Annotated in this window: 96 protein-coding genes and 1 pseudogene (2 of these 97 only partly in view); 63 read left to right on the top strand and 34 right to left on the bottom strand. The window is 71.5% G+C overall.

Annotation, left to right across the window (positions count from 1 at the left end; all coding sequences use genetic code 11):
- The 4 genes from LUU90_RS03620 to LUU90_RS03605 form a co-directional block, all read left to right on the top strand.
- On the top strand, positions 1 to 1658 hold the 3' portion of the coding sequence (locus LUU90_RS03620) for a metallophosphoesterase family protein (RefSeq protein WP_275001917.1). It extends 37 nt beyond the left edge of the window; 1658 of the gene's 1695 nt are visible here — the last part of the coding sequence; its start codon lies off the left edge, out of view; the stop codon is at positions 1656 to 1658.
- Between the two features lie 70 nt (positions 1659 to 1728).
- Entirely contained in the window at positions 1729 to 2649 is a 921-nt protein-coding gene (locus tag LUU90_RS03615; RefSeq protein WP_275001916.1) for a hypothetical protein, read from the top strand.
- Positions 2650 to 2804: 155 nt separating this feature from the next.
- Positions 2805 to 3065: a hypothetical protein gene (locus LUU90_RS03610; RefSeq protein ID WP_275001915.1), complete on the top strand. Its 261-nt coding sequence runs from the start codon at positions 2805 to 2807 to the stop codon at positions 3063 to 3065.
- An 89-nt stretch (positions 3066 to 3154) separates the two neighbouring features.
- Positions 3155 to 3493 (top strand): YnfA family protein, encoded by a 339-nt coding sequence (locus LUU90_RS03605; RefSeq protein WP_275001914.1) that lies wholly within the window; start codon positions 3155 to 3157, stop codon positions 3491 to 3493.
- Here LUU90_RS03605 and LUU90_RS03600 read toward each other — a convergent pair.
- Both LUU90_RS03600 and LUU90_RS03595 read right to left on the bottom strand, forming a co-directional pair.
- Positions 3490 to 3882 carry a type II toxin-antitoxin system death-on-curing family toxin gene (locus tag LUU90_RS03600; RefSeq protein WP_275001913.1) on the bottom strand — a complete coding sequence of 131 codons (393 nt, stop codon included), beginning with the start codon at positions 3880 to 3882 and terminating at the stop codon, positions 3490 to 3492. The genes LUU90_RS03605 and LUU90_RS03600 overlap by 4 nt on opposite strands.
- Positions 3879 to 4121, bottom strand: coding sequence for an AbrB/MazE/SpoVT family DNA-binding domain-containing protein (locus LUU90_RS03595; protein ID WP_275001912.1), 243 nt, complete (start codon positions 4119 to 4121; stop codon positions 3879 to 3881). The genes LUU90_RS03600 and LUU90_RS03595 overlap by 4 nt, the downstream gene beginning before the upstream one ends.
- Before the next feature lie 116 nt (positions 4122 to 4237).
- Between LUU90_RS03595 and LUU90_RS03590 the strand changes: the two genes are divergently transcribed.
- Positions 4238 to 5377 (top strand): serine hydrolase domain-containing protein, encoded by a 1140-nt coding sequence (locus LUU90_RS03590; RefSeq protein ID WP_275001911.1) that lies wholly within the window; start codon positions 4238 to 4240, stop codon positions 5375 to 5377.
- Positions 5374 to 5883 (top strand): pyridoxamine 5'-phosphate oxidase family protein, encoded by a 510-nt coding sequence (locus tag LUU90_RS03585; protein ID WP_275001910.1) that lies wholly within the window; start codon positions 5374 to 5376, stop codon positions 5881 to 5883. Before LUU90_RS03590 ends, LUU90_RS03585 begins: the two co-directional genes overlap by 4 nt.
- An 86-nt stretch (positions 5884 to 5969) precedes the next feature.
- Here LUU90_RS03585 and LUU90_RS03580 read toward each other — a convergent pair whose 3' ends face one another.
- Positions 5970 to 8072 carry an alpha-glucuronidase gene (locus tag LUU90_RS03580; RefSeq protein ID WP_275001909.1) on the bottom strand — a complete coding sequence of 701 codons (2103 nt, stop codon included), beginning with the start codon at positions 8070 to 8072 and terminating at the stop codon, positions 5970 to 5972.
- A gap of 164 nt (positions 8073 to 8236) precedes the next feature.
- On the opposite strand from LUU90_RS03580, the gene LUU90_RS03575 reads away from it, so the two are divergent.
- The gene (locus tag LUU90_RS03575) at positions 8237 to 9418 is read left to right on the top strand and encodes an SGNH/GDSL hydrolase family protein (protein ID WP_275001908.1); all 1182 of its coding nucleotides are present in this window, start codon (positions 8237 to 8239) and stop codon (positions 9416 to 9418) included.
- A 166-nt stretch (positions 9419 to 9584) separates the two neighbouring features.
- Here LUU90_RS03575 and uxaC read toward each other — a convergent pair whose 3' ends face one another.
- Positions 9585 to 11012 (bottom strand): glucuronate isomerase, encoded by a 1428-nt coding sequence (gene uxaC, locus LUU90_RS03570; protein ID WP_275001907.1) that lies wholly within the window; start codon positions 11010 to 11012, stop codon positions 9585 to 9587.
- A gap of 132 nt (positions 11013 to 11144) precedes the next feature.
- On the opposite strand from uxaC, the gene LUU90_RS03565 reads away from it, so the two are divergent.
- The 10 genes from LUU90_RS03565 to LUU90_RS03520 all read left to right on the top strand — a co-directional run bounded on the left by LUU90_RS03565 (position 11145) and on the right by LUU90_RS03520 (position 22559).
- On the top strand, positions 11145 to 12158 hold the full coding sequence (locus LUU90_RS03565) for a LacI family DNA-binding transcriptional regulator (protein ID WP_275001906.1): 1014 nt from the start codon (positions 11145 to 11147) through the stop codon (positions 12156 to 12158).
- Between the two features lie 55 nt (positions 12159 to 12213).
- Positions 12214 to 13443 (top strand): extracellular solute-binding protein, encoded by a 1230-nt coding sequence (locus LUU90_RS03560; RefSeq protein ID WP_275001905.1) that lies wholly within the window; start codon positions 12214 to 12216, stop codon positions 13441 to 13443.
- Positions 13444 to 14562: an ABC transporter ATP-binding protein gene (locus LUU90_RS03555; RefSeq protein WP_275001904.1), complete on the top strand. Its 1119-nt coding sequence runs from the start codon at positions 13444 to 13446 to the stop codon at positions 14560 to 14562.
- An 82-nt stretch (positions 14563 to 14644) separates the two neighbouring features.
- On the top strand, positions 14645 to 15571 hold the full coding sequence (locus LUU90_RS03550) for an ABC transporter permease (RefSeq protein WP_275001903.1): 927 nt from the start codon (positions 14645 to 14647) through the stop codon (positions 15569 to 15571).
- A complete protein-coding gene (locus LUU90_RS03545; RefSeq protein WP_275001902.1) occupies positions 15571 to 16425 on the top strand; it encodes an ABC transporter permease in 855 nt (284 codons plus the stop codon). Before LUU90_RS03550 ends, LUU90_RS03545 begins: the two co-directional genes overlap by 1 nt.
- On the top strand, positions 16418 to 17911 hold the full coding sequence (locus tag LUU90_RS03540; RefSeq protein WP_275001901.1) for a mannitol dehydrogenase family protein: 1494 nt from the start codon (positions 16418 to 16420) through the stop codon (positions 17909 to 17911). Before LUU90_RS03545 ends, LUU90_RS03540 begins: the two co-directional genes overlap by 8 nt.
- A gap of 134 nt (positions 17912 to 18045) precedes the next feature.
- Complete coding sequence (locus tag LUU90_RS03535) at positions 18046 to 19146, top strand: Gfo/Idh/MocA family protein (RefSeq protein WP_275001899.1); 1101 nt, start codon at positions 18046 to 18048, stop codon at positions 19144 to 19146.
- 205 nt (positions 19147 to 19351) lie between these two features.
- Entirely contained in the window at positions 19352 to 20683 is a 1332-nt protein-coding gene (locus LUU90_RS03530) for an ABC transporter substrate-binding protein (protein ID WP_275001898.1), read from the top strand.
- A 2-nt stretch (positions 20684 to 20685) separates the two neighbouring features.
- Positions 20686 to 21675, top strand: a complete 990-nt coding sequence (locus LUU90_RS03525) for a carbohydrate ABC transporter permease (protein ID WP_275001897.1) — start codon at positions 20686 to 20688, stop codon at positions 21673 to 21675.
- Positions 21672 to 22559, top strand: coding sequence for a carbohydrate ABC transporter permease (locus LUU90_RS03520; RefSeq protein WP_275001895.1), 888 nt, complete (start codon positions 21672 to 21674; stop codon positions 22557 to 22559). Before LUU90_RS03525 ends, LUU90_RS03520 begins: the two co-directional genes overlap by 4 nt.
- Before the next feature lie 10 nt (positions 22560 to 22569).
- Here the strand turns inward: LUU90_RS03520 and LUU90_RS03515 are convergent, their stop codons facing one another.
- On the bottom strand, positions 22570 to 24660 hold the full coding sequence (locus LUU90_RS03515; protein ID WP_275001894.1) for a DUF2264 domain-containing protein: 2091 nt from the start codon (positions 24658 to 24660) through the stop codon (positions 22570 to 22572).
- 113 nt (positions 24661 to 24773) lie between these two features.
- On the opposite strand from LUU90_RS03515, the gene LUU90_RS03510 reads away from it, so the two are divergent.
- From LUU90_RS03510 to LUU90_RS03500, 3 genes are all read left to right on the top strand, one after another.
- Entirely contained in the window at positions 24774 to 25844 is a 1071-nt protein-coding gene (locus LUU90_RS03510) for a substrate-binding domain-containing protein (protein WP_275001893.1), read from the top strand.
- Positions 25845 to 25936: 92 nt separating this feature from the next.
- Positions 25937 to 27235, top strand: coding sequence for an ABC transporter substrate-binding protein (locus LUU90_RS03505; protein ID WP_275001892.1), 1299 nt, complete (start codon positions 25937 to 25939; stop codon positions 27233 to 27235).
- Positions 27236 to 27513: 278 nt separating this feature from the next.
- A complete protein-coding gene (locus LUU90_RS03500; protein ID WP_275001891.1) occupies positions 27514 to 28170 on the top strand; it encodes a Poxvirus protein I5 in 657 nt (218 codons plus the stop codon).
- Between the two features lie 119 nt (positions 28171 to 28289).
- Here the strand turns inward: LUU90_RS03500 and LUU90_RS03495 are convergent, their stop codons facing one another.
- Positions 28290 to 31016, bottom strand: a complete 2727-nt coding sequence (locus LUU90_RS03495; RefSeq protein ID WP_275001890.1) for a Tat pathway signal sequence domain protein — start codon at positions 31014 to 31016, stop codon at positions 28290 to 28292.
- Positions 31017 to 31305: 289 nt separating this feature from the next.
- Here LUU90_RS03495 and LUU90_RS03490 point away from each other — a divergent pair, with 289 nt between their 5' ends.
- Positions 31306 to 33651, top strand: a complete 2346-nt coding sequence (locus tag LUU90_RS03490) for a rhamnogalacturonan lyase (RefSeq protein WP_275001889.1) — start codon at positions 31306 to 31308, stop codon at positions 33649 to 33651.
- Positions 33652 to 33721: 70 nt separating this feature from the next.
- On the opposite strand, the gene LUU90_RS03485 is transcribed toward LUU90_RS03490, so the two are convergent.
- Positions 33722 to 34750, bottom strand: coding sequence for a LacI family DNA-binding transcriptional regulator (locus tag LUU90_RS03485; RefSeq protein WP_275001888.1), 1029 nt, complete (start codon positions 34748 to 34750; stop codon positions 33722 to 33724).
- A complete protein-coding gene (locus tag LUU90_RS03480; protein WP_275001887.1) occupies positions 34710 to 35330 on the bottom strand; it encodes an NAD(P)-dependent oxidoreductase in 621 nt (206 codons plus the stop codon). The genes LUU90_RS03485 and LUU90_RS03480 overlap by 41 nt, the downstream gene beginning before the upstream one ends.
- Between LUU90_RS03480 and LUU90_RS03475 the strand changes: the two genes are divergently transcribed.
- Positions 35320 to 35718 (top strand): alpha/beta fold hydrolase, encoded by a 399-nt coding sequence (locus tag LUU90_RS03475; protein ID WP_275001885.1) that lies wholly within the window; start codon positions 35320 to 35322, stop codon positions 35716 to 35718. The genes LUU90_RS03480 and LUU90_RS03475 overlap by 11 nt on opposite strands.
- Positions 35719 to 35904: 186 nt before the next feature.
- A complete protein-coding gene (locus tag LUU90_RS03470) occupies positions 35905 to 37173 on the top strand; it encodes a serine hydrolase domain-containing protein (RefSeq protein WP_275001884.1) in 1269 nt (422 codons plus the stop codon).
- A 3-nt stretch (positions 37174 to 37176) separates the two neighbouring features.
- Here LUU90_RS03470 and LUU90_RS03465 read toward each other — a convergent pair whose 3' ends face one another.
- Positions 37177 to 38202 (bottom strand): LacI family DNA-binding transcriptional regulator, encoded by a 1026-nt coding sequence (locus LUU90_RS03465; RefSeq protein ID WP_275001883.1) that lies wholly within the window; start codon positions 38200 to 38202, stop codon positions 37177 to 37179.
- A gap of 61 nt (positions 38203 to 38263) precedes the next feature.
- Here LUU90_RS03465 and LUU90_RS03460 point away from each other — a divergent pair, with 61 nt between their 5' ends.
- Positions 38264 to 38644 carry an L-rhamnose mutarotase gene (locus tag LUU90_RS03460; protein WP_275001882.1) on the top strand — a complete coding sequence of 127 codons (381 nt, stop codon included), beginning with the start codon at positions 38264 to 38266 and terminating at the stop codon, positions 38642 to 38644.
- A 193-nt stretch (positions 38645 to 38837) separates the two neighbouring features.
- Here the strand turns inward: LUU90_RS03460 and LUU90_RS03455 are convergent, their stop codons facing one another.
- Positions 38838 to 40277: an APC family permease gene (locus tag LUU90_RS03455; RefSeq protein WP_275001881.1), complete on the bottom strand. Its 1440-nt coding sequence runs from the start codon at positions 40275 to 40277 to the stop codon at positions 38838 to 38840.
- Positions 40278 to 40492: 215 nt separating this feature from the next.
- Between LUU90_RS03455 and LUU90_RS03450 the strand changes: the two genes are divergently transcribed.
- From LUU90_RS03450 to LUU90_RS03410, 9 genes are all read left to right on the top strand, one after another.
- Positions 40493 to 42022, top strand: a complete 1530-nt coding sequence (locus LUU90_RS03450) for a sugar ABC transporter ATP-binding protein (protein WP_275001880.1) — start codon at positions 40493 to 40495, stop codon at positions 42020 to 42022.
- Positions 42019 to 43080: an ABC transporter permease gene (locus tag LUU90_RS03445; protein WP_275001879.1), complete on the top strand. Its 1062-nt coding sequence runs from the start codon at positions 42019 to 42021 to the stop codon at positions 43078 to 43080. Before LUU90_RS03450 ends, LUU90_RS03445 begins: the two co-directional genes overlap by 4 nt.
- On the top strand, positions 43077 to 44072 hold the full coding sequence (locus LUU90_RS03440) for an ABC transporter permease (protein ID WP_275001878.1): 996 nt from the start codon (positions 43077 to 43079) through the stop codon (positions 44070 to 44072). Before LUU90_RS03445 ends, LUU90_RS03440 begins: the two co-directional genes overlap by 4 nt.
- Before the next feature lie 11 nt (positions 44073 to 44083).
- The gene (gene rhaS, locus LUU90_RS03435; protein ID WP_275001877.1) at positions 44084 to 45094 is read left to right on the top strand and encodes a rhamnose ABC transporter substrate-binding protein; all 1011 of its coding nucleotides are present in this window, start codon (positions 44084 to 44086) and stop codon (positions 45092 to 45094) included.
- Between the two features lie 387 nt (positions 45095 to 45481).
- Positions 45482 to 47407, top strand: a complete 1926-nt coding sequence (locus tag LUU90_RS03430; RefSeq protein WP_275001876.1) for a peptidoglycan recognition protein family protein — start codon at positions 45482 to 45484, stop codon at positions 47405 to 47407.
- Between the two features lie 187 nt (positions 47408 to 47594).
- On the top strand, positions 47595 to 48770 hold the full coding sequence (rhaI, locus tag LUU90_RS03425) for an L-rhamnose isomerase (protein WP_275001875.1): 1176 nt from the start codon (positions 47595 to 47597) through the stop codon (positions 48768 to 48770).
- The gene (locus tag LUU90_RS03420) at positions 48758 to 49744 is read left to right on the top strand and encodes an alpha/beta hydrolase fold domain-containing protein (protein ID WP_425596173.1); all 987 of its coding nucleotides are present in this window, start codon (positions 48758 to 48760) and stop codon (positions 49742 to 49744) included. The genes rhaI and LUU90_RS03420 overlap by 13 nt, the downstream gene beginning before the upstream one ends.
- Positions 49741 to 51837 carry a bifunctional aldolase/short-chain dehydrogenase gene (locus LUU90_RS03415; RefSeq protein WP_275001873.1) on the top strand — a complete coding sequence of 699 codons (2097 nt, stop codon included), beginning with the start codon at positions 49741 to 49743 and terminating at the stop codon, positions 51835 to 51837. Before LUU90_RS03420 ends, LUU90_RS03415 begins: the two co-directional genes overlap by 4 nt.
- A gap of 44 nt (positions 51838 to 51881) precedes the next feature.
- Positions 51882 to 53354 carry a rhamnulokinase gene (locus LUU90_RS03410; protein ID WP_275001872.1) on the top strand — a complete coding sequence of 491 codons (1473 nt, stop codon included), beginning with the start codon at positions 51882 to 51884 and terminating at the stop codon, positions 53352 to 53354.
- Positions 53355 to 53510: 156 nt separating this feature from the next.
- On the opposite strand, the gene LUU90_RS03405 is transcribed toward LUU90_RS03410, so the two are convergent.
- The gene (locus LUU90_RS03405) at positions 53511 to 54725 is read right to left on the bottom strand and encodes a substrate-binding domain-containing protein (RefSeq protein WP_275001871.1); all 1215 of its coding nucleotides are present in this window, start codon (positions 54723 to 54725) and stop codon (positions 53511 to 53513) included.
- Positions 54722 to 56605 (bottom strand): heparinase II/III domain-containing protein, encoded by a 1884-nt coding sequence (locus tag LUU90_RS03400; RefSeq protein ID WP_275001870.1) that lies wholly within the window; start codon positions 56603 to 56605, stop codon positions 54722 to 54724. The genes LUU90_RS03405 and LUU90_RS03400 overlap by 4 nt, the downstream gene beginning before the upstream one ends.
- A gap of 174 nt (positions 56606 to 56779) precedes the next feature.
- Between LUU90_RS03400 and LUU90_RS03395 the strand changes: the two genes are divergently transcribed.
- The 6 genes from LUU90_RS03395 to LUU90_RS03370 all read left to right on the top strand — a co-directional run bounded on the left by LUU90_RS03395 (position 56780) and on the right by LUU90_RS03370 (position 63684).
- Positions 56780 to 57802: a hydroxyacid dehydrogenase gene (locus LUU90_RS03395; RefSeq protein ID WP_275001869.1), complete on the top strand. Its 1023-nt coding sequence runs from the start codon at positions 56780 to 56782 to the stop codon at positions 57800 to 57802.
- Positions 57799 to 59745, top strand: a complete 1947-nt coding sequence (locus LUU90_RS03390) for a DUF2264 domain-containing protein (protein WP_275001868.1) — start codon at positions 57799 to 57801, stop codon at positions 59743 to 59745. Before LUU90_RS03395 ends, LUU90_RS03390 begins: the two co-directional genes overlap by 4 nt.
- Positions 59746 to 59815: 70 nt before the next feature.
- A complete protein-coding gene (locus LUU90_RS03385) occupies positions 59816 to 61111 on the top strand; it encodes an ABC transporter substrate-binding protein (protein ID WP_275001867.1) in 1296 nt (431 codons plus the stop codon).
- 94 nt (positions 61112 to 61205) lie between these two features.
- Positions 61206 to 62159: a carbohydrate ABC transporter permease gene (locus tag LUU90_RS03380; RefSeq protein ID WP_275001866.1), complete on the top strand. Its 954-nt coding sequence runs from the start codon at positions 61206 to 61208 to the stop codon at positions 62157 to 62159.
- The gene (locus LUU90_RS03375; RefSeq protein ID WP_275001865.1) at positions 62159 to 62998 is read left to right on the top strand and encodes a carbohydrate ABC transporter permease; all 840 of its coding nucleotides are present in this window, start codon (positions 62159 to 62161) and stop codon (positions 62996 to 62998) included. Before LUU90_RS03380 ends, LUU90_RS03375 begins: the two co-directional genes overlap by 1 nt.
- Positions 62995 to 63684, top strand: coding sequence for a DUF624 domain-containing protein (locus tag LUU90_RS03370; protein ID WP_275001864.1), 690 nt, complete (start codon positions 62995 to 62997; stop codon positions 63682 to 63684). Before LUU90_RS03375 ends, LUU90_RS03370 begins: the two co-directional genes overlap by 4 nt.
- A gap of 154 nt (positions 63685 to 63838) precedes the next feature.
- Here LUU90_RS03370 and LUU90_RS03365 read toward each other — a convergent pair whose 3' ends face one another.
- The 7 genes from LUU90_RS03365 to LUU90_RS03335 all read right to left on the bottom strand — a co-directional run bounded on the left by LUU90_RS03365 (position 63839) and on the right by LUU90_RS03335 (position 71426).
- Positions 63839 to 64699: a sugar phosphate isomerase/epimerase family protein gene (locus LUU90_RS03365; RefSeq protein WP_275001863.1), complete on the bottom strand. Its 861-nt coding sequence runs from the start codon at positions 64697 to 64699 to the stop codon at positions 63839 to 63841.
- Entirely contained in the window at positions 64696 to 65922 is a 1227-nt protein-coding gene (locus LUU90_RS03360; protein WP_425596171.1) for a dihydrodipicolinate synthase family protein, read from the bottom strand. The genes LUU90_RS03365 and LUU90_RS03360 overlap by 4 nt, the downstream gene beginning before the upstream one ends.
- Positions 65919 to 67049 carry a Gfo/Idh/MocA family protein gene (locus tag LUU90_RS03355; protein WP_275002284.1) on the bottom strand — a complete coding sequence of 377 codons (1131 nt, stop codon included), beginning with the start codon at positions 67047 to 67049 and terminating at the stop codon, positions 65919 to 65921. The genes LUU90_RS03360 and LUU90_RS03355 overlap by 4 nt, the downstream gene beginning before the upstream one ends.
- Positions 67050 to 67163: 114 nt before the next feature.
- Positions 67164 to 68315, bottom strand: coding sequence for a LacI family DNA-binding transcriptional regulator (locus tag LUU90_RS03350; RefSeq protein ID WP_275001862.1), 1152 nt, complete (start codon positions 68313 to 68315; stop codon positions 67164 to 67166).
- Positions 68316 to 68460: 145 nt separating this feature from the next.
- Positions 68461 to 69666 (bottom strand): glycosyltransferase, encoded by a 1206-nt coding sequence (locus tag LUU90_RS03345; RefSeq protein ID WP_275001861.1) that lies wholly within the window; start codon positions 69664 to 69666, stop codon positions 68461 to 68463.
- Positions 69667 to 69736: 70 nt separating this feature from the next.
- Entirely contained in the window at positions 69737 to 70393 is a 657-nt protein-coding gene (locus LUU90_RS03340; RefSeq protein ID WP_275001860.1) for a uridine kinase family protein, read from the bottom strand.
- Positions 70394 to 70613: 220 nt separating this feature from the next.
- Complete coding sequence (locus tag LUU90_RS03335) at positions 70614 to 71426, bottom strand: AraC family transcriptional regulator (RefSeq protein WP_275001859.1); 813 nt, start codon at positions 71424 to 71426, stop codon at positions 70614 to 70616.
- A gap of 50 nt (positions 71427 to 71476) precedes the next feature.
- Here LUU90_RS03335 and LUU90_RS03330 point away from each other — a divergent pair, with 50 nt between their 5' ends.
- Entirely contained in the window at positions 71477 to 71890 is a 414-nt protein-coding gene (locus LUU90_RS03330; RefSeq protein WP_275001858.1) for a DUF2000 domain-containing protein, read from the top strand.
- 18 nt (positions 71891 to 71908) lie between these two features.
- Here the strand turns inward: LUU90_RS03330 and LUU90_RS03325 are convergent, their stop codons facing one another.
- Genes LUU90_RS03325 through LUU90_RS03315 form a run of 3 tightly spaced genes read right to left on the bottom strand, consistent with a single transcriptional unit; the run spans position 71909 to position 75014 of the window.
- Entirely contained in the window at positions 71909 to 72691 is a 783-nt protein-coding gene (locus LUU90_RS03325; RefSeq protein WP_275001857.1) for a LutC/YkgG family protein, read from the bottom strand.
- Entirely contained in the window at positions 72688 to 74208 is a 1521-nt protein-coding gene (locus LUU90_RS03320; protein ID WP_275001856.1) for a LutB/LldF family L-lactate oxidation iron-sulfur protein, read from the bottom strand. Before LUU90_RS03320 ends, LUU90_RS03325 begins: the two co-directional genes overlap by 4 nt.
- Positions 74205 to 75014, bottom strand: a complete 810-nt coding sequence (locus LUU90_RS03315; RefSeq protein WP_275001855.1) for a (Fe-S)-binding protein — start codon at positions 75012 to 75014, stop codon at positions 74205 to 74207. The genes LUU90_RS03320 and LUU90_RS03315 overlap by 4 nt, the downstream gene beginning before the upstream one ends.
- A 70-nt stretch (positions 75015 to 75084) precedes the next feature.
- Between LUU90_RS03315 and LUU90_RS03310 the strand changes: the two genes are divergently transcribed.
- Positions 75085 to 75783 carry a FadR/GntR family transcriptional regulator gene (locus tag LUU90_RS03310; protein WP_275001854.1) on the top strand — a complete coding sequence of 233 codons (699 nt, stop codon included), beginning with the start codon at positions 75085 to 75087 and terminating at the stop codon, positions 75781 to 75783.
- Positions 75784 to 75964: 181 nt separating this feature from the next.
- On the opposite strand, the gene LUU90_RS03305 is transcribed toward LUU90_RS03310, so the two are convergent.
- Positions 75965 to 76474 (bottom strand): MarR family winged helix-turn-helix transcriptional regulator, encoded by a 510-nt coding sequence (locus LUU90_RS03305; RefSeq protein ID WP_275001853.1) that lies wholly within the window; start codon positions 76472 to 76474, stop codon positions 75965 to 75967.
- A 117-nt stretch (positions 76475 to 76591) separates the two neighbouring features.
- Between LUU90_RS03305 and LUU90_RS03300 the strand changes: the two genes are divergently transcribed.
- Positions 76592 to 78877, top strand: coding sequence for an LLM class flavin-dependent oxidoreductase (locus LUU90_RS03300; RefSeq protein ID WP_275001851.1), 2286 nt, complete (start codon positions 76592 to 76594; stop codon positions 78875 to 78877).
- Here the strand turns inward: LUU90_RS03300 and LUU90_RS03295 are convergent.
- Positions 78867 to 79745, bottom strand: a complete 879-nt coding sequence (locus LUU90_RS03295; protein ID WP_275001850.1) for a DUF1963 domain-containing protein — start codon at positions 79743 to 79745, stop codon at positions 78867 to 78869. The genes LUU90_RS03300 and LUU90_RS03295 overlap by 11 nt on opposite strands.
- Before the next feature lie 221 nt (positions 79746 to 79966).
- On the opposite strand from LUU90_RS03295, the gene LUU90_RS03290 reads away from it, so the two are divergent.
- From LUU90_RS03290 to LUU90_RS03280, 3 genes are all read left to right on the top strand, one after another.
- Complete coding sequence (locus LUU90_RS03290) at positions 79967 to 80581, top strand: SprT-like domain-containing protein (protein WP_275001849.1); 615 nt, start codon at positions 79967 to 79969, stop codon at positions 80579 to 80581.
- Between the two features lie 4 nt (positions 80582 to 80585).
- A complete protein-coding gene (locus LUU90_RS03285; RefSeq protein WP_275001848.1) occupies positions 80586 to 81626 on the top strand; it encodes a 3-oxoacyl-[acyl-carrier-protein] synthase III C-terminal domain-containing protein in 1041 nt (346 codons plus the stop codon).
- Positions 81627 to 81731: 105 nt separating this feature from the next.
- Positions 81732 to 83156, top strand: coding sequence for a Gfo/Idh/MocA family protein (locus LUU90_RS03280; protein WP_275001847.1), 1425 nt, complete (start codon positions 81732 to 81734; stop codon positions 83154 to 83156).
- A gap of 74 nt (positions 83157 to 83230) precedes the next feature.
- Here the strand turns inward: LUU90_RS03280 and LUU90_RS03275 are convergent, their stop codons facing one another.
- The 4 genes from LUU90_RS03275 to LUU90_RS03260 form a co-directional block, all read right to left on the bottom strand.
- On the bottom strand, positions 83231 to 84805 hold the full coding sequence (locus LUU90_RS03275; RefSeq protein WP_275001846.1) for a pectate lyase family protein: 1575 nt from the start codon (positions 84803 to 84805) through the stop codon (positions 83231 to 83233).
- A gap of 142 nt (positions 84806 to 84947) precedes the next feature.
- Entirely contained in the window at positions 84948 to 86111 is a 1164-nt protein-coding gene (locus LUU90_RS03270; protein ID WP_275001845.1) for an AEC family transporter, read from the bottom strand.
- Between the two features lie 27 nt (positions 86112 to 86138).
- Positions 86139 to 87299, bottom strand: coding sequence for a Gfo/Idh/MocA family protein (locus tag LUU90_RS03265; RefSeq protein WP_275001844.1), 1161 nt, complete (start codon positions 87297 to 87299; stop codon positions 86139 to 86141).
- The gene (locus LUU90_RS03260; RefSeq protein ID WP_275001843.1) at positions 87296 to 89356 is read right to left on the bottom strand and encodes a DUF6807 family protein; all 2061 of its coding nucleotides are present in this window, start codon (positions 89354 to 89356) and stop codon (positions 87296 to 87298) included. The genes LUU90_RS03265 and LUU90_RS03260 overlap by 4 nt, the downstream gene beginning before the upstream one ends.
- A 271-nt stretch (positions 89357 to 89627) precedes the next feature.
- On the opposite strand from LUU90_RS03260, the gene LUU90_RS03255 reads away from it, so the two are divergent.
- From LUU90_RS03255 to LUU90_RS03235, 5 genes are all read left to right on the top strand, one after another.
- The gene (locus LUU90_RS03255; RefSeq protein ID WP_275001842.1) at positions 89628 to 90551 is read left to right on the top strand and encodes a carbohydrate ABC transporter permease; all 924 of its coding nucleotides are present in this window, start codon (positions 89628 to 89630) and stop codon (positions 90549 to 90551) included.
- Entirely contained in the window at positions 90544 to 91497 is a 954-nt protein-coding gene (locus LUU90_RS03250) for a carbohydrate ABC transporter permease (protein WP_275001840.1), read from the top strand. Before LUU90_RS03255 ends, LUU90_RS03250 begins: the two co-directional genes overlap by 8 nt.
- A 49-nt stretch (positions 91498 to 91546) precedes the next feature.
- A complete protein-coding gene (locus tag LUU90_RS03245; RefSeq protein ID WP_275001839.1) occupies positions 91547 to 92902 on the top strand; it encodes an ABC transporter substrate-binding protein in 1356 nt (451 codons plus the stop codon).
- A 122-nt stretch (positions 92903 to 93024) separates the two neighbouring features.
- Entirely contained in the window at positions 93025 to 94623 is a 1599-nt protein-coding gene (locus LUU90_RS03240) for a UxaA family hydrolase (protein WP_275001838.1), read from the top strand.
- Between the two features lie 59 nt (positions 94624 to 94682).
- Positions 94683 to 94976, top strand: coding sequence for a ribosomal protein L7/L12 (locus LUU90_RS03235; protein ID WP_275001837.1), 294 nt, complete (start codon positions 94683 to 94685; stop codon positions 94974 to 94976).
- A gap of 82 nt (positions 94977 to 95058) precedes the next feature.
- On the opposite strand, the gene LUU90_RS03230 is transcribed toward LUU90_RS03235, so the two are convergent.
- The 3 genes from LUU90_RS03230 to LUU90_RS03220 are packed head-to-tail and all read right to left on the bottom strand — an operon-like array spanning position 95059 to position 101030.
- Positions 95059 to 97326 (bottom strand): discoidin domain-containing protein, encoded by a 2268-nt coding sequence (locus LUU90_RS03230; protein WP_275001836.1) that lies wholly within the window; start codon positions 97324 to 97326, stop codon positions 95059 to 95061.
- Positions 97323 to 98744, bottom strand: a complete 1422-nt coding sequence (locus tag LUU90_RS03225) for a DUF1996 domain-containing protein (protein ID WP_275001835.1) — start codon at positions 98742 to 98744, stop codon at positions 97323 to 97325. Before LUU90_RS03225 ends, LUU90_RS03230 begins: the two co-directional genes overlap by 4 nt.
- A gap of 42 nt (positions 98745 to 98786) precedes the next feature.
- Positions 98787 to 101030: a discoidin domain-containing protein gene (locus tag LUU90_RS03220; protein ID WP_275001834.1), complete on the bottom strand. Its 2244-nt coding sequence runs from the start codon at positions 101028 to 101030 to the stop codon at positions 98787 to 98789.
- Between the two features lie 307 nt (positions 101031 to 101337).
- On the opposite strand from LUU90_RS03220, the gene LUU90_RS03215 reads away from it, so the two are divergent.
- From LUU90_RS03215 to LUU90_RS03195, 6 genes and pseudogenes are all read left to right on the top strand, one after another.
- Complete coding sequence (locus tag LUU90_RS03215) at positions 101338 to 102384, top strand: LacI family DNA-binding transcriptional regulator (protein ID WP_275001833.1); 1047 nt, start codon at positions 101338 to 101340, stop codon at positions 102382 to 102384.
- 146 nt (positions 102385 to 102530) lie between these two features.
- A pseudogene (locus tag LUU90_RS26445) lies at positions 102531 to 102638 on the top strand (Fic/DOC family N-terminal domain-containing protein); the annotation flags it as partial.
- Entirely contained in the window at positions 102639 to 103400 is a 762-nt protein-coding gene (locus tag LUU90_RS03210; protein WP_275001832.1) for a Fic family protein, read from the top strand.
- Positions 103401 to 103561: 161 nt separating this feature from the next.
- Entirely contained in the window at positions 103562 to 104482 is a 921-nt protein-coding gene (locus LUU90_RS03205) for a glycoside hydrolase family 19 protein (RefSeq protein WP_275001831.1), read from the top strand.
- A gap of 161 nt (positions 104483 to 104643) precedes the next feature.
- The gene (locus LUU90_RS03200; RefSeq protein WP_275001830.1) at positions 104644 to 105699 is read left to right on the top strand and encodes an aldo/keto reductase; all 1056 of its coding nucleotides are present in this window, start codon (positions 104644 to 104646) and stop codon (positions 105697 to 105699) included.
- Positions 105700 to 105954: 255 nt separating this feature from the next.
- A complete protein-coding gene (locus LUU90_RS03195) occupies positions 105955 to 107190 on the top strand; it encodes an NAD(P)/FAD-dependent oxidoreductase (protein WP_275001829.1) in 1236 nt (411 codons plus the stop codon).
- A gap of 6 nt (positions 107191 to 107196) precedes the next feature.
- Here LUU90_RS03195 and LUU90_RS03190 read toward each other — a convergent pair whose 3' ends face one another.
- Positions 107197 to 107952 carry a TetR/AcrR family transcriptional regulator gene (locus LUU90_RS03190; protein WP_275001828.1) on the bottom strand — a complete coding sequence of 252 codons (756 nt, stop codon included), beginning with the start codon at positions 107950 to 107952 and terminating at the stop codon, positions 107197 to 107199.
- 105 nt (positions 107953 to 108057) lie between these two features.
- Here LUU90_RS03190 and LUU90_RS03185 point away from each other — a divergent pair, with 105 nt between their 5' ends.
- From LUU90_RS03185 to LUU90_RS03160, 6 genes are all read left to right on the top strand, one after another.
- Positions 108058 to 108645 (top strand): nitroreductase family deazaflavin-dependent oxidoreductase, encoded by a 588-nt coding sequence (locus LUU90_RS03185; RefSeq protein WP_275001826.1) that lies wholly within the window; start codon positions 108058 to 108060, stop codon positions 108643 to 108645.
- Positions 108642 to 109613 (top strand): NAD(P)-dependent alcohol dehydrogenase, encoded by a 972-nt coding sequence (locus LUU90_RS03180; RefSeq protein WP_275001825.1) that lies wholly within the window; start codon positions 108642 to 108644, stop codon positions 109611 to 109613. Before LUU90_RS03185 ends, LUU90_RS03180 begins: the two co-directional genes overlap by 4 nt.
- Positions 109614 to 109641: 28 nt before the next feature.
- Positions 109642 to 110310 carry a ThuA domain-containing protein gene (locus tag LUU90_RS03175; protein WP_275001824.1) on the top strand — a complete coding sequence of 223 codons (669 nt, stop codon included), beginning with the start codon at positions 109642 to 109644 and terminating at the stop codon, positions 110308 to 110310.
- 43 nt (positions 110311 to 110353) lie between these two features.
- Positions 110354 to 111097, top strand: a complete 744-nt coding sequence (locus LUU90_RS03170) for a VOC family protein (RefSeq protein ID WP_275001823.1) — start codon at positions 110354 to 110356, stop codon at positions 111095 to 111097.
- 69 nt (positions 111098 to 111166) lie between these two features.
- Entirely contained in the window at positions 111167 to 111400 is a 234-nt protein-coding gene (locus LUU90_RS03165) for a ribbon-helix-helix domain-containing protein (RefSeq protein ID WP_274991547.1), read from the top strand.
- On the top strand, positions 111387 to 111737 hold the full coding sequence (locus LUU90_RS03160; protein WP_274991546.1) for a type II toxin-antitoxin system PemK/MazF family toxin: 351 nt from the start codon (positions 111387 to 111389) through the stop codon (positions 111735 to 111737). Before LUU90_RS03165 ends, LUU90_RS03160 begins: the two co-directional genes overlap by 14 nt.
- Positions 111738 to 111769: 32 nt before the next feature.
- Here the strand turns inward: LUU90_RS03160 and LUU90_RS03155 are convergent, their stop codons facing one another.
- Positions 111770 to 112249, bottom strand: a complete 480-nt coding sequence (locus LUU90_RS03155) for a tRNA (cytidine(34)-2'-O)-methyltransferase (protein ID WP_275002283.1) — start codon at positions 112247 to 112249, stop codon at positions 111770 to 111772.
- 260 nt (positions 112250 to 112509) lie between these two features.
- Between LUU90_RS03155 and trpS the strand changes: the two genes are divergently transcribed.
- Entirely contained in the window at positions 112510 to 113661 is a 1152-nt protein-coding gene (trpS, locus tag LUU90_RS03150; RefSeq protein WP_275001822.1) for a tryptophan--tRNA ligase, read from the top strand.
- 235 nt (positions 113662 to 113896) lie between these two features.
- On the opposite strand, the gene LUU90_RS03145 is transcribed toward trpS, so the two are convergent.
- A protein-coding gene (locus LUU90_RS03145) for a phosphoenolpyruvate carboxykinase (GTP) (RefSeq protein WP_275001821.1) crosses the window boundary here: on the bottom strand, positions 113897 to 114439 show its 3' end. 1377 nt of this gene lie beyond the right edge of the window; the window shows 543 of its 1920 coding nt (coding positions 1378–1920); the start codon falls outside the window, past its right edge; it ends in the stop codon at positions 113897 to 113899.

Below are 114439 nucleotides of genomic sequence, written 5' to 3'. Positions count from 1 at the left end.
CAGCCGTGCTGGTGGGGGCGAGCCTGCTCGCCGCCGGCACCGTGGGCACGGCTCTGGCCGGTCCCGCCGAGCCGGGCCCCGCCCAGCCCGGCGGTCAGGCCAACACCCGGGCCACCGACGGTGTGCTGTACCGGGAGAGCTTCGACTCCCTCGCGGACGACCTGCTGCCGCGTGCGGAGGACCCGGGCATCGAGGACGGCGTCGTGGGCTTCACGCACACCGCCCCCCGGGGCTGGTCCGTCGAGAACGGCCCGGACATGGCGGACGGCGGCGTCGAGGAGTGGCGCGGCTGGTCGTTCACCACCCGCGACTTCTGGACCGACGCCGAGGACCAGATGCGCTACCGGTTCGCCCGGGCGCAGGACGTGATCGCCGTGGCCGACTCGGACGAGTTCGCCGACGGCGCCGGCACGCCGGGCGGCTACGCGACGACGCTCGCCTCCGCGCCGGTCAAGGTCAAGGGCCGCGACCGCGTCGAGCTCACCTTCGACTCGCACTACCGGGGCTGGGCCGGGCAGACCGGCCGGGTCACCGTCGCGTTCGACGGCGGCGCGGAGACCGAGCTGGTCCGCTACGACAGCTCCACGGTCACCGACAACTACGACGGCGCGCTGATGAACGCCACCGAGACCGTGCCGGTCGACGTGCCCCGTGGCGCGAAGCGCGCCGTCTTCCGCTGGCACTTCACGGCCGGCGCGAACTCCTGGTACTGGGCGATCGACTCCGTGGCGGTCCGCGCGCCCCTGCCCTCGGCGAGCGGCGACCCGACGACGGCGTGGGTGCTCAGCGACATCCAGGGTGACCCGGACGACCTCGGTCACGCTCTGCGCGACCTCGACGCCGTCCGCCCGGACGCGGACGGGCTGCTCATGGTGGGCGACATCGTCGACTCGGGCTCGGCAGCACAGTGGCGGGAGGTCGACGACGTCATGACCGGCGCGGCCGGCGTCCTGCCGGAGCAGGTGGTGGCCGCGATCGGCAACCACGAGAGCTACACGGGCGAGTCGTGGGAGACCCTGCGCGACCGGTTCCTCGACTTCGCGGAGCGGGACCGGGTGTGGGACGAGTACCTTCTCGAGGGTTCGGGCGGCGACGTGCCGGTGCTGGTCCTCGGCCAGGAGGCGGCGCGTCCGCCGGAGGTGCCGATGTCCCGCGAGCAGGTCGAGTGGCTGCGCGAGCGGCTCGCGTACTGGTCGGAGCGCGACAAGCAGGTGCTGGTCATCTCGCACTTCCCGCTCGGCGACACGGTCTCGGCGTCGTGGATCCCCTGGTACAGCGACAGCTACCAGTACAACGACGAGCTGACCGAGCTGCTCGGCGCCCACCCCAACGCGATCCTGTTCAGCGGGCACACGCACTATCCGTTCGAGCTCGGCGACTGGGCGGTGCAGCGCCGCACGGCGGGCGGCCACCCGGACGGCTTCTGGACGGTGAACACCGGCGCGGTCCAGGTGGAGTGGGACGCGCGCGGGGAGGCCACGTCCGGCATCAAGGAGATCGTGACGCGCGACGTCAACCGCGGGCTCACCGTCGACGTCTTCGACGACCGGGTGGTGGTCGAGGCGCGCGACTTCGGCACCGTCGACGCCAGGACGCCGGACAACGAGGTCAACGACGTGGTCCGCTCGGTGACCATCCCCAACCCGCTGACCCGATAGCGGGTTCGGCGGTGCAACATTGTTCGGTGCAACATTGTCCGGTCTGTGGCACTTAGGCCACAGTAAGCGCATGGGGATCAAGCAGGGGGACCCGGTACGGCTGACCTATCGCTATCTGCGGGTGGCGATCGTGGCGGTGGTGCTGGTGCTGTTCGTGTCGTTGACGATGCAGATCGTCGCCGACCACGGGAGGCTCGGCTCGGGCGAGGAGTGGTGGCACGCGTCGATCAGCGCGTACTTCTACTCGCCGGTGCAGAGCATCTTCGTGGGCACGCTGGTGGCGATCGGCACGTGTCTCATCGCGATCAAGGGCCGGCGCGGGGCCGAGGAGGTGCTGCTCAACTTCGCGGGCATGTCCGCGGTGGCCGTGGCGCTGATCCCGACGCCGCTCGACGCCGCGATGTGCACCGCCGAGCCGTACTGCCTGGACGTGCCGGAACGGGTGGGCAACAACGTGGGCACGCTGCTCGTCGTGGGCGGCGTGGTGCTGCTGCTGTCGACCTGGCCCCGGCGGCGCGACCTGGGCCGCCGCGCGGGCTGGGACCTGTGGCTCACCTGGGTGGCGTGGGCCGGGACCGGCATCTGGCTGCTGGCCTGGCCCGCGAGCTTCCTGACCTCGGCGCACTACTCGGCGGCGGTCCTGCTGTTCGCCTGCCTCGTGGCCGTCGCGTGGATCAACGGCTCGGACCATGCGGTCACCGCCCAGGCGCTCGAACGGCTGCGCGGTATGTCCGCCCGGGCGTACCGGGTCTGGTACCGGTGGATCGCGGTGGTCATGGCCGCCGTGCTCGTGGTGGGCCTGGCCACCATGGTGATCCTGGACCGGTATCTGCCGGACCTGTTCCCGCAGACGCTGTTCGTGGTCGAGGCCGTGATGATGCTGATCTTCGCGCTGTTCTGGGTGCTGCAGACCATCGAGTTCTGGGACATCGGCCTGCCGGCCCGCGCCCGGGTGCAGGACCGGAAGATCCCGGGGGACACGCCGCTGTAGCGCTCGCGGCGCGGACTCCCGCGGAGGCCCACGTGCCCGGACGGTCTCGACCGATCTGGATGCGAGCGGGACGTCACAGCCGTACGGTCGAGGGGCGGCGGCGCGGTCGTCCCCACGCTCGCGCCGCCGCACCACCCAGCCGGAGGGAGCGCAGCATGAGCGAGAACGAGGACTACCGGACGGACGACGCACAGGCCCCGCAGGCCAACCCCGGACCGCGTGTCGATCCCGTCTCCGCCGACGACGACGTGCAGGGCCGCACCAATCCCGGACCGCGCGACGTGCCGGGCCAGGACGACGGCGCGGACGACGGCCTCGACCGTACCGAGGACCCGGCAGGCGAGAAGGCGATCCCGGGCGAGCACCCCAAGGACGACCCCGACCTGGAGGGCGAGGAACGGTTCGACGCGGGCTGAGGTCCGGCGTCCGGCCTCCTGTCGCTCGACTCCTGGGCAGGCTGTCGGGGGTGGGCTCCTGAGCGGGCGCAACGGTCTACCGTCGTGACATGGTCACACGCTCGATCATCCTGTTCATCGCCGCCGCCCTGTTCGAGATCGGCGGCGCCTGGCTCGTCTGGCAGGGCGTTCGCGAGCACCGGGGCTGGCTGTGGATCGGCGCCGGGGTGATCGCGCTGGGCCTGTACGGTTTCTTCGCGACCCTGCAGCCCGACGCGAACTTCGGCCGCATCCTGGCGGCCTACGGCGGCGTCTTCGTGGCCGGCTCGCTGGTCTGGGGCATGGTCGTCGACGGCTTTCGCCCGGACCGCTGGGATGTCGCCGGGGCGCTGATCTGCCTGGTCGGCGTCGCGATCATCATGTACGCGCCGCGTGCCGTGCCGAACTAGTCGGTCTCGGACACGGGGTCGAACATCGCCTGCAACTGGTCGGCGATCCGGTCCAGCTCAGGGTGATCGGACGCGACCTTCAGCACCAGCGCCTCGTGCTCCTCCACCGTGCCGACCAGGTGGGGGTAGCCGTTCACTCGATACGTCGCAGCGACCACGATCCACGCAAGTCGCTTGTTGCCGTCGACGAGCGGGTGGTTCCGGTTCACGGAGTCGAGCGTGGCCGCCATCTTGAGGTGGATGCCGGGATAGAGCTCGTGGCCGTACGAACTCATGCTCGCGCGCGTCAGCGAAGACTCCAGGAGCCCGAGGTCGCGGACCACGGGCTTGATCCCCTCAGCGATCTCGAACATCCGCAGCGCGATGTGCGCCGGGACGAGGTGCGTCACTGTGCGAGCCGGTTCAGGAGTTCTCGGTCACGCTTGCCGACGTAATCGGCCGCGGCGAGCCAGTCCTCGGCAGTGGGGCGGGTGTCCTTCGCTGGCCGTCCGAGCTCGACCTTGGTGATCACCACCGCACCGTCGACGACGGTGAAGTCGAGAGCGTCGCCGACATGCAGGTCAGCGGCCTCGGCGACGTCCTTGGGTACCGTCACCTGGTTCTTGGGTCGAAGAGTCGGGATGGTCATCGCAGCCTCCGGTAAGAGATTCCTACTGTCCAACTATCGCACCTCCGTAGACGGGTGACGATGGCTGCGTCGGTTTGCGCCGATGAGTTTTCTGTCCGACGCCGGTCGGACCGTGCATGGCGAACAACACCGCGGGCATCCCGCAGGTACGTGTCCAGGAGGCCGTCGACCGCCTCGTGGCCGACGGCGGCGAGGTCGGCCTCCAGGTGGCGGTCATCCACAGGGGCGACCTGGTCGTGGACGCGGTGGCGGGCTCGGCCGACGCCAGACGCGGGCTGCCCGTCACCTCGGACACCCTGTTCTTCGCCACGTCGACGGCCAAGGGGGTCGCCTCCGCCGTCGCGCACGTACTCGTGGAGCGCGGCGAGCTGACCTACGACCTGCGGGTCGCTGACGTGTGGCCTGAGTTCTCCGCGCACGGCAAGGGCGATGTGACGCTGCGGCACGTGCTGATGCACACGGCCGGTGTACCGGGCCTGCCGCACGCCACGACCGTCGAGGAGCTGTGCGACTGGGACCTGATGTGCCGCACGGTCGCGGACGCCGAGCCCTGGTGGGAGCCGGGCACCCGTTTCGGATACCACGTCCATACCTTCGGGTTCCTGCTCGGCGAGACGGTACGCCGGGCGACCGGACGAACGCTGACCTGGTGGCTGCACGAGGCGGTGACCGGCCCGCTCGGTGTCGAGGACGACGTGCACTTCGGCGTCCCGCCGGTGCTCCTGGACCGCGTCGCGCGCCAGGAGGCGGTGCCTGGAGCGCGCCCGCACCACCTGGATCCAGGGACACCGGCCGGCCGGGCAGTCCCGCCCGCGACCCGGCCGACCGCCGACCTCGCCAACCGGCGCGACGTGCTCACCAGTGACCTCGTCGCACAGGGCACCATGACGGCGCGCGGGATCGCCCGGGTCTACACGGGCCTGCTGGGCTACGCCGACGTCTCCCTCGTCTCACCGGACCGGCTGACGGATCTCGCGCTCCCGGCCTATGCGGGGCCGGACGAGGTGATGGGCATACCGGCCACCACCTGGGCCTTCGGGTTCAGCGACTACCGGCCGGGGGACGTGACGGCCCGTCCCGGTTCGACGTTCGGCATGGCCGGCGGCAACGGGTGCGCCGCCTGGGCCGACATCGACTCCGGCCTTGCGGTAGCGGTGATGCGGAACCGCTTCAGCCCGGACTGGTCGGCCGCCGGTGAGATAGACCGCATTGTTACGGACCAATTTTCTACGAGACAACTAGGAGCAGGATCATGAACGACCCCGTGACCACTCTCGACACCCGCTTCAGCGCCCCCGACGCCGAGCCGACCAGCTGGCAGGCGACGCAGGAGGTGCTCGAGAACGCCCAGATCAGCTGGCTGACCACCGTGCGCGCCGACGGACGCCCGCACGTCACGCCGCTGGTCGCCGTCTGGCTCGACGGCGCGCTGCACTTCACGACGGGCCCGGAGGAGCAGAAGGCGGTCAACCTCACCGCCAACCCGAACGTCGTGCTCACCACCGGCCGGGACACTTGGGACGAGGGCGTCGACGTCGTGGTCGAGGGTCCGGCCTACCGGGTCACCGACTCCGCGGCCCTGGAGCGGCTCGCGGCAGCCTGGCGCACCAAGTGGGACGGGCAGTGGGTGTACGAGGTGGGTGACGGCGTCTTCCGCAACGACGACGCCGGCCCCGCCCTGGTCTTCGCGGTGGAACCGACGAAGGTCCTGGCCTTCACCAAGGGCACCTACGCCCAGACCCGCCACACCCCGCGAGCCTGAGGTGGTCGGTAGGACGTCAGGTGGTCGGCAGCTCGGACTGCCGACCACCTGACGTCCTGCCGACCACTCGGGGTCCCGGCTTGTGGTCAGTAGATGCGGCGGGACTGGGTGTCTGGGATGCCCGACTTCCGCAGGAAGTAGGTGTTCACCTGGTCGCGCCACTCGGTGGCGCTGCGGAGCTGCTCCGCGAACCGGTCCGCCACCCGCTCGGCCAGGTGCGGGTCCACGAGCTCCGCGACGACCGACCACGCGGCGATCATCGCCTCGACCCGTTCAACGCCCTCGAAGTGGGTGTCGTAGATGTGCTGGACCACGGTCTTCCCGCTGTGCAGCACGTGCGTGTACGGCACGTGGTGGAAGAACAGCAGCAGCTCGTCGGGGCAGGTCGACAGCGACTCGTAGGTCTCGCGCCACGGTGAGGGGTACTGCCCCGCGTACCCGGTCCCCGTGCGCACCGTGCGGTCCACGCCGATCCCGTCCCGGTCCGCGAAGTGGTACGTGCCCCACGGGGTGTACTCGTAGCCGTCGACGTCGGGGCCGTAGTGGTGGCCGGGGCGCACCATGAAGCCCACGCCGAGCGGCGCGGTGTACTGCTCGTACGTCTCCCAGGACCGGTCCAGCACGGCGTGCACGGCCTGCCGGACGGCGTCCGGTGCGCCCGGGAACGTGAGGCCCACCCACTCGTCGAGCAGGGCAGCCGGGTCCAGGGTCGGGTCCCAGCACAGCCGCCCGTACGCGTAGAGGTTCGCCTGGGCGAACGGGTGCCCGGTCCAGAACTCGTCGTCGCCCACGTTGGAGACGGCGGCGAAGCCGCCCGCCGGCTTGCGCCACGTGCCGGTACCAGGGTCCTCGGCGGCCTTGCCGCGGCCGGTCGCGAGGTCCGCGACAGTGGGCGACCCGCCGTCCCGGCCCGTGGGCTCCCAGAACCGGAACCCGAGGATCTGGCTCCACTGCGGTCCGAGGTACACGGCGTGCTTCTGCTGGCCCGTGTACTCCTGGGTGATCTGCAGCTCCAGGGCGATCCGGGTGTGCGGCATCGCGGCCAGGACGGGCGAGACGGGCTCCCGGACCTGGAAGTCGAGCGGACCGTACTTGACCTGCACGATCACGTTGGCCGAGAACGTGCCGTCCAGCGGGTGGAAGTGGTCGAAGGCGGCGCGGGCGCGGTCGGTGGACCGGTCGCGCCAGTCCTGCCGGTGGTTGTAGACGAAGGCCCGCCAGTGGATCAGGCCGTCGTAGGGCTCGACTGCCGCCGCGAGCATGTTCGCGCCGTCGGCGTGGGTGCGGCCGTAGGCGAACGGGCCCGGCTGGCCCTCGGAGTCGGCCTTGACGACGAACCCGCCGAAGTCCGGGATCGCAGTCCACACCCGTGCCGCCGCACGCACCCACCAGTGCGCGACGTCCTGGTCGAGCGGGTCCGACGTGCCGAGGCCGCCGAGCAGCATCGGCGAGGCGAACGACACCGACAGGTGCACCCGGATGCCCCACCGCCGGAAGACGGCGGCGATCCGGACGACGTCGCCCAGGTCGTCGGTCAGCAGACGGGCCTCGTGCTCGTGCACGTTGACGTTGTTGATCGCCACCCGGTTGATCCCGACAGCGGCCAGCAGCCGCGCGTACCGCTCCACCCGGGACAGGTCCGCCCGGACGAAACCGTTGTCGTAGAAGATGGAGCCACCGGCGTACCCACGTTCCACCTGGCCCATCGTGGGGTGCAGGTCCACGTTGTCCCAGTGGTCGAGCATTCGCAGGTCGGTGGCGGGGGCGTGCGTCTCGTCGGCGTCCGGCCCGTCGAACGCGGCCTCGCCCAGGCGCACGACGTGGAACAGGCCGCGCAGCAGCCCGGCATCGGTCGGCGCCTGCACGACGACGGAGCCCGCCTCCCGCGTGAACCGGAAGCTCTCGTCGGTGTCGTCGCCGTGGTCGGCCGGTGACGTCCCGGCGGGCGTGGTCTCGGTCGGCGAGAGCGTCAGCACCAGTTCGGCGTCGGCCACGCCGTCGCCCACCTCGAGGCGGGAGAACGCGCCTCCGAACCGTGCTGTCGCCGCCGCCACCTCTTCCGCGACCGTTCCCGTGAGTGCGCCGTCTCCGGCCACCACCACGCGGCGGCTGCCGAGCGCCGCGAACGCGCCGTCCGGCAACCACGCCGGATGGGGGAAGGAGGTCGAGCGCTGAGTGTCACCGGTCATGGGTCGTCCCGTCCGTCTTGCGGTTGATGTGCATATATGTGGGGTTCTGCTTGAACTGTGCCTCAGCGAGCTGGCTCAGGTCTACTCCCGGTCCGGGTTCCTCATCAGGATGCAACAGGCCCGTCGATCGGCGTCCGGCGGTCGGCCGCCCATACGCTGTGGACATGACCGACCGGCCGCTCCAGCACACCACCCCCGTGACCGCCGACCTGCTGCGCGGGGCCCCCGAGCTCGAGCAGACGCCGACCGGCGTCCGGGTGCACCGGCTGCCGGCCTGGGCGCGGGCACAGGCCGCCGACCCCCAGCTCGCCATGGTCGAGGCGCAGCCGTCCGGGGTGCGCCTGGCCTTCACGACCGACGCCACGAGCATCGAGCTGCGCGCGCTTGCGACCCGGTTCGGGTTCCGCGGGGCTCCGGCCAGGCCGCTCGGCGTCTTCGACCTGGTGGTCGACGGCCGTAGGGCCGGGCACGCCAGCCTCGCGGCGGCCACGGTCGTGACCATCGACATGGCCACGGGCGCCCGTGAGGTCGAGCAGGGCGGCGTCGACGGCGTCCGGTTCGACGGGCTGCCGGACGGCGAGAAGACTGTCGAGCTCTGGCTGCCCCACAACGAGACCGTCGAGCTCGTCGAGCTGCGCACGGATGCGCCGGTACGGCCCTCGCCGGAACGGCGGCCCGTCTGGCTGCACCACGGCAGCTCGATCAGCCAGGGCTCCAACGCGGTGCGGCCCACGGACATCTGGCCGGCGGTGGCCGCGTCCCTCGGCGGGGTCGACCTCGTCAACCTCGGGTTCGGCGGCAGCGCCCTGCTCGACCCGTTCACCGCACGTGCCATGCGTGACACCTCCGCCGACCTGATCAGCCTGAAGATCGGCATCAACCTCGTGAACGCCGACCTCATGCGCCTGCGCGCCTTCGGGCCCGCCGTCCACGGGTTCCTCGACACCGTCCGCGACGGCCACCCGGACACGCCGCTGCTGCTGGTCTCACCCATCCTGTGCCCGATCCACGAGGACACGCCAGGCCCCGGCGCCTTCGACGCCGACGCCCTCGCCGAGGGGCAGCTGCGGTTCCGCGCGACGGGCGACCCGGCCGAAAGGGCGGCGGGCAAGCTCACCCTCACCGTGATCCGTGAGCACCTCGCCCGCATCGTGGCGGAGCGCGCCGCCGACGACCCGAACCTGCACCACCTCGACGGCCTCGAGCTGTACGGCCCCGCGGACGCCGACGAGCTGCCCCTGCCCGACCGGCTCCACCCGGACGCTGCCACCCACCGCCGCATCGGCGAACGCTTCGCGGCGCTGGTCTTCGCCGAGGGCGCCCCGCTGGCCCTGCCCCGCGACTGACCCGGGCCCCTGGCCGCCCCGGACCCGGGCCGACCTCGGCCGAGGCCAACCACTTTGAGGTCTAAGTTTCTCCGCTCTGAAACGCTTCAGAGCGGAGAAACTTAGACCTCGAAGTGGTTGGGGCGCACGGGTCAGCACCAGTCAGCGCAGGGCGGCACGGGCCCGCTCAGCGGGCCGCGTAGGCCAGCTTCGGCAGGTGATAGGTCAGGTCAGCGGCGGTGTCCAGCGCCTCGTCCAGGTCGAGCCGGTGCTCGGCGACCAAGCGCGCGAGGTAGCCGGCGTCGACGCGGCGGGCCAGGTCGTGGCGCGCGGGGATCGAGCAGAACGCGCGGGTGTCGTCGACGAAGCCCGACATGTTCGAGAAGCCGGCGGTCTCCGTGGCCGCCTCCCGGAACCGGCGCATCGCGTCCGGCGCGTCCAGGAACCACCAGGGCGCCCCGAGCCGGAGTGCCGGGTACACGCCGGCCAGCGGCGCCAGCTCCCGCGAGTACACGTCCTCGTCCACGGTGAACGCGATCATCCGGAAGCTCTCCGAGTTGCCGAACGCCTCCAGCACCGGCCGCAGGCCCTGCGCGAACTCGGTCACGACGGGGATGTCGTACCCCTTGTCGGGTCCGAACGTGGCGGCGACCGCCGTGTCGTGGTCCCGCAGCACACCCGGGTGGAGCTGCATGACGAGGCCGTCCTCCGCGGACATCGCCGCCATCTGGAACAGCATGTGCGCCGAGAACGCCGCCTCCTCCGCCGCGCTGATCCCCGAGCCGTCCGAGCCGCCCTTCAGCGCCTTCTCGAACAGCTCGCGGGCGGCGTCGTCGGGCAGCGGGGTGGTGTCCGCGCTGAGGTGGCCGTGGTCGGTGGCCAGACCGCCGGCCGCGACGAAGGCGGCGCGGCGCTCGCGGAGCGCCGCCAGGTAGCCGGCGTACGTGTCGGTGGCGATGCCCGACGCCGTGGCGAGCCGCTCCAGGTCACCCTGCCAGGTCCCGCGCGCGGGGTGCAGCAGCGGGTCCGGGCGGAAGGTCGGCAGCACGCGGCCCGGCAGCTCGGCGGCCAGGCGGGCGTGGTCCTCGAGGCTGCTCCAGGCCGGGTCGGTGGTGCCGATGGTCTCGATGCCGAACCGGTCGAGGAGGGCGCGCGGCCGGAAGGACGGGTCGGCGAGGCACTCCGCGATCTGGTCGTAGACCTGGTCGGCGGTCTCGGCGGAGGGCCGCACGGTCACGCCGAAGATCTCGACGAGCTCGTGCTCCAGCCAGTACCGCGTGGGCGTGCCGCGGAAGTGCTTCCAGCCCGCGCAGAAACGCCGGAAGATCTCGCGGGGGTCCGACTCGAAGCCGGGCGCGTCCGCCGGGCCCACCCCGAGCTCGGGCAGCTTCGCGCCCTGCGACACGAGCATCCGCGTCAGGTAGTGGTCGGGCACCACGAGGAGCTGGGCGGGGTCGGGGAACGGCTCGTCGTCCGCGAAGGCGGCGACGTCGACGTGGCCGTGCATCGACACGATCGGGAGTTCCCGCACCGCCTGGTAGATCTCGCGGGCGATCGGCCGCGTCACGGGGTCGGCGGGCAGCGCTCGGTCGGGGTGCAGGGTCCATGGGGTCATTCGTGTGCTCCTGGCGTCATTGCCTGGCCGGTGCGGTGCGCGGCCGGACGGAGGATGGGTGCGAACGTTTGCACTCTAACCTAGGGTAGGGTGCAAACGTTTGCAGCGTCGCAACGGTCACGAGGAGGTGCCATGGTCACGGTGCACGACGTCGCCCGCGCCGCCGGAGTCTCGATCTCCACCGTGTCGCGCGCCCTCGCATCCCCTGAACGGGTGGCCGCCGAGACCCGCGACCGCGTGACACGCGTGGCGGCGGAGCTGGGCTACCGGCCGAACCAGGCGGCGAGCGGCCTGCGGATGGGGCGTACGCACGCCGTCGGCCTGCTGGTGCCCGACCTGGAGAACCCGTACTTCGCGACGGTGACCAAGGCAGTCCAGGCGCATGCCCGCGCGGAGGGGTACGAGGTCTTCGTCGCCGACTCCGACGAGGACCCCGACGTCGAGGCGGAGCTGATCGGCGCCCTCTCCGCCCGGACGGACGGCCTGCTCCTGGCCTCACCGCGGTCGGGCGACGCGGAGCTGCGCACGGCGCTCGTGGGTGTGACCGCGGTCCTGGTGAGCCGGGAGCTGGTCGACGGTACGGTCGACACCACGGCGCCGGAGATCCCGTCCGTCTCGGTGGACGACGCCGACGGGGTCGCCCAGGCGCTCGGTCATCTGTCCGCGCTCGGGCACCGGAAGGTGGGTGTGGCCGCCGGTCCGGCGTCGTCGTGGTCGGGCGGACGTCGTGTCGCCGGGCTGGTCGCCGCCGCCGAGCACCGAGAGGTCGAGCTGGTGGAGCTCGGTACCTTCCAGCCCTACTTCGCCGGTGGCACCCAGGCCGCCGACTACGCCCTGGCGAGCGGCGTCACCGCCGTCGTCGCGTTCAACGACCTCATGGCGCTCGGCATCCTGGACCGGCTGCGGCACCGCGGCGTCGACGTGCCGGACGAGATGTCGGTGGTCGGGTTCGACGACGTCCAGCTCGCCACGCTCGTCTCGCCGGCCCTCACGACGGTGCACGCGCCGCTCGCCCGCCTGGGCCGGCGCGCCGTCGACCTGCTGCTCGCCCGTCTGCGTGGCGGGACTCCTACCAGCTCACAGCTCCCCGTGGAGCTCACGATTCGCGGGTCCTCAGGACCCGTCCCTGCCGGGCCGGTCGGCTGACGCCCGACCCGGCGACACACCCTGGGCGATGGAGCCCGAGAGAGAGGAAGGCACTATGCGAACCTCGAAGAAGGCCATGGCGCTCGTCGGCGTCGCGGCGCTGACCCTGCTGACCGCGTGCGCACCGCCGGCACCCCAGGGGGGCGAGGGCGGCGGCGCCGCCAGCGACCCCGCCGAGGTGCCGGACACGCCCTCCGAGCCCGTCACCCTGAACATCCTCGACGTCGCGGGCAACCAGCGGCTCACCGAGGGCATGGTCGACGAGTTCGTCGAGAACAACCCGGACGTCATCGAGTCCGTCACCTGGGAGACGGGCGGCGCGCCCGACGTCACCGGCCTCGTCAAGCCGCAGGTCGACAGCGGCAACCTGTCGATCGACGTCGTGTTCACCGGTAACGACGGCCTGGCCGCCGGCATCAGCCAGGACCTGTGGCTGCCGATCGTGGACGACTACGGCGACCGCGTGTCGAACCAGGAGAACTACCTGGAGCCGGCCGCCAAGATGCAGGAGCTCGCCCAGGGCTACGGCGTGGTGACGACGTACTACCCGTCAGGGCCGCTGCTGCAGTACAACCCCGACGTCGTCGACACGCCGCCGGCGACCCCGGAGGAGCTGCTGGAGTGGGCGGAGGCCAACCCCGGCAAGTTCGGGTACGCCCGCCCCGCGAACTCCGGTCCCGGCCGCACGTTCCTCATGGGCCTGCCCTACATCCTGGGGGACGAGGACCCGACCGACCCCGAGAACGGCTGGGACAAGACCTGGGCCTACCTCAAGGAGCTCGGCCAGCACGTCGACACCTACCCCACGGGTACGGGCCAGGTGGTGACGAACATGGCCGACGGCACCTGGGCCATGGTCCCCACGACCACCGGCTGGGAGATCGCCCCGCGCGCCGAGGGGCAGCTCCCGAACACCCTGGAGGCCGCCGCGTTCGACGACTTCACCTGGGTGACCGACGCGCACTACGCGGCGATCCCGAAGGGGCAGAGCGCGGACAAGATCAGCGCGATCATGCTCCTGCTGCAGGACATGCTCACCCCCGAGCAGAACGCCAAGGCCTACGACGCCGGCTACTTCTACCCCGGCCCGGCCGTCGAGGGCGCCACGCTCGACCTCGCGCCCCAGGCGTCGCAGGACGTGATCGAGGAGTTCGGCCGTCCCGAGTTCGACGAGCTCATCGAGTCGCAGGACGCCGTCGTGCCGCTCGACGCCGAGTCGATGGTCACCGCGTTCGACATCTGGGACCGCGAGGTCGGCGGCGGCAAGGTGGAGGAGGAATCCTAAGTGAGCGACTTCGATTCCCTGGAGCTGCGCGGCGTCGGCCGGCGGTTCGGCGGGGTGGACGCGCTGTCCGGGCTGGACCTGACGATCAAGGCCGGAGAGTTCGTCGCCCTGCTGGGACCGTCCGGCTGCGGCAAGTCGACGGCGCTGAACTGCCTTGCGGGCCTGCTCCCGCTGACGCACGGCGAGATCCTGATGGACGGCAAGCGCATCGACACCCTGCCACCGGAGCGGCGCGGGTTCGGGATGGTGTTCCAGTCCTACGCGCTGTTCCCGCACCTGTCCGTGGAGAAGAACGTCGCGTTCGGCCTGCAGATGCAGGGGCGGCCGCGGGCCGAGATCGACTCGCGGGTGCGGGAGGCGATCGCGCTCGTGAAGCTCGGTGAGCACGCCAGGAAGCTCCCGGGCCAGCTCTCGGGCGGGCAGCAGCAGCGTGTCGCCATCGCCCGCGCGGTGGTGCTCGAACCGTCGCTCGTACTCATGGACGAGCCCCTGTCGAACCTCGACGCCAAGCTGCGCCTCGACATGCGCACCGAGATCCGGCGGCTGCACCAGTCGCTCGGGCTCACCACCATCTACGTCACGCACGACCAGGAGGAAGCGCTGTCCCTGGCCGACCGCCTGGTCGTCATGCGGGAGGGTCGCGTGCAGCAGGTGGGCACGCCGGACGAGCTCTACGAGAGCCCGACGAGCTGGTACGTCGCGGACTTCATGGGGTACCGGAACATCCTGTCCGCCACCGTCGTGTCGGCGTCCGGGGGCGAGGCGGTCGTCCAGCTCCCCGGGACCGCCGAGGGCGGGGCCCGGCTCACCGGGCGTGCGGTCGGCGCCCTGGCCGCGGGGGACAGTGTGCGGGTCGCGATCCGCCCCGACGACTTCGTCGTCACCCAGGACGCGTCCGACTCGGCCGGCGCCGGAGCGATTCCCGGCACCGTCTCGGTGGTCGAGTACCACGGCCGCGAGCACGCCGTCGGCGTGCAGACCGGAGACACCATGCTGCACGCGCGGACACCCACTGCCCCGCAGGTCGGCGGCGCGGTCTGGCTGACGGCGCCCGTAGAGCGCGTGCTGGTGTTCCCGGAGTCGCTGGACGCCGTCGTCCCGGTGGAGGTGGCAGCGTGAGCCGCGCCCGTGGTCGTGACCGTTGCGCCCACGTGCCCCGTACCGGCGCGACGGCCGCGCTGACGACCAAAGGGTCGAGGTCGTGAGCGGCGGCGGACAGCAGACGGGGCGGGCGACCGCGAGCCTGCGGCACCGCCTGGCCGAGCGGGGCATCGACCCGACGCTGCTCCTGCTCGTGCCCGGCCTCGTCGTGGCCCTGGCCCTGTTCGTGTACCCGTTCTCGTACGGGATCGGGCTCACCGTCCAGCCCACCGCGGCGATGCAGGAGCAGTGGGGCGGCGGGATCCTCGCCAACTACGTGGCGTTCTTCCGCGACCCGTTCGTGTTCGACTCCGTCTGGCTCACCATGCGGCTCGCGCTGCCGGCCGCGCTGTTCAACGTGCTCGCGTCGGTGCCGGTCGCGATGGTGCTGCGCCACCGGTTCCGTGGCAAGCGGCTGCTGACGTCCCTGCTGGTGCTGCCCATCACGCTGGGCACCGTGCTCACCGCGCAGGGGCTGCTGATCTTCGCCGGACGTCAGGGCTGGATCAACCGGGCGCTGCTGGAGTTCGGGCTCATCGACGAGCCGCTCAAGCTGGTGAACAACTACCTGGGCGTCATGTTCTCCCTGGTGATCACCGGTTTCCCGTTCGCGTTCCTGCTGATCTCGTCGTACCTGTCGGGCATCGACCCGTCACTCGAACGGGCGGCCAAGACGCTGGGTGCCGGCTGGTGGCAGCGGTTCCGGCGGATCATCCTGCCCCTGCTGGCACCGGGCCTCGCCACCACGTTCGTGCTGACGTTCGTGCTCGCGTTCTCCGTGTTCCCGTCCGCGCGACTCGTCGGTGACGCCATGGGGGAGACCCGGGTCATGTCGCTCATGGCATTCCGGGCGTTCGGTGAGCAGAACGACTACGCGATGGCGTCCACCATCGCGCTGATGATGGGCGCCGTCGAGCTGCTCGTCGTGGTGGCCGTGCTGGGCCTGCGGTCGCTGCTCTACCGAGGGACCACGGGAGGGAAGGGCTGATGGCTGCTTCAACGCTGGAGCGGCCGCTCGCCGCCCGACCGTCCACCTGGTTCGTGTGGGCCGGCATGACCGCGTTCGGGGTGTTCCTGGTGGGCATCCTCGTCGCGGTGGTCGTCGACTCGTTCGGCCGTCAGTGGTTCGACACCTGGTTGCCCGAGGGGCTGACCACCGATCGCTACACCGAGGCGTGGGACCGGTTCGCGCTCGGCGAGGTGGTCGGCGTCACCGTCGGCGTGGCGGCGCTCGTCGTGGTCATCTCCGTGCTGGTGGGCGTGCCCGCCGCATACGTGCTGGCCCGTCGCGACTTCCCGGGCAAGCGCGCGATCATGCTGCTGTTCCTGCTGCCCGTGCTCATGCCGCCCATCACGTACGGCATCCCGCTCGCGACGGTCATGTACTCGTTCGGGCTCGGGCGCACGCTGACCGCCGTCGTGCTGGTCAACCTCGTGCCGTCCGTGCCCTTCGTGATCCTGACGATGACCCCGTTCATCGAGCAGATCAACCCCGCCATCGAGTCGGCGGCCCGGATGTGCGGGGCACGGACCCGCCAGGTGTTCACGCGGATCCTCGCCCCGCTGCTCGTGCCGGGTATCCTCGCCGCGGCGATCCTCGTACTCGTCCGGACCGTCGGACTGTTCGAGCTGACGTTCCTCGTGTCCGGTCCTGGATCGGACACACTCGTCGTGGCGATCTACCGTGGCATGACATCCGCCGGCGGTGGTGAGGCGAGACAGCTCATCTCGGCCATGTCGGTGATCTACACCGCGACCATGCTGGTCATGCTCGTGGTGGCGCTGCGGTTCGTGAACCCGACGCAGCTCGTGGCACAGGTGAAGGAGACACGCGATGACTGACGACCGCCTGCACCGGGACAACGTCCCCGTGGGCATCGACGCGCCGGTGATGCCGACGGCGGTGGGCATCGTCCACCTCGGTATCGGGGCGTTCCACCGGGCTCACCAGGCCGTCTATACCGAACGCGCGGCGATCGCCACCGGCGACACCGTGTGGGGCATCCTCGGTGTGACCCAGCGGTCCGCGACGGTCCGCGACCAGCTCCGCCCCCAGGGCGGCGTGTATGCGGTACTGACAGCGGGCGAGCAGGAGTCGTCGGTCGAGCTGATCGGCTCGGTCGTCGACGTCGCCTACCCCGCCGAGGAGACCGAGCGGGTGCTGGCGGCGCTCGCGGCACCGACCACCCACGTGGTGACGCTGACGATCACCGAGAAGGGGTACGCCCGGCGTCCGGACGGGTCGCTCGACCTGGACGCCGTCGCGGGGGACCTCGAGGCGCTCCGGGACGACGTCCGGGGCGGGTCTACCGTCCGTGCGGCCGGCTCGGCGATCGGGCTACTGGTGCGCGGCCTCGCGGCACGCGCCGCCTCTGGCGCCCCGATCACGGTGCTGACCTGCGACAACATGGTGGACAACGGGCGGGTGCTCGAGCGTCTGGTGCGCCAGGCGGTGGACGCCGGCCTGCCGGGCGCCGCGGGGGACACCCTGCGCGGCTTCCTCGACGCCCGGGTCACGTTCCCGTGCTCCATGGTCGACCGGATCGTGCCCGCGACGACGCCGGAGCAGCGTGACCACGTCGCGAAGGCGCTCGGCGCGCGGGACGAGGGGCTCGTGGTGGGCGAACCGTTCGCGCAGTGGGTCATCGAGGACCGGTTCGCCGGCCCCCGCCCGGCATGGGAGGCCGCCGGCGCCACCCTCACCAAGGACGTGGCGCCGTTCGAGCAGGCCAAGCTGCGGCTGCTCAACGGGACGCACTCGCTCGTCGCGTACTCGGGGTGGCTCGCGGGGCACACGACCATCGCGGCGGCGGTGACCGACCCGGTGATCGCCGAGCGCGCCAGGCAGTACCTCTTCGAGGACGCGCTGCCGACGCTCACCCCGCCCGACGGCCTGGACCTGCGCCAGTACGGCGAGCAGATCCTGGCCCGGTTCGCCAACCCCCACACCGGGCACACCACCGCGCAGGTGGCCATGGACGGCACGCAGAAGATCCCGTTCCGGTGGGGCGGTGTCCTCGAGGACGCGCTGGCCGCCGGACGTGAGCCGGAGGGTGTGGCGTTCGGCCTGGCCGCCTGGGCCGAGTTCGTCCGCAGCCGGACGAAGTCCGGCGAGGGTGTGGACGACCCCCGCGCCGAGGAGCTGGCCGCGGTGGTCAGCGCCTTCGAGGTGCCGGGTGGCGCCGACGGGCTGGGTGACGTCGAGGGGCTGGCCGGTGCCGAGGAGGACGTCCGGGCGCTGCTCGGGCTGCCGGGCCTGCTGCCCGAGAGCACGCCCGAGAGCTTCCTGGACGCGGTGGCCGCCGAGATCGGCTCCGCCACCCGCTGAGCCGCACCCGCCGTTGAGTGCGGGATATTTGTTCTCCCAGCCCGCTCGGCTGGACAAATATCCCGCACTCAACGGTGCCTGGTACGGTCTGACCTGCGAGTGAATCGATTCATCGTCAACGAGGACGGAGAGACATGAGAGCCACGATCCTGGGTACAGGTGCCATCGCCGGAGCCCACGCCGAGGCGATCGCCGGGCTGGCGGAGCACGGCGTGGACGCCGTGCTGGCCCACGCGCTCGACATCGACCCGGCCCGGGCCGAGGGGTTCGCCCGGAAGCACGGCGTCGCCGGGTACGGCACCGACCTGGCCGCCGTGCTCGCCGACACCGACGTGCTGCACGTGTGCACCCCGCCGGGCGCCCACGTCGAGGCGACGGTGGCCGCGCTCGAGGCCGGTGTGCACGTGGTGGTGGAGAAGCCGGCCACCCTCTCCCTCGCGGAGCTCGACCAGATCGCCGAGGCTGAGGCGGCCTCGACGGCCACCTTCACGCAGGTGGTGCAGCACCGGTTCGGGCACGGGCTGCGCCAGCTTCGCCGTCTGCTCGACGACGGCGCGCTGGGCCGCCCGCTCGTGGCGACCTGCGACACCCTGTGGTTCCGTGCGCCCGAGTACTTCGAGGTGCCGTGGCGCGGACGGTGGGACACGGAGGGCGGCGGGCCCACGATGGGCCACGGCATCCACCAGTTCGACCTGCTCCTGGCGGTGCTCGGCCCCTGGTCCGAGGTGACGGCGATGGCCGGGCGGCTCGCCCGGCACGTGGACACCGAGGACGTGTCGATGGCGATCGTCCGCTTCGCCAACGGGGCGATGGCGACCGTCGCCAACTCCCTGCTGTCCCCGCGCGAGACCTCCGACCTGCGGTTCGACACCGAGGCGGCCACCGTCGAGCTGTCGCACCTGTACGGGTACGGCGATGCCGACTGGACGTTCACACCCGCGAAGGGGCGGGACGACGTCGCGCAGCTGTGGCAGCCGGACGCCATGGCCCTGCCTTCCGGGCACCTGGCCCAGCTCGTGCCGACCTACCGGTCCTTCGCCGCGGGCGAGGCGCCCCCGGTCACCGTGGCCGACGTGCGCGGCACGCTCGAGCTGGTCGCCGCGATCTACCGGTCGGCGTTCACCGGGGCGGTGGTTCGCGCGGGCGAGATCCGGCCGGGTGACCCGTTCCACGCGTCCATGCGCGGTACCGGACCCGCGTGGGCTCCCGTGAAGGACACCGGCGTCCGCTCCTGACCGGCGGGTGCTGCTCCGCGTCCGGGATGCGTCCGCACCGCGTCCGCTCCCGGCAGACCATGCGTCGACCTGTATCGATGCACTTCGTTACGAATTCCTGACCTCAGCCCCTGGACAACGCTTCCCGTAGGGGTATTGTATCGATTCAGTCGGCCGTCGAGGATGCAGCCGGCGTGCCAACAGCAGTACGAGCAAGGAGGCTCACGTGGTCCGCACACGCACCACCACAAGGACGGCCGCCGTCCAGATCACCGCCCTCGCAGCGGCGTCGGCTCTCGCCCTCTCCGCGTGCGGAGGCGGTAGCGCCGCCTCCTCGTCCGAGGCGGCGCCCGTTGCCACCGACCGGGACATCAAGCTGTCCCTCGTCTGGTGGGGAGACGACGACCGCGCGTCCCGGTACGAGGAAGCGGTCGAGCTGTTCGAGGAGAAGTACCCGAACATCGACGTCTCGACCCAGTTCCAGGCGTGGGACGACTACTGGACCACGCGCACCACCGAGGCGGCCGGCCAGACCCTGCCCGACGTCTTCCAGATGGACCTCGCCTACATCCATCAGTACGCGTCGAACAACCAGCTGCTCGACCTGTCGAGCCAGGTCGGTGTCAACCTGGAGACCGGTGACTACGACGAGACCCTGCTCGGCTCGGGTGCGGTGAACGGCGGGCAGTTCGGTATCCCGACCAGCACCAACACGCTCGGCCTGTTCTACCACCAGGACCTTCTTGACGAGCTGGACGTCGAGCCGCCGACGGAGGGTCTCACCTGGGACGAGTACGACGCCTGGATCCGTGAGGTCAGCGAGGCGGGAGCCAACCAGGACCCGCAGGTCTATGGCGGCACCGACTACACCGGCACCCTCTGGCTCTTCATCCAGTGGCTGCTCCAGCAGGGCAAGACCGCGTTCGCGGAGGACGGCTCGCCGGCCTTCGAGAAGGCGGACCTCGTCGCCTGGGTCGAGCGCACCCAGCCGCTGCGGGACGAGGGCGTGTTCTTCCCGATCGAGCGGACGAAGCAGGTCGAGCCGCTCACGGGCATGCAGGTCGGCCAGGCAGCCACCGAGATCACCTGGGACAACATGCTGGCCGGCTACGCGTCCGGTGCGGGTACCGAGAACCTGGGCCTGCTGCCGGTGCCGACGGGTGCCGAGGGCTCGCAGCAGTTCTGGAAGCCGTCGATGCTGCTCGCGTCGTCGGCGAACACCCAGGAGCCGGACGCCGCGGCCGCGCTGATCGACTTCCTGGTCAACGACCCGGCGGTGGGCAAGATCTTCGGGACCTCGAAGGGTGTGCCCGCGGTCCCCGCCCAGAAGGACGCGATGGAGCTGACGGACGGCTCGATCGACGAGAAGATCGTCGGCTACGAGGAAGAGGTGGCCGACCGGGTCACGGCCGAGACGCCGCTCCCGGGGGAGGGCTACGGCGTGGTCGAGGCCGAGTTCAAGCGCCTCGGTGAGGAGCTCGCGTACGGCAACGTCACGGCGGAGGAGTTCGCGGACCAGTGGTTCCAGAGCGCCGAAGCGAACCTCGGCGGGCAGTGAGCATGTCAGCTACCACTACCGAGCGCGGCCGTCAGGCTGGGCGCGGCAGCGCGCGGGGGACGACGGCCCAGCCGTCCCCCGCGCGGGGCGGTGCCGCCAAGCCACCGCGCAACCGGTCCGACACGCGTGCCGGATACGCGTTCCTGTCCCCGTGGTTGCTCGGTTTCGGGCTGCTGACCGCCGGTCCGATGCTGATGTCGCTGTACCTGGCGTTCACGGACTACAACCTGTTCCGGGCGCCGGAGTTCATCGGCATCGACAACTTCACCGCCCTGTTCGCCGACCCCCGGTTCCTCAAGTCGGCACAGGTCACCGCGATCTACGTTCTCGTGGGCGTACCGGTGAAGCTCGCCGCGGCCCTCGCGGTGGCGCTGCTGCTGAACGCCAAGCACCGTGGCCAGGGCACCTACCGTTCGATGTTCTACGCGCCCTCGCTCATCGGGGCCAGCGTCTCCGTGGCGATCGTGTGGCGCGCCATGTTCATCGACGACGGCGTCGCCGACCGGGTCCAGCAGTTCTTCGGCCTGCCCGGCGGTGGCTGGGTGGGCGACCCCGGCATGACCATGCCGATGATGATCCTGCTGGCGGTATGGCAGTTCGGCGCCCCGATGGTGATCTTCCTGGCGGGTCTCAAGCAGATCCCCGCCGAGCTTCACGAAGCTGCCGCGGTCGACGGCGCCGGGCCGATCCGGCGCTTCGTGTCGGTGACGATCCCGATGCTGTCCCCCGTGCTGTTCTTCAACCTGCTGCTCGAGACCATCGGCGCGTTCCAGGTCTTCAGCTCGGCCTTCATCATCTCCGGTGGCACCGGTGGTCCTGCCGACTCGACGCTGTTCTACACGTTCTATCTCTACATCAAGGGCTTCACGGAGTTCCGCATGGGGTACGCCTCGGCCATGGCCTGGGTGCTCGTGGTCGTCGTCGGGATCATCACTGCCATCCTGTTCCGCACCTCGCGTGCGTGGGTCCACTACACGGGAGACGTGCGATGACTACTGCGATGACAACGGTGAGTGCTACCGCGAGCGCGGTCGCGAGCCGAAAGAAGCGCACCAGCTCGGTGGTCTTTCACGTGCTCGTGCTCGCGATCGCGGCCGTGATCCTGTACCCGGGTCTGTGGATGGTGATGAGCTCGTTCAAGCCGAACGGCGACATCGTCGGCAACGTGAACCTGTGGCCCGAGACGTGGACGCTGGACAACTACGTGTCGGCGCTCGGCGGGATCGGCGGGGTCTCGTTCTGGTCCTTCGTCCTCAACTCGCTGATCCTCGCTGTCGGTTCGGTGGTCGGCATCGTCCTGTCGGCCACCGTGTCGGCCTACGCGTTCGCGCGCATCAACTTCCCCGGTCGCGGTGTCTACTTCGCGATCATGATCGGCACGATGCTGCTGCCGTTCCACGTGGTGATCATCCCGCAGTACATCCTGTTCAACTCGATGGGCATGGTGAACACGTTCCTGCCGCTGCTGGCCCCGAAGTTCCTGGCCACCGAGGCGTTCTTCGTGTTCCTCATGGTGCAGTTCCTGCGTGGGCTGCCCCGCGAGCTCGACGAGGCCGCGCGGATCGACGGGTGCGGCCACTGGGGGATCTTCCGGCTGGTGCTGCTCCCGCTGATGCGGCCGGCGGTGATCACCAGCTCGATCTTCGCCTTCATCTGGTCGTGGAACGACTTCCTCGGGCCGCTGCTCTACCTCAAGCAGCCCGAGACGTACCCGTTGCCGATCGCGCTCCGGATCTACGTGGACCAGACATCGGTGTCCGACTACGGCGCGCAGATGGCCATGGCCGTGCTCGCGCTCGTGCCGGTGCTGCTGTTCTTCGTGCTGTTCCAGCGATACCTCGTCGACGGTGTCGCCACGCAGGGTCTCAAGGGCTGACCCGACAGGGTCACGGGGCAGGGCTGGTGGGTCCGTCGACGAGGTCCACCAGCCCGCCCTGCCAGCGGACCGCGACCCGGGTGCGGTCGGCGTCGGGCAGCCGCGTCACCGATTCGACGGCGTCCAGGTCGAGCGGCGACGGGGCTCCCGTCAGCACCACGAGCGCCGCACCCACCTCGTCGGGGTCTACGGGCCGGCTGCTGCGCAGCCAGGGGGTCGCCGACGCCGCGGCCAGCGGGTCGGCGCCCAGCCGACGCCTGGTCCCGGGCATGTTCAGCCCGGTCAGCCCCTTGACGAGCGACGACAGCCCGTCGCGGCGGTCGACGCGCACCCAGTCCGTGCCCGTCTCGACGGTCAGGCGGGTAGCGTCCGGCGCGGCCAGCGCCCAGCCGCCCACCTGCAGGCTCCACGGGCCGACGTCGCGCGGCCACGCCGCGCCGTCCACGTCCGTACCGTCCACGTCCGTACCGTCCACGTCCGTACCGTTCCCGGCCGCACCGTTCCCGGCCGCACCGTCCGGCACGTCCTGGAGGTACCAGCCGATGCGGACCTCGAACCGGCCGCGCACCACCGACGCGGTGACCAGGCGCGGCCCGCGGCGCATCGCCGCCCAGGTGGCGGCTGCCCCGTCCGACGCCGCACCGCTGTCCGACGCCGCACCGGGGAGGTCCAGCCAGTGCACCCGCGACCACGAGGTGGCCACGTGATCGCCGAGTGCGAGCCGGTCGACGCCGTCGCGGTGGGACGGGGCGCCGTCGGCGTCGAGCAGCGCGACGTGCGACTCGACGGGCGCGGCGATCGCGTCCTGCGAGAGCTGGGGCGAGACCAGGTTGGCGTAGGCGGCCCGGCGGTAGAACGGGTCGTCGGCGTGCGGCTCTGCCGCGTGCTCCAGGAGGCGGTCCGAACCGTGGTTGACGATGCGGACGAGACCGTCCTCCGGCGTGCTGGAGACCAGCCAGCCCGGTGCGCGCAGCGGCACCACCGCGTCGTTGTGCCAGGCCTCCGGTGTCTCGGGTTCCGTCGTCCAGACGGCGTGGCCCGGCGGGAGCAGCAGGCCCAGGAATCCCTTGCTCGCCCAGTACGGCGACGCGGCCCCGGTGTACAGCTGCCGGACCCGGTCGTAGCGGTGGTGCCAGCCGACCGGCAGGAGTCCGTCGCCGTCGACCGAACCGGCGTCCAGGAAGTGCTCGGCGACGGCACTCGTCAGCGCACGGGTCTGCCCCGGTGCGAGCGGCGTCGCGTCCGCGAGGGCGCCCGCCCAGAACGGGGCGAGCATGCCCAGGCGATAGGTGGCCGACCGGCCCTGCAGGAGGGGCGCGCCGGTGGAACCCACCAGGTGCCTGGCCTGGTCGAGGTAGGCGCGCAGCCGGTCGGCGTGCCGTCGGGCCAGCGGACGGTCCTGGATGCGGGCGTGCAGCACGGGGTAGAAGTGCCAGGCCCAGCCGGCGTACCAGTCGAAGGACTGGCGCCGCCCGTCCCGGCCGTGCCCGTCGGAGTACCAGCCGTCGCCCACGTACAGGCGTTCCTGGAGCTCCTCGTTGCGGTCGAGGTCGGCCTGGTCCCACGGGCCGCCGACCGACACGAGGAACTCCTCGATGATGTTCTGGAACCAGATCCAGTTGTTGCGGTACCCGCGGGTGCCGACGATCCCGGCGAGCCAGTCGACGGTGCGCTCCTTCGTGGCCTGGTCGAGCCCGTCCCAGAGCCACTGCCGCGTCTCGGACAGCGCCACCGCGACCGAGGCGGCCTCGACGACCGCCTGCCGCCGTTCGTCGATCCGGGGCCAGCGCTCGGGGTGGGCGGGGTCGGTGCCGTGCCGCAGGCCGTCGGCGTAGCGCTCCAGGAGGCCGTGCGGGTCGTCGCCGCCCTCGCCCCGCAGGCGGAACGCCGCGAGCAGGAAGGTGCGGGCGTACCCTTCGAGCCCGTCGCTCCACGCACCCGAGGCGCTGATGGGTCCGGGCAGCCGGATCAGCGAACGGCCGGGGGAGGCGTGCCCGGCGGTCGCGTCGAGCAGCTGGTCGGCAGTGGTCAGCCAGTGCTCGCGCGTCCAGCGCTGGGCAGGTCGGAGGGCGGCGTGGTGGGCGGCGTCAGGACTCGTCACTGCGGGAGTCTCACCGACCCGTGTGAGCGGTGCGTCCGATCGGACATTTCCGCTCAAGCATCAACCACCGCGCTCATGACACGGCGGGAGACAGGGGGAGGGAGACGGTGACCATGAAGCTGCCACGGGCGCGCCACGAGTACCTGCTGCGTGAGGTCGAGCTGCGGGGGAGTCTCCGCTCTGCGGAGGCCGCGGAACGACTCGGGGTCTCGGAGGTCACCATCCGCCGCGACATCATGGCGCTCGACCGGGCCGGCAAGCTGGCGCGGGTGCACGGCGGGGCGATAGCGCTCCGCTCGTCCCGGGGGCCCGAGGCCGCACGGGTCCTGGTCGGCGTGGTGGTGCCCAGCACGGCCACGCACTTTCCCCAGTTCGTGCGCGGTATGGAGTCGCTGGCCCCCGCGGTCCGGGCCCGCCTGGTGCTCGGGGTGTCGCACTACCGGCCCGAGGTGGAGGAGGCCCAGGTCGCGCGCATGATCGCCCTCGGCGCCGCGGGCATCGCCATCGCCCCGACCACCCGCGGCCGGGAGCCCGCGGAGCTCGCCGCGTGGGCGTCCGCGATCCCGGTGCCGGTCGTCCTCGTGGAACGCCGCATCGACGGGATGACCCGGCTCAGCGAGCTGGACCTGGCCCGGACGGACCTGACCCACGGCGCGGTGGTCGCCGTCGAGCATCTGGCCGCCCTCGGCCACGAGCGCATCGCCCTCGCCGTGTACGACCGGACGCCGACCGCACCGTACGTGCGCGAGGGCTACCGGCAGGCCGTCGAGCGGCTCGGGCTCGGGGCCGCGCCGTCGGCGTCCCTGCCCAAGGGCGAGGACGACCCCGCCGAGCTGGAGCTCGCCGTCGGCCGGATGCTCGACGAGTGCGCCCGGGCCGGGGTGCGTGCCGTCCTCGTGCACACGGATCACCATGCGGCGCGCTTCGTGGAGGCCGCGCTGGACCGAGGGCTGCGCGTGCCGGAGGACCTCGCGATCGTGGCGTACGACGACGAGAACGCCGAGCTCGCGGCGGTTCCGCTCACCGCCGTCACGCCGCCGCGCTGGGAGCTGGGACGCGAGGCGCTCCGCCTGCTGGTCGACCGGATGGCCGAGCGGGACGAGGACCGCCGTCCGCCGCGCCACGTCGACCTGCTGCCGCGCCTCACCGTCCGGGAGTCGTGCGGTGGCGCGCCGCGCGACTGACCGTTCTTGTCCGTTTTCGTCGGTTCCCCGCGCGCGGCGGGCAGCATTCTGCCGTGCGCGGAGGCGCAGACGGCTGAGCAAGGAGGCTCACGATGAAACGAACGGACGCCTACAGCGCCCGGGCCCTGATCGCCGCGGCAGCTGTGCTGCCGCTGGTGGTGACGGGATGTTCGGCTGGCGACACCGGCGGCGGGGACGACACGGTGGTCCTCGACTTCGCCTGGTGGGGCGACACGACGCGCGCCGAGCGGTACGAGGAAGCGGTGGCGCTCTTCGAGGAGCAGAATCCCGGCGTCGAGGTACGCACGAACTTCGCCGCGTGGGGCGACTACTGGAGCGCCCGGAACACCGAGGCGGCCAGCGGCAGCCTGCCCGACGTCATCCAGATGGACCTCGCCTACCTCGCCGAGTACGGGCAGAGCGGGCGCGTCGCCCCGCTCGACGAGCACGTCGGCGAGCAGATCGACGTCTCGGCCCTGCCCGAGGGACTGGTCGAGTCCACACAGCTGGACGGCCAGACCTTCGCGATCCCCACCAGCACCAACACGTTGGCGACGATCGTGAACACGGACCTGCTCGGGGATCTCGGCGTCGAACCGCCCGAGGGTGACCTGACCTGGGACGAGTACGACGCTTTCCTGGCGGACGTCGCCGAGGCGGGCACGGACCAGGACCCGGTGGTGCACGGCTCCGTGGACTACACGCAGGCCCTCTGGCTGTTCCAGATCTGGCTCGGGCAGCAGGGAAAGGCCCTGTTCGAGGAGGACGGCGCGCTCGGCTTCACGCAGGACGACCTGGCCGAGTGGTGGGGGCGGGCCGCGCCCCTGCACGAGAACGGCTCCTTCCTGCCGGCGGATCGCCTGGACCAGCTCGAAGGTGTCGACGCCATCGGCGCCAAGGAGACTGCGGCCGACATCAGCTGGGACAACTTCCTGGTGCGGTTCAGCGAGGGATCCGGCGGAGCCGACCTCGCGATGCTGCCCCTGCCCGCGGACGACCCCGAGCAGCGCGGGCTGTTCCTCAAGCCGTCCCTGATGCTGTCCATGGCCGCAGGGTCGGAGCACCCGGACGAGGCGGCTGCCCTCATCGACTTCATCACCAACGACCCCGAGGTCGGCGAGATCTTCGGCATCTCGCGCGGCGTCCCGGCGTCGTCGACGGCCATGGACGGTTTCGAGCCCGAGGGGCTGGACGCGCAGGTCGTGGAGTACGAGGCCGCGCTCGAGCCGCACCTCACCGGTTCCGTGCCCCCGCCCGTCGCGGGCTTCGGCACCGTCGAGACCGCGTTCACGCGGATCAGCGGAGACCTGGCGCACGGAGCGGTCGGCCTGGACGCGGCGGTGAACCAGTTCTTCACGGAAGCGGAGGCCGCACTCGCTGCGGGGAGCTGAGCCACCCCGCTGACGCCGCGGGGCGGGCCGCGCACGACCGGCCGGGCCCTCCTGCGCCGGTCGAACCACCCAGCGCCGGTCGAGCCGCGCCCCGCTGATCGGGCCGTGCCCCGCTGGTCGAGCCTGTCGAGACCCCTCGGCAGGCTCGACCAGCGCGTCCGGCTGCCAGGGTCCGGCTGCCAGGGTCCGGCTGCTAGGGTCCCTTTGTATCGTTTCAGGACGCGACGGTGAAGCGACGCAGGTGTCCGCCGCCGTCCGACAGAGGAGTCGGAGTCCCCGTGAACTCTCAGGAGCAGGCCGACGAGCCCGAGGAGCAGCCGGAGCGCGGCCGCCACGTGGCGGGCGAGAGCCGGTTCGCCCTTCTCGGCGAGACGCTGCTGACCGGGCTCCTCGTGCTGGTCGGGAGCCTGCCGGTGGTGACGCTGCCCGCGGCGCTCGCTGCCGGCGTCGCGCACCTGCGCCGTCATCTCGGCGGCTACGACACGTCCGTCCGCACCTTCGTGCGGGACTGGGTCGCGGCGGTGCGCGGCCTCTGGCTGCTCGGCGTCCTGCTGGTGCTCGCCGTCGTCGTCGTGGTCGTCAATACCGGGCTGACGGCGTCGGGCGCGCTCCCGGGCTCGTCCGCCGTCCGCTGGGTGACGTGGGTGGTCGCGGCGTGCGCCGCGGTGGTGCTGGTGCGCGCCGCGGCCGCCTGGTCCGACGACGACGCCGCGCCGGGCTCGGACGCGACGCCGGGCACGGGCGGCGTGCGGCAGCTGCTGTCGCGCGGAGCCGCCCGGACCCGTGACGACGTGGCCGGATCCGCGCTGCTGGTCGCCGCCCTGGCCATGTGCGCGGTGCTGGTCTGGATGCTCACGCCGCTCGTGCTGGTGACGGGCGGTCTCCTCAGCCTCGCGGCGGTAGCGGTAGAGACCCGCCGCCGATCCCGCCCCTGACCCCACCCCGCCCCGGGCGGGGGTTGCGCCCTACCCAGTGATTCGGCCCGAAACCGTGACGGGTACGGGCCGAATCGCTGGGTACCCAGCGCAGGCGTGCTCGCGACGACCGGGGCAGGTCAGCCGAGGCGGGAGCCGATCAGGGACAGGCACTGGATCGCGGCCAGGCCGTACTGGGCGCTGGCGTTGGTCGAGAAGTCGGCCTCGTCCACCGGGCGCAGCACCCGGGGCGGCTCGATGCGGCGCGTCCCCCAGTCGTGCCTGTCCGGGTACCCGGCGTGCCCGGTGCGCAGCTCCTGCCAGGCGCGGTCGGCGAGCCTGTCGTCGTCCAGCCGGACGGCGGCGTACGCCGTGGCCCGCGAGTAGGCCTGGCGCAGGTTGAGGCTGCCCCAGGACGCGCCGGTGACCGCCTGCTGCTCCGCCGCGGTCGCGTTGTAGAGGCGGCAGAACTCGACCCACTTGGCCTCGATCTCCGGCTCGTCCACCAGGTCGAGCAGCTCGGTCATCACCTCGATCAGCCCGAACACCGAGCTCAGGCTGCCTATCGACACCGTCTTGTCGGGGCCCGAGCTGAACCTCGCCGTCGTCAGGTCGTAGGTGGTTCCGCCCTGGACCCAGCCGTTGGGCAGGGCGGCGATCGACCGGGCGCTCGCGAGCAGGCGCTCCCGCGCGGCCGGGTCGCCGTTCCGTTCCCACTCGGTGAGCCACGCACCGGCGACGGCGCCCCAGTCCGTCGTCGTGCCGAAGGGCAGGGCGGTCGGGTCGGGGTCGTAGGGCCTGGTGGACCCGTCGATCTTGCGGGTCGCGTTGAGCACCAGATAGGTGCGGTCGGAGTCGACGAGCTCGTGCAGCAGGTCGCCCGTGCGTTCGTCGCCGGTGAGGAAGTAGTAGAAGCGGCGGTAGTTCGCGTTGCTGATCCGGACCTGCTTGGCGCTGTCGCCCCAGTGCATGACGGCGTGCCGGGTGCCGAGGCCCTTCCACACGCCGAGGTGGTAGACGTCGACCTCGCCGGTGTGCCTGGTCATCGCCTCGGCGAGGCGGAAGGCCGCGGCGTCACCGGTCCGCAGGTAGTGGTACCAGAGCCACAGGTCGGTGGAGAGCTCGGAGTTGTCCCACGCGTAGCCACCGACGTCGTAGCGCCACTGGTGCCGGTCGACGTCGTAGGTGTGCATGACGTCGCCGTAGTCCCAGAACCCGTACCAGGACCGCTGGTCCACCTGGTCCTGGTGGTAGCTGTGGATCGCGTCGAGCCGGTCCTCGATGGTGGCGCGGGCCGGCGTCGACCGGTCGACGGGGGACCACGAGCCGAACACGCCCGCCTCGTGGTTGTGCTCCGGGCTGCTCACGATCAGCGGCGGTGCGCTGTTCGCGGCGGCGAGCTCGGTGAACCGCTCGGCGGTCGGCGTGGCGCCGAGGGCCCAGAACATCAGCTCGCTCGTGCGGGCGACGCCGTACGGGGTGCCGAACCCCGGCTCGTAGTCCTCGTACGTGATCTCGAGGGCATCGAGCTGCTCGGGATACGTGTCCTGGCCCATGCCGTCGTGGTAGAACCGCAGGTCCATCGCGCCCGCCCGCGGCGACCACAGCCATACCGTCGCCTCGGCCTCCTCGGTGGCGGCCCCGGTGATCTCCAGCTCCGTGGGGTGGAGCTGCCAGAAGTTGCGCATCCCGAAGGCCAGGCCGCCCGACGGCGTCCCCACGTAGCCGAGCCCGGCGGCCCGCTCACCGTCGTCGACCCGGAGCCACGAGTGGCCCTTGCCGGTGCGCTTGCGGATCTCGAAGCCCTGCGCCGTGAGCTGGCTGAGGCTGTAGTCCCCGAACGCGGGGATCCAGTGCAGGCGCGACGTGACGCGCTGGTCCCAGGTGGCCGGGTCGGGTAGCGCCGTGCCGGCGACCTGTGCCTGCCGGACGGCGGCGCCCGGGTCGCGCCGCAGCCCGGTGATACCGCGGACGGCCTCGGACAGCACGCCGCCGTCCGTCCCCGCGAACCGCACGTGGCGGTCGTACAGCTCGCCCCGCATCGGCACGGTGAACCGCACGCCGATGCCGTTGATGAAGTCGCGCTCCTCGTCGCCGTCGAACATGAACGTGTGCACGACGCGGATCCCGTCCGAGCCCGCGAACAGCGAGAAGCGGAGCACGAAGGGGAGCCACTCCCGCGATCCCTTGCGGTGCTTGCCCTCCACCCGGACCACCGCGCGGACCGGCCCGGACTGCTCGACGACCACCGAGCTCACGGACCCCGTGAAGGACTCGAAGCGGATCGCCTGGGGGTCGTCCGTGTCGGGCTTGTCCTGGCGGGAGACCACGAGGCGGCCGGAGTGCGCGAGCACCGTGCCCCCACGCCGCACCGACCGGACCACCTGGTTCCCGTGCCGGGCGAACGCGACCTGGACGACTCCGGTGTCGACGGTGATCTCGCCCGCCGACTCGCGGACCGCTATCGCGTGCGCTCCGGTGGCAGGCCGGCCGGCCCCCAGCCGGTAGGTCTCGGCGCGCGGTGCGTCCTCGCTGACGGCGTGCGCGGTCCACTTGACCGAGCCGTCGGGCCACCAGGCGGTCGGCCACGTCTGCACGGGCACCGCCTCGCCGGCCCCGGTGCTGAGGGAGAACTGCTGGTCGGGTGCGAACGCCCCGCGCGGCCACGGCACACCCCAGGTGGTGCCGCCGGCCAGTGCGGCGGGGCTGTCGCGGTCGAGCCAGCGCAGCTCGACCGGATCGTGGGACCGCAGGATCGGCGGCGGGGTGGCCGCCGGGACGGCGGCACGCGCGTCACGGGGGACGAGGGCGGCAGCGCCTGCGGTGAGGGCCGAGGTCAGGACGGTACGACGGCTGACATGAACCACGGTGTTCATCTCCTTCGGGTGGTGCACTCGGATGTCGAGCCCCTGCCCGGTCGGCGTCGACGCGGGCAGGGTCCAGCAGCTTCCGCAGGGAAGGTAGGTCCATAGACGTCGCCGGATGGCGGAACGGACATTTACGCGCAACCACCGGACGGGCCCAGGTCTTGACCTTGTACCGATTTAGAGACAGCCTCGTTCCTGGCCTTGAATCCTTTCAGGGCCGCGTGGTGCCCGGCGGCAACGGCGCCGTCGGGCGCCCACCCCAGCGCAGAATTCAGAGAGGAATTCGACAATGGTCCCGAGGAGAATCCGGGCAGGTGCTGTCCTGGCGACAGCGCTCTGCCTCGGCGTGAGCGGCGTACCGGTGGCAGCGTCGGCCGGTACGGTGGCCGCCCCCACGAACGTGCCGACGACGGCCCAGGCCGTCGAGACAACCGCCCAGGGTGGCCGGCCCGGGAAGGGGTCCGGAACCGAGCGGCTCGGGCGCGGCCTGGTCGCCGCCGCGACCAGCGAGGGCGTGTTCCTGAGCTGGCGGCTGCTCGCGCCGGAGGTCACCGGGCATACCGACGCTGGGCTCAAGGGCCCCGACTTCGCGGTGTTCCGCGACGGGCGGCGCGTCGCGAAGGTGTCGGGCTCGACCAACTACCTCGACGCCGCCGGGAACGCCGGCTCCCGTTACCGGGTGGTGCCGCTGAGCGGGCCGAGCGCGGGCCGGTCGGCGTCGGCCACCGTGTGGGGCGACGGGCACCTCGACATCCCGCTGAACAAGCCGGCCGACGGCGTCACGCCGGCAGGCGAGGCCTACACGTACCGCGCGAACGACGCGTCCGTCGCGGACCTCGACGGCGACGACGAGTACGAGATCGTCGTGAAGTGGGACCCGTCCAACTCCAAGGACGTGTCGCAGGTCGGGTACACGGGCAACGCCTACCTCGACGCCTACGAGCTCGACGGCACCCAGCTCTGGCGCATCGACCTGGGCGTGAACATCCGCGCGGGCGCGCACTACGCGCAGTTCCCCGTCTACGACTTCGACGGCGACGGCCGCGCCGAGCTGATGGTCAAGACGGCCCCCGGTACGCGCGTGACCACGTACGACAACGGGAGGCCCGCCGGGCAGCGCTACATCGGGATCCCGCGGGACGACCGGGCGGCCGGTGTCACCCATGCCGACGACTACCGGATGTCGGCCGGTGACTACTACGAGCACCTCGTGGACACGTTCCGCGGCTGGTCGTCGCGGTCCGAGGTGACCAACGGGCAGTGGCCCGCCACGCTCGAGGAGGCATGGGGCATCGACGCCCGATGGTCCTACCCGCTGTCCGACGCCGAGGCGCGCGCCGCGGCCGACCACTTCGTCGACGTCTACGCGCCTGCCCGTTCGACGCGGAACCAGCTGCGGAACTTCGAGGGCTTCGTGGTGAGCGGCCCGGAGTACCTCACGGTCTTCGACGGGCGCAGCGGCAAGCCCATGGAGACCGTCGACTACGAGCCCGGGCGCACCGACGACGGACTGCTCTGGGGCGACTACGCGATGGCCCGCATCGAGCCGGGCAACCGGGTCGACCGGTTCCTGGCAGGTGTGGCCTACCTGTCCGAGGGCCGGCCGAGCGCGATCTTCGCGCGCGGCTACTACACCCGCTCCACCGTCGCTGCGTACGACTGGGACGGCAGGCACCTGACCAAGCGCTGGCTCGCCGACTCCGGCTGGACGCCGATGTCCAACCCGTTCAACGACAGCCCGCACGGCGTGCCGGGCACGTCACCCGAGTGGGGCAGCCTCACGACGCAGGGCTTCCACTCCCTGTCCGCCGCCGACGTCGACGCCGACGGCAGGCAGGAGATCGTCTACGGCTCGGCGACGCTCGACGACGACGGGTCGCTGCTGTACTCGTCGTTCGACACGCTGCCCGAAGGCTCGGCGAACCCCGGCGCGCGGGCGGGGCTGGGCCACGGTGACGCCATGCACGTGACCGACATCGACCCGGCGCGCCCCGGGCTCGAGATCTGGACCGCGCACGAGGGCGGCAGCTGGGCGCCGTACGGCTCCGCGCTGCGTTCGGCGGAGGACGGCGAGGTGCTGTTCGGCCAGTACTCCGGGCGGGACACCGGTCGGGCGATGATCGGCGACGTACAGCCGGACGTGCCGGGCATCGAGGTCTGGGCGTCCATGCCGGACGGCACGCTGGGGTCGGGCACGCTGAGCGCCACGGGTGTGCGGGTGTCGTCGACGACCATGGGCACCAACCAGTCGGTGCGCTGGGCCGGCGACGGGACCACCCAGCTCATCGAGGGCTCGGGCGACGCGGTGCCGACGATCAAGGACTGGTCGCGCGGCACGGTGGCGACCCTGGACGGGACGCTGACGAACAACGGCACCAAGGGCAACCCGTCCCTCGTGGCCGACGTGCTGGGCGACTGGCGCGAGGAGGTGCTGGTGCGGACCACCGACTCGAACGCGCTGCGGCTGTTCACGACCACCGAGCCGACCGACATCGCCCTGTACACACTCATGCAGGACAGGCAGTACCGCGTCGAGGTGGCACGTCAGCAGACGTCGTACAACCAGCCGTCGTACCCGGGCTTCTACCTGGCCGCGGACACCGACTGGTCAACGGTCCCGATCCCGCAGAAGTAGTTCGTTGTGGGCGTGATCGTTGCGACTATGTGCCCGCTTGAGGCGCAATGATCACGCCCACACCAGCGGACTACTTGGGCGGGGTGCTCTCGCGGACTATGACGTGGCCCTCGACCACCGTGGTCCGCGGGGCATCGCCGCGGGGGCCGAGGGCCAGCGACAGCGCCTCGTCGGCCACCTGCTCCCACGGGAGCCGCACCGTGGTCAGCGCCGGGGTCACGTCGCGCAGCGCCTTGATGTCGTCGAACCCGGCCACCGCCAGGCGCTTCGGGTCCCCCGAGTCACGCAGGAAGGTGAGCACCCCGAGCGCCATCGCGTCGTTCACGGCGAACACGGCGTCCACCGCGATGTTGCGGCGCAGGAGCTCGCCGGTCAGCGCGTAGGCCGCGTCCCGGTCGAACTCACCGATCAGCACCCGGTCGGCGGAGAGCTCGATCCCGGCGTCGGCCAGCCCGGCCGCGAAACCCTCGGTGCGGTCGCGCTGGGTGAGGCCGTGCTTGAGCCCGGAGATGACCGCGAAGTCGCGGTACCCGAGGCCGACCAGCGCGGTGGCCATGTCGTAGCCGCCCTGCCGGTTCGCGTACGCGACGGTGTCGAACGGCAGACCCTCCTGGGTCACGAGCACCACGCGGCCGCCCTCGGCCTCGTAGCGCTTCAGCGCCTCGACGAGCGCGGGGACCGTCGGGTCGTCCTTCGTGCGCCCGCCGGCGATCATCAGGATCTCGGGCCGGTGGCCACGGGAGAGGTTCACCGCCTCGACCAGGTCGGCCTGGTCGGGTCCGGCCGAGATCAGGGTGAACGGCAGCCCCCGCCGCTGCGCCGCGGCCACCAAACCCGCGGTGATCGGGTTGGCGAAGTCGTCGGGCATGCCCTTGACGACCAGGGCCACCCCGCGGGAGCGGCCCTTGGCGACGGCCTGCGCGGCGAAGTTCGTGGTGTAGCCGAGCGCCTTGGCCGCCTCGAGCACCCGGGCCCGGTTGGCCTCGCGGACGCCGCGGTCGCTCCCGTTGAGGGCGCGCGACGCCGTCGCCGCGGAGACCCCGGCGAGCTCGGCCACGTCAGCAAGCCGTGCGGCCCGGGACGGTGCCGGATCGTTCATCGTCGCTGCTCGCCTCCCTGCGTCGGTGGGTACCTCGGCTGCCCGGAGAGCGTATCCGTCGGGGTGCGGAGCGCACGTATCGAGCGAGGTCTGCGGCCGCCATGTCGCCCATCCGGCGCAGCTCGGTGCCCATCGACCCGGCGATGTGCGGCGTGAGCAGCACGTTCGGCAGGTCGTACAGCGGGGACGACGCCGGCAGGGGCTCGGGGTCGGTGACGTGGAGCACCGCGCTGATGCGGCCGCCGACCAGCTCGCGCTCGAGCGCCTCGGCGTCCACGACCGGGCCGCGCGCGGTGTTGATCAACGTGGCCCCGTCGGGCATGCGGGCGAGCAGGGCGGCGTCGATCAGCCCCACCGTCTCGGGCAGCAGCGGCGTCTGCAGCGTCACGACGTCGCTGCGGCTCATCAGCTCGGGCAGCGTCACCGGCTCGACGCCGAGCTCCGCCGCCTCGTCCGCCGTGACGTACGGGTCGTACAGGAGGACGCGGAGCGCCGGGAACGGCCGCAGCAGCTCGATCAGGGCGCGCCCGGTCCGGGACGCGCTCACCACGCCGACGGTCCGCCCGTAGTTGCCGGACACCTCGAACTCGGCCTCGCGGTCGATAAAGGCCCGGCGCTCGGACCCGAGCGAGCTACCCGCCTGGGCCCGGGCGCAGCACGACGCCGATCCGGAGCTCGTGCGGCACGGCGACGTCATCCCGACGCCGCCGTGGCCCGACCTGGTGCGCAGCCTCACGTCCGGCGGGGTGGACGTGCTGGTCGTCACCGGGGGAGTCGCGCCAGAGGTCGGGATGACGGCCAGGCACCGGCGGATGCTCGCCGGGTGCGGCGCCCGCCTCGCAGTGGTCGACGGCGCGTCCCACTTCGTGCGCCGGGACGCCCCCGAGCGGTTCGCCGCCATCGCCGCCGAATACCTCACGGCGACCGTCCGACTCCACGCTCCAGCGGCCCGGTCAACCGATTACTGAGATGACCATGCTGTTTCTGCCAGGGACGGGCCGTCGGTGGCAGCAACCGCATGGTCGTTCGGCGTGCGGTACCGGGGGCTCACTCGGACGGGGGATGCAATGACTTCGTGATCACCCTGGTGGGGGAGCCGTCCACCGCATGTCGCGGCACATGCTGCTGGTCTGCCACGACGAAGGAGCATCCCGATGAACCCCACCCACCGAGCACGAGCCGCGCTGAGCATGGTGATCGCCGGCATCCTGCCGCTCACCGGAGCCGGCGCCGTCACTGCGGTCGCGGCACCGCCGGCCGCACCGGTGAGCGCGACGCCGCCGGAAGCCGGGTCGGCGCCCGACCATCCCACCGCCCTCGCGCACGCGGTGCGCGCAGCCGCCGCGGACGCCGCGCCGCCCGCGGCGTCCGACGGCACCGTCCATCGGGACCTGGACCAGGCGCTCGCGGACCTGGTGGACGACGGCGCCCTCGCCGTCACCGCACGCGTCGACGCCGAAGGCTTTTCGTGGTCCGGGGCGCGTGGTGTCCGCGAGCTACGGGGCCACTCCCGCGCCCGGACGACCGACCGTTTCCGGGTCGCCAGCGTGACCAAGATGATGATCGCGACCCTGGTGCTGCAGGAGGTCGAGAACGGTACCTGGTCGCTCGACACCAGCACCGAGGACGTCCTGCCCGGTGCGCTGCCGCGCGACGTGACGATCGAGCAGCTGCTGAGCCACACGTCGGGCGCTCCCACCGCCAACGACCAGCTGACGCGGGACCACATGACCGACCCGGACGACATCGACGAGTACCTGAGCGTGGTGGGCGACCACTATTCCGAGGCTGACCACATCCGCGCCGCCCACACCGCGCCATGGGTGCTGGAGCCGGGCAGCGGGTTCTCGTACTCGAACGCCGGGTTCGTGACCCTCGGCATGATGCTCGAGAAGGTGACCGGGCGGAGCCTCGACGACCTGCTCGAGGAGCGGGTGTTCGATCCGGCGGGGATGTCCGACAGCGACTACCCGGAGCAGCCCGGTACTCCTGGGCGGTTCCTGATCGGCGCCGCGTACACCGGTGCGGAAGGCAAGGGCTGGTACTCGACCGAGCATCTCGACCCCACGCTGTTCCGCGCGGCAGGCTCGGTGACCAGCACGACGGCGGATCTCGCGGCCTTTGCCGACGCGCTCGTCACCGGCGACCTGCTGCGGCCCGGGACGGTCGCCGAGATGCTCACGCCACGCAGCGCGGTCGGTTACGGGTTCGGGATCGTCCGCGTGCCCGACCCCTGCGTGCCGGGCGAGTACCTCTACGGTCACGACGGCGGTGGCGTCGGCACGATGAGCGTGGTGCTGACGTCGGCCGACGGCGAGCGGGTGGTCACGGCCGGCATCACGGGCCGGAACTACTCGGCCGACCCGGATGCCCTCTACGAGCTGGGTGACCTGCTGGTCCCGCTGTTCGAGGCCACCTGCTGAGACCTACCCCGCCACGGTCGAGCTCGAGCCCCGCACCACGAGAGTCGGCTGGAACATCACGTGCTCTGCCGCCGAGTCGGGGCCGCTGAGCAGGAGGTCCGCCGCGCGGACGCCGAGCTCGTGCGTCGGCTGACGCACCGAGGTCAGGGGCGTGGACAGCTCCGCGGCGAACGCGACGTCGTCGTACCCCACGACCGCCATGTCGGTGGGGACGGCGATGTTCTCCGTGCGGAGCGTGCGCAGCACGCCCAGCGCGACCAGGTCGTTCACGCAGAACACCGCGGTCGGCCGGTCGCCCGACTCCAGGAGGCCGCGGATCGCCGCCTCGCCGCCCTCCGCGTTGAGGCTGGTCACGGTGATCTCGACCAGCGCGGTCGCGGGGTCGAGCCCTGCGGCCGCCAGCGCCTTGACCACGCCCTCGTGGCGGTCGGCGCACTGCCTGATCGTGTGCGGCCCGTTGAGGAAGACGATCCGGGTGTGGCCCTCGTCCAGCAGGTGGTGGGCGGCGAGCTCACCGCCGCGGACGTCGTCGACGGCGACCGACGAGATGCTCGGGTCCGACGACGGCTGGTCCAAGAGCACGACGCCGGTGCCCCGCCGGCGGACGGCCAGCAGGTGCTCGATGTTGTTCGTCGCCGGCACGACCATGACACCCTGCACGCCGTGCTCCTCGAACAGGCGCAGGTAGCGCTGCTCGCGGTCGGGGTCGTCGTCGGACGACGCCACCATGAGCGTGAAGTCGTCGCGGTCCAGCCGCTCCTCGATGCCCCGCGCCACGTCGGTGAAGAACGGGTTGGCGATGTCCAGGACGATGGCGCCGATGGTCGTGATGGTCCCGGCGCGGAGCTGCCGTGCGGAGCCGTTGCGCACGAAGCTCAGCTCCTCGATGGCGGCCTCGACCCGCTCGCGGGTGCCGGGCAGCACGCGTTCGGGCCGGTTGAGGACGTTGGACACCGTGCCGACGGAGACACCGGCAGCACGGGCGACGTCGGCGATGGATGCTCGTCGGTGAGCGGCCGGCTGGGTCATGGAGTGCCTCCTTGCTTCGGGCTACATTATGAACCGTTTCACGAGGAACCGGAGGACGGACATGTCGAGCAGTACTGCTGGCGCACGGGTCTGTTTCACGTCACGGGTGCGGGCAGACCGTATCCCGGAGTACCGGGCGGCACACGCCGCCGTCTGGCCAGAGATGCTGGAGGCCCTGCGGGACACGGGCTGGCGCGACTACCACCTGTTCCTGCGCGACGACGGTCTGCTCGTCGGATTCCTCGAGACCGACGACTACGAGGCGGCGCAGCGGGGCATGGCGGCGACCGAGGTCAACGCGCGCTGGCAGGCGGCGATGTCGGGGTTCTTCGTCGACGAGGGCAATCCCGACGACGGGTTCGTGCTGCTGGACGAGGTCTTTTACCTGGAGGGTCAGCTGGCGGCGCTGGAGGGCGGGGCCGACGGCGCTGCCGGGGAGTGAGCTCGTCCGGTGGCGACATCGTCCGGTGGCGACATCGTCCGGTGGCGACATCGTCCGGTGGCGACGTCGCCCGCGGCGGCGCGGTGGGTCCAAGCCCGGGCGGTGTGTTGCTCTGCGTAGATGATGTCTACGCGGAGCAACACACCTCCCGGACCAGCAGTCACCTCGCGCGGTCGGGAGCCGCGAGCTCGGCCTAGTTGACGCCGCCCTCGCGTTCGCTGAGTGCGTTCGGATCCGTGATCTGGGTCGGCTCCGGGCGGTTGAACGACCAGGTGACGAACCACAGGACCACGCCGATGAGCAGGAGCCAGCCCGCGATCTGGTACTGGAGCGGATCGCGCCCGGTCCACGGCCCGACGAAGAACGCGCAGAGCAGCGCGCCGAGGATCGGCAGCACGGTCGGAGCCACGAAGTGCTTCCGCTCCACGATGTTGTTCCGCAGCTTGAGCACCGCGACGTTGACGATGGTGAACACCGCGAGCAGCAGGAGCGAGGTGGTGCCGCCCAGTGCGGCGATGACGCCGGAGCCCTCCTGCAGCGTCACGAGCACGATGAGCCCGAACGAGAGGACGGTGGTGAACAGGATCGCCGCCCACGGCGTCCGGCGGCTCGCCCCCACCTTCCCGAGGAACGGCGGTAGCACCTTCTGCTTGGCCATGCCGTACAGCAGGCGGGACGCCATCAGCATGTTGATCAGGGCGGAGTTGGCGACGGCGAAGATGGTGATGAACGGATAGATGGAGCCCATGGGGAAGTCGGGCAGGGCCCGCTGGACCACGAGCGTGAGCGGGGTCTCGCTCGCACCGAGCTCGCCCACGGGGACGATCGCCACGGTGAAGATCGCGACCAGCACGTAGATGACGCCGGTGATGCCGATGCCGGTGATCATGATGCGCGGGAAGATCTTCACCGGATCCCGCGTCTCCTCGGCCATGTTGACGGCGTCCTCGAACCCGACCATCGCGAAGAACGCGAGCGACGTCGCTGCAGTCACGGCGAGGAAGGCGTTCTTGTCGCCGGGGCTCTCGAACACCATCACGCGGCTGAAGTCGGCCTGCCCGCCGAAGATGGCGAAGATGCCGACCAGGATGATGAAGAGCAGGCCGGACAGCTCGACGATCGTGAGCACGATGTTGGCCTTCACGGACTCGCCGACGCCGCGCAGGTTCACGGCCGCGACCAGCGCCATGAAGACCAGGGCGACACCCACCACCACCCAGGTGTTCGGTTCCTCGACGCCGAACCCGACGAGCAGGTTGGACCCGACGGCCCGGGCGGCCGTGGACGCCGACGTGATACCCGAGCACATGACGGTGAAGCACACCATGAACGTCAGGAAATGAAGTCCGAACGCCTTGTGCGTGTACAACGCTGCGCCGGCCGCCTGCGGATACTTGGTCACGAGCTCCAGATAGGAGAACGCGGTGATGAGCGCGATGAGAAAAGCGACGATGAACGGCGCCCATGCCGCACCGCCGACCTCGGCCGCGACCTGTCCGGTGAGCGCGTAGACGCCCGTACCGAGAATGTCGCCGACGATGAAGAGCAGGAGAAGCTTGGGCCCCATCACCCGCTTGAGCTCAGTGGGTTCCTCGCCGAGAGCTGCATGCTCCTCGGCCGCTGGTTGGCTCATCTCCGGTCACCTCCGGTGCGTAGTACGGGCGGACTGCACCCCTGATCGCCCAAGAGTTCCGTAAGTGGAACAGCACGGCAATGGACGCGCCGAAAGTTCTTGACGCTCTGACCTGGCAGGTCTATCTTCCGAAGTATCTGTTTGAACGATTCAAACCGGATGTGCAGTCAGCCCTGCGGTCACCGTTGACCGCCCGCACAGCTCGACGGAGAGATATGCCGAACGCCGCACCGACGCTGCGCCTCGAAGGGGTGGCCAAGTCCTTCGGGCCCGTGGCAGCGCTCCGCTCCGGCACCCTGGTGGTCCGCGCGGGCAGCATCCACGCCCTGGTCGGAGAGAACGGCGCGGGCAAGTCCACGCTGGTCAAGATCGTGGGCGGGGTGCACCGGCGGGACGCGGGCATCGTCGAGCTCGACGGTGAGCCCGTCGACTTCGCCGGTCCCGCGGAGGCCAAGGCCGCCGGCGTCGCCGTCATCCACCAGGAGCCCGCGAGCTTTCCCGACCTCACCGTCACCGAGAACATCTTTCTCGGCCGCGAGCCGCTCGGCCGCTTCCGCCGGATCGACCGTCGCGCCATGCGCGAGGGGGCCCGCGACCTGTTCCGGGAGCTCGGTGTCGACCTGGACCCGGACCGCCCCGCGGAGGGCCTGTCGATCGCGGACCAGCAGATCGTCGAGATCGCCAAGGCGATCTCCCTGGACGCGCGGCTCCTGGTCATGGACGAGCCGACGGCGGCGCTGAGCGCCGTCGAGGTACGCAGGCTGTTCGCTGTCGCTCGTGGCCTGCGCGACGCCGGCCGCGCCGTCGTCTTCATCTCGCACCGCCTCGACGAGGTGGCCGACCTCTGCGACACCGTCACCGTCATGCGCGACGGCGAGCATGTCTCGACCGACACCGTCACCGACGTCACTCCGGACGAGCTGGTGCGCCGCATGGTCGGCCGCGACGTGGCCGAGCTCTACCCGAAGATGCCGAGCACGCCCGGCGAGGTGGCGCTGCGGGTCGAGGGGCTGGAGTCGACGGGTACCTTCCACGACGTCTCCTTCGAGGTGCGGGCGGGAGAGATCGTCGGCCTGGCGGGCCTCGTCGGCGCCGGGCGCAGCGAGATCGCGCGGGCGGTGTTCGGCATCGACCGGTACGACGCCGGGCGCGTCGCCGTCGGCGGGCGGACCCTGCGGCCGGGCGACCCGGCCGCGGCCATCGCCGCGGGTCTCGCCCTGGTCCCGGAGGACCGGCGTCTGCAGGGCCTGGTCACCGAGTCGTCGGTGGCGCGCAACGTGAGCGCGGTCGCGCGGAAGCGGTTGGCGCGCCTCGGCATCCTGCTGCCCGACGTCGAGGCGCGGCTCGCACGCGATTGGTCCGGCCGCCTGGCCGTGAAGGCGGGAGCCCTGGATGCGCTCGCCACCACCATGAGCGGCGGCAACCAGCAGAAGGTGGTGCTCGCCAAGTGGCTGGCCACCGGGCCGAAGGTGCTCATGGTGGACGAGCCGACCCGCGGCATCGACGTCGGCACCAAGGCAGAGGTGCACCGGCTGTTGTCCACCCTGGCCGCCGAAGGGCTGGCGGTCCTCATGATCTCGTCCGAGCTGCCGGAGGTGCTGGGGATGGCCGACCGGGTACTCGTGGTGCGCGAGGGGCGGATCGTCAGCGAGCTGAGCCGCGCGGAGGCGACGCCGGAGGCGGTGATGCGCGCGGCGACCCCGGGCGCGGCCCGGAGCGACACCGCGACCGAGGGGGCGGCATGAGGAACGTGCTCCGCCGCCGCGAGGCAGGCATCGCGCTCGCCCTCCTGGTGGTGATCGGCGTGACCACCGCCGTCCAGCCGGGCTTCCTGCTCAGCGCGGGCGGCTGGCGCGACCTCCTGCTGACGCCCGCGATTCTCGTGGTGCTCGCCGTGGGTCAGGCAGTCGTCGTCATCACGCGCAACGTGGACCTGTCCGTCGGGTCGGTCCTGGGGCTCACCGCCTACCTGACGGGCCGCCTGTTCATGGCGGCACCGGACCTCCCGATCATCGTGGTGGCGCTGGTCGCCGTCGCGGCCGGGGCGTTGCTCGGCCTGATCAACGGCTCCATCGTCGCGTTCGCGCGCGTGCCCGCCCTCGTCATCACGCTCGGCACCCTGTACGTCTACCGCGGCGTGACCCTGACCTGGGCGGGCAGCGACCGGATCGACGCCGGCGACATGCCGCGCACCTTCCTCGGCCTGGGCACGCGGCAGGTGCTCGGCATCCCGGTGCTGACCATCGTCGCCGCGATCGTGCTGGTGGCCGTGGGCTACTACATGTACACGTCGCGGGGCGGTCGGCAGCTGTACGCCATCGGCTCCGACCCCGACGCCGCGGCGCTGCAGGGCCTGCCCGTCCGACGTCGCCTGCTGTGGGCGTTCGCGCTGAACGGGGCGCTCGCCGGGCTCGCCGGAGTGATGTTCGCCGCCCGCTACGGGACGGTCTCCTCCGGCGCCGGAACAGGCATGGAGCTGCAGGTCGTCGGCGCCGTGGTCGTGGGCGGCGTGGCGATCTTCGGGGGCAGCGGCACCGTCGCGGGCGCCGCGCTCGGCGCGATGCTGCTGCTGACCATCAACCGTGCGCTGCCCGTCGTGGGGATCCCCGACTTCTGGCAGCGCGCGGTGGTCGGCGCCCTCATCATCGGTGCCATCGCGCTGGACCGTGTGCTCGCGAACCGCCGCTCGCGCCGCCTGGCCGCCGCCCGCGACGCCGCGCCACCCGGCGCGCCACCCGGCGCACCGCCCGGCAGCGTGCCGCCCGGCGCAGGCCCGGACGACCGCGAGGAGGCGACCGCATGAGGACCCACGCCCGCCCGTGGTGGCAGCGTGCGCTGCTCACCCGCGAGATGCTCACCATCCTGATCCTGGTGGTGGCCTGGATCGTCGCCTCAGCGGTGGTGCAGGGCTTCGACGGCCCGCTCACCATCACCTACCTGGTGCTCGACGTCGCCCCCGTGCTGCTCATCGCCCTCCCCATGACGCTGATCATCGCGACCGGCGAGATCGACCTGTCCGTCGCGTCGGTGGTCGGGCTCTCCAGCGTGACCTTCGGCCTGCTCTACCAGGCGGGACTCGGCCTCTGGGCCGCCCTGCTGGTCTCGGTGCTGCTCGGTGCGGTGTGCGGCGCCGTCAACGGGGCACTGGTCGCGTACGCCGGCCTGCCGTCGCTGGCGGTCACCATCGGCTCGCTCGCTCTCTACCGCGGCCTCGCCGTCGGCCTGCTCGGCACGACGGCGGTCACCGGGTTCCCCGGGTCCTGGACCGACGGCGCCACGGAGAATCTGGGGGAGTCGCCCTACCCGGTGATCACCCTGGGGCTCCTCGCGCTGATCGCCGTCTTCGCCGTCCTGCTGCACGCCACCCCGTTCGGCAGGAACGTGCTCGACATCGGCCGCAGCAGCGAGGCCGCCCGGTTCTCCGGCGTCGACGTCAAGCGCACGCTGCTGATCCTGTTCGTGCTGTCGGGGGCGGTGTCGGCGCTCGCGGGCGTCTATTACACGCTCCGCTACGGCAGCGCTCGCGGCGACAACGCGACGGGCATGGAGCTCCAGGTCGTCGCGGCCGTGCTGCTGGGCGGGGTGTCGATCTTCGGCGGGCGCGGCGCGATCCACGGGGTGGTCGCCGGCGTCCTGCTCATCGGTGTGCTGGGCAGCGCGCTCCGCCTGGAGGGCGTCACGGTCAACGTCATCAACATAGTGATCGGCACGGCACTGGTTGTTTCCGTGGTCGCCCCGCGTATCGCGGGCGGCCTGAGAGTCCGGCGGCGCAGCGCCGTCGGGCAACGAACGTAGGGAGACGGACGATGAAGTTCACATCTGTGCTCGCGGCCGGTACGGCCGCTGTGCTGGTGCTGGGTCTGACGGCGTGCAGCTCGAGCGAGGAGGGCGGTGGCGCCACCGACGACGTGTCGATCACCGTGCTGCCCAAGAACCTCGGCAACCCCTACTTCGAGGCGTCGATGACGGGCGCACAAGAGGCGGGTGACGAGCTGGGCGCCGCCGTGGAGGAGGTCGGCCCGGACGCTGCCTCGCCCGACGCCCAGGTGCCGTTCATCAACACCGCCGCACAGCAGGGCAGGGGCGCGCTCGTGGTGTCGGCCAACGACCCCACGGCGATCGGTGACGCGCTGGAGGAGGCGCGGTCGGCGGGCACCAAGGTGGTCACCTTCGACTCGGACACGGAGCCGCAGTTCCGCGACCTGTTCGTCAACCAGGCCTCGCCCGAGGGCATCGCCGACAAGCAGCTCGAGCTGGTCGCCGACCAGATCGGCGGGGAGGGCGAGATCGCGATCCTGTCCGCCTCGGCCAACGCGACCAACCAGAACGCGTGGATCGCGCTCATGGAGGAGAAGCTCGCCTCCGACTACCCCGACATCGAGCTGGTCGAGACCGTCTACGGCGACGACGACGACCAGACCTCGTTCGACAAGACGGCGGCACTGCTCCAGTCGCACCCCGACCTCAAGGGCATCGTCTCGCCCACGACCGTCGGCATCGCCGCTGCCGCGCGCTACGTGTCGACGTCGGAGTACAAGGGCGAGGTCGCCGTGACCGGTCTCGGCACGCCCAACCAGATGCGCGAGTACGTGGAGGACGGCACCGTCGAGGCCTTCGCGCTGTGGAACCCGACTGATCTCGGCTACCTGGCGACGCAGGCCGCCGCCGCTCTCGTCGCGGGAGACATCACGGGCGAGGAGGGTGAGACCTTCACCGCCGGCCGCCTGGGTGAGTTCACCGTCGGGACCGGCGGCGAGGTGCTGCTCGGTGAGCCGTTCGTGTTCGACGAGAGCAACATCGCGGACTTCGACTTCTAGTCGCACGCGATGCGCCGTTCATTGCCTTTCTTTGTGTGATCCTTTCCGGAATGCGATCAGGCTTGCTACCTGCCCGAGGTGACAAGCCTGATCACATTCCGGAACGGGTTTTCCGCCGGTTCGGCGAATGGATGCCGATGCCCGGTACGGGTGTGTCGGACGCTCCTTTGTTCCCGTCGAGTTCACCCGCCGGGCTGGGTGAAAAGCGGCTCCAGGGGCAACCGTCACCGCTAGGGTCCCTGTGTTATTTGCGTCGTTCGCGCTGGGCGCGGACACGCTCGATACGAGGAGGACACAGTGGCTCGGCATGCGGCAGCACCGACATCCCGGTCGAATCTGAGGGCATCGGTCGCCCGCAGCGTGGTGGGTAGGACGATCATCCTGGGCGTGGCCCCGGCGATCATGCTCGGGGGCGCGCTCGCCCCGGCGGCGACAGCACAGACGCTGGAGCCGTCCCTCGAGCCCGAAGGCAGCTCGGCACCGCTCGCCTCGGAGGACTCGGCGCTCCCGGACGCCGGGACGACGGACGCCTCGGTCGAGAAGGTCGCTGTCGCGGCAGCTCCTGCCGCCGAGACCACTCGGGTCGCGGACGTGACCAAGGCCGCGCCGGAGGTCGCAGGGAGCAGCACGGTGGCCGACGGCGAGGTGGTGCTCGACACCACCGACACCGCCGGGCGCGTCGCCGGCGAGGTGGCGGCGCCGAAGGGGTTCCAGACCGTGGGCGTGAGCTGGCCCGTCGCCATCGACTCGACGGTGCCCGAGCTGCAGGTCCGGGCACAGGCCGAGGACGGTACGTGGGGCCCGTGGACGCACCTGGAGAAGTCCAGCGACGTGCCCGACGGGGAGCAGACCGAGTTCCTGTCCGCGCCGGTCCACGTGGGTGAGGCGGTGACGGTCCAGGTGGCGACCGTCGACAAGGCGGCGAGCGTCCCGGAGGGCATCGAGCTGACGCTCGTGACCTCCGAGCAGGTCCGGACGGTCGCGGCGGCGACGTCGGGCGAGGTGGCGGCGTCCGCGGCCACCAACGGGCCCACGATCATCACGCGTGCCCAGTGGGGCGCGGCCCCGCCACGTGCGATCCCCGAGTGCCCGCCCGAAGGCGGCACGGGGACGGCAGGGACGACGTGGGGCGCGGCGGACCGGCTCGAGGGTGCCGTCGTGCACCACACGGTGAACCCGAACGACTACGCGACGGTCGCCGAGGCGATGCAGCTCATCCGCAACGACCAGGCGTACCACCAGAACGGCAACGGCTGGTGCGACATCGGCTACAACTTCCTGGTCGACAAGTGGGGAAATATCTACGAGGGCGCCCAGGGCAGCATCACGGCCCCGATCATCGGCGCGCACGCAGGCGGCTTCAACACCCGGACCGTCGGCGTCTCGATGGTCGGCACGTACACGAACGTGGCCCCGTCCGCGGCGCAGAAGGACAGCGTCGCGGAGATCGCCGGCTTCCGGCTGGCGCAGTACGGGGTCGACCCGGACACGTCGGCGACCTTCACCTCAGCGGGCCGCACGGCCGGTGGTCGGTACGACGCGGGCCAGCAGGTGGTCCTGCCGCGGGTGTTCGGACACCGGGACACGCACCAGACCGAGTGCCCGGGCAACCTCGCCTATCCGGCGCTGTCGAGCATCCAGGACAGTGCGGCGGCATACGCCCGGCAGTACTCCGAGGTGGCCGAGAAGTACCGGAACGCGGTCCAGGCGATCTACCAGGACATGCTCGGACGCCCGGCCACCTCCGCCGAGATCAGGAACTGGGGCTATCGGGTGTCCGCGAGCGGGACGGGCGTGCTCGCCGACACCATGGAGAAGTCCAACCAGTACCGCAGCGCGCGGGTGGTCTCGGCGTTCCAGGCGACGCTCGGCTACACGCCGACGTCCACGCAGGTCTCCGGCTACGTCTCGCTGATCAAGCAGGGGAGCCTCGCCGTGGACGAGGTCGAGCCCTACCTCATGTGGAAGTCGTCGGCCTACTACCGGAACGCGGGTGGCACCAAGGCCGGTTACGTGAACGCGCTGTACCGGGACATCCTGAACCAGCGGCCCACGACGCATCAGCGCAACGTCTGGGTCTCGCGGCTGTCCACGCTCGGCAAGCAGGGCGTGGTCCAGGCGATCTGGGACAGCCGGGCCGCCCTGCGGCTGCGGGTGACGGAGACCTACCAGCACTACGTGAACATCACGCCGACGGCCGCACAGCGCGACGCCTGGGTGACACGGCTGAGCGGTAGCCAGACCGAGGCGGCGCTGCGCCGGTCGCTCATCACGTCCAAGACCTACCTCGCGTACGCCGACTCGCGGTACTGACCCCGCGCCCTCCGGGCCGTGAGAACGTCAGGTGACCGGCAGCTCGTGCTGCCGGTCACCTGACGTTTCTCGTCCTGGGGAGGCGTGCCCGCGACCACCGCTCTTGACCCGCCGCCGCCGTCGACATAGGCTCCGACTGAATCGTTTCAAGGTGTGCACGAGGGAGTGCGCGGAGAGGGAGGACGCCATGGCGGCATCCACACGTGTCGCGGAAGCCAAGGCCGCGCTCAAGGAACAGACGATCGAGCTGCCGTCGTGGGCGTTCGGCAACTCGGGGACGAGGTTCAAGGTCTTCGGCCAGGCGGGCGTGCCGCGCGACCCGTTCGAGAAGGTGGCCGACGCCGCGCAGGTCCACCAGTACACCGGTGTCGCCCCGCGGGTCAGTCTGCACATCCCCTGGGACCTGGTCGACGACTTCGAGGCGCTCGCGCGGCACGCGGAGGGCCTGGGCGTGCGGATCGGCATGATCAACTCGAACGTCTTCCAGGACGACGACTTCATGCTGGGCTCCCTCGCCCACCCGGACCCCCGGGTGCGGGCCAAGGCGGTCGACCACCACAAGCAGTGCATCGACGTCATGCGGGCGACGGGCTCCAAGGACCTCAAGGTCTGGCTCTCCGACGGTCTCAACTACCCCGGCCAGGACTCGATCCGGGCCCGGCAGGACCGGATCGCCGAGTCGCTGAGCGAGATCTACGGCGCGCTCGACGACGATCAGCACATGGTGCTCGAGTACAAGTTCTTCGAGCCCGCGTTCTACATCACCGACGTCCCGGACTGGGGCACGTCCCTGCTGCACGTCATGGCCCTGGGCGACCGGGCCAAGGTGGTGCTCGACACCGGCCACCACGCCCCCGGCACCAACATCGAGTTCATCGTGGCGCAGCTGCTGCGCCAGGGCCGCCTCGGCGCGTTCGACTTCAACAGCCGCTTCTACGCCGACGACGACCTCATGGTCGGCGCCGCGGACCCGTTCCAGCTGTTCCGGATCATGCACGAGATCGTCTCCGCCGGCGCCCACGCTCCGGACAGCGGTGTCAACTTCATGCTCGACCAGTGCCACAACATCGAGCCGAAGATCCCCGCCCAGATCCGGTCGGTCATGAACGTCCAGGAGGCGACGGCGAAGGCCCTGCTCGTCGACGTCGAGGCGCTCACGGCGGCGCAGCTCTCCGGTGACGTGCTCGGCGCGCACGCCGTCCTCATGGACGCGTACGACACCGACGTCCGGCCGCTCGTCGCCGAGGTGCGCGAGGAGATGGGACTGGAACCGAACCCGACCGCCGCCTTCGCGGCGTCCGGCTATGCCGAGAAGATCGCCGCAGAGCGGGTCGGAGGCGCCCAGGCCGGATGGGGCGCGTGAGCGTCCCCGTCGCGGACCGCGTGCTGGACGGCCCGCACGGCGACCTGCGGGTGCGGGTCTACGAGCCCGCGGCCGACGTCGGGCGGGTGGCCGGCCTGGTGTGGGCGCACGGCGGCGCCTTCATGCACGGCGACCTCGACATGCCGGAGGCCGACTGGGTCGCGCGCAGCCTAGCGGCCGTCGGCGTCGTGGTCGTGAGCGTGGACTACCAGCTCGCACCCGAGCTCGACTACCGGGACCCGGACACGGCCGACGCGGCCGGCGGGGTGCGGTTCCCCGTCGCGTCCGAGGAGGTCACGTTCGCCTACGGCTGGGCGCGGGACGCCGGTCTCGGCGTCGGGCCGGACCGCTGGTCGCTGGGTGGGGCGAGCGCCGGCGGCAACCTGGCTGCCGGCGCGTCGCTGCGCCTGCGCGACACGGGCGGACCGCTGCCGCGGTCCATCGTGCTCGCCTACCCCGTGGCGCACTACGAGCTCCCGACGCCGAGCCCGGAGCTCGCCGAGAAGATCGCGGCGCTGCCGCCAGAACGGGACTTCCCGCCCGAGGCGATGCGCGCGATGGGCGCCAACTACCTCGGCCACAGCGACCTCCCGTTCTCCCCCTACGCCCACCCCGGAGGGCAGGACCTGCGCGGGCTGCCGCCCACGTTCGTCGTCACGTCCGACCACGACGCGCTGCGGTCCTCGGGCGAGGCCTACTGCGCCGAGCTCGCCGCCGCCGGGGTCGACGTGCTGCTCGTCCGCGAGGACAGCACCTATCACGGCCACCTCAACGAGCCCGACACCGCCGGCGCGGCACGCAGCATCGCGCGCATCGCGACCTGGCTCACCGCCGACGGGCTCGTCGGCACGTCGCACGAACCACCGCACCACCGAGACGCAACGCCCCCGCCGGCCGAGCTCGCCGGGACCTCGGTCCCGACGAGCTCGACCGACGGAGGGCACCGACCCGAAACGGAAGCAGCAGCCCGATGACGAACCAGACTGCCGACGCGACAGACAACCCGACGGTCACCTCGCTCGTCGCCCGCTCGAACCGGCTGGGCGCCGATCCCAGGAACACCAACTACGCGGGCGGCAACACGTCCGCGAAGGGGCACGCCACCGACCCCGTGACGGGCGAGCCCGTGGAGCTGCTGTGGGTCAAGGGCTCCGGGGGAGACCTCGGCACGCTCCGGGCCAAGGGCCTGGCGGTGCTGCGCCTGGACCGGATGCGGGCGCTCGTCGACGTGTACCCGGGTGTGGACCGCGAGGACGAGATGGTCGCTGCCTTCGACTACTGCCTGCACGGCAAGGGCGGTGCGGCGCCCTCGATCGACACGGCGATGCACGGCCTGGTCGACGCCGCCCACGTGGACCACCTGCACCCCGACTCCGGCATCGCGGTGGCCGCCGCGGCCGACGGCGAGGCACTCACCCGCGAGATCTTCGGCGACGAGGTCGTGTGGGTGCCGTGGCGCCGCCCCGGCTTCCAGCTCGGCCTGGACATCGCCGCGATCAAGGCGGAGAACCCGCAGGCCATCGGCTGCATCCTGGGTGGTCACGGCATCACCGCCTGGGGCGACACGAGCGAGGAGTGCGAGGCGCGCTCGCTCGACATCATCCGCCGGGCAGAGGCGTTCATCGAGACGCGGACGGCGGCACTCGCGGCCGACGGCGTGCACCCCTTCGGCGCCGTGCGCCCCGGTTACGAGCCCCTGCCCGACGCCGAGCGCCGGGCCCGCGCGGCAGCGCTCGCCCCCGTGATCCGCGGCATCGCGTCGGCGGACGCGCCGCAGGTCGGCCACTTCACCGACTCCGACGTCGTGCTGGACCTCCTCGCACGGGAGCGGCTGCTGCCGCTCGCCGAGCTCGGCACCTCGTGCCCCGACCACTTCCTGCGCACCAAGGTGAAGCCGTTGGTGGTGGACGTCCCGACGTCGGCCACCGTGGAGGAGACGGTCACCGCCCTGCGCGAGGCGCACACCGCCTACCGTGCGGACTACGCGGCGTACTACGAACGTGGCGCGGAGGCGGCGCGGGCGCGTGGCGAGGAGCCGCCGGCGATGCGTGGCGCCGACCCGGCGATCGTGCTGGTGCCCGGCGTGGGCATGTTCTCGTACGGGCGCAACAAGCAGACGGCGCGGGTGGCCGGCGAGTTCTACGTCAACGCGATCAACGTGATGCGTGGCGCGGAGACCATCTCCACGTACGCACCCATCGCCGAGGACGAGAAGTTCCGCATCGAGTACTGGGCGCTCGAGGAGGCGAAGCTGCAGCGCATGCCAGCGCCTAAGCCGCTGGCGACGCGGGTCGCCCTGGTGACCGGGGCGGCGTTGGGCATCGGCAAGGCGATCGCGCAGCGGCTCGCCGCCGAGGGCGCGTGCGTCGTGGTCGCCGACCTGGACGCCGAGAAGGCCGCCGCCGCAGCCGCGGAGCTGGGGTCGGCGGACGTCGCGATCGGCGTCGCCATGGACGTGTCGTCCGAGGCGGCGGTGCAGGCCGGGATCCGTGCGGCCGTGCTTGCGTTCGGCGGTGTGGACCTCGTGGTGAACAACGCGGGCCTGTCCCTGTCGCGGTCGCTCTTCGACACCACCGAGGCCGACTGGGACCTGCAGCACAGCGTCATGGCCAAGGGCTCGTTCCTGGTTTCACGTGAAGCCGCGCGGGTGCTGGTGGACCAGGGACTCGGCGGCGACATCGTGTACATCTCCTCGAAGAACTCCGTGTTCGCGGGGCCGAACAACATCGCCTACTCGGCGACCAAGGCCGACCAGGCGCACCAGGTGCGGCTGCTCGCCGCCGAGCTGGGGCAGCACGGCATCCGGGTGAATGGCGTGAACCCCGACGGCGTCGTGCGCGGGTCTGGCATCTTCGCGTCCGGCTGGGGTGCCAACCGGGCAGCGGTGTACGGGGTGCCGGAGGAGAAGCTGGGCGAGTTCTACGCGCAGCGCACGCTGCTCAAGCGGGAGGTGCTGCCCGAGAACGTGGCGTCCGCCGTGTTCGCGCTGTGCACCTCGGACTTCTCGCACACGACCGGACTGCACGTGCCCGTCGACGCGGGCGTGGCAGCGGCGTTCCTGCGGTGAGCGGTTCGTTGGTCGAGCCCGGTTCGTTGGTCGAGCCTGGTTCGTTGGTCGAGCCTGTCGAGACCGGGTTCGTCGCGATCGACCTCGGCGCGACCAGCGGGCGGGTGATGCTCGGTGTGGTCGACGGCCGGCGGGCCGAGCTCGTCGAGTGCGGACGGTTCCCGAACGGGCCGGTGACCGATGAGCGCGGTGAGCTGCGCTGGGACGTGCGTGCGCTGTGGAGCGGCATCCTCGACGGGCTGCGGTCCGCGGGTGACGTCGCGCGCGAGCGGGGCGTTGCGATCCGCGGGATCGGCGTCGACTCGTGGGCCGTCGACTACGGGCTGCTCGACACCGCCGGCGAGCTCGTGGCGGACCCGTACTGCTACCGCGACCCGCGCACGGACGGGGTCGCCGACGAGGTGTACCGGCAGATCCCGTTCGCCGACCACTACGCGGTCAACGGGTTGCAGCACCTGCCGTTCACCACGGAGTTCCAGCTGGTGGCGGGGGTCTTCGGCTCCGCCGGCGAGTGGGGGAAGGCCGAGCACCTGCTGCTGGTGCCCGACCTCATCACGTTCTGGCTCACGGGCCGCCGGGTCGCAGAGGTGACCAACGCGTCCACGACCGGGCTGCTCGACGCCCGGTCACGCACCTGGTCGGCCGAGCTGCTCGACCGGCTCGCCGCGAGCCATCCGGGGCTCGTCGGCCTCCAGGCCCGGCTGCCGGAGCTCGTCGAACCCGGCGCCGCCGTCGGGCACCTGTTGCCCGAGGTGCGGGAGGCGACCGGGCTCGGCGAGGTGCCCGTGCTCGCCGTCGCCTCGCACGACACGGCGTCCGCCGTCGCGGCCGCCCCGCTCGGGCACTCGGCGGCGTACATCTCGTCGGGCACGTGGTCGCTCGTCGGGCTGGAGCTGCCCGCTCCTGTCCTCACCGAGGCGAGCCGCGCCGCCAACTTCACCAACGAGCTCGGGCTCGACGGGACCGTGCGGTACCTGCGCAACGTCATGGGGCTGTGGGTGCTCGACGAGTGCGTGCGGGCCTGGGCAGCGGAGGACGGCGCGCCCGTCGACCTGACCGCCCTGCTCGCCGAGGCCGCTACGGAGCCGGGCGGCCGTTGCCTCATCGACGTCGACGGTGACGAGTTCCTCGCCCCCGGGGACATGCCGCGCCGGGTCGGGGAGGCCGTCTCCCGGCTGGGCGTCGATGTCCCCGGCACGCGGTCCGCCCTGGCCCGCGTGATCCTCGACAGCCTCGCCGCCGCGTCCGCGCGGGCGATCTCGGAGGCGTCGTCGCTGGCCGGCGTGGTTGTGGATGCCGTGCACGTGGTCGGTGGGGGGTCGCAGAACGAGCTGCTGTGCCGGCTCACCGCCGAGGCGGCGGGGCTGCCTGTCGTCGCGGGACCGGTCGAGGCGACGGCTCTCGGGAACGTGCTCGTGCAGGCGCGTGCGGTCGGCGTCGTGTCAGGGGGCCTGACGGCGCTCCGCGATGTGGTGCGCGCGAGCGTCACGCTTCGGCGTTACGCCCCTGAGCCCTGAGCCCCGAGCCGGGAAGCCAGGGGACAGGACTGGCGACGCATGTCCGGGGCAGGTGTGTTGCGCTCAGTAGACGTTGTGTACTGAGCGCAACACACTCCCCGGCGTTGGTCCTTCCCCCGCCTCAAGCGTGGTGGGTGTTCGACGTGCGCCCCGGCCTCACACGCGGGAAGCGCTCGACGCGCGCACGATCAGGCGTGGGCTCAGCTCGATGCGGTGTACCGGCCGGTCTGCTCCGGTCACCGCGTCTCCGCCGTCGCTGTCACGCGCGGCAGCGGCGTCCGCCCGAGCAGCGAGCCTGCGCGTCAGGAGCTCCAGTGCGCCCGCGCCGATCGCCGCCTTGGGCGGTCGCACCGCGGTGAGCGGCGGATCGGCCAGGCCGGCGACCTCGTCGTCGTACGCAACCACGGCGAGGTCCGCCGGCACCCGCATGCCGCGCTCCTGCGCCTGCTCCACCAGCGAGATCGCCTCCCGGTCGGAGTGCACGAGGAGTGCCGTCGCTCCGGCCCCCGCGCACCTGTCCAGCACGGAGGCGGCCTCGTCCGCCCAGTCGGCGTCGAACAGCGGCACCGTCTCCAGGTCGAGCACGACGTCGAGTCCCAGCTCGTCCGCCACCGCGAGAAAGCCGCGCCGGACGGCGGCCGACGTCGGGCTGGTCCGCGACGTGACCAGCCCCACCCGCCGGTGCCCGCGCTCCGCGATGTGCCGGGTGGCCATGCCGGAGCCGAGCGCGTGGTCGGTGGCCACGGACTCCAGCGGCTCGCGGTACGGGCCGGTCGCCAGGCGCCGCTCCATCAGCACCACCGGGAGGTTCAGGCCGGCCAGCCACTCGCCGAGGTCGGCGGCCTCGGGACCGTCGACAGGGGGTGCCACGAGCAGGCCGTCGACGCCCGGTCCGCCGTCGTCCCCGACGAGCGCGGCAACCTGCCGCCTCACCTGGTCGACCTCGTACGACGCGCCGCGCAGGATGAGCCGCGCTGCTCCGTGCGCGGCGTCCCGCGCGCCGCGGATCACCTCGGGCCAGTAGTAGTCGATCGAGGGCACGACCATGCCGATCGTCAGCTGGTCGGTACCTCCGGAGGGCGCCGTGTCGGGCTGGACGATGCCGGTGCTGGCGCCGGTGTGCGCGCCGAGGCCCGTGCCGCGGGCCGGGACGCGCGCGCCCAGCCCTGTGTCGCGGGCCGGGATGCGCGCACCGCCGTGCACCTTCTCCAGGACGCCCTCGCCGACGAGCAGGGCCAGGTCGCGCCGTACGGTCACCGGTGTCACGCCGAGCACGCGCGACAGGTCGCTCACGCGCGCCGAACCGGTCTCCCGTACCCGCGCGATGAGGCGCGCCCGACGCTCGCTCGGGAGCGGCGCTTCCTCAGTCATGCAACCTCCTGCGGTCCGGACCCGATGGGTCTCATGGTTACCCCGAACGTGCCCGAATGCGTCTCGGTACGCGCCGTCAGCCGCAACCGGGTCAGATGTCCGCCCCAGACGACTGCCAGCTCCGGGTCGTCCAGCTCGCGTCGTTCGACCTCGGCGTCGGCGGCCTCAGCATCCCAGGTCAGGGCGAGTGCGCGAGCCGGTGCCGGGCCGCCGTCCGGGGTGAACCGGGCCACAGCCCGGCCGGCAACGAGTGTGACGTCACCGGCGATGAGCCAGTGCCACGCCGTCGAGCCGTCTGCGGACGTCGGCCCACCCGTGCCCGAGTACGTCCAGGAGTCCTCGACGGTCAGTGTCTCGGCGGCCGGGTCCAGCGCCACCTCACGCCACCAGTGCTCGAGCCCATCCACGGGGTAGGCACCGGCGAGATCCACCCGCGCGCGCCAGGGGCCGACGTCCGCCCCGCCGTCCGACACCTGGAGGTCGCGGGCGCCGAACTGCCCGCCGGGCGCCTGCTCCACGCCGCGCACCCGGGGGACGTTGTGCCAGTCGCCGCGGACCACCCACAGGTCGTACCGGTCCGGTCCGAAGGTCTCCGCGCGGTACGTGGGCTTGCCGGCGTCGACCACGACGGGCACGCCGTCGAGCGCCACGATGACCGAGCCCACGTCCACGTGGTTGTGGTTCTCGCCGTTGTGCCCGCCCTTGACCGATATCGCGAGGCCCTGGGTCGATCCGGGTGCCGAGCGCACCACCGTGAGCCCGGTCGTGGGGAAGTGCGCACGCCCGACCAGGGGCGGAGCGACCGCGGGGGCCTGAGCCCACGCGGCGTCGGACAGCATCCGGACCGCCCGGGGGAGGGACGCGCGCTCGTCGAACAGGCCGCCGGGCTGCCCGCGGTAGGAGGCCGCGTGCTGTGCGGCGGCGTCGTCCCCCACGCGTCGCGCCCATGCGTGCACGACGTTCCAGGGCCAGGTGGAGAGCGGACGCGCGGCGCCGTCGGCCACGTTGACGTACCAGTCGCCGCCGAGGTGCATGGAGTGCGGGAAGGCGACGGTCGCGCGGATCCGGTCCAGCGCGGCCGGCTCCGGCTCGATCCCGGCCGATCCGAGCAGGTCCTGTGCCTCGAGCGCGCGGGCGGCGCCCTGCCACCAGTAGTGATAACCCTCGTCGACGCCACCGTCGGCGGGCAGCGACGCCCAGTAGGCGGCGATCCCCTCCGCGACGAGCGCCGAGACCGCCTCACGCCGGACCGGGTCCTCCTCCAGCGCGAGGTTGGCGGCGAGCACGTTGCCCTGGATCCACGGGCTCCAGTTCATGATCTGGTGACCGACGCCCAGCCACCACCAGTCGCGCCGCTCGGTGAACGGCCGCAGCACCCGGGTCTGCGTCTCCTGCCGGATCCGCCACCGTACGCCGGGCGCGCGCTCGTCGAGCGCCGGCCCGAGCAGGTGGTCGATCCACGCGAGCTGCGCGGCGACCTCGCCTGCCCCGAGGTCGAGGTATGGCTCGGTGACGGTGGGCGTGACCCTGCCGAGGCGTGACCACGTGTCGTCGTGCGCCGCCCAGCACCAGGTCGACTGCTCGCACAGCAGCAGCATCCCGTCGACGACCTCGTCGATGCGGTCCGTACGCGGGTCGAGCAGTGCCGCAAGCGTCGCGCGGGTGAGGCGCGTGTGCCGGGCGGCGACGTGTGCCTCGTAGACCGTGCGGTCGCCGTCGCGAAAGAACCGGGCGTACTGCGAGGCGAGGGTCTGGGGCCAGGGGGTGCCGCGCTCGGCGTCGGCTGACGCGAGCGTGGGCATGAGGGCCTCGGCCACCCGTCCGGATGCCCAGAAGCCCCGGTCGGTGACGTCAGGCGCAGGCAGCGGCGCTGCTGTCATGTGCTGTCCTCCAGTGATCGAAAATGATCGTATAGGAATTCCCGGTCCGGGGCCAGGGGCTTGCCAAGGCGGTATCGCGTGGGCTTCAATGGGCCATCGTCCGATCGTAGTTGATCGGAACTGTTCGTCTAGATGATCAGGCGAACGTGTGACTCGATGGAGAGGAGAGCGGTGGTGCGGCGACCTGAGGTCCTGCTCGTCATGGATGACCGAGCGCGGCGTATGCAGTTCGGTCCTGAGGAGGACACCCGGCTGCGTGAGCTCGCGCGGCTCGGCGAGCCGGTGCGCGTCACCGCCTACGACACGCCCGAGGCCAAGGAACGGCTGGCCGACGTCGAGGTGCTCCTCACCTCGTGGGGTGCTCCCCGGATCACCGCGGAGGTGCTCGAGCTCGCCCCGAACCTGCGCGCGGTGCTGCACTGCGCGGGCACGGTCCGGCCGCTCGTGTCCGACGCCGTGTGGGAGCGCGGGCTCCTCGTCACGAACGCCGTCGCCGAGAACGCGCTGCCGGTCGCGGAGTTCACCGTGGCCGCGATCTTCATGGCGGGCAAGAAGGCGCCGTTCCTCGCGAACATCGCCCGCACCCGGCGTGACGACTGGTCCTACCTGGGCGAGCACGACGTCCTCTCCAACCGTGACCGGGTGGTAGGGATCGTCGGCTTCTCGCGGACCGGGCGTCAGGTGGTGGCACGGCTGACCGTGCCCGGCTCCGGCCCCGAGACGCGCGAGATCCTGGTTGCGGACCCGCTGGCGGACGCCGCCGCCGTGGCCGAGGCCGGCGCCCGGCTGGTGCCGCTCGACGAGCTGCTCGCCGCGTCCGACATCGTCTCGCTGCACGCACCCGAGCTGCCCTCGACGCGCAAGCTGATCGGTGCGCGCGAGCTGGCGCTCATGCCGAACGGCGCCACCCTGATCAACACGGCGCGGGGCGCGGTCGTGGACACGGCGGCGCTGGAGCGCGAGTGCGAGACGGGCCGCATCTACGCGATGCTCGACGTCACCGAGCCGGAGCCGCTGCCGGCGTCGTCGGTGCTGTACGACCTGCCGAACGTCATGATCACACCGCACATCGCGGGGTCGCTCGGGACGGAGACGCGGCGTATGACCGCTGCCGCGCTCGACGAGCTGGAGCGGTATGCGCGGGGCGACGCCCCGCGGAGCGTCGTGACCCGCGCCGACATGGAGTTCGTCGCATGACCGGCCACGTCCCCGACCTGCGGACCGGGCAGGAGTCCCGCGCCTGGCTCGCCGCCTACGCCGACCGGCTCCTCGCCGGGGTGCGGCCGTACGCGTCGCCGAGCGGGTCGCTCATCACGCTGCCCGGCAAGCCCGGCGGGTACGGCACTGCCGTCGACGGCCTCGAGGGCTTCGCCCGCACATTCCTGCTGGCCGGCTTCCGGCTCGCGGGGGAGGACGGCGCGGACCCGACGGGTCTCGCCGAACGGTACGCGGCCGGGCTGGCCGCGGGCACCGACTCCACGCACCCCGAGCGCTGGACCCGGCCCGAGGAGCACGGCCAGGCCAAGGTGGAGGCAGCCTCGCTCGCCCTCATCCTCGACATGACGCGGCCGTGGATCTGGGACCGCCTGTCGTCCGACGTGCAGGAACGGACGGTCGAGTACCTCGCCTCCGTCGTGGGCGACCCGGACTACCCGGACAACAACTGGGTCTGGTTCCGGATCGTCGTCGAGACGTTCCTGCGGTCGGTCGGTGGCCCGTTCTCCGCCGACGACGTGGCGCACGACCTCGCCGCGCACGACCGGTTCCGTCGTCCCGGCGGCTGGTTCGCCGACGGCCCCGAGCGGAGCTTCGACCACTACACCGGCTGGGCCCTGCACCTGTACCCGGCCCTGTGGCCGCAGATGTCGGGTGCCGCAGATGTCGCGGCGGCCGCAGGCGACGACCTGAGTGCCCGGTCGGTAGTCGACCGGGAGCACCTGGCGCGCTACCTCGACGACGCGTTCGCCCTCGTCGGTTCCGACGGCGCCCCGCTCATCCAGGGACGCAGCCTCACCTACCGGTTCGCGGCCGCGGCGCCGTTCTGGGCCGGTGCCTATGCGGGTGTGGGCCGGCCAGGACAGCTCCGGGAGGCGGCGACACGCATCGTGCGGTACTTCGCCGACCACGAGGTGCCTGGTCCGGACGGGCTCCTCACTCTCGGGTGGCACCAGCCGTGGCGCCCCATCGCGCAGCGGTACAGCGGCACCGGATCGCCCTACTGGGCGAGCAAGGGCCTGCTCGGCCTCGCGCTCCCTGCATCCCACGAGGTGTGGACCGCCGCTCCCGAGCCGCTTCCGGTGGACGCCGGCGACGTGCTCACGATTGCCGCCGCGCCCGGCTGGGCGATCAGCGCCACGCGCGAGGACGGCGTGGTCCGCGTGATCAACCACGGCACCGACCACGCGGTACCCGGGGCGGACGGCGGCGACTCGCCCCTGTACGCCCGCTTCGGCTACTCGACGGCGACCTCGCCGCTGCTCGACGCCGAGGCGTGGACCTCACCGTTGGACCAGTCGGTCGTGCTGCTCGACGCCGAGGGCCGGGCGACGCACCGCACGGGTTTCGAGCTCTCGTACGCCTCGCTGGTCGAGCCCTCGCTGGTCGAGCATGTCGAGACCGGGACCGAGACCTCGGCCACCGGTGCCTCGACCGCCGCCGTGCTCGCCTCGACCGCCGACGCCCACTGGATCGAGGTCGACCCGACCGCTCCGGACCATGGCTCGGGCCGTCCCGGGACGTCGACCCCGGCGGGCCGGATCACCACGGTGTCCCTGGTCCGTGGCGCGTGGGAGGTGCGCCTGGTGCGCGTCTCGGCACCGGAGACCTCGGAGACCCCGGAGCCCACGGCGCTGCGGATCGGCGGCTGGGCCGCAGGTCCGGGTCTGGTCTCGACGCTGGTACCGCTGCTGGGCGACGTCGCGCCGGTGTACGGCGAGACGACCCTTGACGACGCCACACCGCTGGCCGGTCCGACGACCACCCCCTGGTCGCGGTACGCACCGGTCCCCGACGGCTGGGTCGCCGTCGGCATCCACCTGGCGCGCACGCCCGCCATCGGGCAGCCGCGTCTCGAGCTCACCGCCGGACAGGCCGCCGTGACCTGGCCGGACGGGGAACAGACCACGGCAAACCTGCCCTGACCACACACGCCGCTCCCGGCAACCGCCATCAAGGCGTCGCGGGAGCGGAATTACTCGAAGGAGAGTAGGAATGAACCGCAAGATCATGAGCGCGTTCGGCGTTGCCGCCGCCGCGTCGCTGGCCCTGACGGGGTGCGGCGGAGAGTCCGAGCCGGAGGCCCCCGAAGGCCCCGTCACCATCAGCCTGGCCGGCTGGGACTTCGCGTCCACGCCGGAGTTCCAGACGCTCGCCGACGCGTACGAGGAGGCGAACCCGGACGTCACCGTGGAGCTCAAGGAGTACCCCGCGGGCGACGACTACGACACGGCCCTCACCGCTGACCTGTCCGCGGGCGCGGCCCCGGACGTCTTCATCGTGAAGAACCTGAAGAACTACGTCACGTTCCAGGAGGGCGGCACGCTGCTCGACATCTCGGACGTGGCGGCCGAGCTCGACCCGGAGACGGGCGGCCTGGAGCCGATGGCCGTCGACGGCGCCACCTACGCGGTGCCCTACCGCCAGGACTCGTGGCTGCTCTACTACAACAAGGAGCTGTTCGAGAAGGCCGGCGTCGACCTGCCGGACGGGTCGTGGACCTGGGACGACTACGCCGCCGCCGCGGAGGAGCTGACCGAAGGCGTCGACGAGAAGTCGGTCACCGGCACCTACCTGCACAGCTGGCAGTCCACCGTGCAGGGCTTCGCGCTCGCGCAGACCGAGGGTGCGGCGCTGGACGGCGGCGACTTCTCGTTCCTCGCGCCGTACTACGAGCGTGAGCTCGCACTGCAGGACGCCGGCGCGCAGCCGTCCTACGCCACCGTCACCACGAACGAGCTGACCTACCAGGCGCAGTTCGGTACCCAGAAGGCAGCGATGATGCCGATGGGCTCGTGGTACATCGGCACGCTGGTGGCCGAGCAGGAGTCGGGTGCGGCGGACACGTTCGAGTGGGGCATCGCGCCGATCCCGCAGCTCGACGAGTCGACGACCGGCACCGAGAACACGCCGGTCACCTTCGGTGACCCGACGACGATGGGCATCAACGCCGGGATCGACGAGTCCAAGGTCGAGACGGCGAAGGACTTCCTGAGCTTCGCCGCCGGCCCCGAGGGTGCCGCGGCGCTCGCCGGGATCGGCATCACGCCGGCCCTGATCGACGACACGGTCGCGGACGCGATCTTCTCGCTGGAGGGTGTGCCCCAGGACGAGCTGTCCCGGTTCTCCTACACCACGCACGAGACGCTGCCGGAGAACCCGGTGGGTCAGAACACGGCAGCCATCCAGACCATCCTGGGTGAGATGCACTCGGCGGTCATGTCCGAGTCCACACCTGTGGACGAGGCGATCACCGAGGCCGAGGAGCGCGTCGCCAACGAGGTCGGCTGAGCGCCCTGAGACGTGCGCACCCGGGTTCGGCAGCCCTTGCCGAACCCGGGTGCGCGGTCCCGGACCATCCCGTTTTCCAGAGGAGATATCCCCCATGACGACACCGGTCGTCGGCAACCAGCGGACCCTAGGGTTCTCGCAGCCGGAGCCCTCCCGGCCGCTCAGGAAGCCGCGCACCTCGCTCAAGGTGCGCAACGCGCTGATCGGCTGGACGTTCATCCTGCCGAACTTCCTCGGCTTCGCGGTGCTCACCCTGACACCGGTGATCACGCTCTTCTACATGTCCCTGACGAACTGGAACATCTTCGGGACTGCCGAGTGGGTCGGCCTCGAGAACTTCGCGCGGCTGGTGGGCGACAAGAGCTTCCACATCGCGCTCGGCAACACGCTCTACTACGCGGCGTTGCACATCCCGATCACCATCATCGTGTCGCTCGCGCTCGCGCTGCTGCTCAACCAGAAGCTGCGTGGCGCCGCGTTCTTCCGCACGGTGGCCTTCTTCCCGTACATCACGTCGATCGTCGCGGTCGCCGTGGTGTGGAACATGTTGTTCAGCCCCGAGTTCGGGCCGATCAACCAGTTCCTTGGCATGTTCGTCGGGGGAGACCTGCCCGGCTGGACGGTCTCCAAGGACTGGGCGATGCCCGCCGTCATCATCGTGGGCACCTGGAAGGACATGGGCTACTACATGCTCCTGTTCCTGGCGGGCCTGCAGACCGTGCCGACCGAGCTGCACGAGGCCGCCCGGATCGACGGCGCGGGTGCCTGGCAGCGGTTCTGGAACGTCACGCTGCCGTGCCTGCGGCCCACGATGTTCTTCGTGACCGTCATGGTCACCATCCAGAGCCTGAAGGTGTTCGACCTGATCCTCGTCATGACCGACGGCGGGCCGGGGCAGGCGACCCTCGTGCTGAGCCAGTACATCTATCAAAAGGGCTTCGAACAGTTCCAGTTCGGGTACGCCTCGGCCATCGCCGTCGTCCTGTTCCTCATCTGCATCCTCGTGACCGTGGTGCAGTTCCTCTACAACAAGCGGAGGGATGCCTGATGACCGCCCGCACGTCCCCGTTCCGGCGGTTCGGCCGCGTCCTGCTCTACGTCACGATGATCGTCGCGGCCGCCGGCATCATGCTGCCGTTCGCCTGGATGGTCATCTCGTCGCTGAAGCTGAACAACCAGGTGTTCACGGCGCCGGTGCAGTGGATCCCGGACCCCGTGCAGTGGAGCAACTACATCGACATCTGGGTCAAGGCCGACATGGTCACGTGGGTGCGCAACACCCTCGTCGTGTCCGTCGCCGTGACCTTCCTGCAGGTGCTGACCGGCAGCTTCGCCGCCTACGGCTTTGCCAAGATGCGCTTCCCCGGCCGGGACGTGCTGTTCCTGCTGTACATCGGGACCATCGCGGTGCCCTGGCAGTCCTACATGATCCCGCAGTTCCAGATGCTCTCGAGCTGGGGGCTCAACAACACCCTGTGGGCGATCATGTTGCTGCAGGCGTTCGGTGCCTTCGGTGTGTTCCTCATGAAGCAGTACTACGAGTCCATCCCCGACTCGCTGTCGGAGGCGGCGCGGATCGACGGCCTCTCCGAGTACGGGATCTGGTGGCGCATCATCATCCCGCTGTCCGTGCCCGCTCTGGCGTCGCTGACGATCATCACGTTCGTCCAGACCTGGAACGACTACCTCGGTCCGCTCATCTACCTGCGTGAGCGCCCGCTGTGGACCATCCAGCTCGGTCTGCAGTCGTTCATCGGCGAGTACAACGCCGAGCACGCGCTGATCATGACGGGTTCGGTGCTGTCGGTGCTGCCGATCGCGCTCATCTTCCTGCTCGGCCAGCGCTACTTCGTCCAGGGCATCGCGACGACGGGTGTGAAGGGATGAGTGCCGTGGGCGCGGCGGGTGCCGCCCCGCGGCGCCGGCCGCTCATCGGGCCGGACACCTACGAGATGGTGTTCGGCACGGTCTACACGGGGCTGATGACGAACGTGCTCCTGGCGGTCGCCTGCCTGCCCCTCGTGGTGCTGGTCGCGGCGACGGACCCCGGCGTCACGTGGCCGTACCTCGCCCTGGTGGCGCCGCTGCTCGGGCCGGCCCTGTCCGCTGCCTTCGCGGTTTTCGCCGCCTTCAGCTCCGAGGGGTCGACGGCGGTCGTGCGCACCTTCGTGCGCGCCTGGCGCCGGCACCTGCGGCGGGGCCTGGCGATCGGGGCGCTGGCCACGGGCGCCGTCGTCGTGGTCGCCGTCGACGTGGTGTTCTTCTGGGGCCGCACCGTCGGCGCGGTGGTGATCCCCGTGCTGGTGACCCTCGCGGTGGGGGCCGTGCTGACGGCGGTGCTCGCCCTGGCCGCTGTGCCCGACCTGCCCGGCGCCCGCCTGCGCGACGTGCTCCTCGGGGCCCTCGTGCTCGGCGCACGGCGCTGGTACCTCTCGGCGGGAGCGCTGCTCGTGCTCGTGCTGCTCGTGTCGGTGGTGGCGGCGCGCCCGGTGGTCGGCGTCGGCTTCGCCGCGGCGCCCCTGCTGTACGCGGTGTGGGGCATCTGCCGTTACACCCTCCGCCCGACGAGGTAGGCCGGCTCGCCCCGTTCCGTCGGCCGCGCGTCCCGTTGCATTCGGTCGCTCGCCCAGTCCCCTTCGAGGTCTAAGTTTCTCCGCTCTGAGACGTTTCAGAGCGGAGAAACTTAGACCTCGAAGGGGTGCTCCTCAGAGGGGCCTCAGAGGCCTCTCAGAGGTGCGGGGCCACGTGCTTCTCGTACCGGTCCAGCACCGTCGCGGCGGTCTCCGCCGTCGGGCGGGACCAGATCTCCTCGTTGAAGATCTCGGTCTCGATGTCGCCGACGTAGCCGGCGTCCCGCACCCAGCCCGTGACCGTCGCGAAGTCGATGTACCCGTCGCCCACGTGCCCGCGCGAGTTCAGCGGCTCCGCCGCGAGCGGCAGCACCCAGTCGCACACCTGGTACGACGCGATGCGGTCCTCCCGACCGGCGCGCGCGATGGACTTGCGCAGGGCCGGGTCCCACCACACGTGGTACGTGTCGACGACGACGCCCACCTCGGCCGCCGCGAACGGAGCCGCCAGGTCCAGCGCCTGCGCGAGCGTCGAGATCACGGCCCGGTCGGCGGCGAAGATCGGGTGCAGCGGCTCGAGCACGATCCGCACACCGTGCTCGGCGGCGAACGGCACGAGGTCGGCGATCCGGTCCGCGACCCGGCCGCGTGTGGCGACGAGGTCCCGGTCCACGTCCGACGCCGGAGCGCCGCCCGGTGTCGAGCCCACCAGCCCGCCGACGACGAACACCAGCTCCGAGGTGCCGATCGTCGCGGCCTCCTCGATGGCCAGCTTGTTGTCGTCGAGCGCGGCGCGGATCCCGGCGTCGTCCGCCGCGGTGAGGAACCCCCCGCGGCACAGGGAAGAAGCCCGCAGCCCTGCGTCGGAGATGATGCGGGCGGCCTGCGGCGCCCCGACGTCCTGCACCAGGTTGCGCCACGGCCCCACGGCGCCGAAGCCGGCGGTGGCCGCCGCCTCGCACGCCTCGGCGAGCGAGGCGTGCTTCACGGTGGCGGTGTTCAGCGAGGCCCGGCTCATGCGGTCACCCCGTTCGTCGTCAGGAACGCCCGGAGGCGGGCGGCGGCAAGGGGCGGGTCGAGCAGCATGCCGCAACCGTCGGCCAGGCGGGCCAGCTCGACCAGGTGGCGCAGCGACCGCCCGGACTGCAGGCCGCCCACCAGGGAGAACCCGGGCTGGAAGCCGTTGAGCCAGGACAGGAACGCGATCCCCGTCTTGTAGTAGTACGTGGGCGCGGCGAAGATGTGCCGGCCCAGCGCCTCGGTCGAGGCGAGGATCTTGTGCCCGCCCTCGGCGTCGCCGGCGTCGAACGCCTGCAGCGCCGTGGACGCGGCCGGATAGATCGCCGCGAAGATGCCGAGCAGCGCGTCCGAGTGGCCCTGCTCGTCGCCCGCGATGAGCTCGGGGTAGTTGAAGTCGTCACCGGTGTAGAGCCGGGGCCTCGTCCCCGCGTCCGACGGCGGCAGCGAGGCCAGCGACCGGCGCAGGCCCACCTCGTGGGCGGCGTCGAGCAGGGAGACCTTGACGCCGTCGATGCGGGGCTGGTGGGCGCGGATCAGGTCGAGGAACGTCGCCGTGGCGTCGTCCACGGAGTCCGAACCCCAGTAGCCGGCCAGCGCCGGGTCGAACATGGTGCCCAGCCAGTGCAGGATGACCGGCTGCTCGGCGTCGGCGAGGACGGCGTCGTACACCCGGGCGTAGTCCTCGGGCCCGCGGGCGACCTTCGCCAGCGCGCGGGAGGCCATGACGATGACCTGCGCCCCGGCGTCCTGCACCAGGTGCACCTGCTCGCGGTAGGCGTCGGCCACCGCGGCCAGGCCGGCGTCGCCCGGCTCCAGCGCGGCCACCACGTCGGGGGAGAGCTGGTCGGTGCCCGCCCCGCACGCGACGCGCGCGCCCACGGAGGCGGCCTCGGCCGCGGAGCGCCGCACGAGCTCCTGCGTCGCCGCCCAGTCCAGTCCCATGCCGCGCTGCGCGGTGTCCATCGCGTCGGCGACGCCGAGCCCGTGCTCCCAGATCCGGTGCCGGTAGGCGAGCGTGGAGTCCCAGTCGACGACGGCGGGCGCACCCGGGACGTTCTCCGCCCCGATCTGCGGCACCACGTGGGCCGCCGCGAAGGCGACGCGGGACTCGATGGGCCGTGACGGCGTCGTCCAGGGTCCGGGGGCGCTCAGCTCGATCGCCTCCGAGCCCGTGACGCGGCCCTCGGCGTCGAACCGGGGGAGGATCACCGCCGCGCTCACAGCGTGATCTCCGGGATGTCGAGGCGACGGCCCTCCGCGGAGGACTGCAGGCCGAGCTCGGCGAGCTGCACGCCGCGCGCCGCCGACAGCAGGTCGTACCGGTGCGGACGCCCGGCGACGACGTCGCGCAGGAACTCCTCCCACTGCAGCTTGAACCCGTTGTCGAGGTCGGCGTTCGCGGGGACGTCGAGCCACTGGTCGCGGAACGGCTCGGTGACCGGCAGGTCCGGGTTCCAGACGGGCTTGGGCGTGTGCGAGCGGTGCTGGGCGCGGCACTCGCGCAGGCCTGCGACGGCGGAGCCGTGCGTGCCGTCCACCTGGAACTCGACGAGCTCGTCGCGGAACACGCGCACGGCCCAGGACGAGTTGATCTGCGCCACGACGTCGTCCCCGCCCGGGGTGGTGACGTCGAAGATGCCGTACGCGGCGTCGTCGGCGGTCGCGGCGTACTCCTTGCCGGACTCGTCCCAGCGCGTCGGGATGTGCGTGACGGTCTTGGCCGTCACCGACCGGACCTGGCCGAGGATGCCCTCGAGCACGTAGTTCCAGTGGCAGAACATGTCGGTGGTCATGCCACCGCCGTCCTCCTTGCGGTAGTTCCACGAGGGGCGCTGGGCGGGCTGCGTGTCGCCCTCGAACACCCAGTAGCCGAACTCGCCGCGCAGCGAGAGGATGCGGCCGAAGAAGCCCTCGTCCACGAGGCGGCGCAGCTTCACGAGGCCCGGCAGGTACAGCTTGTCGTGCACGACGCCGACGGTCACGCCCGTCTCGGCCTGGAGACGCGCGAGCTCGATGGCCTCGGTGAGGGTCTCCGCCGTCGGCTTCTCGGTGTAGACGTGCTTGCCCTGCTTCATCGCCTTGCTGAGCGTCGCCGGGCGCAGGTTCGTCATGGCGGCGTCGAACACGATGTCCGCGTCCGTGATCGCCGTGTCGAGATCGGTGGTCCAGTGCTCGACGTCGTGCAGCGTGGCGAGCTCCTTGAGCTTGTCCGCGTTGCGGCCCACCAGCACGGGCTCGACCTGGACCCGGGAACCGTCGGGGAGCGTGACGCCACCCTGGTCGCGGATCGGCAGGATCGAGCGCACGAGGTGCTGACGGTAACCCATGCGGCCGGTGACGCCGTTCATGGCGATGCGAAGTGTGGTCACGGGCGGGACTCCATCGTCGTGGCTGGGAATGCGCTTTCCCAATGAGCGTAGCGCACGGTCGGCGGGGAGTACATACGGGGCCGCCGGGGCGTGCTACCGGGTGCGCTCCGGCGTCGACTCGCGGAGCACGACCTCGCCACGCACCCGCGCGTCCCCCTGGCCCGAGCGGCCGAGCGCCAGGTCGGTGGCCAGCGCCCCGATCTCCGCGAGCGGGATCCGCACCGTGGTGAGGCCCGGCGTGACGTCGCGGAGGGTGTGGATGTCGTCGAACCCGGCCACCGCGACGTCGTCCGGCACGCTCAGGCCTGCGTCGCGGACGGCGGCCATGGCGCCGACCGCCATGACGTCGTTGACGGCGAACACGAGCTCGGGCAGGTGGCCTGCGCGGCCCGACGGCGCACCCGCGCCCGACCGCTCGATCAGCGCGGCCATGGCGGAGTACCCGCCGTCGCGGGTGAAGGCGCAGGTCAGGATGTCTTCGGGTGGAGGAGCGCTGCCGAGGTCGGCCAGCGCCCCGGTGAAACCGTCCGTGCGGTCGGCCGCCGTGCGGTGGCCCGTCGGGCCGGCGAGCACGGCGAACCGGCGGTAGCCCAGTCCGTGCAGGGCGCGGGCGAGGTCGGCGGCCCCGTCGGCGTTCGCGACCTTGACGACGGGGAGGTCGTCCACCGGCTGACCGATCAGCGCCACCCCGCCCCCGGCGTCCCGGAACGCCTTCAGGGCCGCCTCGAGCGCATCCGAGATCGGGCCGCCGCCGCGAGACCGGTCCGTCGTCGAGCCTGCCTCGATGCCGGGTACCGGGCTCGCCGGATCGGCGTCGCCCGCATCGGTGGAACCGCCGTCGTCCGGGGCGAGGCGACCGCCCGCGAGGATGATCGCGCGTGACCGCTGCCGCCGGGCCAGCTCGACGAAGGCGAGCTCTCGCTCCGGGCTGTGCTCCGTGGAGGCGAGCGTGACGATGAGGCCCTCGCGCTCGGCGGCGCGTGCGACGCCGGCCGCGATGGTGGAGAAGTACGGGTCGGCGATGTCGTGCACCACGAGCCCGAGCGCCGTGGTGCGGCCGCGGGCCATGGCCTGCGCGCTGGGGTCGGGTGAGTAGTCGAGGCGCCGCGCGGTCTCCAGGACGCGCTCGCGCAGGTCCTCGCGGACGCTGCGGGTGGCGCTCCCGTTGATCGCGCGCGAGGCCGTCGCGAGCGAGACGCCGGCTTCACGGGCGACCTGGCTGAGGGTGACGGGGCCGTCGGACATGAGGTCATCCTGCCGTGTCCGCGGGGCAGGCGGGGACCGATGCGGGCTGATCGGCAGAACGTCAGGTGGTCGGCATTCCGGAATGCCGACCACCTGACGTTCTGCCGACCACCGTGGCGGGTCCGCTGCACGCGCGCGCCGGCCGCTAGACGCGCGCCGGCCTGATGGTCGCGTCGCGGTGGGTGCGCTCGATGATCGTCGAGTAGCCGGCGATCATCCGGACGTGGCTGAACCGGGGCCGGACGGCGGTCCGCGCCGACTCCAGCTCCGCGCGCCGGGCCGCGGCCTCGATCCAGGTGGCCGCGATCTCGGCGGGCTCGAACGACGTCACGAACCCGATGCGGTCCACGATCGACGGCGCGTCGCCCACGTGGGTGGTGACCGGGACCGCCCCGCACATCGAGCCCTCGATGAGGCACAGCGGCGCGGCCTCGCCGAACGTCGAGGTGAGGGCCACGACGTCGGCCGTCGCGTAGATCAGCTCCATGTCGTGGCGCACACCCAGCAGATCCAGGTGCGCGAGCAGGTCCGGCCGGTCGCCGAAGATGCGGGCGAGGTCGTCCCGCAGGCTCGGGTTGGCCGCCGTCATGCCGGCGCCGCACATCAGGACGTGGCCGTCGGGCTCCAGCTCGAGGAACGTGCGGGCCGACCGGAGGAAGAGCTCGGGGTTCTTCATCTCGTCGTACCGCGCGGCGTAGACGACGACCGTCGCGTCGGTGGGTATCCCGGCGGCGCCCCGCAGGGCGAGTCGGCGCGCACCCTGGACGGGCCGGAACCGGGCGAGATTGATGCCGTTCGGCACCACGCGGAGCAGGTCCGCGGGCACGCCGGCCTCGCGGTACGCGTCCCGGGTGGACTCCGCGCAGCAGACGACGGCGGCGAGCCGGCCGCGGTCCGCCGCCGTCAGCAGGTCGCCGAGGGCGTCGCCCTGGTGCTCGGGGTCGGACCGGTGCAGGCAGGCGATGACCGGACGGTTCGGGAACGCGTCCTGGTTCACGAGCCGGAGCGGCTGCTCCTTGAGTGACAGCACCACGTGGGAGCTCTTGACCTGTCGGACGGCGGCCTCGAGCTCGTGCTCGCTGAAGACACGCGGATCGTGCCCCGCCTCGGTGCTGCGCCCGAGGGAGCCGATGCGGACACCCGCGGCGCGCAGCGCGCGGTACCGGGGGTCGTCCTCCATCCGCTGGAGGGTGGCCTCACGACGGACCTCGTGGTGCAGGCTCAGCACAGAATGCTGCTGACGGCCGCCCTGATGCAGACCGGCGACCACTGTCGAGTGCAGGACACGAGCCCCGCCGCTGAAGAAGCCCTCGTACAGCGAGAGCACACGCAAGCCATTGCGCTGGATCACAGACACCACCTCCTGTGCCCAGAGTGAGCCCCATGCATGTGGGGTACATGGCAATTCGGTTACGCGTGGATTACGTGTTCGAGGACTTTTGCGCAAGCAGGCTGCGGATGTCCTTCTCCGCCTGGGCGGGCGAGGTCTCGCGACAGCCCAGCGCAACCCACCGCTCGATCATCGCAGGCTCGGCGCGCAGGAGCGAGGTCCCGCGGCGTAACAATGTGCCGATCGGTTTGCGCGCCTCGGCGACGTCCCGGAGGAACCGGAACCAGAAGGTGACGAGCCGCGGCCGGGAGAGGCAGATGGCGTCCGCCAGCAGGCCCTCGGCGCGGCATTCGTCGACGAGGTGCGCCGCGAAGATGCCCTCGGCGAGGATGAGCGGCGAGTCGCCGATGTCGAGCCGCCGCATCCCCGTCCGGCGCGAGGTCGGGATGTCGTAGACGGGGACGTCGGCGCGGCCCTCCGTCGTCAGCTCCTGCAGCGCGGCGAGCGCGCCCTTGGCGTCCCAGGTCTTCGGGCTGTCCCAGTCCACGCTGCCGTACCGCTGCGGCAGGCCTGGATGGTCGATGTCCAGGTAGAAGTCGTCGAGCTGGACGACCGGCAGGCCGAGCCTGCGCGTGAGCGACGTCTTGCCGGAGCCCGACGGACCGGTCAGCAGCACTACCCGTGCCCGAGGGCGCCGGGCACCCGGCGGCAGGTCGAAGAGGGTGGGCTCGGGCGCTGGATCGGTCACGAGAGGCCATTCTCCCGGAGCCGACGGCAGCACGCGCCCGGTCGACGGCCCGGGAGCGTGTGAGATCTCCCCTTCGAGGCCTAGGTTTCTCGCTCTTGAATCGGTTCAGAGCGGAGAAACCTGGACCTCGAAGGAGCGGACGGCGGGCGGCGGGCGGCCGGTGGCGGGCGGCGGATACCGGGCGGCGGCGGGATGCGGGCGTGCGGGCGGCAGGTCGAGCTCAGGCCGCGCCGGCGCCGCGCGCGTAGCGGCCCGGGGTGGTGCGCAGGAGGCGGCAGAAGTGCCGGGTCAGATGCGCCTGGTCGTGGAACCCGGTGGCCACGGCGACGTCGGCGGCGGGCTCGCCGGCCAGGAGCCGCCGCCGCGCCATGTCCAGTCGCCGCCCCACGAGGTACCGGTGGGGCGGGAGGCCGAGCTCGCGGGTGAACGCGCGCACCAGGTGCGGCACCGTGACGCCGAGCTCGGTGGCGACCTCGGCCAGCCGGATCGGTTGGGCGGGGTCGGCGTCGAGCAGGTCGCGGGCGCGCCGCGCGGTGGTGCCGGTGGCGGGTTCGCGCGGCGGCGTCGGGCGGCCGGAGAGATGCCAGGCCAGGCCCTCCGTGACCAGGGCGAGCAGGCTCTCGGCCGCGAGGTCCTCACGGACGGTGAGCGCCCGGTCCAGGCCGACGAAGCGGGCGCGGAGCGCGTCGTCGAGCACGAGCGGGGCGTCGACGGCGCGCCCGACCAGGCCGTCGTCGAGCAGCGTGGGCTCCAGGTAGACGACGCGCTTGCGGAAGCCGGTAGCGGTGACCGACCGCCCGTCGTGCACCACGCCGGGCGGCAGCACGGTCACCCCGGAGTGCTGTGCCGCGTGCTCCTGGCCGTCCAGGCCGTACCCGATCAGGCCGTGGTCGACGACGAGCACCGTCCACGTGTCGTGGGTGTGGGCCGGGTAGGCGTGCTCGTGCCACGCGGCGTGCAGCACCTCGGCGACGCCGGGCACCCCGGGCCGCCAGGCGCGCACGACGTCCGAGTCGGCGGCGAGCGAAGGCATGTCAAGAACGTACAAGAACTCGGCCCGCCCGCGGCCGCAGTGTGAGCGGTATGACTTTCGAACAAGCCAAGATCGTGATCGTCCTGCGCGACGACCTGCTGGGCTGGCAGGAGAACAACGTGACCGCCTTCCTCGCCAGCGCCGTGACCGCCGCGTACCCGGAGCTGGTCGGCGACATGTACCGCGACGCCGACGGGCACGAGTACCTCCCGATGCTCGGCACGCCGGTGATGGTCATGGTGGCCGACGGCGACCGGCTCGCCACGATTCGCGAGCGCGCCGCCACCCGGGGCCTGCGCATCGGCGTCTACACGGCCGACCTGTTCGCCACGGGGAACGACGTCGACAACCGGGCCGCCGTCGCGAGCGTCGCCACGGAGAAGCTCGACCTGGTGGGCGTCGCGGTCGCCGGCGAGCGCCGGGTCGTGGACAAGGTGGTCAAGGGCGCGGCCCTGCACCCCTGACCCGACGTCCGGGCGGCTTCAGGACACCAGCACCACGTGCAAGGTCCGGGGGCCGTGCACGCCCTCGACGCGTTCGAGCTCGATGTCGCTCGTCGCGCTGGGCCCGCTGATCCAGGTCAGGGGCCGGCCGGGGTCGGTGCCCAGCAGGCGCACCGCCTCGGGGACGGTCTGCACCACCTGGTCGGTCCGGACCACGCACACGTGCACGTCGGGGACCAGGGAGATCGCGCGCCGGCCCTGGTCGGGCTCGCCGTCCAGCACGATCGTCCCGGTCTCGGCGACGGCCACTCGCGCGGCGGTCACGACGGCGTCCATCCCGTCCAGCTCGGCCGCCGACAGGGGGGCGTCGCGCGAGTCGACCCGCACGTCGACCCCACCCATGGCAGAAACCCAACCCTGGTCGATCCCGTGCGGCACGACGACGGCACCGCGCGGGGTAGCCGGGGTGGTCGGTAGAACGTCAGGTGATCGGTAGTCCGAGCTGCCGACCTCCTGACGTTCTGCCGACCGCTGTGTCACCAACCCTGCCAGCAGGTCTGGGAGGTCCTCCGGGGTCGTGCGGTGCACCTCGGCCTTGTAGTCCACCAGCCGGTCGATCAGCAGCTCCAGCACGGCGTCGGAGCCGGGGGCGTGCTCACCGGCGGACCGGTACTCCCGGGGCACCGCCACCGGGGCCGCGGTCGTACCGGCAGTCCCTGTCGCGCCAGCCGTTCCCGCAACTCCGGTGGCGCCGGCCGAGCTGCCGTCCGAACCGAGCGCGCCGCGGATGCGCGAGAGGATCTCTGCCTTGGTGTCGCTCATCGCTGATCCTCTCGTCCGTCCCACCAGTCGCGGAACGTCTGCCGGGGCGGTTCCATCAGGTCCCGCGACCGCGTCCACAGGGAGCCGGGGAACGGCAGCTTCCTGATGACGCCGTTGCGCGAGATGGCGCGCAGCAGCCGCGGTACGCGGGCGGCGCGGCGGAACCGTGCGCCGTCCGCCATGGCGAAGGACGCCGCCTTCATGGCCGCGCTCCACACCCGGTCGGCGGTGTGGCCGGACGAGCCCGCCGTCAGCGACACCTCGCGGGCGCGCAGCTCCACCAGGATCGACGGGATGTCGATCTTGACGGGGCACACCTCGTAGCACGCGCCGCACAACGTCGAGGCATATGGCAGGTCCGACTCCTCGCCGGTGAGCTGCGGCGTGAGGATCGCACCGATCGGGCCGGGGTAGACCGAGCCGTAGGCGTGACCGCCCACCCGCTCGTACACGGGGCAGACGTTCAGGCAGGCCGAGCAGCGGATGCAGTGCAGCGCCGAGCGGCCGGCCTCGTCGGCGAGCACCTTGGTACGGCCGTTGTCGAGCAGCACGAGGTGGAACTCCTGCGGCCCGTCGCCCGGCGTCACGCCCGTCCACATCGACGTGTACGGGTTCATGCGCTCGCCCGTCGAGGATCGCGGCAGCAGCTGGAGGAACACCTCGAGGTCATCGAACGTCGGGATCAGCTTCTCGATCCCCATCACGGTGATCAGGGTCTCGGGCATCGTCAGGCACATGCGGCCGTTGCCCTCGGACTCGACCACGGCGAGCGTCCCGGTGTCCGCGACGGCGAAGTTGGCGCCGCTGATCGCGACCTTCGCCGAGAGGAACTTGCGCCGCAGGTGCGCGCGGGCCGCCATGGCGAGCTCGCGCGGCACGTCCGTCAGGTCCGGCGGGGCGTCCGCCATCCGCTCCAGGAAGATGTCGCGGATCTCGGTGCGGTTGCGGTGGATGGCCGGCACCAGGATGTGCGACGGCATGTCGTCGGCGAGCTGCACGATGAGCTCCGCCAGGTCCGTCTCGACCGCCGCGATGCCCTCCTCGGCGAGCGCCTCGTTGAGCCCGATCTCCTGGGTGGCCATGGACTTCACCTTGACCACCTCGTCGGTGTCCTTGGCGCGTACGAGGTCGGCGACGATCTGGTTGGCCTCGGCGGCGTCCCGTGCCCAGTGCACCACCCCGCCGCGGGCGGTGACGTTGCGCTCGAGCTCCTCGAGCAGCTCCGGCAGGCGCGCCATGACGTCCGTCTTCACGGCGGACCCTGCGTCGCGCAGCGCCTCCCAGTCGGGCACCTCGCCGACCACCCGGGCCCGCTTGGTCCGGATGGTCGACGTCGCCTTGCCCAGGTTGCGACGCAGCTGGCCGTTGTCCAGCGCTGCCTTCGCGGCGTCGGGGAACGAGGCACCCCAGTGCAGCGGGTCCTCCGGGCGCCCCACGCCCGACAGGGATCCCGGGGCGGCATCGGGGCCCGGTCCGCGGCGGTCACGTGCGGCGGGCATGCCCAGGAACGTGCTCATCGGGCCACCTCCGCCGCGGCTCCGGAACGGCCGGATCCCGGGTGCCCCGGCACGACCGGCGACTCCCGCGTGGAGGCGAGGATCTCCGCCAGGTGCATGGGACGTACGCCGGTGCCACCGCGCGAGAGGCCGCCCCCGATGTGCATCAGGCACGACCAGTCACCCGCGGTGAGCACCTCGGCTCCCGTGTCCACGACGGTCGCCACCTTGTCCTCGAGCATCGCCGCGGACGTGTCCGCGTTCTTCAGCGAGAACGTCCCACCGAACCCGCAGCAGCCCTCGGCCTCCGCGAGCGGCGCGAGCTCCAGCCCTTCGACGGCCCGCAGGAGCCGCTCGGGCTTGTCGCCGACACCGAGCATCCGCAGCGAGTGGCAGGTGGGGTGGTAGGTGACGCGGTGCGGGAACCACGCGCCGACGTCGGTCACGCCGAGCACGTCGACCAGCAGCTCGGACAGCTCGTAGGTGCGCTCGGCGACGGCGCTCGCGGCGCGTGCCTCGGAGTGCAGGCCGGCGCGCTCCAGGACCATCGACTGCTGGTGCCGGATCGACCCCGTGCACGAACCGGACGGCACGACGACGGCGCCCCACTCGCCGTCGGCCACCGGCGCGAACGTGCGCACGTGGTTCCGGACCACCGGCACGGCGTCGGCGAGATAGCCGGTGTTGACGTGCATCTGGCCGCAGCACGCCTGCCCGGCCGGGAAGACCACCTCGTGGCCCAGGCGCTCCAGGAGCGTCACGACGGCCCTCGGGGCCTGCGGGAACATGGCGTCAGCGATGCAGGTGGCCGCCAGGGCTATGCGCATGGGCACTCTCCTTCGAGGTCTGACCTCACCCTAGCCCACTGTGGACAGACCACAGAAGTACACTCGCCCGGTGAGAACCCACGAGCGCGTCCTGGCCCGGATCGAGACAGGCCTGAGCGCTGGCAAGTGGTCCATCGGCGAGCGGCTCCCGGCGGAGCGGGCGCTCGCCGAGGAGCTGGGCGTGTCCCGCCCGTCGGTGCGTGAGGCCATCCGCATCCTGGAGGCGATGGGCATCGTGCGCACCGCCGTCGGCTCGGGTCCGAGCGCGGGTGCCACCCTGATCGACCGCCCCGCGGCCGGTCTCGGTGCGGCGGTGCGGCTGCACGTGGCGTCCGGCACGCTGCCCGTGTCCGACGTCGTCCGCACGCGCGTGCTGCTCGAGGCGGGCGCCGTGCGCGACGCCGCCGCCCGGGTCACCGACGACGCCGCGCTCGCCCGGGTGCGCGCGCACGTCGAGGCGATGGCCGCACCGGACCTCGACGTCACCGCCTTCGTGGAGCACGACCAGGACTTCCACATCGAGCTCGTCCGCCTGGGCGGGAACCAGCTCGTGGAGGCGATCCTGAGCGGCATGCGGGCCGCCGTCGCCTCCTACGTGGTGACGGGTGCCGACGCGGTCGAGGCGTGGCCCAGGACTGCGGCGCGCCTCTGTGCCGAGCACCGCGCGATCGTCGACGCCGTCGCGCGGCACGACGGCGCCGAGGCCGAGCGGCTCATGCGCGAGCACATCGAGGGCTTCTACCGCGAGGCAGGGCTCGGCGAGCACTGAGCCCGGCCGCGCTCGGTCGGTGAGTGCTTGGCCGGCGGTGCTCGGCCCGGGAGGGCGATCCTCCGCAAGGCGGGTTGCCGAGAGTGGACACTGTCTACGTAGAGCAACGCACCTCGTCCGCGGCGCGCTTACCCGGCCCGGCTCACGGCCTACGCGGCACGGACCGTGGGCCGCGGCTTGTCTACCCGACCCGGCCGGGCCGGGCGCCCGTGGCCTCGACCACCGTGCGGCAGGGGTCCTCGTCCGGACCGGTGCCCGTGGCGGCACGCTCCAGCAGCTCGCGGAGCAGGGTGCGCTGCGCGGGCTCCAGCCCGGCGAGCAGATCGTCCTCCGCCGCCGCGACGCGCGCGTCCACGGTGGCGAGCAGCTCCCGGCCGCGGTCGGTGGCCACGATGCGCCGCGCCCGCCGGTCCGCGGGGTCCTGCTGTCGCTCGACGAACCCGCACTCCTCGAACGCGTCCACCAGGTAGGTCATCACTGTCCGGTCGATGCCGAGCGTCGCGGCGAGTGCGGCCTGGCTCGGCAGGTTGCCGTGCACCACCGCTGAGAGCAGCTGATAGCCGCGCGTGCCCTGCGGCAGCTCGTCGGCCGCGCCGTCGACCCGGGCGCTCCACTCGCGAAGGAGTGCGGCGAGCGACCAGCCGAACAAGGAGTGCTGACCCGTGCGGGCCTCGGTGGGCGTGGTGCTCATGCCCTCATCCTACGGGAATGTGCGGTGAACAAGAAGAGTTGTTGCTAATATCATCTTCTGCACAGACGATCTGCCGCGCCGCGCGGTGGACGACGCGACACGAGGGACACCGCACGCATGACCGACTACGGGCACGAGCTGCTGTTCGGAACGTTCATCACCCCCACCAACAGTGACCCGCAGGGTCCGGTCCGGCTCGCCCAGCTCTCGGAGCAGCTCGATCTGGACCTCGTGACCTTCCAGGACCACCCGTACCAGCCGTCGTTCCTGGACACGTGGACCCTGATGTCGTGGGTCGCAGCGCAGACCGAGCGCATCCACATCTCCGGGAACGTGCTCAACCTGGGCATGCGCCAGCCCGCCCTCGTGGCGCGGTCGGCCGCGAGCCTCGACCTGCTCAGCGGCGGCCGGTTCGAGATGGGTGTGGGTGCGGGCGGCTTCTGGGACGCGATGGCCGCGATGGGCGCCACCCGGCGCACCCCCGCCGAGTCCGTCGACGCCCTCGAGGAGGGCATCGAGATCATGCGCGGCATCTGGGACGCAGCCAACCGCACCCCGCTGCGCGTGCCGGGAGAGTTCCACCGGGTCGACGGCGCCAAGCGTGGCCCGGCCCCCGCGCACGACATCCCGATCTGGCTCGGGGCGTACAAGAAGCGGATGCTCCGCCTCACGGGCACGAAGGCCGACGGTTGGCTGCCCTCGCTGCCCTACTTCAAGGAGGGCGACCTCGCCCGGGGCAACGCGACCATCGACGAGGCCGCACAGGAGGCGGGCCGCTCGCCGAGCGAGATCCGCCGTCTGCTCAACGTGGGCGGTGCCATCACCGACCGTTCGTCCGGCCCGTTGCAGGGCCCGGCCGACCAGTGGGTCGAGGAGCTGACGCTCCTGGCGCTCGAGGACGGCGTGAGCGGGTTCATCGCCATGGGCGACGACCCGGACCAGATCCGGGCGTTCGCGCAGGAGGTGGCGCCGGCCGTGCGGGAGGCCGTGGCGGCGGAGCGCCGCTCCGCGGGCACGGTGCCTGCGGACGCCCGACGTGGTGCGGTGGCGCTGGCCGCGCGGCGGCCGGGGATCGACTACGACTCGCTCCCGCCGGAGCTCGCGACACATGCCGTCGAGCCGGGCGACCGCGAGTACGCGGCGGTGCGTCACAACTACCTCCGTTCCGGTGCGCCGGGGCTGGTGCTGCGGCCCCGGAACGCGGACGAGGTCGCATCGGGCCTGGCCTGGGCGCAGAAGCAGGGCGTCGAGCTCGCCGTCCGCTCGGCCGGGCACGGGATCTCCGGCCGATCCACGAACGACGGCGGCGTCGTGCTCGGCATGAACCGCATGCGGTCGGTCGAGGTGGTCGACGAGGCCACGCGTCGTGTGCGGATCGGCGCCGGTGCCACCTGGGGCGAGGTCGCCGCAGCGCTCGCACCGCGGGGCTGGGCGATCACGTCGGGTGATCACGGCGGTGTCGGCGTCGGCGGGCTCGGGACCACCGGTGGCATCGGCTTCCTGGGCCGGCTGCAGGGCCTGACGATCGACCACGTGGTCGCCGCCGAGGTGGTCACGGCCGACGGACGCGTGCTGCACGCCTCCCGTGACGAGCACCCCGACCTGTTCTGGGCACTGCGCGGCGCCGGCGGGAACATGGGCGTGGTGACCTGGCTGGAGATCGAGGCCGGGGCGGTCGGGGACGTCGTCTTCTCCCAGATGACGCTCGACGCGACGGACACCGCAGGGCTCCTGGAGAAGTGGGGCGCCACCGTCGAGGCTGCCCCGCGCGGACTCACCTCGTTCATGATCCTGGGTGCGGGGCGCGGCGGTCAGGCGCCGATGGCGCAGCTCATGACGGTGATCGCGGCGGAGGGCGCCGACACGGACCCGGACGACGCGATCGCCCAGCTGGAGCTGCTGGCCGACGCCGGCCCGCTGCTCGGCCACCAGGCGCAGCTGCTGCCGTACTCGGGTGTCGTGCGGAAGGAGGACGCCCACCACTCGGGTGGAGGGGACCCCTCGGCTCGCTCGGGCCTGCTCACCCACCTGGACCAGAGCACCAGCCGGGCGATCGAGCGCCTGCTGGCCACGGGGGAGTCGTACTTCACGTCCATCCGGGCGACCGGCGGCGCCGGGAACGACGTCGCGCCCGACGCGACGGCGTACGCGCACCGGCACCAGAACTTCGCGCTCTCGGCGCTCGCCTCGGACCAGGACCGGCTCAACGGGGCGTGGGACGCGGAGATCGGACCCGTGATGGACGGTTCCTACCTGTCCTTCGATACCGACAGCCGGCCCGAGCGGCTGCTGGAGGCCTTCCCCGAGCCGACGTTCACCAGGCTGCGGGCAGTGAAGGCGACGTACGACCCGTCGAACGTGTTCCGGACCAACTTCCCGATCCCGCCGAGCTCTACTCGGTGAACCTGGTCAGGGACAACGCCTTGTCCAGGCGGCCGGCGGCCAGGTCGTCGTGGCGGATCGAGAAACGTCCGAAGTAGAGGTCGGCGTCGAGGAGGAAGGTGGCGAGCGACGTCCACTCGTTCGTCACCCGGCGCTGCTCCTCCCTCACCAGGGACCGCCAATCCGCTCTCTGGAGGGTGCGCTCGCGGATCTTCTCGCGCTCGCGCCCATTGATGATCCGCTCCGCGATGGCCCGGATCACCTCGTCGTCCGGGTACCCGCCGAGATAGCCGCTCGGGAGCCCCTCGGAAGACGGCCAGAGCTCGTCGGCCAGAGCGCAGAGCTCGTCCAGGTGCGGCATGTCGCTCCTGAGCTCGCGCGCCAACTGCTGCTGGAAGAGCGTCATGTCCTCCTCGTCCGTCGTCAGGCCGTCGGGCAGCGACGCGACGAGCGTCGCGCTGACGTCGTACTGCTCGCCGACCAGCTCGGGGTTCGAGGGCGCTGCGACCGCGGTCTCGGTGCCGGCCGGTATGTGCACCACTCGCGCGTACTGCCGGCTTCTGGTGCGGGGGGCCTCATGGTCCTGTTCGTGGTCCAGGAAGAACAGCAGCGAGCCGTCCACCGGCAGGTCGAAGCCGTCGACCCTCGGCAGCGCCGCACAGTCGAGGGAGAAGATGAACGGCAGATGGCTGAACCCGTCGGACTGCCTGTCCCCCTCCACCGGCAGCCGAGGTGATCCGCCGAACCGTCCGACGGGTGCGCCGCCGTCGGAGCCGGCGAGCCCGCCCAGTCTGATCGACAGCCGGAGGTGCCCGAGGAACCTGCTGACCTCGTCGTCCGGAAGGTTCGAGGCGAGCGCCGCACGACGAAACTGTTCCCGATGACTCATGGGCCCGGATGGTGCCACGGATCTCGACGACGAGGGGCGCGGTTCCGGCCGGGCGTGGTCACGAGCGCGCGCAGCAGCCGCACCTTCCGCCGGCCGACGGACGTGACGAGCCTGCGGCACGGAACTGTGGATAACCTCGCGCGGGTGTCAGTGGAGCCCCGTAGGTTCGACAGCGTCCGGAACGGCCGGACACAATCACGACGATCACCGCAGGGGTACGCATGAACCTTGTCGCCGCCTCGCGCCTGGCGCGCGAGCTGATGGACCAGCACGGCCTGAAGGCCTGGACATTCGAGTTCGACGACGCCGTCCGGCGCGCCGGGATGTGCAGCTACGGCAAGCGCCGTATCAGCCTCTCCGCACCGCTGACCCGGATCCACGACGAACGCGAGGTGCGGGACACGATCCTGCACGAGGTGGCGCACGCGCTCGCGGGATCGAAAGCGAAGCACGGGCCGGTGTGGCGCGAGGTGGCAGTGCGGATCGGGTGCTCGGGCCGGCGGTGCGTCGACCCGTCCGCCCCCTCCATCGACGGGCCCTGGGTCGGGGTGTGCCCGGCCGGCCACAGGACGACGCGGTTCCGCCGGCCGCAGGGCATCATGTCCTGCCGGTCGTGCGGGCCGCGGTTCGCCCTGGCCCATCTCATCGCGTGGACGTACAAGGGCCGCAACGCGGCGATGGGCGAGCGGTACGACGCCCAGCTGCGCGGCGCGCTCCGCGAGGTGGGCGAGCTGCCGGAGACGGGTCCGGGAGCGGAGGAGCGCATCGTGCGGGCGGCCCTGGAGCGGGTTCCGGGCCTGACCGTCGAACCGTTCGACCTCAGCGCGCTACGTTGACCTCATGGCTACGTCGTCCGTCATCGCGCTCCCGCCCGGTGCTCCCGGCTCACGCATCATCGGTCTCGGTCATCACCAGCCACCGAAGACGCTCACCAACGATGATGTGGCCCAGCTCGTCGAGACCAACGACGAATGGATCCGGTCGCGCACCGGCATCGTCACCCGTCACGTAGCGGCTGACGACGTCACCGTCGCCGACATGGCGACGGCCGCGGCGGAGCACGCGCTCGCCGACGCGGGGGTGATCGCCGACCAGGTCGACCTGGTGATCGTGGCGACGGCCACCAACGACGACCGTTCGCCGAACACCGCCGGGCGGGTGGCCTACGCGCTGCGCACCGGGGTCCAGCCGGGCGCCTCGACGCCGGAGGGCGAGGAGGCGCCGGACCTGCGCAACGTTGTGGGCCCTGCGGCGATGGACCTCAATGTGGCCTGCTCCGGCTTCGCGCACGCGGTCGGCGTGGCCGACCAGGCGATCCGTACCGGTTCGGCGCGCACGGCGGTGGTGATCGGCGCGGAGAAGCTCACCGCGTACACGGACTGGACCGACCGCTCGACGTGCATCCTGACTGCCGACGGCGCGGGTGCGGCGGTGCTGCAGGCGGCCGACTCGCCCGCCGTCGGGCCGGTGGTGTGGGGCACGGAGCCGGAGCTCACGCCCGCGGTGCGGATCGAGGTGCCCGAGGTGAAGTTCCAGCAGGACGGCCGGGCGGTCTTCAAGTGGGCCATCACGCGGGCCGCGGACCGGGCGCGCGACATCGTCGCCCGGTCCGGGCTCGGCCTCGACGACATCGAGGTGCTGGTGGCGCACCAGGCCAACCTGCGGATCATCGAGCCGCTGGCGAAAGCCCTCGGGCTGGAGGGCAAGGTGGTGGTCACGGACATCACGGAGTCGGGCAACACGTCGGCGGCGTCGATCCCCATGGGACTGTCGAAGTGGTGGCATGCGGGCAAGATCCCGGCCGGCGTGCCCGCGTTGCTGTTCGGGTTCGGCGGCGGGTTCGCGTGGGCCGGACAGGTGGTACTGACGCCCGACCGGTGAGCCCGGCGCGGGGAGGGATCATGGACAGCGCTTTCCGAGCGCCGTATCGTTTCAGTCCCATCCCACCTACCCGACGTCGATGACGACCGAAGGAGCTCTCCACCGATGCCCGAGCCGACCACTGAGCCGACCACTGAGCCGACCACTGAGCCGATCACCGGTCCGACACAAGAGCCCGTGCCGCCGTCGGGCCCGCTGCCCGAGGGACGCCGCCGCTACGCGGTGGTCGGAACGGGGCACCGCGCGTCCATGTACATCAACGCCCTGATCGGTACGCACGCGCCGGACGGGGAGATCGTCGCCTGGGTGGAGCCCAACCCCGTGCGTGCCGCGGCCTACGAGGCCCGGGTGGCGGCGGCGCTCGGGGGCATCCGCCCCGTGTACGCGCCGGACGACCTCGAGAAGGCGATCGCCGAGCACTCCGTCGACCGCGTGATCGTCACGTCGGTCGACCGCACCCACGGGGACCTGGTGGCGCGTGCGCTCCGGGCCGGCGCCGACGTCGTCGTGGAGAAGCCCATCGCGGCACACGCGGACCAGGCCCGCGAGATCGTGGACGCCGTCGCCGAGACGGGCCGGGACCTCGTCACGACGTTCAACTACCGCTACTCGCCCCGCAACAGCGCGCTGCGCGAGGTGATCGCGAGCGGCGAGATCGGCCGGGTGCTGTCCGTGCACTTCGACTGGGCCCTCGACACCGTGCACGGCGCCGACTACTTCCGCCGCTGGCACCGCGAGAAGGTCAACAACGGTGGCCTCCTCGTGCACAAGTCGAGCCACCACTTCGACCTGGTCAACTGGTGGATCGACGGCGTGCCGCAGCGCGTCTTCGCCACCGGCGGCCGGCGCTTCTACGGTGACGACGGCGCGCACGAGACCGAGTACGAGCCCACCGAGGCCGAGCGCGCGCTGAACGAGCGCGGCATCGACCCGTGGCAGCTCTCCGTCGAGAAGAACGAGTGGCTGTCCGCGCTGTACGGGCCCGAGGCCCAGGCCGTGGACGGTTACGTGCGCAACCGGTCGGTGTTCGACGCCGGGATCACCACCGAGGACACGCTCGGGCTCGTCGTCGAGTACGAGGGCGGCGCCCTGCTGACCTACTCGCTCACCGCGCACGCGCCGTGGGAGGGCTACCGCGTGGTGGTGAACGGTACGCGCGGCAGGGCGGAGCTCGAGGTCGTGGAGCGTGGCTCGGTCGAGTTCGGTGACAACGGCGCGGCGGTCCTCGACCCGAGCGCCACCGAGGTGTTCGCGGGTGACGACGTGCGGCCCATCGGAGAACGCCTCGTGGTGCAGCGGCACTGGGAGCGGGCGGAGGAGCGGCCGATCGTGCGCGGCGGCGGCGGGCACGGCGGCGGTGACGCACTGCTGCTGGCCAGCGTCTTCGCACCGGCCGCGGAGCCGGACCCGCTGGGCCGGGTCGCCGGGTACGTCGACGGCGTCCGGGCGTCGTCGGTGGGCTACGCGGGCAACCGCTCGCTCGAGACGGGCGACCCGGTCCGCATCGAGGACCTGAACCTGGGCGTCTGACCCCGATCGCGGTCTCGACAGGCCCGACCACCTTCGGTCGAGCCTGTCGAGACCCTGGTCAGGCGCCCTGCCGGCTACCGGGGGAGGTCGGAGTCAAGGACGCCCGCGCCCGCGGCAGCCGGGACCACCCACGGCACCGCGGCTGCAGGGAGCAGCCGGTACCGGTACGCGTCGGAGGGCGTCCAGCGGGCCTCGTCGGCCAGTGGTGTCGACGCCGTCGCGTTGTACGCCGCCAGGAGATCCGCCCGCCGGCCGTTCAGCACGGTGCCGGACTCGCTCAGCATCGTGCCGCCGTACGCGCCCACGACGTGCGCGGGGTCGGTCCCGCGCGCCAGCGTCACCGCGTTGTTCTCGACGACGAGGCTCGACTCCTTGCCCGCGCCCCAGTAGTACTGGAACCCGCCCGTCTCGGCCTGTCGGCGGGTCTGCCGGTAGTAGTTGTTGTACGCGTGCACGTCGCCGAACCGGACCCGCGGCGCGCGCTGGCCGATGTCCTGCCAGTAGTTGTGGTGCAGCGTCACGCGGTGCTGCCCACGGTCCTGGAGGCGCGAGTCGGACGAGCCGATCAGCATCGTCTTGTCGTGGCTGAGGAACCTGTTGTACGACACCGTCACGAGGTCGGAGCCGTGAGTGATGTCGAGCAGGCCGTCGTGCACCTCGAACGGCCGCCCGAAGACGACGGGGAGCGAGTCGGCGGGGTGCGCGCCGTCGTCGAACGTGGAGTGGTCCACCCACACGCTGGTCGACGTCCACAGCGACACGTTGTCGTAGGCGGAGTTCCAGTTGCCGGTGTCCCCGTCACCCGGGTCCCACTGCGGGAAGCAGTCATAGCCGTCGGAGAAGCGCAGGTTCCGCAGGATGACGTTGTGCGCGTCCCGCACGCGTAGGTTCGCACCGGAGATCTGGGCGTCGTCGCCCACGCCCACGATCGTCACGTTCGAGCCGACGTGCTGCTGGGTCTGGGCGGCCTGCAGGCTCGCGGCCCGGACCCGAGCCTCCTCCAGGGGCCCGGCCGGATCGGCCCAGCCCCACGGCCCGGACGGGTCGTAGTGCGCGATGTAGTCGTCCATCGAGAACGGCTCGCCCGTGTCCCCAACGGTCACCTGTGACGCGAAGTCGTCGCAGGTCAGCTGGGTTCCGTCCGGGGCCGTGAAGGCGTCCAGCGGGCCCGTGACGTAGACGATCCGCGGGGTCACGTTGCGACGCGCGTCGGTCTGGCTGCCGCCCTCCCGGCCGGCGAGCGCGTCCCGCAGCTCCTGCCAGGTGTCCACCTCGTACACCTCGGCCGGCGCGGCCGCCGCCCCGCCCGTCGTGGGTCCGGCCTGCCGCTCCACACCGTCGGGGAACGTGGGGCCGGACCAGGCGGCCCAGCCGTCGTCGGCCCGGATGGTCTCGCGGCCCAGGTCGGCGCGGTGCCCGCGGCTCGGGTGCCGGTCCGGTGCGTGGCCGACGGCGGCGGCCGCCGGCCCCGCGGCAGGGCTGGCCGCAGCCGGCTGCCCGGCGGCGATCAGGGCGCCCGCCATGCCGACGGTCAGTGCCAGGGGTAGCACGAGGGACCGGCTGAACTGGTTGCGGGTCGGCAGCGCGAGGGCGCGCTCCGCCGTCGGGCCGACGGTTCGGCGCGGATGCGCGGATGGTGGTGTTCGCATGTGACTCCTTCGTCCATGACACCGGTCGTCCCGACGATGGGAAACCGGTTTCTCACACGATGCCAGTCAGCCTGCTCCACCACAAGACCCGTGTGCGGCGGACCTCGAGCTTCACCTGGGCAGGAGCTCGCGCCGTCCGCCGTCAGCCCATGAGCGCGCCGACGGCGACCAGGACGGGGACGCAGAGCGCCGTCGTCCAGACCGTCGCACGCGCGGCCACACCGTCGAACACGCCGTACCGGGTCGCGTACGTGGTGACGTTCACGGCCGTGGGCAGGGCGGCCATCGTGACGACGAGCGCGAGGGCGGCCGGGTCGAGGCCGACGGCGGTACCGACGCCCCACGCCGCCAGGGGGTGCAGCACGTTGCGCACCAGGACGGCGAGCGCGACGACCGCCCGCACCAGCACCTGGTCGCGGCCCGTCCACCAGGGAGTCGACGCCGCGTTCGACCCCGGAACGGATGCCGGAGCCTGCTCCGGCCCCGATGCCGGCGAAACACCGGAGTCCTGCTGTGACTCGGTGTCCGCCGCCGGCGGGGTGAGCGCGGGCATCGGGACGGCGAGGGTCATCCCGAACGTCAGCAGGCCGAGCGGCGGAGCGGCGGTGCCGATCAGGTCGAAGGGGATCAGGGCGACGTCGGGCAGCCGTGCGCCGGTCAGCTCGCTCACCAGGGCGACCAGCAGGCCCGCGAGCGTGCCGACCGTGATCGGGTTCCGGACGGCCGCGAGCAGGACGCGGACCACCGACGACCAGCCCGACCGAGCAGCGGTCCGAGGCGCCCCGGCCGCACCCCCGGACGCACTCCCGGCCGCGGCACCGGAACGGTCGAGCACGGCAAGCGTCAGGGGCGCGAGCACGAGCAGCTGGAAGAGCAGGGTCGGCACCACGGCGAGCGCGTCGTCGAACAGGTAGACGGCCAGCGGGATCCCGATGTTGCCGCCGTTGACGTAGACGGCGGCGAGCGTCGTCACGGCGGCCGGACCGGCCGGAAGCCGCAGCACCCAGCGTGCCACCGCCGCGGTGAGCAGGGCGAGCGCGGCGGTGGTGGCCCAGGTGACCGCCGCGCCGCGCGACACGACGTGCGCGAGGTCGGTGCCCGCGAGCGTGCTGAACATCAGCGCCGGGGCGCAGATCGTGAACGACAGCGTGGCGAGGACCGCGCGCGCCCCCACCTCACCGCGCGGAGCGTCCGGTCCGCCGCCGCGGGAGATCCGGTGGCCGCTGAGCAGGCCGCGCCGCTGGATCACCCAGCCGAGCGCGACGATGCAGCCCATGGAGGCGATGGCAGTCAGGACGGAAAACACGCGAGCACCCTCCCACGGTCGGGCGCGTCAGCTCCCGACCGTCCACGGAGCGCCCAGCTCCGTGAACGTGCGCTGCTCACGCGCGGCCCGCTCGCACCACTCGGCGACGTCGTGCACCACCGGGTGCCGGGTGTCGCCCTCGGGGTTGCCCTGGCTGCCGCCGGGAACCGCGGCGATGCCGTCCATCCAGTCCACGAACGTGTCCCCGATCGGTGCGGGGTCGGGAGCGGTGCGCACCGCTTCGAGCACCTGCATGAACGCGCCGGTGTCCCGGACGTCGCACAGGAGCCGTTCCCCGGTGCGCGCTCGGAGCAGGTTCTCCAGCAGCCCGGTCCGTCCGTACTGCTTCTCGGCGACGACGCGTCCGGTGCGCAGGCGCACGACGTCGTGCTCGTACTCGAGCTCGATCTCGCCGGCGGTCCCCTGCACGACCACCCGCGCCGGGGTGCGCTCCGCGGCGCACAGCGTGAGCCCGAACCCGTAACGTGTCCCGTCGGTGCCGACGGCCCGCAGCGACGAGGTGTCGTCGGCCTCGATCGGGTTGGCCCGCCACAGGTCCGTGTTCACGTAGGCGAGGTCCGTGCTGCTCCGGGCGCCGCCGACCCACAGCGCGGTCGCCACGGCGTGTGCCAGGGGGTTCGTCACCACGCCGTCGACCACCGCGCGGTCGCCCATGCGCCGTCGCCCCGCCCACGGAGAGCGCGCCCAGTACGCGGCGGTCCGGACCCACGTCCCGATCGCGCCGATCCCGGTCACCTGGCCCACCTCGCCGCGCGCGATCAGGTCGACGACGGCGGGCAGCGCGTGCGACCCGAAGGTCTGGAACCCGACCTGGCACAGCCGTCCGGTCCGCTCGGTGACGGCCACCAGTTCTGCGTGCTCGGCGAGCGAGGCGGTGGTGGGCTTCTCGAGCAGCACGTCGATGCCCGCCTCCGTCGCGGCACGGGCGAGCGGCAGGTGCGTGTGGATGGGCGTGGAGAGCACCACGACGTCGGGCAGCGCGTCGGCACCCGCCGACAGCAGGTCACCCAGGCTCGCGAACCATGACGCCGGGGCGTCGTCCGGCTCCCGCGGGTCGACGACGGCGCTCAGCCGCGCCAGCCCTCTGTTCTCGAGCTCCGCGACCGTCCGCAGGTGTGAGCCGCCGTGGCCGTGGATGCCCACCACCGCGACCTTCGGCAGGCTCACCGCTGGCCGCCGTCAGTCAGGTCGGCGGCCAGTGCTGCGGCGGCCGCGCTCGTGAGCTCGGTGTCGAGCAGCACCGCGACGAGGTCGAGCTGCACGGAACCGCCCGCCGGGACGAGCAGCGGCGCGTCCCAGGCGAGCGCGGGGCACGCGCCGGGGTACTCCGCGGAGCGCAGGAACCACGGCCTGACCTGACCCGGCTGCACCAGCAGCAGGGTCGTGGACCGGCCACCCTGGCGCTGCACGAACGCGACCCACGGCGACGAGCTGCCGTGCGCACGGTTCTCGCCCGTGCCCGCCGCGGACAGGACGGACGTGCTCTCGGCGATCGGCAGCCGCCAGAACAGGCCGCCGTAGCCGGCGCCCGGCCTGCCGTTGGTCGCGGGCGACCGGATCTCCAGCGGGCCGTGGTCGGCGTGCAGCGTGGAACGCCAGTCGAGCACCCAGCCGGGCGCCGCGGCGGATCCGGGAGCCTGGGGGAGCAGGCGCGCCGTGATGCGTCGCTCCTCCCGCAGCTGCGGTTCGCCGTGCTCGTCGGACCACAGCACGTCCTCCACCAGCACCTCGCCGGCCTCGGCACCGGCGCCGACCGGTCGTGAGTCGGGAGCGGCGTCGACCCGGATGCCCTCCGACGTCTGCCGGCCGTGGTTCTTCAGCAGCGTGGGGCCGACGTCCTCGATGAAGGTGCGGCCGCCCCAGTGGCTGGTGCCGTTCACGTCGGGCACCGCGATACCGACGCCGTAGTGGTGCCGGTGGTCGACCGGGCTCACGTCGGTGAGCGGCACGCCGGCCAGGGTGTGCACCGGATGCAGGTAGGGGCGCCGGGCGTGCACCTTCGGCATGCGGCCGCCGGCGTCCCGCCGTACCAGCTCCAGTCCGTCGCCGCAGGTCAGCATCACGGCGTCGGTATCGGGATCCGCGGGTACCGACCAGGCGGGGGCGGCCGTGGGCGGCACGGTGGGGATCTCCTCCCGTCGCACGGGGGCGACGTCGTCGTCCGTGATGTGCACGCGTTCCGGCCCCTGTCGTACGGGCCCGGTACTGCCGCGCACCTCCAGGCTGGGCGTGAATCGGGCAGAGCTTGCGGGGTGGGCATCGTCGTCGATCACGGCGTGCAGCTCCCTCCAGGCGTGGCGGCCGAGCTCGGCCTGCGGCACCGCGACCGTCGTCAGCGCGGGTGTGGCGTAGCGGGACAGTTCGATGTCGTCGAAGCCGGCGACCGAGATGTCGGCGGGCACGGCTACTCCGGCCTCGTTCAGGCCTGCGAGCAGGCCGAACGCGACAAGGTCGTTGAAGGCCACCGCTGCGGTGGCCCGGGTCGCCAGGACGGCGGGCGCGGCGAGGTGGCCCGCCTGGATGTCCGGCCCGGCGGGCAGGTCGAGGATCTCGAGGTCGGCGTGCAGCTTCTGGGCACGGGCGAGGCCGGCCCGGCGCAGCTCGTCGGAGGCGCTGCGTACCGGGCCACCCAGGTAGACGATGCGGCGGTGGCCGAGCGACACGAGGTGCTGGACCACCTGGAGGGCGGCGTCCTCGTAGTCCACGACCAGGCTGGGGGCCGCCCCGCCGGTCTCCCGGTTGACCAGGACCACCGGCTCGACATCGGCGATGAGCGCGCTCAGCTCCGCGTCCCCGATGCGTGGTGACACCAGCACCAGGGCGTCGCAGCGCATGCGAGCCTCGAGCGCGATGGCGCCCTCCTGCTGGTCGTCCTCCACCGTGTCCGCGACGAGCACGCGGTAGCCGTCCTCCGCCGCGCCGTCCATGACCCCGCGCAGGATCTGCTGGAACACGGGATTGCCCAGGTCAGGTACCACGAGGGCGACGGTCTGGGTGCGACCGAGGGCGAGGCTCCGCGCGGCGTTGCTGGGCCGGTAGCTCAGCCCTGCCGCGGCTTCGCGCACGCGTTCCGCGATGGCCGCGTCGACGGTGCTCCGCCCGTTCATCACGCGCGAGACGGTCGCCCGTGACACGCCGGCCGCCGTCGCGACATCCCCGATCGTGGCCGTGACACGGCGCTGACCTGCACGCTGACCGGTCTCCCGTGCGCTGCCGCTGACCATCTGCTCTCCGTCCGTCACCTTCGTCCGACCGGATGTGCGGGGCGTCCGGCGACTTCGTCGGCGTGGCACCCCTGCTACCGGTTTCCCGATGTGACGGTACACCATGGGAAACCGGTTCCTCGTGTGGTACGTTCCTCCACCAGAGACCGGTTTCTCACCGATGGGGCCGGGGATCGACGACGATCCGGGAGGACAAACCGATGCGCCGCCTGAACCACGAGCCCGGACCCTGGCGGTCCGAGCCACCACCCGCCACCACGGGGGTGAGGACATGTCAGTGATCCAGGAGCTCTCCCGCAGCAAGCGGAGCGTCAGCCCACGCAGGAAGGGTGACGGTCGCTGGGCGCTCTTCTTCCTCGCGCCCTGGTTCGTGGGCCTGGCGCTCATCACGGCCGGACCCATGGGCGCGTCCCTGTACCTGTCCTTCACGGACTACGACCTGCTCTCGGCGCCCGAGTGGGTCGGCTTCGAGAACTACACGCGGATGTTCGACGACCCGCGGTTCGTCAACTCCATCGGCGTCACGTTCACGTACGTGTTCGTGTCGGTGCCGCTGCAGCTCGCCGCGGCACTGGGCCTGGCCCTGCTGCTCGACAAGGGCATGCGCGGGCTCGCCCTGTACCGCTCCGTGTACTACCTGCCCTCCCTGCTCGGCGGGTCGGTGGCCATCGCGATCCTGTGGCGCCAGATCTTCGGCGCGGACGGCCTGGTCAACCAGGTGCTGGCGCTCTTCGGGGTGCAGGGCCAGGGCTGGGTGTCGCACCCGGACTACGCGCTCGGCACGCTCATGGCGCTCAACGTCTGGACGTTCGGCGCCCCCATGGTGATCTTCCTGGCGGGCCTGCGGCAGATCCCGCAGATGTACTACGAGGCGGCCTCGATCGACGGCGCGAGCAAATTCCGCCAGTTCCGGTCGGTCACGCTGCCCCTGCTGACGCCGATCATCTTCTTCAACCTCGTGCTGCAGCTCATCGAGGCCTTCCAGTCCTTCACCAGGGCGTTCGTGGTGAGCGGCGGTAACGGTGGCCCGTCCGACTCCACCCTGCTCTACACGCTCTACCTCTACCTCAAGGGGTTCGGCTCGCTCGACATGGGTTACGCGTCGGCGATGGCCTGGTTCCTGCTGCTGATCATCGGCGGCATGACGGTAGTCAACTTCCTCGCCTCCAAGTACTGGGTCTTCTACGATGACTGACGCCACGACGTCCACACAGACCGTGACGACGACGGCAGCGCTGCCGCCGTCCGACAGCGACGTGCCTCCCGGTACCGAGGACCGTCGTCCGACCGCCAGGCCTCGCGGCCGGCAGGTGCGAGCCAAGGTGGGCAGCGTCCTCAAGCACGCGGGCCTGATCGCCTTCGGCTTCGTGATGCTGTACCCGCTGCTCTGGATGGTGGCCAGCTCGTTCAAGCCGAACGCGCTGATCTTCCGCGAGCCCGGGCTGATCCCCACCGACATCGACCTGTCCAACTACACGGACGGGTGGAACGCGCTGCTGCACCCGTTCAGCCACTACCTGATCAACTCGGCGATCATCGTGCTCGGGTCGGTGCTCGGGAACCTGCTCTCGTGCTCGCTGGCGGCCTACGCGTTCGCGCGGCTGGAGTTCAAGGGCAAGCGGCTGTGGTTCGCGGTCATGCTCATGTCGATCATGCTGCCGATCCACGTCGTCATCGTTCCGCAGTACGTGCTGTTCTCCCAGCTCGAGTGGATCAACACGTTCCTGCCGCTGATCGTGCCCAAGCTGTTGGCCACCGACGCGTTCTTCATCTTCCTGATGGTCCAGTTCTTCCGCGGGATCCCGCGCGAGCTGGACGAGGCGGCAACGCTGGACGGCGCCAACCACCTGCGCATCTACCTGCAGCTCATGCTGCCGCTGTCGATGCCGGCTCTCGCCACCACGGCGATCTTCACGTTCATCTGGACCTGGAACGACTTCTTCAGCCAGCTGATCTTCCTGACCCGGCCCGAGATGTACACGGTGCCGATCGCCCTGCGCACCTTCGTCGACTCCACGGGCAACAGCTCGTGGGGGTCGCTCTTCGCGATGTCGATCGTGTCGCTGATACCCGTCTTCATCGCCTTCCTTTTCGGACAGAAGTACCTGGTCAAGGGCATCGCGACCACCGGAATCAAGTAGTTCCGCCCGCGCTGCGACAACGACGTCAACGACACCGAAGGAGAATGACATGAGCACCACCGGTAACGGACTACGAACGAGGCGCGGCAAGCGCCTCGCCGCCTCGGCCGCGGGCATCGCGGCCATGGCGCTGACCCTCGCAGCGTGCGGGGGCGGCGACTCGGGCATCGGCGGTGGGGGCGGCGACGACGAGCCGGTGGCCGCCGCCGAGGAGTGCCCCTGCGAGATCCGCTTCTCGTGGTGGGGCTCCGACAGCCGCCACGAGTCCACGCAGCAGATCATCGACGCGTTCGAGGCCGAGAACCCCGACATCACGGTGGTTCCCGACTTCACCGACTGGGACGGCTACTGGGACAAGCTCGCCACCTCGGTGGCCGCCGGTGACACCCCGGACGTCATCACGCAGGAGGAGCGCTACATCTCCGACTACTCCACCAAGAACGTCCTTGCGGACCTGGCCTCGCTGGACATCGACACCTCGAAGATCGACGAGGGCGTCCTGGCCGGCGGCCAGATCGAGGGTGCGCAGTACGGCATCCCGACCGGCATCAACGCCTACGCGCTCGTCGCCGACCCGGAGATCTTCGCCGACGCCGATGTGGAGCTGCCGGACGACACCACCTGGACCTGGGAGGACTACGTCACCACGGCGAACGCGATCTCCGAGGGTGCGGGTGACGGCGTCTGGGGCACGCAGGACTACGGCTTCAACGAGGCCGGCCTCAACGTGATGGCGCGCCAGCGCGGCGAGACGCTGTTCACCCCGGAGGGCGAGCTCGGTGTCTCGGAGGAGACCGTCGCCGACTTCTTCCAGGTCTCGCTGGACCTGATGGAAGGCGGCGGGCAGCCCGACGCCGCCCGCACCGTCGAGTACCAGGCGGCTGGGCCCGAGGGTGGTCTGCTCGGCACCAACCAGGGCGCCATGGGTGTCTGGTGGACCAACCAGCTGGGTGCGCTGACCGACTCGTCCGGCCACGAGCTCGAGCTGCTCCGGCTGCCCGGCGAGTCCGAGGGCGAGCGCACCGGCATGTACTACAAGCCGGCGATGTTCTACTCGATCTCCGCGGACACCGAGTACCCGGAGTCCTCGGCGAAGTTCGTCGACTTCCTCCTGAACTCCGAGGAGGCGGCGAAGATCATGCTGACCGACCGTGGCCTGCCGGCGAACACGGAGGTGCGGGAGTCGATCCTCGGTGACCTGTCGCCCACCGACCAGAAGGTCGCCGACTTCATGGCGGACATCGAGGACGAGATCGTCGACACCCCGCCGGTGCCGCCGCACGGTTCCGCCGAGCTCGCGGACATCATGGAGCGCGTCAACACCGAGGTGCTCTTCGAGCGCATCACCCCGGACGAGGCGGCCACGCAGCTCATCGAAGAGGTCAACGCGGCCATAGCCGACTGACCCCTTCGTTGAGTGCGGGGTATTTGTTGATCTGGGACCGTCCAGGCAACAAATACCCCGCACTCAACTGTTGGGGGTGGCTCCCGTTACGATGAAACGGTTCAGAACAGAGAGGTGCTGGCGTGTCTGAGGTCGATCTGCTCGTTCTCCGCGAGGGCGACGACGTCGCCGTCGCGACCCGCGACCTGACCCCGGGCGACCAGGTCTCGGCCTCCGGGACCGGCCCGGTCGCCGTCGGGCAGGCGGTGCCGCGGGGTCACAAGATCGCGCTGCGCGCCGTGCCTGCCGGCACCGAGGTGCACAAGTACGGGCAGGTCATCGGGGTCGCGACCGCCGACATCGCCCCGGGTGACCACGTGCACTCGCACAACCTCGGCTTCGAGGAGGGCGCGCGCGAGGCGCCCCTGGGCGGCACGCACACCGACCTCCCGCTGCCCGACGGCGCCCGCCCCACCTTCCGGGGTTACCGGCGGGCCGACGGCAGGGTCGGCACCCGTAACTTCGTGGCGATCCTGACGAGCGTGAACTGCTCGGCCTCGACGGCCAAGATGATCGCCGACCAGTTCCGCGGCGCGGCCCTCGACGAGTTCGGACACGTCGACGGCGTCATCGCGCTGACCCACACCTCGGGCTGCGGCCTGGTGCCGGACTCCGAGGGCGGGCAGATTCTCCTGCGCACGCTGCGGGGCTACGCCGCGCACCCGAACGTCGCCGGCCTGCTGGTGCTGGGCCTGGGCTGCGAGATGGTCCCCGGCGCCGCGCTGTCGGCCCGCTCGGGCCAGGTCGCCGACCTGGGGATGCCCACCGTCGGGCCGCCCGACGACACGAGGCAGGGGCTGCTGGCCTCCATCGCGGACGACACCGTGGTGCGCTCCCTGACCATCCAGGAGGCCGGCGGTGTGCGCGCCTCGGTGCGGGCGGGCGTCGCCGCGGTCCGCGAGATGCTGCCGCTGGTCAACGCGCGGGAACGGGTCGAGTGCGACGTCTCGGAGCTCGTGCTCGCCCTGAACTGTGGTGGCTCCGACGGCTATTCCGGGATCACCGCCAACCCCGCGCTCGGCTGGGCCTCGGACCGCCTGGTCGCCTACGGGGCGACGTCCGTGCTGGCGGAGACCCCCGAGGTGTACGGCGCCGAGCACCTGCTCACGGCCCGGGCCGTGAAGCCGGAGGTCGCCCAGCGCCTGCTGGACCGCATCGACTGGTGGCGCGGTTACGTCGCCGCGGGCGGCGGCACGCTCGACAACAACCCGTCGCCGGGCAACAAGGCGGGCGGGCTGACGACGATCCTGGAGAAGTCGCTCGGCGCGGTCGCCAAGGGCGGCCAGGCCGACCTCGGCGCCGTCTACGAGTATGCCGAGCCGATCACCGAGCGCGGGTTCGCCTTCATGGACACCCCGGGCTACGACCCCGTCTCGGTCACCGGCCTGGTGGCCGGCGGCGCCAACGTCGTCGTCTTCACCACCGGCCGCGGTTCGGTCTTCGGGTGCCGCCCCACGCCGTCGATCAAGGTGGCGACCAACACCCCCATGTACTCGGTGATGTCGGAGGACATGGACATCAACGCGGGCGTCGTCGTGGACGGCACGGCGACCGTCGCCGAGGTCGGCCGGCAGATCTTCGACCGGATCCTCGCCGTCGCGTCGGGGGAGCAGACGGTGAGCGAGGAGCTGGAGATCGGCGCCGAGGAGTTCATCCCCTGGCACATGGGTGCCGTCACCTGAGCGCCTGACCCGCCGACTTTGATGGTCGGCCCTCGGCGTGGGCAGCTAGTGTCAGGATCATGTCTGAGCTCTTGGTGATGCTGGTGGTCGTGATGCTGGTCATGAACTGGATCTCAGCGAGCGGGCACAGGCGGTCGCAGCAGCACGAGCTGGACAAGCTCAACACCAAGATCGACCTCGTCATGGCGCAGATGGGCGTCGTCGTGCCGGAGCCGGACGGGATCTCGGAGGTCGACGCGCTGATCCGCGCCGGCAACAAGATCGAGGCGATCAAGCGTTACCGGGAGCTCACGGGCGACGGCCTGCTCGAGGCCAAGGAAGCGGTGGACCGCCGCGCCGAGTCCCTCTCCTGATTCACCGTAGGTCGACCACCGGTCGACCAACACTGGTCGAGCCTGTCGAGACCGGTCTCGACAGGCTCGACCAGCGAAGAGCCTACGGGTAGCTCACCACCTTGGCCGGGACCGTCTCCGTCCCGGCGGCGCGGGGGCCGACGCCGTTGATGACGTGCTCGTACGAGCCCACCCCGCCGAGCGACACCGTGAGCAGCGAGTGCATCCGCACCCCAGGTGTCCGCGGCACCTCGAACCCGTTGTCCGAGGTGATGGACGCGTCCGAGGTGAACACGCAGTACGAGCCCAGGCCCCACGCCTCGTGCTCCCGCACGCCGTCGGCGACCTTGTACGCCGCCCAGCCCCGGACGCCGTCGTGGTTCCACGCCGCCTGGTTCGGCGGGTCGTACGGCAGCTCGTTCTGGTAGAAGATCGTGCGGCCGCGCTCCCCGGTCCACAGGGTGTTGTACTCCTGGTAGTGCTCGACGAAGAGGCCGTATCCGTCGACGTCGTCACCGTTGACCACCAGCCCGTTGTCCGCGGTGTTGACGTTCCAGCCGATGCCCTCGCCGTGGTCGCCCCGCCAGGACCAGATGTGGTCGATGATCGTGTCGTCGGCGTTCACGACGATCGCCTGGTCCACCCGACCGACGTGCGCCCCGCCGACCCGGACGAACACGTCGTGCAGCGAGATCGGGTCATCGGCATGGTCGGCCGTGGACCCCTCGGTCCCCACCGTGAGCATCGACGGCGACTCGGCGGCGCCCGCGTCGAAGAGGACACCCGCGATGCGGACGCCGTCCACGTCGGCCACCCGCATCGCCGTCTGGCCCGCGGTGGGCACGATGGTGGCGTACCCGAGCCCCAGCACCACCGTGTCGGCGCGGTCCACCTCGATCGTCCCGTCCAGCTCGTAGATGCCGGGTGTGAGCAGCAGGTGCAGGCCCTGGTCCAGCGCCTGGTTGATCCGCGCGGCCGAGTCGCCCGGGTGGGCCACGTAGAAGTCGTCGAGCGGCACCGAGGCGCCCGCCGTCGTCCCGCCGTCCCAGGTCGCGCCCCGGGTGCCCTCGCGGGCCGACGGGACGAACACCGCGTAGTCCTCGCCGTCGAGGTAGAGGTACGGCTTCTCGCGGATGATCCCGGTGGTGTCCAGGGTGGTCACCGCGGGTTCGGGGAACGACGTCGGCGGTGCGTTCTCGACACCTGAGAACACCATGTTCCACAGTGTGCCCGCCCAGCCGCCCGTCAGGGTCGAGTCACGGGTGTACCACTGCTGCTGGGTCCAGGCGCGGACCTCGCCGTCGACCACGGAGTCGGCGATGAAGCCGCCGGACGCCCAGCCGTACCGCGACGAGTGCAGCATCAGGTTGCCGTTGACGTGCACGCGCCGCATCGGCGCCGCCTGCGACACCGCCCAGCGCATGTCCCCGCCGGTCGGCGTGACCGCGAGGTTCTCGACCGAGCGCCAGAAGTTCTGGGTGGCGTTCCCCTCGAACCACTCGGCGTCGGCCCAGACGCCGCCCGTGATGTTCACGTCGTCCGGGTCGGCGCCCAGGCCCGCGATCGACGTGTGGAAACCCGCGTTCACGTGCACCGGATAGGTGCCGGGTTCGAACAGGAACTGGTGCCGTCCGTCGCCGAACTGGTCGGACTCCTGCTGGTCGTAGACGGCGTCCACGGCGGCCTGGACCTGGTTCGCCGGGGTGTCAGGACCGAAGACGTGTACGTTCGGCCCGAGGTCACCGCCGCCGGGGATCGGGTCGCCCGGATCGCCGCCGGGGTCGCCCGTGAGCACCTTCAGCTCCCAGAGCGAGTACCCGTACCCCGTGCCGCGCTCGGTGCCGGTGATCCGCACGTACCGGCCGGTACCGGCGACGTCGAAGCCCTGGGTGCCACCGGTCCCGTCCGCGACGGTCCGCAGCGTCCGCCACGTGGTGCCGTCGTCGGAGGCCTCGATCCGGAAGCCCTTGCCGTAGGCCGCCTCCCAGACGAGCTCCACGCGACACAGGTCCTGGACCGTGCCGAGGTCGACCCGGAGCCACTGCGGATCGGTGGGCTCGCTGCTCCAGCGGGTGCCGGGGTCGCCGTCGACGGCCAGGTCGGGACCGAACGGCCCTTCGGTGGACGACGCCGTGGCCGGTCTCCCGAGCGCGGCGTTCGTGGTGCACGGGGCGGCCGCCGTCCCGACCGCTGCGGTCCCGGCACGTGCCACGTCGTGGGCAGTGCCTGACGCCGGGGCCGCGCCCGCCGTCAGCGGTGCGGCCACACAGGCCGCCGTGATCGCGGCGGCGAGCCAGGCGCGCCGTCCAGGTCGCGGGGCCGGCCGTGGTGCCTCCGGCGGTGCTTCGTCGAGTGCTCCGCGGACGGTCATGATGCTGTCTCCTCGCGTGCGGCGGGCTCGGGCACGAGCTGGTAGTTCTCGTCGAGCACGGTGCCGCGGTGCGGCTTGTACAGGTCGTAGCCGCGCGGGTTGCACTGGAGCCCGCCGTTGATGCACTGCTCCACGAGGCGGCGGAGCACCTCGGGATCCCAGGCGTTGACGAAGTCGTAGTGCCAGGACTGGTCGGACCCGCTCACGAGCGCGACGTCGGACATGTCACCGCTGACCGGCCAGGCGATCTTGAACTCGAGCATCGGCACCGCCACGGGGTGGCTCAGCGGGCACTGCCCCGAGACCGGGTATGCCATGTGCGTGCCGTGGCCCATGTGGGCGGACTCCTCCGGGGTCAGGTGGATCCCGTCCCAGCAGCTCGGCGCCTGGTACCGGATGTTCAGCTGGGTGCCCGGCGGGCAGTAGGCCGGGATCTCCCAGCTCTTGGAGATGTCGCCGCACTCCCAGCCCTCGACGGCGCCCGGTGCGGTCCGGAACTCGTCGACGGTCGCCATCATGTCGCCGGCCAGGAACTGGAGCCCTGCGGGGAACGGGACCACGTCGGTGTAGTCGTCGATGCCCGACTTGTAGTAGACGGTCATGGGGATGTTCGGCTCGACCGGAACACCGGCCTTGGTCAGGGCGGGGAACCAGTAGGCGGACTTGTCCTGCGGCACGGTGCACGTGCTCGCCGGGTTCGCGAGCAGGCTGGCCGGGGTGGTGAAGGCGTTCGTCGACCGGTTGCCGATGAACGTGTGCAGGTGCGACCGGCCGGGCTGCCCCGGGTACACGATGGAGTCGTCCGGCAGGAAGTGCGAGAAGGTGCAGTTCGCCTGGAACTCGTGGTGCGTGACCTCGTCGTCCGGGAACGGCGGCGGATCCTCGGGGCCGCCGGCCTCGCCGTCGCCGAACACCTGGAACTCCAGGAGCGAGTAGCCGTACTGGGTGCCGCGCGCGGTGCCGACGAGCTGGACGTAGCGGGCGTTCGCCGCGACGTCGTACACCTCGGTGCCGCCTGTGCCCGCGGACTCGGTGACGACGGTGGTCCAGGAGTTGCCGTCGGGGGAGACCTGGAGGCGGAACGCCGCGCCGTACGCGGCCTCCCACTCCAGGGCGATGTGGTCGAGGTCGTAGGACCGGCCCAGGTCGATCCGGATCCACTCGTCGTCCGTCGGGGCGCTCGCCCAGCGGGTGCCGCGGTCGCCGTCGACCGCGAAGCGGGGGGCGAGGCCCCCGGACTCCGAGCTCGACGCCGCGGTGAGCGCGCCCTGCGAGAGAAGCGTGTTCGGTTCGGCCACGGCGGTGGTGGCGCCGAGGGTGGCGGCCGCGCTCAGGGTCGAGGCGAGCAGTGCCGTGGCGAGTGCGCCGGCCAGGACGCGAGATCTGAGGCCGCGGGGCGTGCGAGGTGCTGTGCGCATGGTTCCTCCTTCACTGGTTGTCGCTGCTGATCACTGCTGTGCTCACCGCTGGTAGACGCCGACCTCGTACAGGGAGTAGCCCCACTCGGTGCCGCGCTCGGTGAGGTTCAGACGCACGTAGCGGCCGGAGCCCGTGACGTCCACGCTGTCGACGCCGCCGTTGCCACCCGTGACCGTCCGGACGGTGGTCCAGGTGCTGCCGTCGTTCGAGGTCTGGATCTCGTAGGACTTGCCGTAGGCCGTCTCCCAGACGAGCTGCAGGTGGTCGAACGACTGCACGGAACCGAGGTCCACCTGGTACCAGGCGGTCGGGCCCCACTCGCTGGCCCACCGTGTGGCGGGGTCGCCGTCGACGGCGCGGGCGGGCGTCCAGTCGCCGTTCCACGGGTCGAAGCTCGACGCCGTGGCTGTCTTGCCGCGGGCGATGTTCGTGCCCTCGACCTTCGGTGCCACGACGCGGAACGACCGGGTCTCCACACCTACGTTGCCCTTGCCGTCCTCGGCGAACACGTAGACCTTCCAGACGCCGAGCATCTCCGGCGCCGTGACCCGGTACGTCCCGGGAGCGGTCTGAGTGAAGTCCGCCTGCGCGATGCCGCCGGCGTCGTTGATGTACTTGCTGTTCAGCATCACGTTCGGCGTGATCGGGTCGCCGTCGGGGTCTGTCATGTCCACGGAGACCGTGAACTGCTCGCCGGCCTCCACCGCCGTCGATCCGGGGACCTCCATGGCGGAGATGCGCGGTGGGGTGTTCATCCGGGAGGTGTCGACGCCCCAGGCCCGCGCGATCGAGTAGTAGCCGAGCCGCTTGTTGTCACCGGGCAGGATGTTGAACCACACGCCACCGAAGTCGCCCTCGATGCCGTAGTGGAAGAACGTCGCGCCCAGCGAGACGCCCTCGTGCTCCCGCAGGCAGCGCCACGAGTCCACGTACGCGGCACCCTTCTCGAGGTCGGTGGGCTCCTTGGGGACGCCGTTGGCGTCGTCGGGCACCTCCCACTCGCCGGCCGCGCCGCCCTCGGTGAGGAGGTAGGGCCGGTCGTAGCCACCCGACTCCCACGACTCCCGGATGTTGCACACGTCGCCGTAGGCGTTGATCGACAAGAGGTCGAGGTCCGGGGCGTTCCGCTCGATGTACGGCCAGGCACCGGCCCAGGCATCGGTGTTCGTGGTCGGGTGGTTCGGGTCGGCCTGGTGCACGGCGACGCTCACCTCGTTGACGAAGGCCGCGTAGGCGTTGCGGATCTGCTCCAGCTCCGTACCCGAGTAGCAGTTCTGCAGGCCCAGGATCGCCTCGTTACCGATGTTCCACATGAGCACGCCGGGGTGGCTCTTGTAGGTCTCGACCCACTTCAGGATGTCGGCCTTGGTCTCGGACTTGTAGGCGGCATCGGTGCGGTAGTCGATGCAGCCGCCGGAACCGGGGCCGCCTCCCGGCAGGAGCCAGAAACCCATCACCACCCGGACGTCGTGCGCCGCGGCGGAGTCGAGGAGCTGGCGGGTGTCCGCCCCGGTGCCCCAGGTGCGGATCGTGTTGGCGCCCATGGCGACGAGCGGTGGCATGTAGTGGTCGGCCGCGTTGAACGAGGGGCCCCAGGTGAAGCCGCGAACGGTGTACGGCCTGCCGTCGACCTGGAGGTCCCACGAGCCGTTGCCGCCCACCACCTCGACAGTGCTGGGCCCGGAGTCCCGGACGGGAACGTTCGGATGGCCGGGGTCGACGTAGTTCGGGTCGCCGGGGTCGCCCGGGCCGGTCCCGCCGGTCTCGCCGAAGACGCGCAGCTCCCACAGCGAGTTGCCGTAGCCGCCTGACCGTGCCGTCGACAGCAGGCGCACGTGACGGGCCGTGCCGTCGACGTCGAACCTGTCGGTGCCGCCGTCGCCCGAGCTGGTCGAGTACACCGTGGACCAGGAGGAGCCGTCAGCGGATACCTGGAACTGGTACGTGGTCGAGTACGCCGACTCCCAGACCAGCTCCACGTGGTCGAGGTCGGCCGACCGGCCCAGGTCGACCCGGATCCACTGCGGGTCGCTGAACTCGCTCGCCCAGCGGGTGCCGAGGTCGCCGTCGACGGCGGCGCTCGCGGGTGTGTAGTCGGGGCTCTCCTCGGAGGAGGCGGTGGCGGTCCTGCCCTGCGACAGCAGGACCGGTTCCGCCTGCGCCGACGCCGCGGGGGCGACGAGCGCCGCCGCGGCCAGCAAGCCGGTCGCGAGGGCGGCAGCTCCCGCGCGGAGGCCGCGCCCGAGCCGGGCCGCCTGCGCGCCGGGTGATCCGGTGGTCGTCATGGGTCTTCCTCTCCGTCCGCTCGTCGGCCACGTGCTGGCCGGGGCGCGGTTCGTCGTTGAGCCTGCCGTCGCGTCGCTCCAGTGCGCCGCGAGCCGGGAGAGCGCTCTTACCGGACCAATCCTTGACCTGTTCTCGACTGGGCGTCAAGGGTTCGGCACTTCGGCTTCGCGTCGATTTTCCCGGCGGATAGTGGCTAATGTGTTCTTTACGTACTGGATCGGCACGGCGTTGCCGGAGGCGGAGCGGGTGCCACGTCACCCGATCGGGGTCCATGGGAGAGCGCTCTTACTCTGTTAACGTCAGCGTGTGAGCAAGGATTCGCGGCGTCCGGCGCCGACCCTGGAGGACGTGGCGAAGGTCGCCGGCGTCTCCCGCGCGACCGTGTCCCGTGTGATCAACGGCAAGCGCAAGGTCGCGCCCGCGGTCCAGGAGGTGGTGCTCGAAGCGGTCGCCGAGACGGGCTACGTGCCCAACCGGGCCGCCCGGTCGCTGGTCACGCGGCGCACGGGCACCGTCGCCGTCGTCATCTCGGGTGCGGACGCCGACCCGGACGCCGAGCTGGACCTCTCGGGTGTCTTCTCCGACCCGTTCTTCGGGCGCGTGGTCGGGTCCCTCGTACGGACGCTCCGACCGCACGACGTGCACCCCGTCCTGATGTTCGCCGACAACGCCCAGACGCGGGCCCAGGTGGTCTCCTACCTGCGGTTCGGCAACGCCGACGGGGCCTTGCTCGTGTCGACGTACGCCGACGACCCGCTGCCCGAGGAACTGCTGGGCACCGGTAGCCCGATAGTGCTCTTCGCCCGGCCGGGCCGCGCGATCCCGGCGAGCTACGTCGACCTGGCCAACGCTGACGGCGCCCGGCTGGCGGCGAACCACCTGCTCGACCGTGGGTGCCAAAAGCTCGGCGTGATCTCGGGGCCGGTCGACGTGCCGTCCGCGCGGGACCGGCTCGACGGTTTCCGCGATGCGGCGGCGCGGCGCGGGCACGCGTTCGTGCCGAGCGTCGAGGGCTCCTTCACGTTCGAGAGCGGCGAGGCCGCGATGGCGGAGCTGCTGGCGGCTGCCCCGGACCTCGACGGGGTCTTCGTCTCGAACGACCTCATGGCCCAGGGTGCCATCCACGTACTCCAGACCAACGGCCGGCGTGTGCCCGACGACGTGGCGATCGTCGGGTTCGACGACAGCCCCGTGGCGGTGCAGACGCGCCCGCGCCTGACGACGGTGCGCCAGCCCGTGGAGAAGATGGCGGAGGAGATGGCGCGCATGTTGCTCGAGCAGATCGACGCCGACGAGCCGGCGGTGCGGTCGGCGATCTTCGAACCGGTCCTGGTGGTTCGCGACTCGGCCTGAGCGCGCTTCGCGACATGTGCGATGACTTAACGCGTCCTGCGGAAGTGTTAAAAATCGAGCCGAAACTTAACGCGTCGACTAGGTTGTCGATATGGCCTGGAACCCGGAAGTGCCGTATGACGCACTTCCTCTAGGCCAGCAGCGAGATCGAAAATATCGTCACCACCACCGACGAACTCTTCGAGGCCACTGCGCACCAGTCCGGTGCGACGCCCGCCGCGCGTGAAGCGCTCCGCTACCGCTCGGCGCTCCGGATGGGTTTCGACGAGATCGGTAAGCGGCCGATCACCGAGCGAACTACGGCACGCCTCTGCTCGGCGATCCGTGGCCACGAGGTCTCGTTCCGGCGAAGCGAGGTGTACATCGGCGACTCCGTGGTGGGACGGCGGATCTACACGCCGCCGGCCTCTCCTCAGGTGATCGAGGGCCTGCTCGACAACTGGGCGACTTTCGTCAACGAACCGTCCGACCTGGACCCGCTCGTCACGATGGCGGTCGCGCACTACCAGTTTGAAGCCATTCACCCGTTCGACGACGGAAACGGCCGCACGGGCAGGATCGTCAACGTCCTGATGCTCTGCGACGCAGGCCTGCTCCACCTTCCGCTGCTGTACCTCTCGCGCTACATCATCGAGAGCAAGGACGACTACTACCGGCTGCTTCGGGGGGTCACGGCGTCGGACGGCTGGGAGGACTGGGTTCTGTACATGCTCGAGGGCGTCCGTGTGACTGCTGTGCGCAGCATCGAACTGGTAGAGCAGGTGCAGGTGGTGCGGGGCGAGATCGTCGACGTGGTCCGGCACGCACTCCGCTCGGCCAACTCGGACGTCGTCGAGGTCCTCATGGAGCAGCCATACTGCCGCGTCCGGGACGTGGTCGAGCGGTGCGGGGTCACCCGCCAGACCGCGGCCCGCTGGCTGCGCGATCTGGTCGACGCGGGAGCCCTGGTAGAGGTCAGGGCCGGGCGAGAGGCGATGTTCATCAACCGGCGGCTCATGGACGTACTGCGCCCGTGAGGTGATGCCCGACGACGTGGTGCTTGTTGTTCGCCGCTCACCACGTACGAGTCGTTCGTGTGGAAACCCCTCACTCTCGCATGGCCGCGACCTTGCTAGGTTCCTGAACAAATCGGTCGTCGAAGCCCGACGGCCCAGAACCGGAAGCGAGGTGGTTCCCCGTGAGATCTCGTCGCGCACCGCTACTCATCGCAGCCCTCGTCGCTGCGCTCCTGACACCAGCGGCCGCGGCAGCGGCCCCCGCCCCCGCGGCCCAGGCCGTGGTGGCCAGCTGTAGCGCAGCCGCATGGAGCAGCGGCGCCGTCTATGTCGGAGGCAACCAGGTCACCCACGCCGGCGCCGCATGGCGGGCCAAGTGGTGGACCCAGGGCGAGACGCCCGGCACCACCGGCCCGTGGGGCGTGTGGGAGCGCACCGGTACCTGCGACGGAGGTGAGCCCCCGGTCGACCCGCCAGGCACCGAGGAGTTCCCGGTCAGCCAGGCCCAGTTCAACCAGTTCTTCCCGAACCGGAACTCGTTCTACACGTACTCCGGGCTCGTCGCGGCGCTCAGCGCGTACCCCGGGTTCGCGAACAGCGGCAGCGAGACCATCCAGAAGCGTGAGGCTGCCGCGTTCCTCGCCAACGTGTCCCACGAGACCGGCGGCCTGGTGCACGTCGTCGAGCAGAACACGGCGAACTACCCGCACTACTGCGACACCTCGCAGCCCTACGGCTGCCCCGCGGGCCACGACCAGTACTACGGCAAGGGCCCGATCCAGCTGAGCTGGAACTACAACTACAAGGCGGCGGGTGACGCGCTCGGGATCGACCTGCTGAACAACCCGCGCCTGGTGCAGACCGACTCGGCGATCGCCTGGAAGACCGGGCTCTGGTACTGGAACACCCAGAACGGGCCGGGCACGATGACGGCGCACGCCGCGATCGTGAACGACCGTGGCTTCGGAGAGACCATCCGGAGCATCAACGGCAGCATCGAGTGCAACGGCGGAAACCCCGCACAGGTGCAGAGCCGCATCGACACGTACCTGCGCTTCACCAGCGCGCTCGGCGTCGACCCGGGCGGCAACCTCCGCTGCTGACCCGGGCGGTCAGCCCGACGTCGGCCTGGGTGCCGCCGTTGACCACAGCAGTTGCTGCCAGAACGGTCACGGTTCTGACGCAACTGCTGTGGTCAACGGCGGTGGGCTGTGGGCGGTGGGCTGTGACTGGGTGGGCGGGTGGTACGTGCCACGATGAGCGCATGCCTCTCGCACCTCGGTACCTCGCCGCCGACGACCGCTACGACACCATGACCTACCGCCGGACCGGCCGGTCCGGCCTGGACCTTCCCGCACTGTCCCTGGGGCTCTGGCACAACTTCGGCGACACCAGCCCGTTCGACACCCAGCGCGCCATCCTGCGTCGCGCACTCGACCTGGGTGTCACGCACTTCGACCTGGCGAACAACTACGGGCCGCCCTACGGCTCGGCGGAGGAGAACTTCGGGCGGCACTTCGCCGCTGACCTGAAGCCGTACCGCGACGAGCTGATCCTCTCGACGAAGGCCGGCTACGACATGTGGCCCGGACCGTACGGGGACCACGGGTCGCGCAAGTACCTCCTGGCGTCACTGGACCAGTCGCTCACCCGGATGGGTGTCGACTACGTCGACGTCTTCTACCACCACCGGCCGGACCCCTCGACGCCGCTCGAGGAGACCATGGGCGCGCTCGCTTCCGCGGTCCAGCAGGGCAAGGCGCTGTACGTGGGAGTCTCCAACTACTCGCCGGCGCGGACGCGCGAGGCGGCGCAGGTCCTCCGCGACCTGGGAGTTCCGCTGCTGATCCACCAGCCGTCCTACTCGATCCTCAACCGGCACATCGAGAACCCGGCGCACGAGGACGCGTACGACGGCAGGCAGAGCGAGTCCCTGCTCGACGTCGTCGGCGAGCTGGGCGTCGGGACCATCGTGTTCTCCCCGCTACAGCAAGGGCTGCTGACCAGCAAGTACCTCACCGGCGCCGCACCCGAGGGGTCCCGCGCGGCCCGCTCGGACTCACCGTTCCTCTCGTCCGGCGCACTCACCGAGGACTACCTGGGCCGCGCCAAGGCCCTCAACGAGATCGCCGAGGGCCGCGGACAGACGCTCGCGCAGCTCGCGCTCGCCTGGGTGCTGCGGGACACGCGCGTGACCTCGGCGCTCATCGGGGCGTCGTCGGTGGCGCAGCTCGAGGACAACGTGGCGGCGCTCGCGGCCGGCCCGCTGACCGAGGACGAGATCGCGGCGATCGAGCCTCTGGCGCAGCAGCTCGGCTGAGACCGCGAGACCGCGCCTCATCTGCGCCACCGCCACCGGGCCGACGTCGAGCCGACGTCGGCCCGGTGCTGTCAGGTACCGGCCGCCGCCGTCCCGAGGTCTGCGCGGCGCCTCCGACGAATCCACACCACGCGTTTCACCGCACTTCACCGAGCTGTCGCGCCGAATCGATCCGGTGGGCGGACCATGAGGGTGTCCGCCGCTCGACGGGGAGGGGTACTGGAAGGTACAGCCCTGAAGAGAAGGAGCACGAACGTGGCCGAGACGAGAACAGCGACAGTCGTAGGCGCCGGTATGGTCGGCCTCGCCACGGCCTGGCACCTGCAGGAACGTGGCGTGGAGGTGACGGTCCTCGACCGGCACGGCGTCGCCTCCGGAGCGTCCTGGGGCAACGCCGGCTGGCTCACCCCGGGCTTGGCGATGCCCCTGGCGGACCCGTCGCTCTGGGCCTACGGGCTCCGGGCCATGCTGGACCCGAGCGCCGCCCTCAGCGTCCCCTTCCGGTTCGACGGCGCCCTGTGGGCGTTCCTCGCGCGCTTCATGGCGCACGCGACGCCCGACGCGTGGCGGCACGCGATGGCGGCCCTGACCCCCATCGACCGGATCGCCCTCGACGCGTACGACGAGCTCGAGGCCGGCGGCGTGCACGCGACGTCGTACCCCAGCCGCTGGGTGGTCGGGTTCGAACGGGAGCGGGAGTCGCGCCCGTTCGTGGACGAGCTGCGCGGCGCGGCCAGGGCGGGGCAGGAGATCCGGCTGTCGAGGGTGCCCGACGGCGTCCGTGTGCCCCACCTCTCCCGGTCCGTACGGTCGATCTGGACACTGGAGGGCCAGCGGTACATCGATCCGGGGTCCTACGTGCAGGCGCTCGCGACCTCGGTCAGCGCGCGGGGCGCCAAGGTGCTGTCGGACGCCCGCGTCGAGAGCGTCCGCGCGGTACCCGGTGGTGCCGAGGTGGCGGTGCACGGCCACGACACCGTGACGTCCGACGCCGTGGTGGTCGCCACGGGCGCGTGGCTCCCGGAGCTGGCACGGCAGCTCGGGGTGCGGACCCGTGTGCAGGCCGGGCGGGGCTACTCGTTCAGCGTGCCCGTGGACGGTCTGCCGATCGACCACCCGGTCTACTTCCCGGCCCGGCGCGTCGCCTGCACTCCGTACCAGGGGCGGCTCCGGGTCGCCGGGACCATGGAGTTCCGCGGGCCGGACGAACCGCTCCAGCCGGCCCGCGTCCGGGCGATAGCGAGCTCGGTGCGGGACCTCTTCGAGGGCGTGGACCTGGACTCCCGCGAGGACGAATGGGTGGGCTCGCGCCCTGTCACGCCGGACGGGCTACCGCTCGTGGGCCGGACGGCCGCGCCCGGCGTCTACGTGGCCGGCGGCCACGGCATGTGGGGCATGGTGCTCGGCCCGGCGACCGGCCGGGCACTGGCCGGCCTGATCACGACGGGGCGCACCCCGGAGGAGATCCTGCCGTTCGACCCGCTGCGCTGACCCGCGTCAGCGCCGCTCGCGCTCGGCCATCCGGTCGAGCCCGTCGAGGATGATGTCCAGGCCGAACTCGAACTCGGTCTGGTCGTCGCACCAGCCCAGGGTGGATCCCGTCCCGTCCTCGTGGCTGACGGCGGCCATCATCTCCACCATGTGCGGCACCTGTTCGGCCATCTGCCGGAGCATCGCGGTGGCTGCGTCGTCGGCGCCCTCCTTCGTGCCACCGCCGGCCGCCGAGCCCGCCGTGGCGCCGTCGGGCTCGAAGAGCTCCTGGGAGAAACCGAGCGCACGGCTGCCCAGCGCGTGCATGGCGTGGTGGACCAGGTCGTACGAGAAGCCACCGCGCCGCATCAGGCCGATCAGCGAGTCGTAGTACCGGATGACGGGCAGGCTGAAGTTCTTCCGGGTCTCCAGGACGGTCGACGCCCACGGGTGGCGGAGCAGCACAGCGCGTGCGGTGAGGATCTGCCGGCGCATCGCGGGCTTCCACGCGGACCGGGGCGCGCCGTCGGAGAGGGGGTCCAGCTGGGCGACGGCGTCCTGGATCTCTGCCGCGACGACGTCGACCACACCGTCCAGCAGGTCCTCCTTGTTGGCGACGTGGTGATACAGCGACATCGCCTCGATCCCGAGCTCGCGAGCCAGGCTGCGCATGGTGAGCGCGCCAAGACCCTCGCGGTCGGCCAGCGCGACCGCCGACTCGAGCACCCGGGCGCGCGTCAGGACGCTCCGTGGCGCGGTACCTGCCGTCCGGGGTGAAGTCATGGTGTCGCGATCCTACGTGGGCAGAATCCTTGACGGGCGGGTCGGGCGGTCCTACCTTACGACGTAAGGCTCACGTCGTGAGCCACTTCGAGAAGGCGGTACGCCATGTGGGTCTGGATCCTCTGGGTCGTCGTGGGGCTGCTGGTCGTGGCGCTCAGCGGCTTCCTCGCGCTCGTGCTGGTCATGCGCACCAAGAACCGACGCGGCCTCCTGATCGTCCGGCGCCTCGGTCGCCGGTTCGGCCGCCCGATCGAGCTGCGGACCGCCGGTGAACCGGGCGCGTCCGCCGCGGTGATCCGCCATGTCGGGCGCAGATCGGGTGCGTCCTACGCGACGCCGATCGGGGTGTACCCGCTGGACGACGACTTCCTCGTCTACCTCCCCTACGGCCCGGACGTGGACTGGTTGCGGAACATCCGCGCGGCGGGCTCCGCGGAGCTGCGGGCCGAGGGGCAGACGTACCTGGTGACACCGCGGATCGTCGAGCCGTCCGAGGCGCTGCCTCACCTGTCCGCGCGGGACCGTGGGGTCGCTCGCCTCTTCGGCGTCACCGACTTCCTCGTGCTGAGGCGTGCGCCGGCCTCCTCGGGCGGTACGGACGTGGGCGGTGCGGACGCGGGCGGCATGGACGCGGCCGGTTCGGACCTGGGCGGCACGGACTCGGGTACGACCGCCCCCGGTGGCACCGCGTGAGGGCGGTGGTCCGGGACGAGTACGGCCCGGTCGACGTGCTCCGGGTCGCCGCGGTCGGGGACCCGGAGCCCGGTCCGGGCGAGGCCGTGGTCCGGGTCGCCGTCGCCTCCCTGAACATGGCTGACCTCGATCACCTGCTCGGACGTCCACGCCTCGCCCGGATCGGCACGGGCCTCGTTCGGCCGGCCCACCGCCGGGTGGGGATCGACGTCGCCGGGACGGTCGAGGCGGTAGGGCCGGACGTCGCCGGGCTCCGGCCGGGCGACCGCGTCTGGGCCGACCTGTTCGAGCACGGGCACGGTGCGCTGGCGGACCGGGTGCGCGCGTCGGCGTCGGCCCTGTCGCCGCTGCCCGACGGCGTCCCGTTCGACGTCGCCGCCACCGTCCCGCACTCGGGGTCGCTCGCGCTGCAGGGTCTGCGGGCCGCCGGCCGGCTCCGGCCGGGCGAGCGGGTGCTGGTCAACGGGGCCGGCGGCTGTGTGGGGCCGTTCGCCGTGCAGATCGCCAAGGCGCGGGGAGCCGTCGTGACGGCCGTGGACCACGGCGGCAAGCTCGACTTCCTGCGGGAGCTCGGTGCGGACGACGTCGTCGACCACACCCGCGAGGACGTCACACGCGGCGATCGGCGGTGGGACGTCGTCCTCGATATCGCCGACACCCGGTCGGTGCCTGCGCTCCGGCGCACCCTGGCTCCGGGCGGACGTTACGTGCTGATCGCCCGGCGGATCGGCTCGTTCGCGGAGAAGGCCTTGTTCGGCCCGGTCGTCGGCCGGCTGACGGGCACCCGGATGGGCGTGTTCGCCTGGCGCGCGAACCAGCGGGCCGACCTGGCCGAGCTCGCCGGGCTCCTGACCGCCGGCGACGTCGTGCCGCGGATCGACGGGCGCTACGACCTCGCCGACGCCGTGGAGGCGTTCCGTCGGCTCGAGTCGGGCGCCGCCCGGGGCAAGATCCTGGTGGTGCCGTAGGTCGCCGGCGTCGTGGCAGGATCGCACCGTGACGACGAAGCGCATCCTCATCCTTGCCGGCCGTGGACGTTACGAGGACCCCTGGCACGACCATGCGGCGACGTCGCACGTGGTCGCCGGCATCGTCGGTGACCTGGGCGTCGTCGAGGTGCGGGGACTCTTCCGGGACGCGCTGGACGGTCTCGACGAGGTGGACCTGCTGGTCGTGAACGGCGGCACCGGCCGCCGCGACGCGGACTTCGACGGGTCCGACGACGACTGGCTCGGCTTCCACGCCCGGCTGGCGGACTGGGCGCGGGCCGGGGGCGCCGTCCTCGGACTGCACCAGGCGGCGAACACGTTCTACGACGCGCCCGACTGGTCGGCGGTGCTCGGCGGGCGGTGGGTGCCCGGTGAGTCGATGCACCCGCCGATCGGCCCGGCGCGGTTCGAGCTGACCGGGGGCCACCCGGTCACGGACGGCCTGGGCGCCGTCGAGGCGTTCGACGAGCGTTACTGCCTCCTGCGCGTGAACGCGGGGACGCGGGTTCTCGGCACCACTCCCGACGACGACGGTGTCGAGCAGCCCGTCCTGTGGGTCAACGAGACGCACGGCGGCCGCAGCATCTACTCGGCGCTGGGGCACGACACCCGCTCGTTCGCGTCCGAGGGGCATCAGGAACTCCTGCGGCGGTCGGCGTCCTGGCTGCTCGCGTAGCGCGGGTTGACCTCAACCATGGTTGAGATAGTTGGCTGGGCGCATGGAGATCATGAGCGTCGACACGGTGACCCGTTCGGCGGCGGAGACCGCCGCGTACTACGAGACGGTCCTCGGCCTGCCGGTGCGGAAAGAGATCGGCGCGGTGGAGATCACCGTCGGACGATCGGTCATCCGGTTCCGCGAGGATCCTGACGCCGAGGGCGACCAGCACTACGCCTTTCTCGTCGACGACGCGCGGTTCGACGCGGCCCGAGCCTTCCTCGAGGCGGGCCCGGGCCTCCTGGGCGACGGCGACCGCACCGAGTTCGAGGCCCAGCCGGCCTGGAACGCCCGGTCCCTCTACTTTCCGGGCCCGGACCGGTCGGTGCTCGAAGTCATCGCACGCCGTGATCTCCCTCCAGACCTGGGTGCCGGGCACGCATCGGGGGCGAAGGCCTCAAGCCCGTACGCGCCCGGCACCCAGCCTGTCCCGTTCGGGCCCGCCGACCTGCGCTCCGTGAGTGAGGTGGGCGTCGCCGTGCCCGACGTCGCAGGCACCGCCGACCGCCTCACCGACGTCGGCATCGGCCGTTACCCGGACGGGTCGAAGACGTTCTCCCCGGCCGGGCAGATCGACGGCATGCTCATCCTGGTCAGCCCCGGGCGCACCTGGTTCCCGACGTCGGACCGGGTGGCGGCTGAGCCACCCGTCACGATCGTGGCGCAGGCCGGTGCCGCAAGCCCGGGTGTGGTGGCCGGGAGGTACGAGCTCGCGCCGGGCCGGGTGCTCGTCGTCCGGCGGTAGCCGTAGCGCCGACACCATCGAGGTGCTACCCCTGGTCGAGAACAGGGTGCTTCAGGTAGGATCACTGGTATGAAGGTTAGTGTGAGCATCCCGGAGCAGGACCTACGGTTCCTGGACGACTATGCGGAGGACAAGGGGCTTGGCTCAAGGTCGGCCGCCGTCCACGAGGCGATCGTCGCGCTTCGACAGATGGCGCTCACGCTTGAGGCCGAGCAGGCGATCACAGAGTGGTATGACTCCGGCGAGGCCGAGGTCTGGGACGTGACAGTGGCCGACGGGTTGGAGTCCGATGTACCGCGGTGAGATCTGGTACGCGGACCTCGACCCGGTTCGGGGGTCAGAGGCGAACAAGGTTCGGCCGGTCGTGATCGTGTCGAACGACGCGTACAACGCGGCGGCTCGTCGGCTCGGGCGCGGGGTGCTGACGGTGGTGCCACTGACAAGCAACGTCAAGCGGGTGCACTCGTTCCAGACCCTTGTCTCGAAGCAGGGCTCGGGCCTGCCCGTCGACTCCAAGGCACAGGCAGAACAGGTGCGTTCGGTCGACATGGTCCGCCTGGTGAACCGTGTTGGGAAGCTGTCTGCCGAGGAGGCCGCTGAGCTCGACGATGCTCTACTCATCCACCTCGGGATCGCGTGACCGTCTGCGACGTGCGCAACGACTGATGGCCGTCATGTTCCCTCGGCAAACCCCGCCTGCCGCCACACCTCGTACACCGCGATCGACGCCGCGTTCGTCAGATTGAGCGACCGGCGCCCGGGCAGCATCGGGATGCGCAGCTCGTCGGTGACGCGCGGATGCGACAGCGCCTCGGGCGGCAGGCCGGTGGGCTCCGGCCCGAACAACAGGATGTCACCCGGCAGGTACTCGACGTCGGTGTAGCGGGTGGTCGCTCGGGTGGTGAACGCGAAGACGCGCGCCTCGGGCAGGGCGTCGAGCGCGGCGTCGAGCGAGGGGTGCACGTCCATGACGGCGAGATCGTGGTAGTCGAGGCCCGCCCGCTTCAGCTTGGCCTCCGACAGGTCGAAGCCGAGCGGCTCCACCAGGTGCAGCCGGGCCCCGGTGACCGCCGCGAGCCGGATCGCGGACCCGGTGTTGCCGGGTATGCGCGGTTCGAAGTAGACGACGTGGGCGAGCGGGTTCTCGGGCAGCGCGGGGGTATCGGCGGAGTGCGGCACGGGTCCATTCTCGCTGTCCGACGGCGGGGCGTCGTCCCGCCCGCGAGCACCCTTGCCCGCCGTGAACGCCCCGCATAACCTGAGCGCATGACGCACGGGCTCAACTGGTGGTGGCTGCACTCGCAGCCGTGACCTGACGCGCCCATCGCACACAAGTCCCGAGCTGCTCACGCAGCCCGGGACTTCCTTGTGCCCGACGCCGTTCGTGGGCAGCTCCTGAGCAAGGAGGACCCATGTCCGTCACCACCACGCCCGAGGCGACCACGTCGACGTCGGCCACCCCGCACGAGCCAAGCATCCCGAGCAACCCGGCCAGCACCACCCGCTCCGCCGCGGCCGCACGCGAGCGCACCGCGGTCCTGGAGAGCCAGATCGTCCGGAGCCCGGGGGAGTACCGCGTGCTGACCGGGGACCGCCCGACCGGCGCGCTGCACCTCGGGCACCTGCTCGGCACCGTCGCCAACCGGGTGCGGTTGCAGAACCTGGGCGTCGAGGTGTTCCTGATCGTCGCCGACTACCAGGTCATCACCGACCGGGACGACGCCGGGGACCTGCCCGCCACCGTCCACGAGGTGCTGCTCGACTATCTCGCGGCAGGGATCGACCCCGAGCGCAGCACGGTCTTCACGCACTCGGCGGTACCCGCGCTGAACCAGCTGCTGCTGCCGTTCCTGTCGCTGGTCACCGTCGCGGAGCTGGAGCGGAACCCCACCGTCAAGGCCGAGGCGGAGGCCGCCCTGCTGCGGCAGAAGCGCGGCATCTCGGGCCTGCTGTTCACCTACCCGGTGCACCAGGCCGCCGACATCCTGTTCTGCCACGGCAACCTCGTGCCCGTCGGCGTGGACCAGCTGCCGCACCTCGAGATCACACGCACCATCGCCCGCCGTTTCAACCAGCGGTACTCCGCGGCCCAGCCGTACTTCCCGGAGCCGGATGCGCTCATCGCGCCGTCCACCGCCGTCCTGGGTGCCGACGGGCGCCGCATGTCCAAGTCGCGAGGAAACGCGCTCGAGCTGCGCGCGTCCGAGGACGAGACCGTCGCGTACTTCCGGCGCGCCAGGACCGACGCCGACCGCATGATCACCTACGAACCGGACCGCCGGCCGGAGATCGCGAACCTCCTCCAGATCGGCGCCCACTTCGCGGGAACGTCCCCGGAGGCGCTCGCGGACGAGGTCGGCTCGGCCGGCGCGGGGCAGCTCAAGACGGTGGTCACCGAGGCGGTCGTCGAGGGCCTGCGCCCGCTCCGGGCCCGACGGCGAGAGCTCGCCTCGGCGGGGCCGCGGCACCTCGCCGAGGTGCTCGCCCGCGGTAACGCCCGGGCGAACGCGATAGCGGACCGCACCCTGGACGACGTCCGGGCCCTGATGAACATGCGCTACTGATCCCGCGGGCGGTGCCCGGCGCCCCACATCTTCGAGGTCTAAGTGGCTCCGTTCTGAACCGTTTCAGAAGGGAGCAACTTAGACCTCGAAGGACAGGGGGTCTTGGAAGACAGTGGGCGCGCAGAAAAGATCCCCGGCCGGGATGCCTCAATAACCCGGCCGGGGAACTCGGCTCGAACGGCTGACGGCGCAACGGGTAGCCACCCGAGGAGGTCGCGCCGTCAGCCGCTCGAAATCAACGGGCCAGACGCTCCTTGAGAGCCTCCAGCTGGGCGTGCAGCTCGGCCGGCGTGTGGTCGCCGAACTGGGCGAAGAACTCCTCGGTCAGCTCGGCCTCGGCCTGCCACGGCGCGGTGGGGACGTCGAAGAGGGCTGCCATGTCGGCGTCGGGCACGTCGATGCCGTCGAGGTTCAGCGTGCCCGGTGCGGGCACGCTGCCCACCGGCGTGGCCACGGAGACGTCCTGGTGCAGGCCGCGCTCCGCCTCGAGCTGGCGGACCATCCACTCGATGACGCGCGAGTTCTCGCCGAAGCCCGGCCACAGGAACCGGCCGTCGTCACCCTTGCGGAACCAGTTCACCTGGAAGATCCGCGGCCGCTTCGACTCCTCGATGCCCGCGCCGACCTCCAGCCAGTGCGCCCAGTGGTCGGCCATGTTGTAGCCGCAGAACGGGAGCATCGCGAAGGGGTCGCGGCGCAGCTCGCCGAGCGCGCCCTCGGCCGCTGCGGTGCGCTCCGACGAGATGGTGGCACCCATGAACACGCCGTGCTCCCAGTC

Origin of the sequence: Promicromonospora iranensis (genome assembly GCF_028994775.1) — a bacterium.
GTDB lineage: Bacteria > Actinomycetota > Actinomycetes > Actinomycetales > Cellulomonadaceae > Promicromonospora > Promicromonospora iranensis_A.
Note: the sequence above shows the minus strand (reverse complement) of the source record. Positions and strands in the feature narration are given on the sequence as shown.

Excerpts from the sequence above, each read along its gene's own strand:
- LUU90_RS03615 (WP_275001916.1), top strand. The coding sequence starts at position 1,729 with ATGGGGATCAAGCAGGGGGACCCGGTACGGCTGACCTATCGCTATCTG.
- LUU90_RS03610 (WP_275001915.1), top strand. The coding sequence starts at position 2,805 with ATGAGCGAGAACGAGGACTACCGGACGGACGACGCACAGGCCCCGCAG.
- LUU90_RS03605 (WP_275001914.1), top strand. The coding sequence starts at position 3,155 with ATGGTCACACGCTCGATCATCCTGTTCATCGCCGCCGCCCTGTTCGAG.
- LUU90_RS03595 (WP_275001912.1), bottom strand. The coding sequence starts at position 4,121 with ATGACCATCCCGACTCTTCGACCCAAGAACCAGGTGACGGTACCCAAG.
- LUU90_RS03590 (WP_275001911.1), top strand. The coding sequence starts at position 4,238 with ATGGCGAACAACACCGCGGGCATCCCGCAGGTACGTGTCCAGGAGGCC.
- LUU90_RS03585 (WP_275001910.1), top strand. The coding sequence starts at position 5,374 with ATGAACGACCCCGTGACCACTCTCGACACCCGCTTCAGCGCCCCCGAC.
- LUU90_RS03580 (WP_275001909.1), bottom strand. The coding sequence starts at position 8,072 with ATGACCGGTGACACTCAGCGCTCGACCTCCTTCCCCCATCCGGCGTGG.
- LUU90_RS03575 (WP_275001908.1), top strand. The coding sequence starts at position 8,237 with ATGACCGACCGGCCGCTCCAGCACACCACCCCCGTGACCGCCGACCTG.
- uxaC (WP_275001907.1), bottom strand. The coding sequence starts at position 11,012 with ATGACCCCATGGACCCTGCACCCCGACCGAGCGCTGCCCGCCGACCCC.
- LUU90_RS03565 (WP_275001906.1), top strand. The coding sequence starts at position 11,145 with ATGGTCACGGTGCACGACGTCGCCCGCGCCGCCGGAGTCTCGATCTCC.
- LUU90_RS03560 (WP_275001905.1), top strand. The coding sequence starts at position 12,214 with ATGCGAACCTCGAAGAAGGCCATGGCGCTCGTCGGCGTCGCGGCGCTG.
- LUU90_RS03545 (WP_275001902.1), top strand. The coding sequence starts at position 15,571 with ATGGCTGCTTCAACGCTGGAGCGGCCGCTCGCCGCCCGACCGTCCACC.
- LUU90_RS03540 (WP_275001901.1), top strand. The coding sequence starts at position 16,418 with ATGACTGACGACCGCCTGCACCGGGACAACGTCCCCGTGGGCATCGAC.
- LUU90_RS03535 (WP_275001899.1), top strand. The coding sequence starts at position 18,046 with ATGAGAGCCACGATCCTGGGTACAGGTGCCATCGCCGGAGCCCACGCC.
- LUU90_RS03525 (WP_275001897.1), top strand. The coding sequence starts at position 20,686 with ATGTCAGCTACCACTACCGAGCGCGGCCGTCAGGCTGGGCGCGGCAGC.
- LUU90_RS03520 (WP_275001895.1), top strand. The coding sequence starts at position 21,672 with ATGACTACTGCGATGACAACGGTGAGTGCTACCGCGAGCGCGGTCGCG.
- LUU90_RS03510 (WP_275001893.1), top strand. The coding sequence starts at position 24,774 with ATGAAGCTGCCACGGGCGCGCCACGAGTACCTGCTGCGTGAGGTCGAG.
- LUU90_RS03505 (WP_275001892.1), top strand. The coding sequence starts at position 25,937 with ATGAAACGAACGGACGCCTACAGCGCCCGGGCCCTGATCGCCGCGGCA.
- LUU90_RS03490 (WP_275001889.1), top strand. The coding sequence starts at position 31,306 with ATGGTCCCGAGGAGAATCCGGGCAGGTGCTGTCCTGGCGACAGCGCTC.
- LUU90_RS03485 (WP_275001888.1), bottom strand. The coding sequence starts at position 34,750 with ATGAACGATCCGGCACCGTCCCGGGCCGCACGGCTTGCTGACGTGGCC.
- LUU90_RS03470 (WP_275001884.1), top strand. The coding sequence starts at position 35,905 with ATGAACCCCACCCACCGAGCACGAGCCGCGCTGAGCATGGTGATCGCC.
- LUU90_RS03465 (WP_275001883.1), bottom strand. The coding sequence starts at position 38,202 with ATGACCCAGCCGGCCGCTCACCGACGAGCATCCATCGCCGACGTCGCC.
- LUU90_RS03460 (WP_275001882.1), top strand. The coding sequence starts at position 38,264 with ATGTCGAGCAGTACTGCTGGCGCACGGGTCTGTTTCACGTCACGGGTG.
- LUU90_RS03455 (WP_275001881.1), bottom strand. The coding sequence starts at position 40,277 with ATGAGCCAACCAGCGGCCGAGGAGCATGCAGCTCTCGGCGAGGAACCC.
- LUU90_RS03450 (WP_275001880.1), top strand. The coding sequence starts at position 40,493 with ATGCCGAACGCCGCACCGACGCTGCGCCTCGAAGGGGTGGCCAAGTCC.
- LUU90_RS03445 (WP_275001879.1), top strand. The coding sequence starts at position 42,019 with ATGAGGAACGTGCTCCGCCGCCGCGAGGCAGGCATCGCGCTCGCCCTC.
- LUU90_RS03440 (WP_275001878.1), top strand. The coding sequence starts at position 43,077 with ATGAGGACCCACGCCCGCCCGTGGTGGCAGCGTGCGCTGCTCACCCGC.
- rhaS (WP_275001877.1), top strand. The coding sequence starts at position 44,084 with ATGAAGTTCACATCTGTGCTCGCGGCCGGTACGGCCGCTGTGCTGGTG.
- rhaI (WP_275001875.1), top strand. The coding sequence starts at position 47,595 with ATGGCGGCATCCACACGTGTCGCGGAAGCCAAGGCCGCGCTCAAGGAA.
- LUU90_RS03420 (WP_425596173.1), top strand. The coding sequence starts at position 48,758 with ATGGGGCGCGTGAGCGTCCCCGTCGCGGACCGCGTGCTGGACGGCCCG.
- LUU90_RS03415 (WP_275001873.1), top strand. The coding sequence starts at position 49,741 with ATGACGAACCAGACTGCCGACGCGACAGACAACCCGACGGTCACCTCG.
- LUU90_RS03405 (WP_275001871.1), bottom strand. The coding sequence starts at position 54,725 with ATGACTGAGGAAGCGCCGCTCCCGAGCGAGCGTCGGGCGCGCCTCATC.
- LUU90_RS03400 (WP_275001870.1), bottom strand. The coding sequence starts at position 56,605 with ATGACAGCAGCGCCGCTGCCTGCGCCTGACGTCACCGACCGGGGCTTC.
- LUU90_RS03390 (WP_275001868.1), top strand. The coding sequence starts at position 57,799 with ATGACCGGCCACGTCCCCGACCTGCGGACCGGGCAGGAGTCCCGCGCC.
- LUU90_RS03385 (WP_275001867.1), top strand. The coding sequence starts at position 59,816 with ATGAACCGCAAGATCATGAGCGCGTTCGGCGTTGCCGCCGCCGCGTCG.
- LUU90_RS03380 (WP_275001866.1), top strand. The coding sequence starts at position 61,206 with ATGACGACACCGGTCGTCGGCAACCAGCGGACCCTAGGGTTCTCGCAG.
- LUU90_RS03375 (WP_275001865.1), top strand. The coding sequence starts at position 62,159 with ATGACCGCCCGCACGTCCCCGTTCCGGCGGTTCGGCCGCGTCCTGCTC.
- LUU90_RS03370 (WP_275001864.1), top strand. The coding sequence starts at position 62,995 with ATGAGTGCCGTGGGCGCGGCGGGTGCCGCCCCGCGGCGCCGGCCGCTC.
- LUU90_RS03365 (WP_275001863.1), bottom strand. The coding sequence starts at position 64,699 with ATGAGCCGGGCCTCGCTGAACACCGCCACCGTGAAGCACGCCTCGCTC.
- LUU90_RS03355 (WP_275002284.1), bottom strand. The coding sequence starts at position 67,049 with ATGAACGGCGTCACCGGCCGCATGGGTTACCGTCAGCACCTCGTGCGC.
- LUU90_RS03350 (WP_275001862.1), bottom strand. The coding sequence starts at position 68,315 with ATGTCCGACGGCCCCGTCACCCTCAGCCAGGTCGCCCGTGAAGCCGGC.
- LUU90_RS03335 (WP_275001859.1), bottom strand. The coding sequence starts at position 71,426 with ATGCCTTCGCTCGCCGCCGACTCGGACGTCGTGCGCGCCTGGCGGCCC.
- LUU90_RS03330 (WP_275001858.1), top strand. The coding sequence starts at position 71,477 with ATGACTTTCGAACAAGCCAAGATCGTGATCGTCCTGCGCGACGACCTG.
- LUU90_RS03325 (WP_275001857.1), bottom strand. The coding sequence starts at position 72,691 with ATGAGCGACACCAAGGCAGAGATCCTCTCGCGCATCCGCGGCGCGCTC.
- LUU90_RS03320 (WP_275001856.1), bottom strand. The coding sequence starts at position 74,208 with ATGAGCACGTTCCTGGGCATGCCCGCCGCACGTGACCGCCGCGGACCG.
- LUU90_RS03315 (WP_275001855.1), bottom strand. The coding sequence starts at position 75,014 with ATGCGCATAGCCCTGGCGGCCACCTGCATCGCTGACGCCATGTTCCCG.
- LUU90_RS03305 (WP_275001853.1), bottom strand. The coding sequence starts at position 76,474 with ATGAGCACCACGCCCACCGAGGCCCGCACGGGTCAGCACTCCTTGTTC.
- LUU90_RS03300 (WP_275001851.1), top strand. The coding sequence starts at position 76,592 with ATGACCGACTACGGGCACGAGCTGCTGTTCGGAACGTTCATCACCCCC.
- LUU90_RS03295 (WP_275001850.1), bottom strand. The coding sequence starts at position 79,745 with ATGAGTCATCGGGAACAGTTTCGTCGTGCGGCGCTCGCCTCGAACCTT.
- LUU90_RS03290 (WP_275001849.1), top strand. The coding sequence starts at position 79,967 with ATGAACCTTGTCGCCGCCTCGCGCCTGGCGCGCGAGCTGATGGACCAG.
- LUU90_RS03285 (WP_275001848.1), top strand. The coding sequence starts at position 80,586 with ATGGCTACGTCGTCCGTCATCGCGCTCCCGCCCGGTGCTCCCGGCTCA.
- LUU90_RS03280 (WP_275001847.1), top strand. The coding sequence starts at position 81,732 with ATGCCCGAGCCGACCACTGAGCCGACCACTGAGCCGACCACTGAGCCG.
- LUU90_RS03275 (WP_275001846.1), bottom strand. The coding sequence starts at position 84,805 with ATGCGAACACCACCATCCGCGCATCCGCGCCGAACCGTCGGCCCGACG.
- LUU90_RS03260 (WP_275001843.1), bottom strand. The coding sequence starts at position 89,356 with ATGGTCAGCGGCAGCGCACGGGAGACCGGTCAGCGTGCAGGTCAGCGC.
- LUU90_RS03255 (WP_275001842.1), top strand. The coding sequence starts at position 89,628 with ATGTCAGTGATCCAGGAGCTCTCCCGCAGCAAGCGGAGCGTCAGCCCA.
- LUU90_RS03250 (WP_275001840.1), top strand. The coding sequence starts at position 90,544 with ATGACTGACGCCACGACGTCCACACAGACCGTGACGACGACGGCAGCG.
- LUU90_RS03245 (WP_275001839.1), top strand. The coding sequence starts at position 91,547 with ATGAGCACCACCGGTAACGGACTACGAACGAGGCGCGGCAAGCGCCTC.
- LUU90_RS03235 (WP_275001837.1), top strand. The coding sequence starts at position 94,683 with ATGTCTGAGCTCTTGGTGATGCTGGTGGTCGTGATGCTGGTCATGAAC.
- LUU90_RS03230 (WP_275001836.1), bottom strand. The coding sequence starts at position 97,326 with ATGACCGTCCGCGGAGCACTCGACGAAGCACCGCCGGAGGCACCACGG.
- LUU90_RS03225 (WP_275001835.1), bottom strand. The coding sequence starts at position 98,744 with ATGCGCACAGCACCTCGCACGCCCCGCGGCCTCAGATCTCGCGTCCTG.
- LUU90_RS03220 (WP_275001834.1), bottom strand. The coding sequence starts at position 101,030 with ATGACGACCACCGGATCACCCGGCGCGCAGGCGGCCCGGCTCGGGCGC.
- LUU90_RS03210 (WP_275001832.1), top strand. The coding sequence starts at position 102,639 with ATGGGTTTCGACGAGATCGGTAAGCGGCCGATCACCGAGCGAACTACG.
- LUU90_RS03200 (WP_275001830.1), top strand. The coding sequence starts at position 104,644 with ATGCCTCTCGCACCTCGGTACCTCGCCGCCGACGACCGCTACGACACC.
- LUU90_RS03190 (WP_275001828.1), bottom strand. The coding sequence starts at position 107,952 with ATGACTTCACCCCGGACGGCAGGTACCGCGCCACGGAGCGTCCTGACG.
- LUU90_RS03185 (WP_275001826.1), top strand. The coding sequence starts at position 108,058 with ATGTGGGTCTGGATCCTCTGGGTCGTCGTGGGGCTGCTGGTCGTGGCG.
- LUU90_RS03170 (WP_275001823.1), top strand. The coding sequence starts at position 110,354 with ATGGAGATCATGAGCGTCGACACGGTGACCCGTTCGGCGGCGGAGACC.
- LUU90_RS03165 (WP_274991547.1), top strand. The coding sequence starts at position 111,167 with ATGAAGGTTAGTGTGAGCATCCCGGAGCAGGACCTACGGTTCCTGGAC.
- LUU90_RS03160 (WP_274991546.1), top strand. The coding sequence starts at position 111,387 with ATGTACCGCGGTGAGATCTGGTACGCGGACCTCGACCCGGTTCGGGGG.
- trpS (WP_275001822.1), top strand. The coding sequence starts at position 112,510 with ATGTCCGTCACCACCACGCCCGAGGCGACCACGTCGACGTCGGCCACC.